Annotated in this window: 82 protein-coding genes, 1 rRNA gene and 1 pseudogene (1 of these 84 running past the window's edge); 35 read left to right on the forward strand and 49 right to left on the reverse strand. The window is 38.6% G+C overall.

All coding sequences use genetic code 11. The features are described from left to right. Positions 1-2 precede the first annotated feature (2 nt). Positions 3-108 (forward strand): 5S ribosomal RNA (rrf, locus tag KMW37_RS04575). A gap of 249 nt (positions 109-357) precedes the next feature. Here rrf and KMW37_RS04580 read toward each other — a convergent pair. From KMW37_RS04580 to KMW37_RS04590, 3 genes are read right to left on the reverse strand one after another with little or no spacing between them, the layout of a single operon-like run. Continuing rightward, on the reverse strand, positions 358-936 hold the full coding sequence (locus tag KMW37_RS04580; RefSeq protein WP_262898193.1) for a Maf family nucleotide pyrophosphatase: 579 nt from the start codon (positions 934-936) through the stop codon (positions 358-360). Between the two features lies 1 nt (position 937). Further along, positions 938-2236: a DUF1015 domain-containing protein gene (locus KMW37_RS04585; protein ID WP_215223441.1), complete on the reverse strand. Its 1299-nt coding sequence runs from the start codon at positions 2234-2236 to the stop codon at positions 938-940. Beyond that, positions 2229-3731, reverse strand: a complete 1503-nt coding sequence (locus KMW37_RS04590) for an acetyl-CoA carboxylase biotin carboxylase subunit (protein WP_215223442.1) — start codon at positions 3729-3731, stop codon at positions 2229-2231. Before KMW37_RS04590 ends, KMW37_RS04585 begins: the two co-directional genes overlap by 8 nt. A gap of 176 nt (positions 3732-3907) precedes the next feature. Here KMW37_RS04590 and KMW37_RS04595 point away from each other — a divergent pair, with 176 nt between their 5' ends. After that, entirely contained in the window at positions 3908-5158 is a 1251-nt protein-coding gene (locus KMW37_RS04595) for an aminotransferase class I/II-fold pyridoxal phosphate-dependent enzyme (RefSeq protein WP_215223443.1), read from the forward strand. A gap of 97 nt (positions 5159-5255) precedes the next feature. Beyond that, a complete protein-coding gene (locus KMW37_RS04600; protein WP_186756977.1) occupies positions 5256-5432 on the forward strand; it encodes a histone H1 in 177 nt (58 codons plus the stop codon). A 49-nt stretch (positions 5433-5481) separates the two neighbouring features. Here KMW37_RS04600 and dapA read toward each other — a convergent pair whose 3' ends face one another. Genes dapA through ligA form a run of 3 tightly spaced genes read right to left on the reverse strand, consistent with a single transcriptional unit; the run spans position 5482 to position 9319 of the window. Next, positions 5482-6342 carry a 4-hydroxy-tetrahydrodipicolinate synthase gene (gene dapA / locus KMW37_RS04605; protein WP_215223444.1) on the reverse strand — a complete coding sequence of 287 codons (861 nt, stop codon included), beginning with the start codon at positions 6340-6342 and terminating at the stop codon, positions 5482-5484. A 2-nt stretch (positions 6343-6344) separates the two neighbouring features. Next, positions 6345-6836 (reverse strand): DUF6913 domain-containing protein, encoded by a 492-nt coding sequence (locus KMW37_RS04610; RefSeq protein ID WP_215223445.1) that lies wholly within the window; start codon positions 6834-6836, stop codon positions 6345-6347. A 20-nt stretch (positions 6837-6856) separates the two neighbouring features. Continuing rightward, positions 6857-9319 (reverse strand): NAD-dependent DNA ligase LigA, encoded by a 2463-nt coding sequence (gene ligA, locus KMW37_RS04615; protein WP_215223446.1) that lies wholly within the window; start codon positions 9317-9319, stop codon positions 6857-6859. 158 nt (positions 9320-9477) lie between these two features. Between ligA and KMW37_RS04620 the strand changes: the two genes are divergently transcribed. Beyond that, positions 9478-10113 carry a TetR/AcrR family transcriptional regulator gene (locus KMW37_RS04620; protein ID WP_215223447.1) on the forward strand — a complete coding sequence of 212 codons (636 nt, stop codon included), beginning with the start codon at positions 9478-9480 and terminating at the stop codon, positions 10111-10113. Between the two features lie 141 nt (positions 10114-10254). Here KMW37_RS04620 and xseB read toward each other — a convergent pair whose 3' ends face one another. The 7 genes from xseB to serA all read right to left on the reverse strand — a co-directional run bounded on the left by xseB (position 10255) and on the right by serA (position 17126). Next, entirely contained in the window at positions 10255-10458 is a 204-nt protein-coding gene (xseB, locus tag KMW37_RS04625) for an exodeoxyribonuclease VII small subunit (RefSeq protein WP_215223448.1), read from the reverse strand. Continuing rightward, entirely contained in the window at positions 10448-11764 is a 1317-nt protein-coding gene (gene xseA, locus KMW37_RS04630) for an exodeoxyribonuclease VII large subunit (protein ID WP_215223449.1), read from the reverse strand. The genes xseB and xseA overlap by 11 nt, the downstream gene beginning before the upstream one ends. 77 nt (positions 11765-11841) lie before the next feature. Next, positions 11842-12297 carry a Spy/CpxP family protein refolding chaperone gene (locus tag KMW37_RS04635; protein WP_215223450.1) on the reverse strand — a complete coding sequence of 152 codons (456 nt, stop codon included), beginning with the start codon at positions 12295-12297 and terminating at the stop codon, positions 11842-11844. A gap of 12 nt (positions 12298-12309) precedes the next feature. Continuing rightward, positions 12310-12690: a hypothetical protein gene (locus tag KMW37_RS04640; RefSeq protein WP_215223451.1), complete on the reverse strand. Its 381-nt coding sequence runs from the start codon at positions 12688-12690 to the stop codon at positions 12310-12312. A 35-nt stretch (positions 12691-12725) separates the two neighbouring features. Then, positions 12726-13274, reverse strand: a complete 549-nt coding sequence (locus KMW37_RS04645) for an RNA polymerase sigma factor (RefSeq protein ID WP_215223452.1) — start codon at positions 13272-13274, stop codon at positions 12726-12728. Between the two features lie 246 nt (positions 13275-13520). Beyond that, positions 13521-14447, reverse strand: coding sequence for a universal stress protein (locus tag KMW37_RS04650; RefSeq protein ID WP_215223453.1), 927 nt, complete (start codon positions 14445-14447; stop codon positions 13521-13523). 786 nt (positions 14448-15233) lie between these two features. After that, positions 15234-17126 (reverse strand): phosphoglycerate dehydrogenase, encoded by a 1893-nt coding sequence (serA, locus tag KMW37_RS04655; protein ID WP_215223454.1) that lies wholly within the window; start codon positions 17124-17126, stop codon positions 15234-15236. Between the two features lie 379 nt (positions 17127-17505). Between serA and KMW37_RS04660 the strand changes: the two genes are divergently transcribed. The 4 genes from KMW37_RS04660 (at position 17506) to KMW37_RS04675 (ending at position 24272) form a co-directional block, all read left to right on the forward strand. Next, entirely contained in the window at positions 17506-17709 is a 204-nt protein-coding gene (locus KMW37_RS04660; RefSeq protein ID WP_215223455.1) for a hypothetical protein, read from the forward strand. A gap of 877 nt (positions 17710-18586) precedes the next feature. Beyond that, complete coding sequence (locus tag KMW37_RS04665) at positions 18587-19618, forward strand: efflux RND transporter periplasmic adaptor subunit (protein ID WP_246581348.1); 1032 nt, start codon at positions 18587-18589, stop codon at positions 19616-19618. A 32-nt stretch (positions 19619-19650) separates the two neighbouring features. Then, positions 19651-22809, forward strand: coding sequence for an efflux RND transporter permease subunit (locus KMW37_RS04670; protein ID WP_215223457.1), 3159 nt, complete (start codon positions 19651-19653; stop codon positions 22807-22809). Next, entirely contained in the window at positions 22806-24272 is a 1467-nt protein-coding gene (locus tag KMW37_RS04675) for a TolC family protein (RefSeq protein ID WP_215223458.1), read from the forward strand. Before KMW37_RS04670 ends, KMW37_RS04675 begins: the two co-directional genes overlap by 4 nt. A gap of 304 nt (positions 24273-24576) precedes the next feature. Here the strand turns inward: KMW37_RS04675 and sppA are convergent, their stop codons facing one another. Then, positions 24577-26334, reverse strand: a complete 1758-nt coding sequence (gene sppA / locus KMW37_RS04680) for a signal peptide peptidase SppA (RefSeq protein WP_215223459.1) — start codon at positions 26332-26334, stop codon at positions 24577-24579. An 80-nt stretch (positions 26335-26414) separates the two neighbouring features. Here sppA and folK point away from each other — a divergent pair, with 80 nt between their 5' ends. From folK to KMW37_RS04695, 3 genes are all read left to right on the forward strand, one after another. Then, positions 26415-26906 carry a 2-amino-4-hydroxy-6-hydroxymethyldihydropteridine diphosphokinase gene (folK, locus tag KMW37_RS04685; protein ID WP_215223460.1) on the forward strand — a complete coding sequence of 164 codons (492 nt, stop codon included), beginning with the start codon at positions 26415-26417 and terminating at the stop codon, positions 26904-26906. A 163-nt stretch (positions 26907-27069) separates the two neighbouring features. Then, positions 27070-28461, forward strand: coding sequence for an MATE family efflux transporter (locus KMW37_RS04690; RefSeq protein ID WP_215223461.1), 1392 nt, complete (start codon positions 27070-27072; stop codon positions 28459-28461). Between the two features lie 692 nt (positions 28462-29153). After that, positions 29154-30401 carry a polysaccharide lyase gene (locus tag KMW37_RS04695; RefSeq protein WP_215223462.1) on the forward strand — a complete coding sequence of 416 codons (1248 nt, stop codon included), beginning with the start codon at positions 29154-29156 and terminating at the stop codon, positions 30399-30401. 147 nt (positions 30402-30548) lie between these two features. Here KMW37_RS04695 and KMW37_RS04700 read toward each other — a convergent pair whose 3' ends face one another. The 8 genes from KMW37_RS04700 to KMW37_RS04735 form a co-directional block, all read right to left on the reverse strand. After that, on the reverse strand, positions 30549-30953 hold the full coding sequence (locus tag KMW37_RS04700) for a MaoC family dehydratase (protein WP_215223463.1): 405 nt from the start codon (positions 30951-30953) through the stop codon (positions 30549-30551). Between the two features lie 341 nt (positions 30954-31294). Further along, entirely contained in the window at positions 31295-31789 is a 495-nt protein-coding gene (locus KMW37_RS04705) for a MepB family protein (RefSeq protein WP_215223464.1), read from the reverse strand. 34 nt (positions 31790-31823) lie between these two features. Next, positions 31824-33395 (reverse strand): hypothetical protein, encoded by a 1572-nt coding sequence (locus KMW37_RS04710; protein WP_215223465.1) that lies wholly within the window; start codon positions 33393-33395, stop codon positions 31824-31826. Between the two features lie 159 nt (positions 33396-33554). After that, positions 33555-33890 carry a HopJ type III effector protein gene (locus tag KMW37_RS04715; protein WP_215223466.1) on the reverse strand — a complete coding sequence of 112 codons (336 nt, stop codon included), beginning with the start codon at positions 33888-33890 and terminating at the stop codon, positions 33555-33557. Positions 33891-33963: 73 nt separating this feature from the next. After that, the gene (bioA, locus tag KMW37_RS04720; protein ID WP_246581349.1) at positions 33964-35298 is read right to left on the reverse strand and encodes an adenosylmethionine--8-amino-7-oxononanoate transaminase; all 1335 of its coding nucleotides are present in this window, start codon (positions 35296-35298) and stop codon (positions 33964-33966) included. 150 nt (positions 35299-35448) lie between these two features. Next, entirely contained in the window at positions 35449-36324 is an 876-nt protein-coding gene (gene fabD, locus KMW37_RS04725; RefSeq protein WP_215223467.1) for an ACP S-malonyltransferase, read from the reverse strand. A gap of 188 nt (positions 36325-36512) precedes the next feature. Beyond that, complete coding sequence (locus KMW37_RS04730; protein WP_215223468.1) at positions 36513-36947, reverse strand: thiol-disulfide oxidoreductase DCC family protein; 435 nt, start codon at positions 36945-36947, stop codon at positions 36513-36515. Next, entirely contained in the window at positions 36944-39730 is a 2787-nt protein-coding gene (locus tag KMW37_RS04735) for a T9SS type B sorting domain-containing protein (RefSeq protein ID WP_215223469.1), read from the reverse strand. Before KMW37_RS04735 ends, KMW37_RS04730 begins: the two co-directional genes overlap by 4 nt. 369 nt (positions 39731-40099) lie before the next feature. Between KMW37_RS04735 and KMW37_RS04740 the strand changes: the two genes are divergently transcribed. The 9 genes from KMW37_RS04740 (at position 40100) to KMW37_RS04780 (ending at position 49322) form a co-directional block, all read left to right on the forward strand. Beyond that, positions 40100-40786, forward strand: a complete 687-nt coding sequence (locus KMW37_RS04740) for a succinate dehydrogenase cytochrome b subunit (protein ID WP_215223470.1) — start codon at positions 40100-40102, stop codon at positions 40784-40786. Positions 40787-40798: 12 nt separating this feature from the next. After that, entirely contained in the window at positions 40799-42733 is a 1935-nt protein-coding gene (locus KMW37_RS04745) for a fumarate reductase/succinate dehydrogenase flavoprotein subunit (RefSeq protein WP_215223471.1), read from the forward strand. A gap of 30 nt (positions 42734-42763) precedes the next feature. After that, positions 42764-43513 (forward strand): succinate dehydrogenase/fumarate reductase iron-sulfur subunit, encoded by a 750-nt coding sequence (locus tag KMW37_RS04750; protein WP_215223472.1) that lies wholly within the window; start codon positions 42764-42766, stop codon positions 43511-43513. Positions 43514-43710: 197 nt separating this feature from the next. Continuing rightward, positions 43711-45117, forward strand: coding sequence for a sodium:solute symporter family protein (locus KMW37_RS04755; protein ID WP_215223473.1), 1407 nt, complete (start codon positions 43711-43713; stop codon positions 45115-45117). 29 nt (positions 45118-45146) lie between these two features. Continuing rightward, positions 45147-45584, forward strand: a complete 438-nt coding sequence (locus tag KMW37_RS04760) for a GNAT family N-acetyltransferase (RefSeq protein WP_215223474.1) — start codon at positions 45147-45149, stop codon at positions 45582-45584. Between the two features lies 1 nt (position 45585). Beyond that, a complete protein-coding gene (locus KMW37_RS04765; protein WP_215223475.1) occupies positions 45586-46656 on the forward strand; it encodes an alanine racemase in 1071 nt (356 codons plus the stop codon). Between the two features lie 118 nt (positions 46657-46774). Beyond that, the gene (locus KMW37_RS04770; RefSeq protein ID WP_215223476.1) at positions 46775-47380 is read left to right on the forward strand and encodes a porin family protein; all 606 of its coding nucleotides are present in this window, start codon (positions 46775-46777) and stop codon (positions 47378-47380) included. Between the two features lie 219 nt (positions 47381-47599). Continuing rightward, a complete protein-coding gene (locus KMW37_RS04775; RefSeq protein WP_215223477.1) occupies positions 47600-48148 on the forward strand; it encodes a porin family protein in 549 nt (182 codons plus the stop codon). A 100-nt stretch (positions 48149-48248) separates the two neighbouring features. Next, positions 48249-49322: a Gfo/Idh/MocA family protein gene (locus tag KMW37_RS04780; protein WP_215223478.1), complete on the forward strand. Its 1074-nt coding sequence runs from the start codon at positions 48249-48251 to the stop codon at positions 49320-49322. Between the two features lie 105 nt (positions 49323-49427). Here the strand turns inward: KMW37_RS04780 and KMW37_RS04785 are convergent, their stop codons facing one another. The 9 genes from KMW37_RS04785 to KMW37_RS04825 form a co-directional block, all read right to left on the reverse strand. Continuing rightward, positions 49428-50309 carry a carbohydrate kinase family protein gene (locus KMW37_RS04785; protein ID WP_215223479.1) on the reverse strand — a complete coding sequence of 294 codons (882 nt, stop codon included), beginning with the start codon at positions 50307-50309 and terminating at the stop codon, positions 49428-49430. Next, a complete protein-coding gene (locus tag KMW37_RS04790) occupies positions 50302-51645 on the reverse strand; it encodes a sugar porter family MFS transporter (protein ID WP_215223480.1) in 1344 nt (447 codons plus the stop codon). Before KMW37_RS04790 ends, KMW37_RS04785 begins: the two co-directional genes overlap by 8 nt. Before the next feature lie 79 nt (positions 51646-51724). Then, entirely contained in the window at positions 51725-53230 is a 1506-nt protein-coding gene (locus tag KMW37_RS04795; protein ID WP_215223481.1) for a glycoside hydrolase family 32 protein, read from the reverse strand. A gap of 88 nt (positions 53231-53318) precedes the next feature. Beyond that, on the reverse strand, positions 53319-54965 hold the full coding sequence (locus KMW37_RS04800) for a glycoside hydrolase family 32 protein (RefSeq protein ID WP_215223482.1): 1647 nt from the start codon (positions 54963-54965) through the stop codon (positions 53319-53321). Between the two features lie 82 nt (positions 54966-55047). Next, a complete protein-coding gene (locus tag KMW37_RS04805) occupies positions 55048-56739 on the reverse strand; it encodes a hypothetical protein (RefSeq protein WP_215223483.1) in 1692 nt (563 codons plus the stop codon). Positions 56740-56853: 114 nt separating this feature from the next. Further along, the gene (locus tag KMW37_RS04810) at positions 56854-58596 is read right to left on the reverse strand and encodes a RagB/SusD family nutrient uptake outer membrane protein (protein ID WP_215223484.1); all 1743 of its coding nucleotides are present in this window, start codon (positions 58594-58596) and stop codon (positions 56854-56856) included. Between the two features lie 11 nt (positions 58597-58607). Continuing rightward, positions 58608-61757, reverse strand: a complete 3150-nt coding sequence (locus KMW37_RS04815) for a SusC/RagA family TonB-linked outer membrane protein (RefSeq protein ID WP_215223485.1) — start codon at positions 61755-61757, stop codon at positions 58608-58610. Between the two features lie 65 nt (positions 61758-61822). Beyond that, positions 61823-62245 carry a hypothetical protein gene (locus KMW37_RS04820; protein ID WP_215223486.1) on the reverse strand — a complete coding sequence of 141 codons (423 nt, stop codon included), beginning with the start codon at positions 62243-62245 and terminating at the stop codon, positions 61823-61825. A 201-nt stretch (positions 62246-62446) separates the two neighbouring features. Further along, the gene (locus KMW37_RS04825; RefSeq protein ID WP_215223487.1) at positions 62447-65194 is read right to left on the reverse strand and encodes a substrate-binding domain-containing protein; all 2748 of its coding nucleotides are present in this window, start codon (positions 65192-65194) and stop codon (positions 62447-62449) included. Positions 65195-65532: 338 nt separating this feature from the next. Between KMW37_RS04825 and KMW37_RS04830 the strand changes: the two genes are divergently transcribed. Beyond that, positions 65533-66273: a sugar isomerase domain-containing protein gene (locus KMW37_RS04830; protein ID WP_215223488.1), complete on the forward strand. Its 741-nt coding sequence runs from the start codon at positions 65533-65535 to the stop codon at positions 66271-66273. 86 nt (positions 66274-66359) lie between these two features. Here the strand turns inward: KMW37_RS04830 and KMW37_RS04835 are convergent, their stop codons facing one another. The 4 genes and pseudogenes from KMW37_RS04835 to KMW37_RS22510 form a co-directional block, all read right to left on the reverse strand. Next, positions 66360-68894: a family 20 glycosylhydrolase gene (locus KMW37_RS04835; protein WP_215223489.1), complete on the reverse strand. Its 2535-nt coding sequence runs from the start codon at positions 68892-68894 to the stop codon at positions 66360-66362. Between the two features lie 261 nt (positions 68895-69155). Beyond that, a complete protein-coding gene (msrB, locus tag KMW37_RS04840) occupies positions 69156-69674 on the reverse strand; it encodes a peptide-methionine (R)-S-oxide reductase MsrB (RefSeq protein WP_215223490.1) in 519 nt (172 codons plus the stop codon). A gap of 36 nt (positions 69675-69710) precedes the next feature. Further along, the gene (gene msrA, locus KMW37_RS04845; RefSeq protein ID WP_215223491.1) at positions 69711-70328 is read right to left on the reverse strand and encodes a peptide-methionine (S)-S-oxide reductase MsrA; all 618 of its coding nucleotides are present in this window, start codon (positions 70326-70328) and stop codon (positions 69711-69713) included. 134 nt (positions 70329-70462) lie between these two features. Beyond that, positions 70463-70651: pseudogene (locus tag KMW37_RS22510) on the reverse strand (sigma factor-like helix-turn-helix DNA-binding protein); the annotation flags it as partial. 340 nt (positions 70652-70991) lie between these two features. Here KMW37_RS22510 and KMW37_RS04855 point away from each other — a divergent pair. Then, entirely contained in the window at positions 70992-71669 is a 678-nt protein-coding gene (locus KMW37_RS04855) for a 3-keto-disaccharide hydrolase (protein ID WP_215223493.1), read from the forward strand. A gap of 97 nt (positions 71670-71766) precedes the next feature. On the opposite strand, the gene KMW37_RS04860 is transcribed toward KMW37_RS04855, so the two are convergent. After that, positions 71767-71946, reverse strand: coding sequence for a histone H1 (locus tag KMW37_RS04860; protein ID WP_186756927.1), 180 nt, complete (start codon positions 71944-71946; stop codon positions 71767-71769). Positions 71947-72373: 427 nt separating this feature from the next. Continuing rightward, positions 72374-73696, reverse strand: a complete 1323-nt coding sequence (locus KMW37_RS04865) for a DUF6600 domain-containing protein (RefSeq protein WP_215223494.1) — start codon at positions 73694-73696, stop codon at positions 72374-72376. 657 nt (positions 73697-74353) lie between these two features. Between KMW37_RS04865 and KMW37_RS04870 the strand changes: the two genes are divergently transcribed. The 10 genes from KMW37_RS04870 (at position 74354) to KMW37_RS04915 (ending at position 93612) form a co-directional block, all read left to right on the forward strand. Next, a complete protein-coding gene (locus KMW37_RS04870) occupies positions 74354-77494 on the forward strand; it encodes a SusC/RagA family TonB-linked outer membrane protein (protein ID WP_215223495.1) in 3141 nt (1046 codons plus the stop codon). Positions 77495-77520: 26 nt separating this feature from the next. Next, complete coding sequence (locus KMW37_RS04875; RefSeq protein ID WP_215223496.1) at positions 77521-79059, forward strand: SusD/RagB family nutrient-binding outer membrane lipoprotein; 1539 nt, start codon at positions 77521-77523, stop codon at positions 79057-79059. 178 nt (positions 79060-79237) lie between these two features. Then, positions 79238-80281, forward strand: a complete 1044-nt coding sequence (locus KMW37_RS04880; protein ID WP_215223497.1) for a LacI family DNA-binding transcriptional regulator — start codon at positions 79238-79240, stop codon at positions 80279-80281. Positions 80282-80708: 427 nt separating this feature from the next. Continuing rightward, on the forward strand, positions 80709-83777 hold the full coding sequence (locus KMW37_RS04885; protein WP_215223498.1) for a SusC/RagA family TonB-linked outer membrane protein: 3069 nt from the start codon (positions 80709-80711) through the stop codon (positions 83775-83777). Between the two features lie 12 nt (positions 83778-83789). Then, the gene (locus tag KMW37_RS04890; RefSeq protein WP_215223499.1) at positions 83790-85418 is read left to right on the forward strand and encodes a RagB/SusD family nutrient uptake outer membrane protein; all 1629 of its coding nucleotides are present in this window, start codon (positions 83790-83792) and stop codon (positions 85416-85418) included. A 644-nt stretch (positions 85419-86062) separates the two neighbouring features. Continuing rightward, positions 86063-88357, forward strand: a complete 2295-nt coding sequence (locus tag KMW37_RS04895) for a GH92 family glycosyl hydrolase (RefSeq protein ID WP_215223500.1) — start codon at positions 86063-86065, stop codon at positions 88355-88357. 55 nt (positions 88358-88412) lie between these two features. After that, the gene (locus KMW37_RS04900; protein ID WP_215223501.1) at positions 88413-89291 is read left to right on the forward strand and encodes an ROK family protein; all 879 of its coding nucleotides are present in this window, start codon (positions 88413-88415) and stop codon (positions 89289-89291) included. 36 nt (positions 89292-89327) lie between these two features. Next, positions 89328-90734, forward strand: a complete 1407-nt coding sequence (locus KMW37_RS04905; RefSeq protein ID WP_215223502.1) for a sugar MFS transporter — start codon at positions 89328-89330, stop codon at positions 90732-90734. 3 nt (positions 90735-90737) lie between these two features. Then, positions 90738-93050: a GH92 family glycosyl hydrolase gene (locus tag KMW37_RS04910; RefSeq protein ID WP_215223503.1), complete on the forward strand. Its 2313-nt coding sequence runs from the start codon at positions 90738-90740 to the stop codon at positions 93048-93050. Between the two features lie 49 nt (positions 93051-93099). Continuing rightward, positions 93100-93612 (forward strand): cupin domain-containing protein, encoded by a 513-nt coding sequence (locus KMW37_RS04915; protein ID WP_215223504.1) that lies wholly within the window; start codon positions 93100-93102, stop codon positions 93610-93612. 54 nt (positions 93613-93666) lie between these two features. On the opposite strand, the gene KMW37_RS04920 is transcribed toward KMW37_RS04915, so the two are convergent. The 10 genes from KMW37_RS04920 to KMW37_RS04965 form a co-directional block, all read right to left on the reverse strand. Further along, positions 93667-95019, reverse strand: a complete 1353-nt coding sequence (locus KMW37_RS04920) for a vanadium-dependent haloperoxidase (protein WP_215223505.1) — start codon at positions 95017-95019, stop codon at positions 93667-93669. Positions 95020-95033: 14 nt separating this feature from the next. Next, positions 95034-98345: a VCBS repeat-containing protein gene (locus tag KMW37_RS04925; protein WP_215223506.1), complete on the reverse strand. Its 3312-nt coding sequence runs from the start codon at positions 98343-98345 to the stop codon at positions 95034-95036. 124 nt (positions 98346-98469) lie between these two features. Continuing rightward, a complete protein-coding gene (locus tag KMW37_RS04930; RefSeq protein WP_215223507.1) occupies positions 98470-99345 on the reverse strand; it encodes an ROK family protein in 876 nt (291 codons plus the stop codon). Between the two features lie 84 nt (positions 99346-99429). Then, positions 99430-101757, reverse strand: coding sequence for a PIG-L family deacetylase (locus tag KMW37_RS04935; RefSeq protein ID WP_215223508.1), 2328 nt, complete (start codon positions 101755-101757; stop codon positions 99430-99432). A 67-nt stretch (positions 101758-101824) separates the two neighbouring features. After that, positions 101825-103063 (reverse strand): ROK family transcriptional regulator, encoded by a 1239-nt coding sequence (locus tag KMW37_RS04940; protein ID WP_215223509.1) that lies wholly within the window; start codon positions 103061-103063, stop codon positions 101825-101827. Between the two features lie 331 nt (positions 103064-103394). Continuing rightward, positions 103395-104981: a toxin-antitoxin system YwqK family antitoxin gene (locus KMW37_RS04945; protein ID WP_215223510.1), complete on the reverse strand. Its 1587-nt coding sequence runs from the start codon at positions 104979-104981 to the stop codon at positions 103395-103397. Positions 104982-105070: 89 nt separating this feature from the next. Beyond that, positions 105071-105637: a hypothetical protein gene (locus KMW37_RS04950; RefSeq protein ID WP_215223511.1), complete on the reverse strand. Its 567-nt coding sequence runs from the start codon at positions 105635-105637 to the stop codon at positions 105071-105073. A 6-nt stretch (positions 105638-105643) separates the two neighbouring features. Continuing rightward, positions 105644-106642, reverse strand: a complete 999-nt coding sequence (locus KMW37_RS04955) for a 3-oxoacyl-ACP synthase III family protein (protein ID WP_215223512.1) — start codon at positions 106640-106642, stop codon at positions 105644-105646. A gap of 131 nt (positions 106643-106773) precedes the next feature. Beyond that, a complete protein-coding gene (locus tag KMW37_RS04960) occupies positions 106774-107472 on the reverse strand; it encodes an SOS response-associated peptidase (RefSeq protein ID WP_215223513.1) in 699 nt (232 codons plus the stop codon). A 26-nt stretch (positions 107473-107498) separates the two neighbouring features. Beyond that, on the reverse strand, positions 107499-108458 hold the full coding sequence (locus tag KMW37_RS04965) for a YheT family hydrolase (RefSeq protein WP_215223514.1): 960 nt from the start codon (positions 108456-108458) through the stop codon (positions 107499-107501). 124 nt (positions 108459-108582) lie between these two features. Here KMW37_RS04965 and KMW37_RS04970 point away from each other — a divergent pair, with 124 nt between their 5' ends. Further along, positions 108583-110247 carry a pyruvate dehydrogenase complex dihydrolipoamide acetyltransferase gene (locus KMW37_RS04970; RefSeq protein ID WP_215223515.1) on the forward strand — a complete coding sequence of 555 codons (1665 nt, stop codon included), beginning with the start codon at positions 108583-108585 and terminating at the stop codon, positions 110245-110247. 129 nt (positions 110248-110376) lie between these two features. Continuing rightward, entirely contained in the window at positions 110377-110916 is a 540-nt protein-coding gene (hslV, locus tag KMW37_RS04975) for an ATP-dependent protease subunit HslV (protein ID WP_215223876.1), read from the forward strand. 160 nt (positions 110917-111076) lie between these two features. Here hslV and KMW37_RS04980 read toward each other — a convergent pair whose 3' ends face one another. Together KMW37_RS04980 and KMW37_RS04985 are read right to left on the reverse strand one after the other, a co-directional pair. After that, a complete protein-coding gene (locus tag KMW37_RS04980; protein WP_215223516.1) occupies positions 111077-113803 on the reverse strand; it encodes a hybrid sensor histidine kinase/response regulator in 2727 nt (908 codons plus the stop codon). Positions 113804-113891: 88 nt separating this feature from the next. Beyond that, entirely contained in the window at positions 113892-114284 is a 393-nt protein-coding gene (locus KMW37_RS04985; protein WP_215223517.1) for a Dabb family protein, read from the reverse strand. A gap of 190 nt (positions 114285-114474) precedes the next feature. On the opposite strand from KMW37_RS04985, the gene KMW37_RS04990 reads away from it, so the two are divergent. After that, positions 114475-115343, forward strand: partial view of an aldo/keto reductase gene (locus tag KMW37_RS04990; RefSeq protein WP_215223518.1) — the 5' portion only. The gene runs 118 nt beyond the window's last position; 869 of the gene's 987 nt are visible here — the first part of the coding sequence; its start codon is at positions 114475-114477; the stop codon falls past the right edge of the window.

A 115343-nucleotide genomic window follows, 5' to 3' on the forward strand; every position in this document is an offset into this window, starting at 1 on the left:
TGGGCGGTACGGCGCAGGGGATCCACCTCTTCCCATCCCGAACAGAGAAGTTAAGCCCTGTCGCGCCGATGGTACTGGGGTTACACCCGGGAGAGTAGGTCGCCGCCCTCACCTATCAGGCCCCTTTTACAAACACCGTGAAAGGGGCTTTTTGTTTTTAATTTAACTTCATAAGAACCTAAAAGGAGGTGATTAAAAAGAGTAAAATTAAAGCTTCTGTGTAATCAAGTAACTTTTTATAATGGGATTGCGGATTCTTTCATCCTTTTATGGATGTAATTCAAAATTTAATAGTGAAATGAGAAAAGCCAATAGCTATTATTAACTATTGACTTTTCCCATATGTTTAATACTGGATTACCAGTTTTTTAATTCTTCATATATTCTATGGACAGGAAGCCCCATGACAGTATAGAAAGAGCCTACTAATTTGTTCACTGCAGCATAACCTATCCATTCTTGTACACCATAAGCACCGGCCTTATCAAAGGGGTGGCATTTATCAATATAATATTCTATTTCCTGATCGGATAATTCATTAAAGTAAACTTCTGTAATATCGGAGTAAACTGTTTTTTTGTGGTTGTCCATCATACAAACTCCAGAAATTACTTGATGGGCTTTACCCGACAATTGCTTTAGCATTTCAATAGCTTCTTGCTTGTTGGCAGGCTTATTCAACACCTTACCATCCACAAGTACAGTGGTGTCCGAAGTAATGATTAATTCATCTGGGCCTAGATCTGGTTCAAATGCTTTTGCTTTCTTTTCGGCCAAGTAAGCAGCTACTTCTGTGTGTTCTAAATCCTCTGGAAAATCTTCATTTACCTCTTTTGTGCGGACTTCAAAAGGTATAAATAAACCTTTCATTAACTCTTGTCTTCTAGGTGACTTAGAAGCAAGAACGATTCTTTTTGTGTTTAGTATAGGAAACAATTTATTGGTAGTTATAATATGGATAATTGAAATCTTCTTCTTTTATAGAGCCAAATAATAGGCCGGATAATAATTTGGGGTAAAAATAAGTTGATTTTTGGGGAAGGGTATAGCCTGAATTACAAACTTTTAATATTTCTTCTATCTTTACTGGCCGTGTAAGTATAGCTATATCTACTTCATTTTTGTTTAATTTTAGTTTGCAGATATCGAGGTTACTCTCATATTCTATATTATTTGAATAGCGTTGTTCGTGGTATGGAATCCCTATGATTTTATCAATAAAGAAATAGTGAAGTATGGATAAATCTAATTCTTTCACTACCTCTGGTGTAGATGTGGAGAATTCAGGAAAGCATTCTGGTTTGAATACAATATTATAGGCAAATTCTCTTGTCAGGAGAATATAGCTCCATTTAGCTGTTATATTCTCCGAATGGAAAGCGTCATTGCGTTGGTAGGGATAAATGTTGAAATACTCTTTAAGTTTATTGATTAGCTCATGTTCAGAAAATCTTATGTTTCTCAGCAATCTATGTGTAGGTAGAATTTTAAGGTTGTTTGAACAGGAATTGGTGAAATACATCATGTGGTAATTATAAGCTTCTTTACCGCTATGATTTGGATTCCCGGATTGACAAATGTTCTTGTATTTAATGGCTGCTTGTAGTCTATGATGACCATCGGCCAGAATGATGTTTTTAGGCTTTATTAGGTCCAAAAACTTCTTAATAATTATAGGCTTGTTAATTCTTGAAAGAACTTCTCTTACGCCTTGATAATCTTTTATATTATATAGGGGATCTTTTATGGCCTCATCCATAAAGTTTTCCAGAACAAAGTTTTTGTCCTCAAAAAGCCCGTGAGTAGGACTTGATTGTATCAGCGTTTTTTGAAGCAGGCTAAGTCGTTCTTTTACCGAAGAGGATATCGTGTCTTCATGCCTTAAAATCACCTTTTCTTCCCAATCATAGGCTTTAATTTGTGCTATGAAACCTTTTCTGCAATATTCCTTTTTACTGCCTGCTGGGGTAAAGTATTGATAATAAACATATATTCCTGGTTCATTATCCTGAAGGATTATTTCATTGTACTTCCATTGGTTTAAAGTTTCAACTGGCTTTTCTAAGTTTTCCTTTTTTTCTGGCAAGGTCAAGTGGACGCTGTTAAAGGGATTGCTATAAAGGTTTTCCAATTGCCCAGGCGCAGCAACATCAAAAAGTGGAGAAACTAATTCTTCCATTGGTATATTAAGGTTCTTATTGTACCGCCAAGCACGTAAGGGTAATATTTCAGCCACTTTTTTTCCTTTTAGTCCAATTGGTTTTTTCTTTTAATTGTTGTTGAGTTAAAGGTTGATTTTGTGGTGATGATTGTTGAATAATAAATGAACTTAAAGCTGCTAATATTGCTTTTTCATCATTAGTGAAACTGGTTTTTAAGTTTTCAGGAGTAAAATACTTCTCAATAAATTTTGTGTCAAATTCACCAGATCTAAAGGAAGCATGATTCATCACATATTTAGCGAAAGGAAGTGTGCTTTCAATTCCAGTGATTATATAGCCATTAATAGCCCTGATCATTTTTTCAATGCATTTTTCTCTATCCTCATCAAAGCAAATTAATTTAGCGATCATAGGGTCGTAATATATCGGGATGTCCATTCCTTCTTCAAAACCATCGTCCACTCTGATTCCTGGACCTTCAGGCCTTTTATAAGTATGGAGTTTGCCTATATCAGGAAGGAAATTGTTTTGGGGATCTTCAGCATATACCCTGGTTTCAATAGCGTGTCCATTAATACTTAATTCCTCTTGGTTAAAACTTAGTGTTTTCCCTTCTGCTATAAGAACTTGTTCGCGGACAAGGTCTTTTCCTGTAATGAATTCAGTTACAGGATGTTCAACCTGTAGTCTAGTGTTCATTTCAAGAAAATAAAAATTCAGTTTCTCATCTACTATGAATTCAACCGTTCCTGCACCGTGGTAACTACAAGCCTTGGCAACATTGATCGCCGCAATGCCCATTTTTTGCCGCATGCTAGGTGTGACTATAGCTGAAGGAGCCTCCTCTATTACCTTTTGGTGTCGTCTTTGGATGGAACATTCTCTTTCAAACAAATGGACAATATTCCCATGTTGGTCTCCCAAGATTTGGATTTCTATATGTCGCGGTGAGCTGATATATTTTTCGATGAATACAGCACCATCGCCAAATGAACTTTGCGCTTCACTCACGGCTCTTTGTAGTTGTTCTTCGAATTCGTCTTCATTTTCAACAATTCGCATACCTTTGCCTCCTCCTCCTGCACTTGCTTTGATAAGAATAGGGTAGCCCACTTCCTTGGCTATTTTTTTTGCCTCGATTAGATCAGATATGGGCTCGTCAGTACCTGGGACTAAGGGGATATCATATTGACTTACTGCTTTTTTTGCTGCAAGTTTACTCCCCATTATTTCAATGGCGGTAGGCGAAGGGCCTATGAAAATGATACCGGCTGCCTGTACTTTTTGGGCAAACGCTGCGTTCTCTGAAAGGAATCCATAGCCGGGGTGAATAGCATCTACTTTTAAAGCCTTGGACAGCTCAATAATTTTGTCTTGTAAAAGGTAAGATTCTTTAGATGGCGAGGGACCAAGATAAGCAGCCTCATCTGCAAAACTTACATGAGGGGAATTCCTATCTGCATCGCTGAAAACTGCCACAGATATTATACCCATTTCATGGAGAGTTCTCATGATCCTTAAGGCAATTTCACCTCTGTTGGCAATTAGGATTTTCTTAATCTTCGGCATAGGGTATTGGGATTACTATTCTGTGTAAAAAAATGGTTTTTAATAATATAACAATTAAAGCAGGAATTGTGAAATATGATGCGTTTTTTGCACATAACTTGAAAATATGCTATTTTTGGGGGTTTTAAAGAATAGTATAAGAAGTAAGCAGTAAGTACTCTAAACGATTATAAGTTTTGGATATATTTGAAAAACTACAAACAAATCTAGGACCACTTGGCAAGCACTCAGACTTGTCAGAAGGATATTTTATGTTCCCAAAATTGGAGGGTGAAATAGCTCCTAGAATGAAATTTAAGGGAAAGGAAGTTTTGACCTGGAGTTTGAACAACTACCTAGGTTTAGCTAACCACCCAGAGGTAAGAAAGGCTGATGCAGAGGCTGCCGAAAAGTGGGGTGCCGCATATCCCATGGGAGCGAGGATGATGTCCGGTAATACCGATTTACACGAGAAGTTGGAGAGAGAGCTGGCTGAGTTTGTTGGAAAAGAAAAAGCTTATTTGCTCAATTTCGGTTATCAGGGAATTATGTCTGTAATTGATTCATTGGTGGATCGTAAGGATGTAATTGTATATGATAGCGAATGTCATGCTTGTATTATTGATGCCTTGAGAATGCATATGGGTAAACGTTTTGTTTTCCCGCATAATGACATGGAGAATTTCGAAAAGCAATTGGTAAGAGCAGAAAAACTGACCAATGAAACTGGCGGTGGGATCCTTGTGATTACTGAAGGTGTTTTCGGAATGACCGGTAATATGGGAGATTTGAAAGGGATTGTGAAGTTGAAAGAGAAATTCCAATTTAGGTTATTGGTGGATGATGCACATGGTTTTGGCACCATGGGTGCTACTGGTGCTGGAGCAGGAGAGGAGCAAGGCGTTCAGGATCAAATTGACCTTTACTTCTCTACTTTCGCTAAATCTATGGCTGGTATAGGTGCGTTTATTGCAGGAAATGAAAAGGCTGTTCATTATCTCAAATATAATATGCGTTCTCAAATCTTCGCCAAATCGCTTCCAATGGTGTTTGTTGAAGGTGGATTGAAACGTTTGGAATTATTGAGAAGTAATCCAGAGCACAAAGCTAATCTTTGGAAAGTGGTTAATGCTCTTCAAAATGGCTTGAAAGAAAAAGGGTTCAGCATCGGAACTACTACTACTCCAGTTACCCCAGTTGTATTAAATGGAACAGTGGGTGAAGCGGCTACCTTAAGTAAGGATTTACGCGAGAATTATAATATTTTCTGCTCTGTCGTAATCTATCCGGTGGTACCTAAAGGAATGATTATTTTGAGATTGATTCCTACTGCTGTCCATACTTTGGAAGATGTGGCTGAAACCATTTCTGCTTTCGAAGCTATCAAGGATAAACTATCTAGTGGATACTATAAGACTACAGAACTAGCGACTTCATTTGGTGAATAAAGTTTCAAAAAATATGGCTGATGTGTTGTTTTATAAACATTTTGACTATATTGAATGAAAAATAAACTTATCATCAACCTAAAAATTAATTTTTACCATGAGTAAATTTAGTGAAATCAAAGATCTAGTAATGTCTTTGGAAGCTGACTTCGAAAAATTCTATGAAAAGAAAAATTCAGCAGCTGGTACCAGAGTTAGAAAAGGTATGCAAGAGATGAAAAATATGGCCCAAGAAATTCGTAAAGAAGTTCAGGACATCAAAAATAAAGGTTAATATAAGCTTCAATAAAAAAAGCTGGCCAACTACGTTGGCCAGCTTTTTTTTATACTGTTTGTGAAACTTCTTTTATCTTTTTGTCCAGACTTTCGGTTGCCCTTAGTAGTGGAAGTCTTACTTGGTCCCCACAGATACCTATGTGTTTTAAGAGGTTTTTAATGCCCACAGGGTTGCTTTCTGCGTACATAAGTGGATTGATTTCCAATAAGCGGAAAACGGCAGTTTTGGCCTCTTCAAGCTTTCCGTGGCATATGGTTTTAAAGACATCAGGATAGCTGTTGGCAAGGACTGAAATAACCCCTTCACAACCGATGGCACGCATGGAAGCAGTAAGCATATCATCACCTGAAATCAATAAAAAATCCTCAGGTTTGTTTTTACAGATTTCCATACACTGTACCAAATCACCGCTAGCTTCTTTAATTCCAATAATATTGGAATGTTTGGAAAGTGCCAAAGTGGTCTGTGCGGTCATATTGGACATGGTTCTTCCAGGTACATTATAAAGGATTACAGGTACAGGGCAAGCTTCGGCGATTTTTTCGAAGTGAATTTGGATGCCTGCTTGAGTAGGCTTGTTATAGTAAGGACTTACAGAAAGGATAGCATCTACCTTGCTTAGGTCTGTGTCATTGATTTCGTCAATGGCAGCCCGGGTATTATTTGCTCCAATTCCATAAACAATAGGTAGTCTTCCATTATTAATCTTAATGGCCTCAGCAAGGACAGAACGTTTTTCCTCTCTGGATAAGGTAGATGCTTCTCCAGTAGTTCCTTGCACAACCAGGTAATCAGCACCACCTTTGATAACATGCTCCACTACCTTTTCTAACCCACTAAAATCAATATTTCCTTCCTCATCAAAAGGCGTAACTAAGGCTACTCCCGTCCCAATAAATTTTTTCATTTCTAAATTATCTTCTTTAGGTACTTAAGTAAATTTTTAATATTGTGATCCAAATCCGTATTTTCCTTCGCTAACATTAAATCAAAACCATTTGAAGCAGATTGATCATAGAAACCAATTTTGCAACGTGCGTTTTTTTGATTGACGACCAGTTTTTGGAAGTCATTAAAGTCAGTTACTGTGGACAAAAACAAATCTGCAGGGCTGTCAAGAAAATCTTGTAAGTGATTTTGGGCTTTGCCAAACAAGGAAAACCCTTTACTTGAAAAACTTCCCTCAACAGATCCTTTATCAGTGTAATATACGGTTTGAATTTCCAGCTTTGCCGGCCATTCATTTTGGATAGTTTTTTCAGCTATCGCTATCTCTTCATAAGAATCTGCTAAAATATGAATTGATTTAATATCATCCATTGATTTTAACCAATTCTCTACAGTATTGCCTTTATTTTTTTTGAGCTGAAGAGAAATAAAGAATTTTTTTATCCATTTCATGTCTTTTTTCGCAAAGGGGGTTAATCCTGAATCATTTGAATGAATTCCTCTTCAGAAATAAGTTTGACGCCCAATTTCTCGGCCTTTTCTTTTTTGCTGGGGCCCATGTCAGCACCTTCTATGATAAAATCCAGGCTTTTGGAAACCGATTTGACATAGGTTCCTCCGTGGGCATTAATGGTGTCTATTATTTCATCTCTCTTAAAATGTTCCAACTTGCCAGATGCCAGTATTTTCATTCCTTCCAGGGCATTGCTCTTCTGACTTGGGGTATCTTCCTCTTTGACCTCAAAATGCAATCCTTGAGCCCTTAATCTTTCAATGATTTGAAGGTTCTCTTCTTGTTTGAAAAAATCCTTTAAACTATAAACCAATGTTTCTCCAATGCCATTGATTTCCAATAAGCTTTCAGATGAACTTTGCATAAGTTGGTCAATATTCCCAAAGTGTTGAGCTAATATCTGTGCGGTGTTTTCCCCTATGTTTCTAATACCCAAAGCAAAAAGTACTTTTTCAAAAGGCTGTTCTTTGGATACTTCAATTCCATGAAACATATTGGAAATTACCCCCTCTTGGAAGGTATTTCCTTTCAGTCTTTTGATTTTGTCTTCCTGTTCTGAAGTCAGTTCAAAATCAAAGGCCAAGACCATATCATGTACAGTGTTTTTTTCTTGTGACAACCGATGAAGCTTTTCCAAGCTTATTTGTTTGCCTACAAAAAGGGATAATACAACTGAGCAAGGCAAAAAGTCCTCAATCTGGTCATGCGGAAGTGCTTCCAGTCTCTCTAGAAGGATTTCAAGAGAACCCAAATTTTGAGCCTTGTTGGATTTTTGGCTTTCTATGAAGCTTTTGAATTTCTCTAATTTCGGTTGTAGTTCAAGTGTTTCATTGTCCTGAAGGAACTGGTCTATTGCTGTAAGGGAAATTCCATGGGTGATGGAGAAAAGTGCCTTTTTAAGAATAACGTATAGGTATCCCTCACTGCTCTTGTCATATTGGTCATTATTGATTTCCAAGCCTAATAGCATATCCTTTTGTGAATGCAGGTCATAAAGGTCTGCTGGAGTAGCTACATATCCTTGGTTGATAAGCGCCCTTATTCTTTCTGTTCCCAATGAGTCAATATCCATGGCTCTTTTGGATACGAAATGTTCTATTCTTCCCAGTATCTGGGGAGGACATGATTTTGTATTTGGGCAAAAGTGTTTGGCTTCTCCTTCTTTTCTTTCCAATAAGGTCCCGCATTCAGGGCAATGCGTAATATATTGGACAGGTTGAGCACCAGATTTTCTCTTTTCTATAAAAACACCAGTTATTTTAGGGATGATTTCTCCGCCTTTTTCAACAAAGACAGTATCTCCATTGTGTAAGCCTAAGCGCTCAATTTCATTAGCATTATGCAGTGAGGCCCTTTTAACGGTGGTACCTGCTAGAGATACTGGTGAAAGATTGGCCACAGGTGTGATAGCTCCTGTTCTGCCAACCTGATAGGTGACTGACATCAATTCGCTTTCAGCACTTTCAGCTTTGTATTTATAGGCAATTGCCCATCGCGGGATTTTGGCCGTATAGCCCAGTTCTTCCCGTTGTCCATAATCGTTGATTTTTAGAACCACTCCGTCTGTCTCCATGGAGAGCTCATGGCGTTTTTCCCTCCAGGATTCTATATAATCCAATACCGAGTCAATGTCCGTACAGTTTTTATAGGTAGGAGAGATGTTGAACCCCCATTTCTCTAATAGTTTGATGGCGTCAAAGTGGTTGTCTACACCAATATCATCACCAAGAAGTTGGTAGCAATAGCAATTAAGCCTTCTTTTTGCTACTACACTGCTGTCCTGCATTTTAAGGGTCCCTGAAGCCGTATTTCTTGGATTGGCCAGCAAAGCCTCATCATTGGCAGCTCTTTCAGCATTGATTTTTTCAAACTCCTTGATACCCAAAAATATTTCACCCCGTACCTCAAATTTTGCGGGAATATCATCACCTTCTAGAAATAAGGGGATACTTTGGATTGTTTTTACATTTTCTGTGACATTATCACCTCTAAAGCCATCTCCGCGGGTAACGGCCCTAACCAGTTTACCCTGTTCATACACTAAACTAATTGCAACTCCATCAAATTTCAGCTCACAAAAATAAGAATAGTCTTTATGCCCAAGGCCTTTAACAACCCTTTCATCAAAAGCTTCCAAATCTTCTTTGGAGTAGGTGTTCCCGAGTGAGAGCATTCTTGTTTCGTGCTCAACTGTTTCAAACTCCTTGGTTATCGTTCCTCCTACACGAAGGCTAGGGCTGTTTTGGTCCTGTAAATCAGGGTATTTATTTTCTAACTGAATCAGCTCACTTAAAAGTTGGTCAAATTCATAATCAGAAATTTCGCTACGATCTTCCTGATAATAGAGTTGGTTATGATGGTTGATAGCAGCGGTAAGTTCAGCTATCCTTTTTTTTGCTTCAGATTTGGGATTGGTATTCATGTAGATCCTTTGAGGTTCTGCTTTTTTTGTCGTTCAAATCTACAGCTTTTGAACGAAAATTTCTGTCTATTGTGTCGCTATTATTTTTCCCTCAAAGTTGGAAAATAGGGGATAATATTAAATCGAAATAATTATATTTGAAATCCAGTTTTAGCGAAATGAATAAGAGTAAAAAAGTAGAAGAGAAGATAATGGAAATGGCAAATAAGCTATTTTTCCAAAATGGGTATAAGAATACAACCATGGATGATATATCCAAAAATCTAGGGATGAGTAAAAAAACAGTTTACATGTATTTTCCAGGTAAACTAGAGTTGTTGGAAGCTTCTTTTAACCTCCTCAGAACCAAGTTGTCCATTAAGGTGGAGACCATCTTACAGGATGAAAACCTTTCTTTTTTAATGAAGTTAAAATCCATGCTTTCTGCAATAGCTTCAGATCTAGCCCCTATCAATCCTCAATTAGTGTCTGATTTGAGAGAGCAGGTACCTGAGGTTTGGGCAGCATTGGAGGATTATATCAGGACATCAGCTTATTTAAGGTTTCAAAGATTGGTGCAATATGGAATTGATCAGGGACTGGTGTCTTCTAAAGTAAATAAGAGTATGGTGGTATTGATATATGCTTCTGCTATTCAAAATTTGATAGACCCTAAATTTTTGGGACAATTTCCACCTGAAATGATAGATGGACTGGAATTAAAGCCAGTAAAAATTTATGATCAGGCTATTTCCATTATTTTTGAGGGCATACTCACCGATGAAGCTAAGAAAGAATATTTGGGTGCTGATTAATCCAAAAAGCAGCTGTCTTTTTAAATAATATTACCGTTAGCTGAATATTCAAATAATAATAGGAGGGATATGGACAATTCCTTCATTTCCCTGCCTTCACAAAAAACGGTATTTTAAAAACAGCTGCTTTCAATGTTCCATTTATTGCTCCTCTTCGCCAAAGGCTTTAAGGATATCTTCTTCAGTCATTCTCAACTTTGATTTACAAGCCTTAACTAGTGAGCTTGCTTCTTTGACTAAGGAGGAGAGTTCATCTATACTTTTGTCATCTTCTTCAAGTTGACTAATAATTTCTTCAATCCTACTAATGGACTTGTCGTAACTAAAGTTGTCTTTACTGCTCATTTTCTTCTATGGTATTTATAATGCTATTAATTTTTTTAGATAAAGTATAAGTGGTGAGTTCGTCTCCTTTTTTGACTGTTAGATTATTGATGGGTTTTCCTTTGATCTCTGTACGGGTATAACCCTTCTTCAAAAAGGTGTAAGGGTCTAGTCTGTTTAAATCCCTGCTCAGCGTATCAAGTCTTAATCTTTCATTGCTAAGAATATTGGAAAATGTTCTCTTCATACCTGAATCCAAGTGTTGTAGTTCATTAGACTTGATTTTCAAAAGATGAAGGGATTGGGAAATAATTCTTTGTTTAAGCATTTCGGCTGTGTCCTTGCCACGTTGGATTTGGTTTTGTGAAATGCTTTTTAATAAATGCTCTAGATTTGAGATTTTTCGGTCTTCCTTTTGGAGTTGGTAGGCAACATGTCTCTCGATTTGTTTGAAATGGCCTTCCAATAAATCTTCATAGTTTCTGAAGCCTGAAAGGATGAATTCAGCTACGGCAGTAGGGGTTTTCATTTTAGTGTGGGCTACCATGTCCACTATGGATTCATCTCTCTCATGCCCAATTCCCGTGACCACAGGCAATGAGGTACAGGCAATGGCCTTGGCTAGTTCATAATCATCAAAGCAGTCCAAATCAAGCTGGGCACCACCACCCCTAATAATTACCATTAAGTCGAAATTTTCCTTTATTAGGTCAGCCTCAATCTGCTGAATGGCCAATATTAAACTGTCCACTGCCTGATCACCTTGCATGGTCGCTTGGTATAGTTTACAATGGACTTTGTAATGATTTCTATTATGTTCTACCTGATTGATGAAGTCACCGTAGCCTGCAGCATTGGCAGAGCTGATGATAGCGACTTTTTGGGGGACCTTGGGCAGGATAAATTGCTTGTTGAGATCCATTAGCCCCTCTTTGGTAAGCAGGTCAATGGTCTCCTGTCTTTTTCTGGCTTTTTCCCCCAAGGTGAAGTTAGGGTCGATATCCTTGATATTGACACTTAATCCATAGACTTCATGAAATTGTATACTTACTTGTGCCAAGATTTTCATTCCAGCTTTTAGGTTTTGCCCCGTAATTGAGGTGAACCTTGAGGCGATGCCTCTGTAGGTATATGACCATATATTAGCCCTGATTTTGGCAAGAATGCTTTTGTTGGATTTTTCTACAAGTTCGAGATAGGCATGTCCCCGGGGAGAATCCCGGAATTCTCCAATTTCAGCAATTACCCAATAAGAGGGGGCCAAGTTGGCATCAAGGCATTGTTGGATTAGTTGATTAAGTTCTAATAATGAAAGGGGCCTTTGCATAGAACAAAATAAATAAAAAATAGCCAGCGTAGCCGGCTATTCAATTTCTTTTTTAATGATAATTATTTGAAATCTTTCTAGGGAACATCAGGCCCCTGTTTTCCTCTTTCTCTGGTGGTCCTATATAAGTGCCTTAAGAATTCCCTTTCTATTTCGCCTATTTTATAAACTTGTACTGGGCTTAGGATTTCCGATACTTGTTTTGAGAAATCTTTTTCAATGTCCAAAAGCTCTTGCTGTAATTCGAATTTTTTATTGATCAGTTCAGTGGCTTTTTCAGAACTTATATTTTCATCCTTTGGATGCATGAGCTTTCTTAATTCCAAATGAACCTCTTTTCGTTTTTTATCAAATTGATTGTAAATGGGCCAGAATTCAGTGGCTTGTTCCGGGTCAATATCAAGTCGCTGAGTTAAAAAGGCAATCTTTGCAGCTTCAAATTTTTCCATGTCGAACTTCCTCCCCTGTTCCCTTTGCGCCAAAGCGGAGAAAGAAGTTAAACATGCTATCATTAGGATTAGTAGGGTTCTCATTTCTTTTGTTTTTTAGTATATCCACATTTCCTGTTCCAACTCAGTTTCATTTGCATCATATGTTCCGCCCCATTCTTCTTCAATAATCTGATCTAAAATAGCATTGGGATCATCGCTGAGAGAAAGTATGTCTTCTGCAAACCAATCACCTTGATCGATCATTAGTTCCATTTCTTGATCCAGCGCATAAGTGTTGGAAAGGTTGTCAGATGAATCTATCGATATTTTAAATATAGATAGCCCAAAGCCAAGAAACAAAATTGCAGCCGCCGCCCAGCGTGTAAAATACACCTGTCGGGTCTTTTTCCGCTTGTTCTCAAGGATATTGTCCGCAAGTTGGTCAAAGTATCCCTCAGGGGTTTTGAATATGTTATTTTTTGGTAATCCTTTCATAGCTTATTACTTAGACAATGAAAACACACAAAGGTTTATTCTCCTTTGATTTCCTTTTCGATTTTTTTTACTGCATGATGATACGATGCCTTTAATGCCCCAACAGATGTTTCTGTAATGGCACTGATATCTTCATAACTTAATTCCTCAAAATACTTGAGGTTAAAAACCAGTCGCTGCTTTTCTGGTAGTTTCAGCAAAATCTTTTGTAATAATAGCTCAATTTTGCTTCCGTCTATATGTGGGGATTGTTCCAAATAGTTTTCCATTTTCATTTCATGGTCATCAATTTGAAGGAAAATCCTTTTCTTTTTTTTATTTAAGAAGTTGAGGCTTTCATTAGTAGCTATGCGGTATAGCCATGTGAAAAGGCTCGAGTCACCTTTAAACTTATTGATATTTTTGAAGGCTTTGATAAAGGTGTTTTGGGTGATGTCATTTGCATCATCATGAATTAAAACCATTTTCCTGATGATTCCATATACTCTTACCTGATAAAGTTCTACCAACAGTCGATATCCCTTTTCCTGCGTGGAAGGATCTTTGATAAGTGCTAAAATGGCTGAGTCATCCGATGGCTTCATGCTTTACTTAGACTTCTAATCTATGAATAAGTTTAATGGCTAATTAAATAAATTAAATTTTACTAATTATCAATGTAGGCAATCTAGCTTAGCAGATTATTATGTTTTTGGTTAATAGTGCCTTATATTTTCTAGATATAGATAAAAAACAAGAAGCCGTCCATTGGACGGCTTCTTGTTTAGCTTGGTTCTAAGCTAAGGAATTATCTTTGTTACGAAAAGAGGGTTTTCTCCTTGTATCTCAAATTAGATTTCTAGGATATAATCCAATATTCCAGCATTTTTACCTTTTGGTCTTGTCACCACAAGAGGGAATTTATCATTAAGTTGAATGAGACGTTCTGCAATACTACCGATAAATAGGGCAGTGGCTGCAGTTCTTCCCTTGGCGCCAATGATGATTCCACTTACATTGTCTTCTTGGGCTTTTAAGAAAATATCTTCAACTGGATCATCATTGTTGTCTACAGTATATACGGGATGTATGATCACATTTTTGGTGTCGATTTTTCGGATGAATTTCTTGAAATTGACTTCTGCATTGGCCTTCATGATATCAGCAAATTCTTCATATGATTTACCTGTAAGGTGGTATCCTGAAGGGACTGAAAACACGTTTTGACAGATGATTTCAACATGGCTTCCGTGTCTTTCTGCAATCATGATCGCCTCTTCTAAGGCGTCTTTTGAATAATCAGAAAAATCAGAAGGTACTAATAACTTATCCACTTTAGGGGTTTTGCAGCTTTCAGGAACGATCATCAAGGAGCAGGAAGCTCTTCTTGCCAAACGTTGAGAAACTACTCCGCTGCCAGATAAGGTTGATTTTCTTCCAACTAAAATCATGTCTGCAGATTTTTCATGGGCTAGTTTTAGTATTTTTTTGGAAAGTTGACCTTCTTTTACTACATAGCTTAATTCTGTTTTTAGATCTTTTTCAAAATGCTCCTCAACCACGGTTTTCATCTGTCCCTTTCTTTCATCTATCATATTATCCACAAGGTTGGGGAATTCTTTCAAAATGTCTTTTGGAATCTGAAGGTTTCTGATCACATTAGTGAAATAGATCTTTTTTGTATGGTTTATCTTCGCGATAAATGAAGCGAATTTCACCAATGTTTCATCCATTTCTGAGTGGTCCAGGCAAACAATGAGTTTCTTAATTGTATACATTTCTTAAGCTGCTAAATATAGTGCGAAGTTATGATTTTAAATGAAGTGAAAATAATTAAAAATGAATAAAATAGTTGAATATTAAATCGTCTATAGAGGGCTTGGATTTTTAATTCTTATATAGGCTTGACCCCCATAATTTAACAAAAAAAACATGCATTAACCTAATCAAAAAGAATGAAGGATTAATGTAGTTTGAAATTTTATTCAAGTATTCCGTCCAAACCTAATTTTCTGTTTAATTAATTTTTATAATTAATACTGCATTTGACTTTTTGATAAATATTCAAAATTACCCCTTTATCTTAGAGGCTTTAACCATATATTATATAAACTTTATTGGGGTATTTTGATAATATGATGTATTGAAATTGTTGTTGTAACTAATTGATTTATAAGTGAATGTGTTGTTTTTCTTAAAATTTTATATCTCTGCTTATATTTTTATCATTCCTCAATCTTATTTGTATATTTGCAGAAGGTTCGGGTCGCCGACATGTTCAAACTTCACAATTAACAAAAATACCGAGTGAAGCCTTTTTTCAAAACCAGGCCTCATCCCGATTCATTTCGGGACCTCGTTTCTTAGGAAGCAGGATAACAGTGGAAGGTTGCGAAACCCTGGCAGCTCAAATCTTGTCTATAAAGAGGTTTGTAACACTCTAAGACCCGTTCCTTTTTTATGTCCTGCTCTCTCTAAACTTTTACTCAATAAAAAAAGAGAGCAATGCAAATGATTGGCTCTCCCTTTCTAGTTGTATAGGTTAATTGTTTGTTTCCATCTAATTAGTAAAGGATACGGAATCTAATAGTTCCTTCGATTTCTTTCAAAGCATCAATAACTTCAGGAGCATAGGCCTTATCGATATCGGTAATTACATAGCCAATCTTTTCATTGGTTTTTAGGTATTGACCAACAATGTTGATTTTATAGCTAGCCAAAACCTGGTTGATTTTTGCTAAAACTCCTGGTTCGTTTTGGTGAATATGAATCAATCTATGCGCATCTCTTAGGAAAGGCAATTGGATATTCGGGAAGTTAACACTGTTGAAAGTATTACCAGTATTGATATATTCAATGATCTTACCCGGTACGAACTGAGCGATGTTTTCCTGCGCTTCCAATGTACTACCTCCAATATGAGGAGTCAGTATAGTGTTTGGACATCCCTTAAGCTCAGACTCAAATGGTTCACTGTTGTTTTTAGGCTCAGAAGGGAATACATCCACAGCAGCACCAGCAAGGTGTCCAGACTCTAAAGCTTCTTTCAAGGCAGGGACTTCCACTACATGACCACGGCTTAGGTTGACCAGGATAGCTCCTTTCTTCATTTTGGCAATTTTTGCCTTGTCAAGGATATTTTTGTTCTCCTTACGTCCATCTACGTGGAGGGAGATAATGTCACAGGACTCTAGAAGTTCATCCAAAGAATCTACTTTGGTAGCATTTCCAAGAGCCAATCTCTCTACAATATCATAATAGAATACGTTCATGCCCATATTTTCTGCCAATACAGAAAGTTGGGCACCGATATTACCATATCCGATGATGCCTAATTTCTTTCCTCTTACTTCAAAGCTTCCAGATGCTGATTTGTTCCATATTCCCTGATGCATCTGTAATGATTTGTCATGAAGATTTCTCATCAAGAAGATGATCTCGGAAATGGCCATTTCCACTACGGACCTGGTATTGCTGAAAGGAGCGTTAAATACGGCAATTCCTTTTTCTTGGCAGGTTTCCAAATCAATTTGATTGGTTCCGATACAGAAAGCGCCTACAGCGATCAGTCTATTGGCATTCTCTAAAACCTTTTTGGTGATCTGAGTTTTTGAACGGATACCAATAATCGATACCGTTTTGATTTTCTCACATAGTTCCTCTTCAGACATGGCTGAACTTACAACTTCCACGTTGTAACCTTCCTGCTTCATTAATTCTACCCCAACAGGGTGGACATTTTCTAGCAGGAGTACATTGATCCGGCTTTTAGGGTAAGAGTATTTTTTATTCATCTTATTAACATACAGAATTTCATCTAAACTAGGGGCAATATGGTCTGCCTTAGAAGAAACTTTGGGACGGTTTACATTTTCCGTAAATGCATAAAACTTGTTGGCCAGGCCAGAGGCCTTGATTTCATAATCCGTATAACCATCGCCGATTACATAAACATCTCCTTCAAGGTGCAATGTCTTAATAGTCTCGGGTTTTCCGTTGTTTTTGGAAAGCAGATTGTCACGGTTGAAATCAACGATATTACCTTCAGAATCATAAACAAATTCGTTGGCAAAAACATTTTTTTCATGCACCCCATATTTAGCAACTACAGGTGTGATAAAATCTTTGAAGCCATTGGAGATAATATAAATATTCTCCGCGTTTTCCTGAATGAACTCTTTGTTTCTCTGGAAAGATTTGGAGATTTTTTTACTTAACTCGATAACGAGTTCTTGAATTTGCCCCTTATTGGCATTAAGGATTTCAATTCTTTTTTCAATGCTCTCTCTAAGGGAAACTTTCCCTTCCATTCCTAGATCAGTGATGTCTTTGATCGCTTTTAATTTTTCATCTCTTTTAGGGTCATTTCTCAAGCTGATTTCTCCTAGAATGTCCAGGGCTTCCACTTGTGTAAATGTACTGTCAAAATCGATGATAAACTTTTTAATCATGGCCATTTTGTGGTGAACTTTTAATGATTAGGCTGTAAATTTAGTATTTTATCAAAATATTTGTGCGTTTGTTACGAAAAATACTTTTAATTTTTTGATTCGGTTTTTTGGGGCTAAGGCCTAGATTTTCCAGTAATCTGCGAAATAAGGGAGATAGGCAATAAAATTGCACTTGAAGGTATAGCAGAGCATGTTTTCACAGAATAATTAATCTGCCAAAATTCTTGTGAAAGTTCCTGTTTATTGAAGTACTTTTGGCAGTTCAACTTTAGTTTTCACTTGGAAACTATTATACATCAAGGAAGGTTGAAAATAGAATTGTTAAGGATTATTTGGGAGGTAATATTTGATTAAAATATTGCTGGATTTATAGAATAGATAAAATATGGCTATATCATTGGATAATTTAAGAGTGGGCAGGGTCTATTGTTTGACCAATTATGGAGAGAAAAGGGAGTTGGAGGTCTTGGCCAAGCTTGGCAGGGATAACTTTAGGGTTAAGGATAAGGATACTCTTGAAATTTATGAAATGGAGGAACTTCTAAGATGGGGGATAGGTAAAGATTATGATTTGGATGAACTTCGCTGATTAATGGCTTTGAGCCAAAAATTATTGTTTTTAACATGGTATCGGTGAAAATAAATAGGTGTTAAGCCCTAATTTTGAGGTTGTGAAATAAAAATATCAAAATTTATTTTAATGTTTTGTGTTAAAACAGAACGAAGTATGGTTATAAGGTGCGTGGTATTATTTGTTTATGTGTTTTGTATTGTTTTGCTGTTTCGAGGTTTTTATGTTTGTATTTTTTGGTATAAATTTTGATGTTCGATAAAAGTGTGGAATTTTTGGACAAAATTATAACCGATCATGTAATAATATGACCGTCAAATCGCAAAAAATATATTTTTGCAATTACTGATCGAAAAGTAGACAAAAGTTCTTGTTTAAGATAAGGCATACTTTTGTGAGCCATTAAGTTTTATATTCCACACTCATTGAAGGAGTGCTCTGTGAGGTACAAGATCTCATGGTCTTTTCTTCATTAATCACTCAATTTAGGTTGATAAGATGAAATATGGTTTACTGGAAAATACAAGCCCAAGTTGTGGATTTCTTGCTTCTAAATTTTCCCACCATGTAAAAATCAACCTTTGAAAGAAAATCGGTTAAACAATCGATCAGAAAAATAATCTCCAAAGTAGCCATTGGATTACCTCTTAGGCATGATATGATCATGGCGAAGGGGAATTGTTTGGCATTGTGAAACAAGTTTTAAACGAATAAAAGTTATTTGCTACCATATAACACTGCTAGATTTATGATACCACTGTTTAATCGAAGAATTTCATTAAGAAGATGCTTAGGTGCATTCTTTGTCCTATTGGTGTGTTTACCACTAGTGTTTTCATGCAATGAGGGTAATACCAAGGAATTCAAAAGGAAGAAGCCTTTAAAGATTCCTACCATGAAATTATCGCCACAAAAAATTGAAGTGCCTCAGACTTATGTTTGCGATATACAAGCGGTTCAATTTGTAGAAGTTCGTGCTAAAGTAGAGGGCTTTGTTGATGGTATTTTTGTGGATGAGGGTGCCTATGTGAAAAAAGGACAACCATTATTCAAGCTTAGTTCAGCAGAGCTTTATGAGGAAGTGAATAGTAACCAAGCGAGGTTGATGCAAGCCAAAGCGGAAGCACAGGCTGCCAAGTTGGAAATGGAGCGTCTTCAGACCTTGGTGGACAAAAAAATCATTACTTCTTCTGAGCTGGAGCTGGCTCAAGCCAAATATGAAATGGCCCAGTCTGGTATTATGCAAGCTGAATCTATGCTGAAAAATGCCAAAACTGGTCTTTCCTACACAACAATCAAGGCACCATTTGATGGTATTGTAGATAGAATTCCATTCAAGACCGGTAGTTTGGTGACCACTGGAGACCTGATGACGCATATTACTGACATCTCTGAGATTTTTGCCTACTATAAGGTAAATGAGAATGAATATTTGAGGTTCATGCGTGAAAAGCTAGAGTCAGGCGAAGAAGAAGTTATAGAGAAAGAACTGACTTTGGTATTATCTGATGGTCAGGAATACCCTTATAAGGGTAAACTGGAAACTATGGAGGCGGATTTTGAAAAAGGAACTGGTTCTATTGCATTTAGGGTAAGGTTCCCTAATCCAGATGGTTTGATCAAGCACGGTGCCTCTGGTAAGATCAAAATGACCAATGAAATGGATAATGTATTCCTAATTCCTCAGAAATCAAGTTTTGAGATTCAGGATTTCAATTATGTATATGTATTGAATGAAGAAAACAAGGTTCAGGTAAGAAGTTTCAGACCAATCAAAAGGTTCGGTCTGTTCTATGTAGCTGAAGGATTTAAAAATGGTGACCGAATCATCTTTGAAGGTATCCAGCAAGTGAAAGACGGAAGTGTGATCGAACCAGTCAGTGTTTCGGATGAGGAAGCATACGATACCTTATACAACTCCCTATAAGAACCTAATAGCTTAATTTGAATTAGTACAGCATGTTTGAAATATTTATTAGGCGGCCAATTTTATCCACCGTCATTTCGGTGATCATTACATTGGTCGGATTATTATCATTGACTTCATTGCCGGTAACTCAGTTTCCTGAGATTGTACCTCCCTCAGTGACGGTAACGGCGCAATATACAGGTGCCAATGCGGAAGTATTGGCTAAAGCAGTGGCTACTCCTTTGGAGAGGGCCATCAATGGGGTTCCAGGTATGACCTATATGAACTCCGTGAATACCAATGACGGTGTGTCGGTAATTACAGTAGTATTTAAAGTGGGGACGGATCCTGATCAGGCAGCGGTAAACGTTCAGAACAGGGTTTCCACGGTAATTGATGAGCTTCCTGAAGAGGTGATCAGGGCAGGGGTAATGACAGAAAAAGAGGTAAACAGTATGTTGCTTTACCTTAACCTGATGAGTTCCGATTCTACCCAAGATGAAAAGTTCGTATACAATTTTGCGGATATCAATGTCCTTAAGGAGCTGAAGCGTATTGACGGGGTTGGTTTTTGCGAAATTATGGGGGTAAGGGACTATGCCATGAGAATATGGATGAATCCTGATAGAATGGTGGCTTATGATATTTCCCCTCAGGACATTACTGACGCCATTAGAAGTCAAAACGTGGAAGCAGCTCCTGGAAAGTCAGGAATCAGCTCTGATAAAGATCCCCAGATGTTGCAGTATGTCCTTCGTTATACTGGTAAATTTAACAAAGAAGAGGATTACGAAAATATTACTATCAAGGCACTTCCTGATGGTTCCTTGTTGAAAATCAAGGATGTTGCTGAGGTGGAGTTTGATTCAGAGGATTACAATATGGTGTCCATCACTGATGGTAGCCCTTCAGCTTCTATCATGATCAAGCAACGCCCAGGCTCCAATGCCCGTGATGTAATCAATTCCATCAAATCAAAAATGGAAGAGTTGAAGGAAAGTTCATTTCCTCCGGGCATGTCTTATAATGTTTCCTATGATGTTTCAAGGTTCTTAGATGCCTCCATTGCTGGTGTGATCAAGACTTTGCTTGAAGCTTTTATATTGGTATCTATAGTGGTATTTATTTTCCTTCAGGATTTTAGATCAACTTTGATTCCTGCCATTGCCGTACCGGTATCTCTGATTGGTACCTTCTTCTTTATGGATCTCTTTGGGTTCTCCATTAACCTATTGACCTTATTTGCGCTGGTTCTTGCGATTGGTATTGTGGTGGATAATGCCATTGTGGTAGTAGAGGCGGTCCATGTGAAGATGCATGAAGATAAAATGAGTGCCAAAGATGCCACTATCTCTGCGATGAGTGAAATTGGTGGGGCAATTATAGCCATTACCATGGTAATGTCAGCTGTATTTATCCCTGTTGGTTTTATGTCTGGTCCAGTGGGTATTTTCTATAGACAGTTCTCCTTGACCTTGGCCATTGCCATTGTTATTTCAGGGGTGAATGCACTGACCCTGTCTCCAGCATTATGTAGTTTATTATTGAAAGCCAATAACCATGAAGAGGGTAAGCCTAAAGGTTTTGTGCAGAAGTTCTTTGATGGCTTTAACAATAGATATGATAAATTGTCTGGAAGTTATGCCGGCGTATTGAAGTCCATTGTAGGAAGAAAGTCTGTTACCTTTGGGGTTTTGGCAGTGTTCTTCTTGGCTACTTTTGGAATCAGTAGTATCCTGCCAACAGGCTTTATCCCAACTGAAGACCAGGGTATGGTTTACGTGAACGTGACCACTCCCCCAGGTGCTACGGTTGAAAGAACCAAAGTTATTTTAGATGATGTTCAAGCGGCCTTATTGCCATTGGATGAAGTAGAAACTATCTCGACTCTTGCTGGTTACAGTTTGCTGACTGAAACCGCTGGTGCCTCTTATGGTATGGGGATGATCAACCTTGTTGCTTGGGAAGACAGGGACAAGAGCGTGGCAGAGCTCATTCGCGAATATGAGGGTAGGGTAAGCCATATTACAGGTGCAGAAATCCAGTTTTTCCCACCACCGAGTGTTCCAGGTTTTGGTAATGCTTCAGGTTTTGAGATGAGGCTATTGGATAAAACGGGTGGACCTTTGGATATCACTGCCAAGACTACACAAGACTTTGTGGCGGCATTGAATGAAAAGCCAGAACTGAATGGTGTATTTACCAACTTTGATCCGAATTTCCCTCAGTATATCCTTCATGTGGACCATGACAAGGCATCAAAACTGGGTGTTTCTGTGGAGGATGCTATGGCGACCTTGCAGAGTTTTATAGGTAGTTTTTATGCGTCTAACTTCATTCGCTTTGGACAGATGTACAAGGTGATGATACAGGCGGCTCCTGAATACAGAACCAATCCAGAATCCTTGCTTAAGATGTATGCAAAAAGCTCACATGGTGATATGGTGCCTTATTCCAACTTTGTGACCTTGGAGCGTGTATATGGGCCAGAACAGTTGACCAGGTACAATATGTATACTTCTGCCATGATCAATGGTGAAGCAGCAGAAGGCTTTAGTAGTGGGGATGCTATCCAATCAGTTGAAGCTGCCGCCTTGGAATTTTTGCCAAGGGGATTTGATATTGACTGGTCAGGTATCACTCGAGAGCAGATTGCATCAGGGAATCAGGCTTTATATATTTTCGCAATCTGTTTGATCTTCGTATACCTTTTATTGGCAGCCCAGTATGAAAGTTATATGCTGCCAATGCCGGTGATTTTATCATTGCCAGCAGGTATTTTCGGTGCCTTCTTATTGTTGAAATTAACTGGTTTGGAAAACAATATCTACGCGCAGGTATCCTTGGTAATGCTGATTGGTCTTTTGGGTAAGAATGCCATTCTGATCATTGAGATCGCTATTCAAAATAGGAACAAAGGTTTGGGCATTATCGAATCTGCCATCAAGGGTGGAGTAGAAAGATTACGTCCGATTTTGATGACTTCATTTGCCTTTGTTTGTGGTTTGATACCTTTGACCATTGCCTCTGGTGCTGGTGCTATTGGTAACCGTACCATTGGTACAGCTGCGGCAGGGGGGATGTTAATTGGTACTATAGTGGGGGTTTTCTTGATTCCAGGTCTTTATGTGGTTTTTGAATCCATTAGTACCCATTTTAAGAATAAGTCAATTGAAGAACCAGTAAAAGAAGAAGCAGTAGAAGCATGATGAATAATAGAGTAATATTTACCGGTCTTTTTACCTTATTGCTGGCTTGGTCCTGTAAAACTGGCGAGATCGCTCAGGATCAAGAATTGACCATCCCAGAAGATTATGGGGTGATTCAGGACTCGGTGGAGACCATTGCTGAAGAAAATTGGAAGATGTTTTTTGAAGACGAGCGCTTGAAGCGCTTGATTTCAAAAGCACTTGAAAATAACCAGGATGTCTTAAAGACATTGGAAAGAATTCGTATAGCCAATTCCCAGATGAAAGTGGGGAAGCTGGGAATGTTGCCTGAAATCAGTGCAATTGCAGGTGGGAGTAGGAAGAAATTTGGGGATTATACTATGGATGGAGTGGGTAATTATGATACCAATTTTTCTGATAACCTTTCTGAAGACCAAAAAATCCCTTCCCCGTACAAGGATTATGTTTTAGGGGCTCAGTTTGCCTGGGAACTGGATATATGGGGAAAGTTTGCCAATAGAAAAAAGGCTGCCGTAGCACGTTGGCTGGCCACAGAGCAGGCTGCTAATATGATTAAAACCCAGTTGATCGCCAATGTGGCAAAGCTATATTATGAAATGGTAGGCTTGGATGAAGAGGTGATCATTCTTTCCAAAAACATTTCCTATCAGGAGATGGCCTTTAATCTTTCCAAAGATTTGAAGGAATCAGGCAAGGAAACCCAGCTGGCAGTGGATCAGTTTGAGGCGCAATTATTGAATTCAAAGTCCCTTTTGATTCAAAAGGAAAGAGAATTAAGGTCGGTAGAAATTGCCTTGATGAGCTTATTGGGAACTTATGAGGATGGGTTGCAAAGAACCACCTTGTCTCAGGTGAACTTTGTTCCTGAAATTATCCAGATTGGAATACCGGCTGACCTGCTTCAGAGAAGACCGGATATCAGACAGGCAGAGATGGAATTGGAAGCTTCCAAGGCAGACGTAAAAGTAGCCAGGGCAGCATTCTTCCCTTCTTTAAACCTTATAGGTGGAGTTGGTTTTAATGCTTTTGATATCAGCAAATTGTTTCTAAGTCCTGCATCTACCTTTTATCAGGCAGGGGCCAATCTAATGGCGCCTATCTTCAACAAAGGGAGGATAAAGGCTTCTTTTGAGCAAGCAAAGGCTTCCCAGAAAATTGCCTTTTTGGATTATGAACAAACTGTCCTGAATGCCTATTTGGAGGTGCTGGATATGGTTAATGTGTATTCTACCTTGGATGAGCAGCTGACCATGAAAACAGATGAAGTATTGGTGTTGAGAAGGTCTATTTCGAATGCCAATACCATGTTCTCCGTTGGTTATGCTAATTATCTGGATGTAATCAACTCCCAAAACAGGGCATTGGAGGCAGAACTTGATTATGTTGGTTTGAAAACCCAAAAGCTAAAAAGTATAGTTAATCTTTACAGGGCTTTGGGAGGTTCTATGAACCAGGTGCAAGGGGTTGATGGAACTTCCTGAATAATTAATGATAAATGAGTTAGTTAGGGACTGCCCGGAGGACAGTCCCTTTTTTTGTTCCTGAAATTACAGACTGACTGAAGTGAATTAATCATAGAAGATCAAGAAATGAAAAATAAGGGAGGGTGTTTCAATTCTTATTTTCTCTGCACTGATTTAGTATGGTAATTAGCAACTACCATATCAGGCCAGTTCAAAACTATTTTTTTTGACTCAGGTCTTCTGTTTTTATAGCGCAAATAGGAGAGAAATAAACAAAAAAGGAGCACTGTATAATGCTCCTTAGTCAGAAATATCTGATTTTCTATTCTATCACCAAATCAAAAGGCATGCGGGCCATCACTCCCTGCATGTCTTTAACTTTTTCCATTTGTTGGAACATTTGGTAGGTAGCTCCAAAACGGTAATTCATATATTTTGCTTCTATGTCCGTTCCAAGCTCGCTCATAATCTGTTCAAAGAAAGTCTTTTGTTCTGGGAAGTAAAGCACCCTGTATTCGTCTTCAATATTGGCTTTGGCAGCAGCAATTTCAATGGCATCTTCAAGACCTCCCAAGACATCTACCAAGCCTTTTTCCTTTGCCTGCATTCCACTCCAAACGCGGCCGCTGGCTACCTCTAAAACTGCCTCTTTGCTCATGTTGCGACCGTCTGCTACTCTTTGAATAAAAGTGTCATATCCATCTTCAATTTGATTTTGGATGATGTTTTTCTCCACCTCACTCAAGGCCCTAGTTGGGTTCATAAAGTCGGAGAATTCACCGGTTTTTGCTACGTCAGTAGTAATGCCCAATTTGTTGTTGAGTAGGCCTTTGGCATTGAACCACATGCCGAAAATACCTATGGAACCTGTAATGGTATTTGGCTGGGCTACAATGGTGTCAGCAGGTGCGGAAATATAATAACCACCAGATGCAGCCAATTCTGACATGGAGGCAATTACAGGTTTTACTTTTCTGGCTTCATTCATTTCCCTCCAAATAACATCAGAAGCCAGGATGGATCCACCTGGAGAGTTTACCCTCAGAACTATGGCTTTGATATTATCATTCATCCTTGCTTGTTTGATTTCGCCGGCAATAATCTCTGAACTCAATGCATTCTCAACTTTGCCACTAACAATCTCACCTTGTGCAATGATAACTGCCACCCGATCTGAAGCTGCGATGTTTTCCGTTTTTGCGGAGGTGTTGATACTGGTAATATTGATGGTCTTGATTTTTCCATTCTCGGAAATTCCCATCTTATCCCTAAGCAAATCCTTGACTTGGTCATCGTACCAAATTCCGTCGATTAGCCCCAGATCAACAGCGTCTTGTGGCTTTCTGACCAGCATTTGATCATTGATGTTTTGAAGTTTTTCTAGGTCTATATCGCGGCTTTCTGAAATGGTTTTAATAGCAAATTGGTTAATATCACCCAAAAACTCCTCAGTTTGCCTTCTATTGGCCTCACTCATTTGGTCAAGAATAAATGGCTCCACAGCACTTTTGTATTCGCCCACTCTAAAAATAACCGGCTCAATCTCCAGCTTTTCCAATAGCCCCTTAAAGAATAAAGCTTCCGATGAAAGTCCGTTAAACTCCAGACCGCCCATAGGGTTCATATAAAGTTCATCTGCTATACTGGAAAGGAAATATCCATTTTCTGAAAAGTACTCTGAATAGGCAACAATAAATTTTCCCGAAGACTTGAAGTCTTCTAGTGAATTTCTGAGCTCCAAGAGCATAGCAGGGTTGGCCATGACAGCACCCGCCTGTAAGTAGATCCCTTTTATTTTCTCATTGTTTTTTGCCGTTTTAATAGCTTTTTTCAAATTGGTCAAGCCAATTTTATTAGGAGTTGGCACCATGCCAAAGCTAGACAAGTTCATATTGTCCTCTGAACTGCGCTCAACCAGAATTACATTATTGAGGTTCATATGCAGTAGGGTGTTGTCCTCAATGGTCACTTTGTCCTCAGCAGTTGTAAGGCTTATCAGTCCTGCCAGAAAGAAGAATCCAAACAGGGAAAAGATAAATAAGCCTATTAATACAGCGAATACATTGCTTAAAAATTTCATAGAAATACTTTTTTGTAATGTCCGAAATTAAGTCTTTTTTCTTATTTCTGTTAGTTTTGAACTTTGAAATTAACCCACTTATGGAGAAAGTAGTTTTATTAATTGGAGGGAATTTAGGCGATAGGGAGACTCTATTGAAGGGGGCTGTTTTCAAGTTGGGCAAACAGTTTGAAATACTTAAACTTTCGGGAATTTATGAAACTGCGGCTTGGGGAGGCAAGTCTTCAGGAAATTATCTCAATATGGCCGTTTTGCTTTCCACAGATAAAAGTCCGATGGAAGTTTTGGAAATAGGGCTGGAAATAGAAAATGAGTTAGGAAGGGAACGTGAAGAAAAGTGGGGGGATAGGACAATGGATATTGATATCATCTATTTTGGAGGGCAGGTGATCCAAACAGAAAGATTGAAAGTCCCCCACCCAATGATGCCAAATCGTAGGTTTGTATTAGTACCGATTTCGGAGATTTTACCTGACTTTATACATCCTCAGTTAAAAATAACAAATCGGGATTTATTGGAGAAGTGCTTAGATGAATCCGAAGTTAAGTTTTTTTCGGTGTCTCCTTTTTGATCAAAAAACAGAAATGTATTGCTTCTAAACATTTCATTTCCCAAATTTAGGGTCTTATGAAGTCATAATTTTTCATTTCCGCAAATATCAACCTTGTAAGAGGTCCATTTCTCTGCCCTGTTTTTAGGGTAGAATTTTTAGCTATTGAATTATTAGAAATACCATGACTTTAAAGCACATCATCGAACATTTTAAAAAAGCGCTTAGTGGCACTGAGGAAGACTACACAATCGGTAGTATCAGAAAGGCCTTATTTTACCTGTCCATTCCCATGATTTTGGAGATGTTGATGGAGTCTCTCTTTGCTGTGGTGGATATATTTTTTGTTGGGAAGCTTGGTGTGCAGGCAGTGGCTACTGTTGGACTTACAGAGTCCGTTTTGACTATAGTATATTCCGTGGCTATTGGTTTGAGTATGGCGGCGACAGCTGTAGTGGCGCGGAGGATAGGAGAGAAAAATCGTCAAGCGGCCTCCGAAGCAGCATTTCAGGCCATTATTATATGTACTTTGTTGGCTCTTTTCATAGGCGGAGTAGGGCTTTATTTTGCCAAAGAACTGCTTCAGTTGATGGGTGGTGAGAATGACCTGGTGGAAAGTGGATATGGCTATACACAAGTTATATTTGCTGGTAATATCAGTGTAATGCTTCTTTTCCTGATCAATGGGGTGTTTCGTGGGGCTGGTAATGCAGTGATTGCCATGCGTACGTTATGGTTGGCAAATGGCATCAATATACTTCTTGATCCTCTTCTGATATTTGGAATCGGATTTTTTCCTGAGCTGGGTTTGGAAGGTGCGGCTTGGGCCACAACCATAGGCCGGTCCATTGGGGTAATGTACCAATTTTCTGTTCTACTCAGGGGAAAGGCCATTATTGGCTTTCACTGGGAAGTCATGCGTTTCAAATGGCACACAGTACAAAATATCCTGAAGATAGCCCTTGGTGGTATGGGACAGTTTTTAATAGAATCAGCCAGTTGGATCATTTTGATGAGGATAGTTTCTATCAGCGGAAGTGTAGCCTTGGCAGGATTTACTATTGCTATAAGACTGATCATTTTTGCCTTACTGCCCGCAATGGGCTTTTCCAATGCAGCAGCAACCTTGGTAGGCCAAAATCTGGGAGCAGGCCATCCCTATAGGGCGGAAAAATCGGCTTGGAAAGCGGCCCATTATACCGCAGTGTTTTTGGGGATTTGTGGTTTGATTTTTTTTCTTGGGGGGGATTGGGTTATCAGTTGGTTCAATGAAAACCCGGAAGTGGTGAATATAGGAGGGACTGGTTTGGGGATTATTTGCTTGGGCTATGTGTTTTTTGCCTATGGTATGGTTATGAGTCAATCATTGAATGGTGCAGGGGATACCCGAACCCCGACGTTAATTAATATTGCAGTGCTCTGGTTATTTCAATTGCCTTTAGCTTATGCGTTGTCCAATTTTTTTGATTTGGGTGCAAATGGAGTGTTTATAGCGATTGCAGTTGGGCACTCTTTACATGCTGTAGTGAGTAGCTGGATATTTAATAAAGGGAAATGGAAACTGGTAAAAGTTTAATCTTGGTTTCTTAACTTTGGATAAGGGCCGGTAAAATATTTGGATAATAGGTTTTCTTTTTGATATTTTATCAGTTAACAGCTAAGTGTTTTTTAATCTTGATTGGTGTAAATTATTTGTTATCAGTTATTTGTGATTTTTTTGGCTAAATCCATACAGTGATTCCGAATCAACAGATTGTGCAATGTTTGTACAATCTGTTGAATATTTCAACATCTTATATTCGGGTCTTATAATAGATTTTTCGTCACCTTTTTCAGGCCAGATACAGTATGTGTTTGGTTTATGGTATTAAGTGTCTTGTTTACAAATACTTAGGTTTTGTTTATTTCGGTTTTAATAGAGGTTTTCTGGTATAAAATTTGGCTAAAATGGACCAATACCTAATATGTTTAGGTTTTTTTATTGTTTTGTAAAACCACCAATTATGAAATTTTATATTAGAGGCCAGCCATATTGGTTGCGGAAGAACTTTGTATATCTTGTTTTCCATTTTACCGCAATATCAATTTTCGCTATTCAACTACTGTCATTTACCTAACTCATATCAATAAGCTCATATTGGAGGAAGAATAGAAGCGGAATTTTACTTTTTCACAAAAGAGGATTCGTTGTTAAGGGCTTAATATGACCTGTGCCTGTAGGGCGAAAAAAATCAAAACATTGTAAACAACGAATAAATTTATTTAATAATGAGAATTTCGAAGCAAAAGATTTTTACTTCATCCTTGATGTGTGCCTTTTCTCTAGGTTTTTATTCATGTGATGTAGTGGACACCAACCAAGATGATATTATTGAAAGTGATAAATTATACAAAGCTACCTTGTCACTGGATGATTTAATTTATGATATTTCATTTTCTGAAAGTAGTCCTTTAAGGGGGCTAACCCTGCAGTTTGCTGAAAGCCATTCATATAAAGTAACCAGTGACCCTGTTACGGGCAGTGGTAAGGTTGCTAGGATAGAATTGCGGGATTCAGATGATGAGGCTACCAAATCAGCCATGCGAGCTGAAATACTTTTTCCGGATCAAAATGATAATGAGAGATGGTATTCTTATTCTGTTTATTTCCCTACAAGTGGATATAAAAAGGATAGTTATACCGAGGCAATTACTCAGTGGCACCAAAGTGGAGCTGGCAGCCCGCCCAATGCAGTTCAAATTGAAGATGACAGAATTTATTTGAGGACCATAAAAAGCAGTAGTATCACAGCATCGCAAAATGAAGATAAATATTATGATGAATATGACCTTGCAAAGGTAGAAAGGGGTAAGTGGCATACTTTTACTTACCACTTTATTCATTCAACGGGAAGTAGCGGCTTAATTGAGATTTGGCATAATGGAAAAAAAGTAATGTCAAGAAGTGGAGGTAATATGAGAAAAGGATATGACCAACCCCGTTTTAAAGTCGGTATTTACAAGTGGAAATGGAATTACGGCAAAACAACAGATACGGATAAAAGAGTTTTGTATTATGATAATATTCGCATAGGAGATGATGATACTTCACTGTCAATGATCACTAGTGGTTTGAATCTTTCCAGTACCAGCACTTCTTCCAGCAGTAGTGAAAGTACAGAAAGTAGTAGTGGAGATGGAGTTCAGGGCTTGACGCTAGTGGCTGCAAATGTAGATAGGGATTTAGTAAATATTAAGAATGGGCAGACTTATGAAACTTCAACTCATAAATTGAATATTAGGGCAAATATGCCTGGATCATTTGTTGGAAAAGTAAAGTTTGAATTGAGTGGTGATGATAATAGGGTATATGAAGATGATGGCTATCCATATAGTTTGATGGGGGATGATGGTAATAATAACTATTATTTCAATGGTGGGATTTACCCAGGGGAATATACATTGAAGGTTACCCCATATTATGGGAATACAGTTAAGGGAAGCTCCTATACTGTTACTTTCAGGATTACTTCCTAATATCAGCTGGTAGGTCCAGGGAATTATTGTGCAAGGCTAAAAGATTCTACTCTTTTAGCCTTGTTTTTTTAAAGGTTGAGGTTTGTGACGTTCCTTGATGGTTACTTATTTTATTATTGCTCACTGCTAGTCTGGATGGTTTAGCTATTAGGGTGAGAAGGTATAGCACCATGCTTCTCCCTTAAGAACGGTTTCGCCATTCTGTCTTTTGATGACTATAGCTAATTGTACAACGGGTTTTGATTGGTGCAGGCTAATGATCTCGGCTTCTGCTGTAATCGTATCTCCAATAAATACCGGGGCAGTAAATTTCCAGTTTTGACTTAAAAATACCGTGCCTGGACCTGGCATATCCATCGCTACCAATGCATGGAGAAGTCCTGTTGTCAAGCCTCCTTGAGCTACCAATTTTCCAAATTTTGTCTTTTTGACGAATTGTTCATCGAAGTGTAAGGGGGTATAGTCTCCACTTAGTTCGGCGAATGTCTTTACGTGACTTTCAGTAATTTTCAGGCTTCTTGAGGCTTTTTGGCCAATGCTTAAATGGTCCATGATGGTAAACACTTTAGTGGAATTGCACGCTATGCTTTTAGTAGGATATTACCATACTCCAAGATACTAAAATTCGTATTGTTTTATTTGACGATACGTTCGTGGCCAGGTATTTTATTGGCTAAAAGTTGAAATGTGAGGAAGAAGGGGGCAATTGTTATTGAATGTAAGGGGGCCTTCTGTAGAAAGCTATTTTACAAAGTAAGCGCAGAAGGGAAGGAGAGAATTCATGATAGCCTCGTTGAAATTGTTGAAGAGCGATATGATGGAGCAGTTATTTCCTTGAGGAATACGACTACGGTTGGTGTGGGAAGACTAGGTTAAGCATCTTACCTACTCAATTATTTAACATTATATAATTTCATTACACTGTTTAAATCTGTGGAATCATTGATTGGATAGAAATAATCCAATTGCCATTTTTGTGTTTTTTCTGCTTGCCCGCTTTTTACGCTATCCCATTTGGGATAAACCCTGAAGGCCCTTTTTCCTGGTCGATTTTTAGACGTAATTATCCCATTTTTTATTAAAGTAGATTTTGGAAATACAAATTGCCCATAGTTGTTTTCGGTTTGAACGTTTACAATGAAGAAATCAAATTGATCTGTTTCATCAAAAGGTGCTATTGGGCCGTTTTCGCTTCTTTTCCAGAATGTTACAAATTGGCCTTTCTTTTTGGGTGTTTTTTTAGCTTTTCTACTAATTATTCTTTTGTTATTTAATGTGAATTTGCAGGCATTGTAGTCTTTGCTTTCAATTTCATATTCTACCTCTGATAGTTCAAACATGCAATTCTTATATATTTCACGTATAAGGTAGTTTAAATCTTTACCCATTATTTAGCATTCAGTTGACATTTTCTTCTCCTTATTAATTGCTACCGTGATAAAGATATAATGCACCATATGACCAGTTTGGCCCTGTAAGGCCTGGATAGTTATAACGGTCCATCATCAGAGCGATATAGGCGAATGGGTAGCCTTCAGGCAATTGGACAATATTTGGCCATACTCTGGTGCCGGCATCTTTATCCCAAGGTGGGAGGTCCATTTTTAAAGTACCAACCTCCTTAAGATCCGGATAAGTGTAAATGAAAATTTCCCTTTCCGAGCTACCAGAAAAACAAAAGCGCTTATCGCCGATTTTTTGAATAGAAGTACCTGTAGAATTGTGTTCTACTGGCCCGGCAATTCTAGTATATCCCCTGTTCCAATGATCAGATTCCAAAACGATGGCCTTATAGCCCTGTCCTTGGTTTTCGCAGGTGAGCATGCGCCATTTGTTTACTGCTTCATCAAAAAGAATGTGAGGGTCCTCAATGTCTCCGATCATTCCAAATGGAACCGCTTCCATTACTGAAAAACCAAATCGGGGATCCTTTTTGCTTTCAATCGCAAGCAACTGCTTCTTCTCTTTTTCTGGGAAAGCATATGCACTAAACCCTGTAGTTAATCCTCTCCAGATCTGCTCTTTTCGGTCATAAAATAAATGGGAGGCAATTTCATTTCTAAGCAGACCATCGTTACGGTCAAATAGGATAATACCTTCCAGTTTTATATCAAATACGCTAGGATTCATGCTGAAAACTCCTTGGATATGATGCGGAAGAGCACGTCCCCGAATGGACATTGTATACCATAGACGCCCTTGATCTAGCATAGGTTCACCATTTTCATAAGTGATGGCCCTGATATCAGCCAATCCAATTCCGGTGGTAAGAGCCATGTCTACTTTATTGATTTGAACCTGCCCATTTATCAGATGAACATATAGCTGAGATTGTAGGGAGTTGATATGTGCTTTTTTTCGTAAGTCAATATACTCGTTGAAGTCGCTTTGTCCGATTACTTTGGGTAGGCCTTGGTCTTGTCGATATAAGCTTAAACCACTGCCCAGCATTTGTAGAATGATTTTCCCCTCCAAAGTTTTCGTTTCCTCTCTATTTACTGCGATGGACTTTTCTACTATTGTTTCATTGTCCAAAATCACTTTGAGCTTGGTATCTGTTAATAAGTTGTCTTTAAAGCCTACTTTAATAATGAATTGCTTTTGGTCCTCGGCAGAGGAAAATTGAAAACCAATCTCACCATCACCCGAGAGAGAATTTAGATCTATACTATAGGTGGCGAAGGGATTAAAGCCCCCAAACCAAATTCCAGTTTCCGTTTCTTGTTTTGACTGGATAATTAGCATTCCTTTTTTGGTGCTTATATCTGCGGTAGTCTCAGTGTATGATTTACTGGGATACATGGAAGGAAGACCAATAACTTCATTTGAGGCGAGACTGGCCAAGTGAATGGCTTGTTTTTCATTGAAAATCATTCTTTGTACCCCTTGCCTTACAAAGTTGATTTTTTCTGGTGATGTTTGGGGTAATGCTTCCCTAGATAGAATACTAATGATAAGAGTAAATAATAGTGACTTAAAAATAGTCTTCAGCATGGTTTAATAGGAGTTAGGGTTTTAGGTTAAAAGAAAATTCAATTTAATGAAAAAATAAGCTTAATAAAGACTAGAGTTCGTTTCGTGTGAAAAAGTCGACTGCTCGTAGCATGCGCTACGAGCAGTCGACTTTTTCCTAAAATTGGAGAAGGAATATTCTTATTTAGCTTGTAATGCTTCTCCATCAAACTGAATGCCTTCCCAACCATTTTTTATAAAGTTGCGGATATTTTGGTGGCCAGTACCTTCCGGGTCTTCCAAAACTTCCACTCTGTAGAAATCTCCAAAAAGGTGAAGGGTCTGTTCTGGACTTAGGTCTTGAAGTTTGGCGAAGCTGAAAATCTTACATGAGCCGTTGTTTTGGTTGGCCTCATTGACAGTTTTACCGTTGGCGAACTTGGTAGGGGTGAAATCATAGTTGTCGTCAATATAGGCGATTACTTCTGAAAAGGTGATGGATTCAGGCTTGTTTTTGATTTTTTCTACTAATGTCATTTGATTAAATATTATGTGAATTTTGTAAATGATATTGGAGTGGGATTATTTAAAAAAATCATCTTCTCATCTATCATTTGATCATAAGTTCTTTTGAATACTCTCTAATGGCAGAAACCATTCCGGTGCTTAGTTTTGAAAGTTCCTCTTTTGTAATGTTAAATGGAGGCATGGTATAGATCAGTTTTCCGAAAGGTCTTAACCATATACCCTTTTCCAATAACATTTGTTGGATTTTAGGCATATCCACAGCTTCCTTCATTTCTACTACACCAATTGCTCCTAATACCCTTACATCGCTAATTTCATCTAAGTCGGCCAGGGGAGATAAGGATTGTAGTAAATGTTTTTCAATGCTTTGGATTTCTCTTTTCCAGTCTTTTGAAAGAAGTAAATCAAGACTGGCAATAGCCGTAGCACAAGCTAAAGGGTTGCCCATAAAGGTCGGGCCATGCATAAATACCCCAGGGCTGCTATTGGAAATTGTCTGCGCCACATCTGTGGTACAAAGGGTAGCAGCAAAGGACATATAGCCTCCAGTAAGGGCTTTCCCCAAGCACATGATGTCTGGACTGATCCCTGAATGCTCGCAGGCAAAGAGTTTACCCGTTCTTCCAAATCCAGTAGCAATTTCATCGGCAATGAGTAGGATATTGTGTTTTTCACAAAGTCTTTTCACTGTTTTTAAATATTCTGGATGGTAAAAGCGCATTCCTCCGGCTCCTTGGACTATAGGTTCCAGAATAAAGGCCGCTATTTCATGGGCCCGTTCTTTAAGGACATGCTCCATTTGCTGAATTTCCTTCTCTTGTAATGGCCCATTGAATTTGGACTGTGGAGCAGGAAGGAAAATTTGTGGACTTAGTCGGTTATTGAAAATACTGTGCATTCCAGTGACAGGGTCACAGACAGACATATCATGCCAAGTGTCCCCATGGTAGCCATTCCTGACAGTGATAAAGCGGTTTTTGTTTCCTTGATCTTTTGAGTACCAGTATTGGAGGGCCATTTTCATGGCAACTTCCACTGCTACAGATCCAGAATCACTATAGAAAATATGTTCCAAGCCCTTCGGAACAATCTCCAGCAGTTTCTTAGTCAGCAAGGCAGCCGGTTCATGGGTGATCCCACCAAACATCACATGGGCCATTTTCTCCAATTGCTTTTGGATGGCCTCGTTAAGCTCAGGAACATTATAACCATGAATAGTGGACCACCAGCTAGACATGCCATCAATTACCTTCTTGCCCTCTTCTAGCTCCAAATACACGCCCTTTGCACCATGAACTACCAAATTGTCGATTGCTCTATTCGCAGAGGTATAGGGATGCCAGATGTGCTTATTGTCTATAGATAGGATTTCTTGCGGGGTCATATGGCTACTTACTCGGTTTTGATTTTGAGACATATGAACAATTTAAGAAATTGAACATACGGATTTTACAAGTCTTCAAATGAATAAAGGGGATTATAAATCCCCCTTATTTTAAGTTCTAGATTATAAATATAGAAGAGCTTTAAGTCTTTTATCTAATATCTAAAGTCTTTTGTCTTTAGATTACAGTCCAGAAACTTCAGCTTCACGGTGGATTTTCTTCACCAAGCCTTGAAGCACTTTGCCAGGGCCACATTCCACAAATTCAGCGCCGCCATCGGCCACCATATTTTGAACAGACTGGGTCCATTTTACTGGCGCGGTCAACTGTGCAATGAGGTTCTTTTTGATGGTTTCCACATCAGTTTCACCCTTTGTGCTTACGTTTTGGTAAACAGGGCAAATAGGAGAGTTGAAAGTGGTGGCTTCAATGGCCTTTTCCAATTTTTCCCTTGCTGGTTCCATTAATGGAGAGTGGAATGCTCCACCTACAGGAAGAGGAAGGGCTCTTTTAGCTCCAGCTTCCTTGGCTTTTTCACAGGCAATTTCTATACCTTTGTTTGAGCCTGAAATCACCAATTGTCCTGGACAGTTATAGTTTGCAGCCACAACCACTTCATCATCAATGCTGGCACAGATTTCTTCTACCTTTGCATCTTCTAGGCCTAGGATGGCAGCCATGGTGGAAGGATTGATTTCACAAGCTTCCTGCATCGCCAAAGCTCTTTGATAAACCAATTTTAAGCCATCCTCAAAAGAAAGGGCGCCAGCAGCTACCAAGGCAGAAAGCTCACCCAAAGAGTGTCCAGCTGCCATTTCAGGCTTAAAGTCTGCAGTGGTTTTGGCTAAAATTACCGAATGAAGAAAAACGGCAGGTTGCGTTACTTTGGTCTGCTTCAGTTCATCAGCGGTTCCGTTGAACATGATTTCGCTGATTTTGAAACCTAATATTTCATCTGCTTGATCAAAAAGCTTTTTAGCTTCAGCATTGGTTTCATATAATTCTTTACCCATTCCCGGGAACTGTGCCCCTTGACCGGGGAAAACATAAGCCTTCATGCGTTTTTTGTTTTTATAAATCCACTTTTCCATTTGATATAGCCAAAAGGCTGCTCAAAATATTCAAGCGGCATTGGTAAATTCAAAATGTTAATTGTGGGGACAAATATACCAAAAAATTAAGCAAAGCGGATAGGGGATATGGTGGATTTAAGCAAGGTGAGTGGTGGGGATGTTTTATGTATTACTTAGCAGACAAAATCATTCATAGTAAGGAATTTTGATTTTTCATCTTCATTTGGCAAGCGACAAGTGTCTCTTTTTCCAAACCATTTATATCTATTTTGGGCGATCCAATCATAAATGGAATCTCTCAAAAATTTTGGTACAATGATAAAACCATAAAAAAGGGGCCATAGCCCCTTGAGTTTTTTTGCGATTTCCAAAGCAGCCCGGCTCTTATAATAAACCTTATCCTTACGTAGCAGCACTAAGGAGTCCAGATAATCTTCATTAATAGATTTTCCCTTTAACAGTTTTTGGCCCGGGATATCCTGAAGGGATGCGAGCTTGAAATGGTCTTTTGAATCATGCCGAATAATGAAGTCCACTGCCTGATTACACAGATTGCAGACTCCATCAAATAACACAATATCAACATCCTGATTTTTTAATCTGCTCATTTAATAATTTGAACATGTCCTTTTAATTCCTCGGAATTAATGCTTTCGTCATTGGTGTTGAATAGCACAGTGCCAGAATAGAAGTAGGTGCCCGCTGGCAGTTCATTACCGTTCTTATCTACCCCGTCCCAACGGATGTAGAAGTCATTTTCGTTAGATGTAGCACTATTGTATTCGAAGACCAATACGCCCCAACGATTATATATTTTAATATCTACCGCTTCTACAAACCTTGGACATCTTGCGAATGGATTGTCAAATGCCTGGAAGGTATCATTGATGCCATCACCATTAGGAGTAAATGCGTTTGGCAGCTCATAATTTGGACAATTGTCCACGCAGACAATATTGCTCGGATCACTTTCATTTCCTGACCTGTCGACAGCAGTAATATAATAACAGCCTTTGAGTTCAGTCAATCCAGTGATTCTGGTACTCAAATCGAGGGCATTCAAGGTGCTGACCAATTCAAAGCTGCCCTCATTACCTGTTTCGGAATAGTATACCCTATAGCTGCTCAATTCATCATCACAGTCTCCAGTGAAGTTAGGTTCCCAGCTGAGATCATGGTAAAAAGCATCAAAATTACAAGGTTTGTCCGCCAGGAATTCTTCACAATTTGGCCCTTCATAAGTCAGTACAGGAGGGCAGGGGAGCCTGTTGTCATCAGGCCTTGCACAAATGATCTGGGATTTGTTTTCCAATGGATAGGTCAATAGGTCGACATTATACGCACCTTTGGTGATTACGTAATAGCAATATTCTGTATCCCTGCTTAGTGGTATTCCATTATGGCTTCCATCATCCAAGAAGGTAAAACCATTTGCTGTAACATCAACCTCTGCGATTAGCTCAAAGGTGTCTACATCATTGGCATCTGGATCATTACGGTTTCTGTAAACTTCATGTGTATACTGAGAAATGCTATTGTTCCATGGAACATTAAATTGCCAGTTGAGCTCGATGGCCTCATTAATAATGGTAGGTTGCAACCAAACGGATGAGGCTTTGCTGGAAGTGTCTATCCTTACTCCACCATCAAGCAAGACCACTTCATAATTATATACCAAGCCTTCAGTGTTCAAGCCAGTGTCTGTATATAGTGTGTCACTAGTGGTAATTACTGTAGTGATATTATTGTTGCCTGTGAAGCCCTCAGAACGAATCAATTGGTATTCGTAAGGACCAGGATATTGGGTTTGGTCAATGTCATAAGGTGGTGTCCATTTGATGAACATTTCACCATCTGTAGGATCCGTGGCTTCCACACTTACATTGGTAATGATCGGTACATCCACATCAATGGTCAGGCAGAACTCTTCAGAAACAATACTTTCGCCGGCTCTTGGCTGAGGAAAGGCTGCCACTAATCTATAACAGTAAGTGTTGCCAGGAGACAAACCCTCTCCACCGTTTGTATCGGTAAACTCAAAGGTGTTCATATCAGTGGTTCCAATCAACTCATATCCTTCCCTTATCCCAGTTTCACAGGAGTCAGGTTCGTAAGGGTTGCTGTTGATACTTCTCCATATTTGCATGGTTTCCGCACTGTTGCTACAGGAATAAGGATCCCATGTTATTTCAGCAGTCCTCCCAGGCATTTGCTCTACACTTTGAATCACTGGAGGAGGACCTACTACTTTTATATTCCAAGTTTTGATATCTACTAGGGCTGGGCCAGACTCAGGATCATCCGTTATTCGGATTCTGACCTGATATTCCCTTGCTCTGACATGGCCGCAGACTGTCTGCCAGTCAAAATTGATTATACCTGGTGAAGACTGGAAAGTTGCCTCAGGGTCATAGGAAGCAGGAGAGGAAGTGATTTCTATAGGATCTCCAAATACTTCGATTTTAATATCATCACCATCAGGATCTGTTCCTTGAATGATTTCTTCGATATTGGTTCCAGCCACCACACAAATATCAGGCGGCACAATTAATACAGGTCTTTGATTATCAGAGTTTTCAATGATAATTTGCATGTCCCGGACCACATAACCAATCTTTTGGTATTCACCATTGATTTTCCTCCATTCTTCTATATGGAAAGCTACATTATATTGCCCTGCGACCCCAGGTGCATCCCAAATCAAATCCCCAGTGACTGGATCCATAGAGATATATGGATTGGGAGTGCCGTCTTCTCGGTTAAAACTAAATTCATCTGAAGCAGGACTTCTGTAATTGTTTACTGGTCTTTGGAAATCCTGAAGCGGGACAATATCATCAAACCTATATGCAATACTATCACCATCAGGATCATAAGCTCCTGGGTTATGGATATAACGAGTGTTGATCTGTCCGTTATCTACTGGAGGGATGGTCAGAACAGGGGAGTTGTTGACCCCAATAAATGGGTCAATGGTAATCATGGTCTCAATATAGAAGGGCGTTTCTACAGAGTTGTCCATATTAAGCGTAAGGTCATTACGGTTAAATTCCTGAAATCGGATGGTGTATTGACCAGGCCCTTGGTAGGTATGTGTGATTACAAAGGTGTTTTTCTCGATTTGATTGCCCAGAGATTCCACCATTTCAAAGTCACTCTCCGTATTGAGGTTTTCTACCACCCGGCCATCTCCAAACTCAATACGCCCCGGACCAAATATTACCGAGGAACGGGTGTCCGTGTAACCTACCACTGTGATCCTATAGGTGAGGGATTGAACAGAAATTCTTTCGGCGATGATTTCACCTGCCCGGATGTGTGTAGCTAATGTCTCTTGAAGTCCTATAAACAATAGTGACAGGGTGAATAAGAGAAAAGCTTTACATTTCATATATCTCATAAGTTTTACCACTTCTACCTGAATCTGAACCTTCCATTCAGGTGAATTACTTAAAAATTTACAGTATTTATACTTAATTAACGTCTAAGTATAAATGATCGCATTAACCTTAATTAATAAATATATACGAATTAAAGTTAAGGAAGTGTAACATATTACCGAAATCCAACTGAAAATTTAAGTGATAAAGACGCAAAAAGTTTAAAAATAGGTGAAAAATAGGTTTTGGGTAATTATTTAGAACCTTTTAAAATAAGAGCAATACGTAGTGATCAATTGTTTGATAAACTTTCGACATGTAAATTTGTTAACCAAATTGAAAAAATTAAAAAACCATCTTCACTAATAAAGAGAAATTTTATGAGTTGGGTAACCAAAACCTTTAGTAGCACTTTGGGACGAAAGTTGCTAATGGCCCTGACAGGCTTATTCCTGATCCTGTTTCTGATAGGACATGTCTCCGGAAACATGCTTTTATTTAAGAATGACGGTGGACAGGCATTTAACGAATATGCCAAGTTTATGACCACCAATCCGGCAGTAAAACTTCTTTCCTACCTGACCTACATATCCATTATTGGACATGTGATCGTATCAATTATTCTTTCTGCAAAAAATAAGAAGGCTAGACCTGTAAATTATGCAGATAGTAAAGCAGGTACCAACAGTTCTTGGAATTCAAGAAATATGGGCATCCTTGGTACTATCGTACTTATTTTTATTGTAGTTCACCTTCAGAATTTCTGGGCACAGATGCATTGGGGAGCTATTCCAATGGTGACCTATGAAAGCGGTGAGTTCAAAGATCTTTATGCTGTTGTAAACCTTGCTTTCTCCAATATTGGATTGGTAGCGCTTTATGTATTGTCCATGATTTTATTGGGCTTCCACTTGAACCATGGTTTTGCCAGTGCATTCCAAACATTGGGACTTAATCACAAAAAGTACACTCCGGCGATCAAGTTTATCGGTAGTGCTTTTTCTATCATTGTTCCGGCCATGTTTGCCTCAATGCCTATTTTCATCTATTTATCAACTTTGAATTAATACAAAGCCAATATGATACTTGATTCTAAAATACCAGCAGGTTCATTAGCTGAAAAGTGGACTAAACATAAATTTAATATGAAGTTGGTCAACCCGGCCAACAAAAGGAAGTATGAGGTAATTGTAGTAGGAACTGGTCTAGCAGGTGCTTCAGCAGCAGCTTCTTTGGCTGAGTTGGGCTATAATGTTAAGGCTTTTTGTTTCCAGGATAGCCCTAGAAGAGCACACTCCATTGCTGCTCAGGGTGGTATCAATGCTGCAAAGAACTATCAAAATGATGGTGACTCTGTATACAGGTTGTTTTATGACACCATCAAAGGTGGTGATTATCGTTCCAGAGAAGCCAATGTACATAGACTAGCAGAAGTTTCTGTAAATATTATTGACCAATGTGTGGCGCAAGGTGTTCCTTTTGCCCGTGAATATGGTGGTTTGCTTGCCAACCGTTCATTTGGTGGTGCTCAGGTATCGCGTACCTTCTACGCCAGGGGCCAAACTGGACAGCAGTTGCTTTTGGGTGCTTATTCAGCCTTGAGCCGTCAGGTAGCCAATGGTAAGGTGAAGCTTTATCCAAGAACTGAGATGATGGATGTGGTAACCATCGATGGCAAAGCCAGAGGTATTGTTACCAGAAACCTGATCACAGGAGCTATTGAATCTCACAGTGCGCATGCCGTATTGCTTTGTACTGGTGGATATGGTAACGTATTCTTCCTTTCTACCAATGCAATGGGGTCTAATGTGACTGCTGCTTGGAGAGCACATAAGAAAGGAGCTTATTTTGCCAACCCTTGCTATACACAAATTCACCCAACTTGTATCCCTGTTTCAGGAGACCATCAATCTAAATTGACTTTGATGTCAGAATCATTGAGAAATGATGGTAGGGTATGGGTGCCTAAAACGAAAGAATTGGCTGAGAAACTTCGTAAGAGGGAGATCATGCCTAAAGATATTAAGGACGAGGATAGAGACTACTATTTGGAGAGAAGGTATCCTTCTTTCGGTAACTTGGTGCCTCGTGATGTGGCTTCTAGAAATGCCAAGTATGTTTGCGATGAAGGCAGAGGGGTAAATGAGACCGGTGAGGCGGTATTCTTGGATTTCCGTGATGCTATCACCAGAGACGGAGAAGATACTATCAGTGCCAAATACGGTAACTTGTTTGATATGTATCAGCAGATCACTGGTGAGAACCCTTATAAGACGCCAATGAAGATTTATCCAGCTGTTCACTATACTATGGGTGGACTTTGGGTAGATTACCATTTGATGACTACTGTACCAGGACTGTATGCTCTAGGAGAAGCCAACTTCTCTGATCATGGTGCCAACAGATTGGGAGCTTCTGCATTGATGCAAGGTCTAGCCGATGGTTATTTTGTGATTCCTTACACTATCGGTGATTATTTGGCAGGCATGCCATACGAGAAAGTGGGAACAGACCATGAGGCTTTCAAACAGTCAGAAAAAGAAATCAAGGATAAAATCCAAAAATTACTTTCCATCAACGGTAAGAAAACCATAGATGATTTCCATAAGCGATTAGGGAAAATCATGTGGGAATACTGTGGTATGGCCAGAACTGCCGAGGGTCTTCAGAAGGCCATTGGTATGATTCAGGATCTGAAAAAGGAATTTTGGGCTGATGTCAAAGTTTTGGGAACTGAAGATGAGCTGAACTTATCTTTGGAGAAGGCTCACAGAGTGGCAGACTTCATTGAGTTGGGAGAGCTTATGGTAAGGGATGCATTGCACAGAAATGAGTCTTGTGGTGGTCACTTCCGAGAAGAATATCAAACCGAAGAAGGTGAAGCCCTTCGTGATGATGAGAATTTTGCTTACGTGGGCGCTTGGAAACACATGGGAGATAATGTGGAGGAAGAGCTGAACAAAGAACCGCTTGTGTTCGAGAACGTGAAGTTGACCCAGAGAAGTTACAAGTAATCATTTGACAACCAAAAATTCATAATTATTATGAACTTAACACTTAAAGTTTGGAGACAAAAAAACGGTTCTGATAAGGGCGGTTTTGTTAATTATAATATTGCTGATATTTCTGAAGACATGTCTTTCTTGGAAATGTTGGACGTTTTGAACGAGGAGCTTTCTGAAAAAGGAGAAGATCCAGTTCACTTTGACCATGATTGTAGAGAAGGTATCTGTGGGATGTGTTCTTTGCATATCAATGGCAAGCCTCATGGACCTCAACAAACAACCACCTGTCAGTTGCACATGAGGTCTTTCAAGGATGGTGATACCATTACTATCGAGCCTTGGAGAGCTGCTGCTTTCCCAGTAGTGAAAGATTTGGTAGTGGATAGAGGTGCTTTTGATAGAATCATCCAAGCGGGTGGTTATGTATCTGTAAACACCGGTGGTGTACCTGATGCCAATGAGATTCCAATTCCAAAGAAAATTGCTGACGAGGCTTTTGATGCTGCGACTTGTATTGGTTGTGGTGCTTGTGTAGCTGCTTGTAAGAATGCTTCTGCTATGCTCTTTACTTCTGCTAAAATCTCCCAGTTGGCCATGTTGCCTCAGGGTAAGGTGGAAAGAAAAGAGAGAGCTGAGAAGATGATTGCCCAGATGGATGAGGAAGGATTTGGCGCATGTACCAACACAGGGGCATGTTCTATTGAATGTCCTAAAGGTATCAGCTTGACCAATATCGCTAGAATGAACAGAGAATATTTTTCTGCCATTGTAAGCAGTGAGAATGTATAATTGAGATCTTAGATCATAAAGTGAAAGGCCGGAATTTCCGGCCTTTTTTATTGCCTGATTTTTTTTGATCATTATTGTAAAACTGGGTTTTTATAGATCATTTCCTGAATATCTGACCACTTAATTGGAAAAAACAAGGAAAACTATAACTTCAATATTTTGTTAGTAATAGAAGTAGACGAAAAGAACCTCTTTTAATGGAATGGATAGATGTAGGTATTTTTATATTGTATATGATCATTATGCTTGGAGTGGGTTTTTACTTCATGCGAAACAATCAAGGACAGGAAGATTATTATGTAGGAGGTAGATCTATTGGGCATTGGCATATTGGCCTTTCGGTAGTAGCCACCGATGTGGGAGGAGGCTTTAGCATAGGCTTGGGAGGTTTGGGATTTGCAATGGGACTTTCAGGGAGCTGGATGCTGTTTACAGGCTTAATTGGAGCTTGGTTGGCAGCTGTTTTTTTGATTCCCAAAGTGAAATCAAATCCAGCATTTGCTGAATTTTACACCTTTCCCCAGATTTTTCAGTACCTCTTTAATCGACCAGTGGGGATTGCAGCAGGAATCATTTGCTTTGTTGGCTATTTGGGTTTTACCTCATCCCAATTATTGGCTGGTGCAAAACTGGCCTCAGGAACCTTCAAGGACTTGGACTTGAACCTGGCCCTTTTGATCATGGGGCTGATTGCTGTGATTTATACCGTTTTGGGCGGATTAAAGGCTGTGATTTACACAGATACCATCCAGTGGGTAATTTTATTGCTTGGTTTTAGTTTAATAGGCCTTCCTATTTCTTATCATCATGTTGGGGGCTGGGAAGCCATTCATGAAACCCTGCCCAAAGAATTTTTTAGCTTGTCCAATTTGACCTGGCAGGATATGGCCAATTGGGGAATAACGATCTTGCCCATTTGGTTTGTCGGCATGACCCTTTACCAGCGGATATTCGCCAGTAGGGACGTGAAATCGGCCAAGCGAGCTTGGTATATAGCGGGACTCTTTGAGTGGCCCATAATGGCCTTTATGGGTGTTTCTCTTGGTTTGTTGGCCAGGGTAGCTTTTGAACAAGGTATGATTGCAGGTGCCATAGAAGATTTGGACCCTGAGATGGGCTTGCCCATTCTATTAAGTACCGTTTTGCCTGCGGGAATTATGGGATTGATGATGTCTGCTTATTTCTCAGCAGTGCTTTCTACGGCGGATTCTTGTCTAATGGCTGCCTCAGGAAATTTGACCACGGACCTTTTTGGAAGGTGGTTTGACAAACAGCCTGAAAAAAAATCCATGCATTTTAGCCAGTTGTTTACCCTATTGATAGGTGCTCTTGCACTGATTCTAGCCATGCAAATGACCAATGTGCTGGAATTGATGCTTTATTCCTATGCCTTTATGGTTTCTGGACTTTTGGTGCCCATTTTAGCAGGTTTGTTTTGGAATAGGAGGAACCCCAAAGCCGCTTTATCCTCAATGATTATTGGGGGGGGAGTAACTGCAGGTCTGGCACTAAGTGGAATGGCCCTTCCATGGGGTCTGGATGCCAATTTATTTGGTCTTACAGCCTCTTTAGCAGTGTTTTTGCTTATAGATAGATTAAATTGATCAGTTAGAATTAATAAAAATAAGATAAGATGAAAATAGAGACACTCTCAACCATTGATAATGCGACCTTTTTACAAAAAACTGAAATTGCTGATTTTCTTTTTAAGCATCTTGAGCAATATGGGGACCCTCATGAGGACATCATGAAGTGTTTGGATTACGCCTTGGATTTGGCTGGGGACAAGGGAGGATTTGTGGTTATGAGCCGCGAAAAAGGAAAGATTGTGGGAGCGGTAGTGGTGAATAAAACAGGAATGTCTGGGTATATTCCAGAAAATATTTTAGTTTATATAGCCGTCGACTCCAATCAAAGGGGCAAAGGTGTAGGTAAAAAATTAATGAAAACAGCCATAGATATGGCCAATGGGGATATAGCACTTCATGTAGAGGCCGACAATCCTGCTAGAAAACTCTACGAAAAACTAGGTTTTACCAATAAGTACCTCGAAATGAGGTTGAAGAAATAAAATGGCATTTCTAAATCTGTATAAGGATAACCTGAAAAGGAATTTTGAATTTCTACGTCTTAAATTCAATGAAAATAATGTCGCCTGGGGAGCCGTTTCCAAGTTGCTTTGTGGAAACGAAATTTACATAAAAGAGCTAATCGATTTGGGCATAGATGAAATACATGACTCCAGGATAAGCAACCTTGCTAAGGTGAAAGAAATCGATGAAAACATAAAAACCGTTTATATCAAGCCTCCTTCCAAACGAAACCTAGCAGATGTAGTGACTTATGCAGATGTCAGTTTAAACAGCGAATTGAATACGATAAAATGGATTAGTGAAGAGGCTGTAAAACAGGGGAAGAAACACCAGATCATTATTATGGTAGAAACTGGTGACTTGCGAGAGGGAGTGATGGGAGAGGACTTGGTAGAGTTTTATGCAAAGATTTTTAGGTTACCCAATGTGGAGGTCATCGGCCTGGGGACCAACTTAAATTGCCTAAATGGGGTAATGCCTTCCACGGACAAATTAATTCAATTGTCACTTTATAAGCAGATCATTGAATTGAAATTCAATAAAGAAATTCCATGGGTTTCTGCAGGTACTTCGGTGACAATCCCCCTGATGCTGAACCATCAACTACCTAAGGGTGTCAATCATTTTAGAGTAGGAGAGACGCTGTATTTTGGTGTTAATCTTTTTGATGATTCAATCATAGAAGGGATGAATGATGGGGTTTTTGAATTATGTGCAGAAATCATCGAATTGCAGGAAAAGCCACTGTTGCCCACAGGGAATTTAGCGGCCAATCCACAAGGGGAAGTTACTGAAATTGACGAATCCTTATATGGTCAATCTTCCTACAGGGGAATATTGGATTTGGGATTGTTGGATGTGGATCCCAAGTATTTGATATATGATAAGGATGAATTTGAAGTATTGGGAGGAAGTTCTGATATGTTGATCCTTGATTTGGGGAAAAATCCCAAAAGCTATCAAGTAGGGGACTTAATCCGCTTTAAACTAAAATATATGGGGGCTTTGGCCATCCTTAATTCGTACTATATTGAGAAGAGAGTTAAGTAGGTGTTATTGAGGTTTTAAGGTGTTAAAAAAGTAGGCCTTAACAATAATATCAATTTGTATGGAAGTCTTTTTGGCATGGAATTCGTGTAGGTATGGATGAACCAACTATATGAATGACATGAAAAAGGTAATTTTTGCTTTTATCGCAGTAACATTATTTGCTTGGGATGCCAATGCACAAATGAGAACTCCAGCGAGTGCTCAGGTGAGTAATTTTGGTATCCGTGGAGGAGCCAGTTTCTTTAACTGGGGCGGAGATGATGGGTCCAATAACGATTATACCAATAGGGCAGGTTTTCATGCAGGTATTTATGGAAATATGTTCGTTACTGATAATTTTGCCATAGAGCCAGGGGCTTATTATTCCCAAAAGGGAACAGCGGCTGACAATTTCGCGGATTCCAGAACTGTACTAAGTTATGTGGATGTGCCTATTCTGTTGAGGTTTTATGCCAGTGATGGATTTAATGTCTTTGCAGGTCCTCAAGGATCCATCCTAGTGGATTCAAAATTTGAGGGTGATGCTTTTGGATCTACTTTTGAATGGGAAAGAGATGATATTAATGATTTAGATGCTGGTTTGGTATTCGGTCTAGGTTATAACCTTCCTGTTGGATTAAATGTTCAAGGCAGTTATGATCTGGGTTTAACCCCTGTTTTCAAGGATTCTGATGCCAAAGTCTATAATAGAGGATTCAAAGTTTCCTTAGGATATAGTTTCTAATAGATAGATGAAAAGAGAAAGGTTTTACTGAAAAGTGAAACCTTTTTTTTATTTGTATAGTTTTGTTATAATTAAATATTTGACTTTATAGTATTATTTTTTCATTGAATATTAATATAGTACCACTATCGCCTTGTTGATTTATTTTTCTGGACATTGTGTAAGGATTCTTCATTTGCTGGATTTGACTCTTTGAAGTAACCATAAACCAATAAAACCATGAAAACACAGTTAATTATTATTATGATTCTCCTGCTGGTAGGATACCAAGAGGTGAAGGCCCAAACGGGGATAAGGGCTGGATGGAATTACCCTGAAATACATGATATCAGCTCCGACAGGAATTCAGGCTTTCATGCCGGGGTTTATAAAAAGATTAAATTATTGGGATTATTAGGAATTGAGCCAAGTATCCAATATTCTCAAAAGGGTGGAAAAATCGACGATGCGGGAACGAATGGAAAGGAAAGACTGCATTATATTGACGTTCCGGTATTGGTCCGCTTAGGCTTTATTCCTCTGATCAATATTTTTGCGGGACCACAGGCATCCTTTCTTGTTGCAAGAAAATATGAGGGAGTGACAGATATATCTTCAATAAATGAACTTTCGAAGTTTGACTTTGGGGGAGTAGTAGGAGTAGGGGTAAATCTTCCTTTAGGTTTTAATGTCCAAGGAAGCTATGATTTTGCTTTCTCTGATTTGAATTATAATAATATAGATACAAAAAACAAGCTATTTAAGCTGTCCATTGGGAAGACATTTTAGTCTTAAGCCAAACTTGTTTTAGCCTGTTCTTTTCTTTGAACAGGCTTTTACTTTATATTTTTTGTAAATTATACTTTCTCCATCAAATCCTTAAATAGATATGCACCGTCGTCAATTTATCCAAAGAACAAGTTTAGCAACAGCTGCCATGTCATTTCCGAATATTTCAATAGGTAAAACAAAAGACAAATTAGGGGTGGCCTTGGTAGGACTTGGTGGGTATAGTACCGGACAACTTGCCCCAGCACTGGAAATGACGGAACATTGTTATTTGGCAGGAATAGTTACGGGAACTCCAGCAAAAGCAGCTTCATGGCAAGAAAAGTATAAAATACCTGATAAAAATATCTATAACTATAAGAATTTCGAATCGATAGCTGATAATCCGGATATCGATGTGGTTTATGTGGTTTTGCCCAATAGCATGCATACGGAGTTTGCCATAAAAGCTGCTGAAGCTGGAAAGCATGTTTGGTGTGAAAAGCCCATGGCCAAAACAGTCAAGGAGTGTCAGGCAATTATTGATGCATGTAAGAAAAATAAAGCCAAATTAAGTATAGGCTATCGCATGCAGCATGAACCAAATACCAAGCGACTAAGGGAGTTTGTCAAAAATCAGAAATATGGGGACTTAAGGATGATGGAGGCCGTTGCAGGATTTAATATGAGCAGCACCGGCATATGGAGATTGGACAAGGAAATGGGAGGCGGAGCAATGTATGATATGGGTGTTTATCCCATCAATGCTGTGAGATACTTAAGTGGTCTAGAGCCCATTTCAGTTATGGCTTATGAAAGCAAGCGTCGACCTGAAATGTTTTCCGAAGTGGATGAGACCATGAATTATATTTTGGAGTTTCCCGGTGGATTGATGGCCAATTGTGCTACCAGTTTTGGGATTAATATGGGAAGGTTAACAGTAACTTGCGGTAGAGGTAATTTCAGATTGGAACCCTTTCAGTCCTATGGTGGAATAAAAGGCCATACCAGTGACGGAATTCAATTTTCTGATAAAGTAAAAAGTCAACAGGCTGTACAGATGGATGACGATGCACTGGCTATTATCAATGATAAGGACGTGATGGTCCCAGGTGAAGAAGGTTTAAAGGATATAAAAGTGGTGGAGGCTGCTTTTAGATCTGCCAAGGAAGGGAGGAGAATAGTAATAGATTAAGAGGAGCTTATATAAATTTTAATAAGCGAGGAGGGATTGAAAATTTATTTAAAATCATCAATCCCACCTGCTGCCAATAGAATAGGTTTTCAATTGATAGTAAAATTAAGCATTTTGGATCTTTGAAATGTCCTCTATTTCATATTGTGGAGTGCCGCCCTTATTGGTGGCAACCAAGGCTCCAAGTGCACAAGCGAAATCCAATATTTCTTTGGGTGAATCACCTGAAAGTGACTTGTAGATAAAACCGCTCAAAAAAGCATCGCCAGACCCAACGGTGTCTTCTACCTTGACTTTATAGCCTGGGTGAGAATAGCTTTTTTCTCCATCAAAAATAATGGCTCCGGCACTTCCTTTGGTAACACAAATCATTCGTAATTCAAAGATTTCTGTTAATCTTTCTAAAGCTTTATCCCAGTCCTTGGCCAACTTGAAAATATCGATGAGCAGGTCCAACTCATCATCGTTGATTTTAAGAATATCTGCTTTTTTTAATAATTTTTCTAGAAGTGAAGCTTCAAAATAAGGAGCTCTTAAGTTGATGTCAAGAATTTTTAAAACCGGCGTTTCCAAAAGTTTAAAGAGGGTGGTGCGACTATCTTCACTTCGAGCAGCTAAACTACCAAAGATAAAGGCATCCGCCTTATCCACCTTTTGTTGCATTTCCTTTGTCCATTGGATAAAATCCCAGGCCACGGGTTCTACAATCTCATATTTGATATTTTCCTTATCAGTATCATCCACCAGTACCCTGCTGGTATCATAATGTTCATCCATTTGTACCAGATCAGTATTTAAGGATTTTGATTCAACGAAGTCAATAAGCTCTTTTCCCCAATTATCATTGCCAATGCGTGAGATAAAGGAAGTTTCCAGTCCTAGGTACTGGGTATGTAGGGCTACGTTCATGGGAGCCCCGCCTGGAATGCTCTTGTCAGAAAAGCAATCCCAAAGCATTTCGCCGAAGATGACAATTTTCTTATGCATTGCTTGTGATCATATCTTGTTGAATTTCTTCCAAAGAACGGCCCTTGGTTTCCGGCATTTTGGTCAATACCCAAACTAATTGTAAGCCCATCATCAAAGCGAAGAAGCCAAAGATGCTCACTGCTCCAAAGGTGTTGGCAAAGAAGGGAAAGACATTCGCTATAATTGCAGCCAGAATCCAATGGGTAAAGCAGCCTATTGACTGACCATAAGCCCTGGTTTCATTAGGGAATACTTCCGCAATAAACACCCAGATTACACTGCCTTGCCCCACAGCATGAGAGGCAATGAACATAAATACAAATACGGGCAAATAGGACGGAGGGATGGCACCTCCAGAAAAGGAGTAGGCAATTAAGATTAGGGAGAAAATATAGCCTATTGAGCCTATCAACATTAGTTTTTTCCTGCCTATCCTATCGATAAGATAAAGCCCCAACATGGTGGCTATCATGTTTACCGCACCAATTCCAATAGTAGATAATAAGGCACTCTCAGCATCTATACCGGCCATTTCAAATACTCTCGGGGCAAAGTAGATAATGGCATTGATGCCTGAAAGCTGGTTAAACATGGCGATCATTACTGCCAACAATGTGGTCTTGATATGGCCATGTTTGAATAGGACCGAAAAACCTACTTTTATCTTTTCCCTGTTTCTTTCTTCTATGGCCAACCTGATGGCCTCATCCACTCCTTCAGGGTCTGTTTTTGTCAAGATCTCGGTAGCTTCTTTTACATTGTTCTGATGGGCAATAAGCCACCTGGGACTCTTTGGAACCTTAATGGTCAGCACAGTATAAATCAGTGCGGGTATGGCTTCCATGCCCATCATCCATCTCCAGCTTTCATTGAGATTGGCTGTTTCTATCAAGTAATTGGAGAAATAGGCCATAAGGATCCCGAACACAATATTGAACTGAAAGAGGGCTACCAGCACTCCTCTATTTTTTGCTGGAGCAATCTCACTGATGTACATGGGAGCAACTACTGAAGAAGCTCCTACTCCAAGACCACCAATGAATCTAAGGACCATAAAAGTGATGACATCTGGGGCCAAAGCTGAGCCAAGGGCAGAGACAAAGTAGAGTAGGCCAATCCATAACAAAGATTTTTTACGGCCATACTTGTCAGCAGGGACACCTCCAAACAGGGCACCGATCACCGTACCATAAAGGGCAATAGCGACAGCCATGCCGTGGGTCCAATCACTGAGCTGCCATTTTTCCTGAATAAACCTTTCAGCTCCTGATATTACTGCAGTATCAAAGCCAAACAGAAAACCTCCCAAAGCGGCTACTATAGAGAGAAAAATTACGTACTTTTTACTATTCATTTTTGGTTGCTTTTTGGGCTATTTGCTAAAACTAGCTACAAGATAGCTTAATTATAATATTTTCTTATTCTTATTTCTTTTACCAAGTAGAATTCAAATAATGGACTTCGCCATTATTTTCTATTCCTTCCAAGTCCAGTTTTAATAAGGGAGAATTAGGGAATAATATCTCTGTTAATACCAGTTCTCCATCATTGAAAAAGATCTCCAATGAGGATTTATCTGAATAAATACTGATATCATAAATCTCAAGGCCATTTAAGGGAGCTTCATGTATAGCTTGGAATTCCTGATTGAACTCTACCTGCCCTGATTTACTTCTATCAAAAACAATTTTGTCCTCTTGAATCTTTAACACCACTTCTTCTTCAAGTGCATTACTGAGCTTGATAGTAGCTGAGCTTCCCTCGGTTTTTTTTAGATCCAAGTGGAAAAGCCCATCTCTTAATAAGTGGCTCGTGGCTTCAATTTTTTCCGAATTGTCGTAAAGTGTTTTAATTTCTTTGACTGGTCTGGAAGCCAATAAATCTTTTCCCTCTAAATTAAATAGTTCCAAATTTCTGGGCAAGGTCATGGCGGATCTCCAGACGTTGGTAGGTACTACATTGGCATATTGCCAGTTGCTCATCCAGCCTAAAAACAACCTTCTACCATCCGATTTAGGTATATCAGACCAGGTGACCCCAGCGTAATTATCAGCACCATAGTCAATCCATTTTATTTCATTGCCATCAGCACTAAAACTTTTTCCATCAAAATTTCCCGTAAAATATTGAGTGGCTGAACCTCCGTTTGGTCCTCCTGGGTTTATACTTACTAATAGCACCCATTTTTCATGCCCCTCCTGATCCATTAAAGGAAACAAATCAGGACATTCCCATACACCCCCGTAAGATGCCCAGGTAGGATTAAAATCACTTTCATGTTCCCAGTCCAATAGGTTAGGGGAGGAATAAAAGCTGATTTTGTTTTTTACAGCCAAGGTCATGATCCATTTACCTGTGCCATCTCCAAGGTCATACCAACTGACCTTTGGATCCCTAAAATCGGGGATCCCAGGGTTTTCAAGAACTGGATTGTTTTCATATTTTGTCCAAGTTCTGCCCTTATCATTACTATAAGCAATTCCCTGGGTTTGGCTCTTTTCTGGATGATGGTAGGTGAAAATAGCTATCATAGGATTTTTTCCTCCTTCCCCTAGTCCGCTGGTATTTCCCTTGTCAATAACAGCACTTCCCGAAAATATAGTACCTAAGCTATCAGGATATAGGGCAATTGGAAGATGTTCCCAATGTAGCATATCAGAGGAAACTGCATGACCCCAGTGCATTGGCCCCCAAACATTGCTGTCAGGATTATGTTGGTAAAAAAGATGGTATTCCCCATCCAGATACACCATTCCATTGGGATCATTCATCCAGTTTTTTGCTGGGGTGAAATGATATTGCGGACGGTAAGCTTCATCAAAAACAGGGTTGCTATCTGGGATTTGTACCTCAGTTTTTTGCTCTTTTTTGTTCTCAGAACATGCTGTAAACGCAACAGTTATGAGTAGATATACAATGGGTTTGAATGGAGTTTTCATGGTTTTTCGTTATTTTAGGTTTCATCTGAACTACTGTTATAGTGGTCGTATTAAGTTAAGAAACTAGGTCTAAAATACTTCTATAGGCTTATTTCCATATAGATTGAGCTTCATAGACTCCCAAATTGATAATCTCAATATTATTGCCCCAGAAGTGGAAGCCTTCAGTATTGTCAGGACTGGCCTCTCGAGACATAGCAAAGGAAATCGCTCCATTATCAATAAAGACTTCAATACTGGTTCTATCAATATAGATATCTGCTGAAACTTCCATACTGGTTGGATCATCGGGAGAGTAAAATACCCCATTGATTTTATTGAAGTTCAAATCATAATCAATAATACGCTGTCCAAATAGATTCAGTCCAGCACCTGTCGCATGGGAAAGTTTTATAGTGGTCTTTATCCTCAGCTCAGTCTTGTCGGAAAATTCTTTTAATAAATTATTGGCTTTTTCAGCATCCAGGTTTTGCTCCTCTTTTATAAGGCTGAACAATTGTTCTGATTCTGTGACTGGTTCACTAAACAGCCTAGGCCCCCTATTGGTATTGCGCAAACTAAGCTCGGTAGGCAATAGCATCATGCCATTAAAGGGCATTTCAGGATGACTTATTCTGCCCCATCCTATTTGCGCTCTTCTTCCATCCTCCATATTGGTATAGGTTTGGGCCGCGTAAATTGGCCCAAAAGTATAAAGGTGTTTTCCAGCTGTTGGTGTAAATTTTTTACCGTCAAAATCCCCGAGCATATAGGTGCCAGAAGCGCCGTACATTATCCATAATGTATTATTGGGATCACCATCTATGGGCAATTCAAATAATTCGGGACATTCCCAAAATCCAGTGGTGTGACTTTGGTATTTCCAGTCTTTTAGGTCATCCGAATTATAGATGGAATGGCCATCCCGTTCATTCAAGACCATCACCCAATGATCACCTGGTTCATACCAAAATACTTTTGGATCACGGGTATCCTTACTGTTCCATATTTCTTTGGAATCGATGACTGGATTCCCTTCATATTTAGTAAAGGTTAGGCCTTTATCCAAGCTGTAGGCAATACATTGTACTTGTTTTTCTTGACTGTCCGCTGTATAGGCAGCGATTAAGGCTGGAGTATTGCCTTGGTTAAATCCTGCTGAATTTTGATAATCAATGATGGCTGATCCTGAGAACATGGTGCCTAGTTCATCTGGGGAAAGGGCTACAGGAAGTTCTTTCCAGTGGATAAGGTCTTTGCTGACAGCATGGCCCCAATGCATATTTCCCCATTCTCTTTCGTATGGATTATGTTGGTAATAGAGGTGGTATTCGCCTTCATAGTACACTAGTCCGTTGGGGTCGTTTATCCAGCCTCTCTTTGTGGTGAAGTGAAATTGAGGCCTGTTTTTTTCATGGTAAATATTCTCAAACCCATGAATGTTATCGTCCTGATAAATCTTGGAAAGCCCTTCGTCACTGCCCTCATAATTTATAGTTATTGTTTTGCCTTGAAGGTCTGAAACATCCTTGAAAACCCAATAATCAGGTTGGTCTGTGGCTAATCGAACCTTGACTGATAGGTCTTTGATTCCTTCTGTTTTAAAGATCATTGTGTGCCTGTCTTCCTGATGTGATATTGGAATGTTTAGGTACTTCTTGTTGATCTTGATTTCAATTTCTCCCGCCAATAGGGTGAAAATTGAACAGAAATACAATATTGGTACAAGTAGCTTTCTTGAGTTAATTACTTTCATTTTTGAACTTAGGTTATTTTGTTTATTAGGTATAATTAGGTTTGATTTTTTATTTGGGATAACTCAAGAAAAACTACTGTTATTAAATGGATTGTCTTTCGGAGAGGTCCAGTTTGATTGTGTTGTTTTCTGGAGTAATCCTATAAATGATATCACTATTGGGAACTGAGAATTGCCCTTGCAATGCCTTTAAACTATACTTTTTGTCTTGGAACTCTGATTTAATTACTTCTTTTTGAATAGATTTAAAAGGTAGCTCAGCTGCATTAATCGGTGCAGTAAGGTCCAAGAACCAAGTGTCGATTTTGGAGTTTTCTAGAGTTATCGTTATTTCGCTTTCAGTGATTTTCATTTTCATGATCCCATTACCATCATTTAAAGGCCATGAAATGTGTAATTCACCCTTTTGAGGACTATTTACCTCAGGTGTTCCTCCTTTTAGTGCGGTGATCTGCCCGTCTATTTTGGTGTTGAACCTTAGGCCGGCGAATTCTTCCTTTGTACTCCAAAGGTATCCATCCACGATAGGTTGGGTGAAGAACAAAGCCTTATTGGTTTCCAGTTTTTTATTTAAGTACGGAGAGGGAATGTTTTCATCGAACAAATGAATATCCCTAAATCTGAGGCTTCCCTCATCCCATAATAAATTCAAGCGGTAAAAGCGGCTGTTAAACCAAACAGTCTTCAAATTACTGTCTCCCAGATCTTCAGTTACAGTGACAGAAGTGGCTGGTGTGATTTTGTAGTTTTTCTTAAACCAGTTTCCTGATTCTTTCAGGGTTTCTACTTTTACTTTTCCCTCATCCCTTAGTTTAGCGATAAGCGGCATTTGAATTTCAAAGCCATCTTTCATACCATCCCAGGTAAAAGAATTTTCCTGTCCTGCTTGGGTATAGGCAAATTCCATGGCTTCTCCCTCAATGAACTCTTTGAAGTACCAATCTACCCATGCTTTGTTTCCCCCTGCATCTTTATAAACAGGTTCTAAAGTGATTACTCCTTGTCTTTCAGATTGTAATCCAGTATCATATTGTCTTACAGGGTCACTTCCCAGCATCCTAAATACAGGTACAGGAATCTGGTTTTCTTCATTTTGGGCAGGCATAAATGAATTTAACTTACTAGGATAGTAAGCTTGGTTCCAGTAACCTCCCCAAAGGGTATATCCATCCGTTCCAAATTGATCCTTACAGTTCGCAGAGGCCATAATATGGTACTTTTCATAAAGGTAATTAAGGGTGTGTGTGTCAATAAACCACGAGGCTATTGATTTTGGATAATACCCATATATTTCCTTAAAATCTTCCATATAGACATCTACTAACTTTTCACGTTCTTGAGGGGTATAACCTGTAGAAAAACCAACATCAGGATGCCAGTCCCATGGAAAACGGCCTCTCCATTTTAACCCGGCTTTTTCCACCAGGGGTTGAGGTATTTCCCACCAAGCTCCAATTTCAAAGGATTTCTTGGGAAGTTCTTTTAGTAGTTCCTGATATTTCTTATCCATTAATGCATCATATTGAAGTAAAAATGTCCCTTTCAGCTCATACTTTTTCATGCTTTCAATCTGCTTTACTACAGTTTGGTAAAGCACATCGTTTGTGATTTTTTCATCCCGTGGTTCTATTTGTCGAATAAAATTCACGATGTTAATGATTTTTGGACTTGACTTAGGTGCTTCATGTTTTTTCTTTTCTGCAGACCTGTTGCAGGATAGAATAATGATGCTCCAAAAAATAAGATTTAATAGGTAAATGGGTATTATTTTCATTGATAAATCGAATTAGCTTAAATTTTGTTAAACTTTGTGATTTTTTATCGATTATGAAAACAATGCTATTAAAATAATTTTTTGGAGCATCAGAATCACTAATTTAAATAAGGCCTAGTAGCCTGGGTTTTGCTTATAAAGTCCTCCTGTAAAGTCAATCTCTCTTTGTGGAATAGGATAATATTCATCTCTGCCAGCTGTGAATTCAGCACTGGACAAGAAATCCCTTTTGGTTTTTTCTTCTGCCAAGTAATCATTCAGAACTTCCTCAGCTTCACCCCATCTTACTAAATCAAAAAACCTGTCGCCCTCCATGGCAAATTCCAGTCGTCTTTCAAATTTCAGTGCCTTCCAAGCATATTCTTTACTGGGGAAGGATGTATAAAGCCCAATATTATAGATGTCCTGCGCCCCTGCATTTAGAGGTCTCTCTGTGCTTGATGCTGCTCTTGCTCTTACTTCATTAATAAGTGGAAGGGCTTCATTCCATCTATCCAATTGTATCAATGCTTCGGCTTTCCAAAGCAATACATCGGCATAACGGATGAAATCTATGTTTTTTGATGTGCCGATGAATGGTCCTTCTTTTTTGTAGCATGAACAATCAGGTGCCTGCTGTTCCTTCATATTCCCAAAGTATCCATATACACCAGGATCCCTTGCCCAACTGAAATTATAGACCATATCACCACTGGCATTAACAGTGTTTCTATATTTAAAAGGTCTTCCAGGTATACCTACAGTATGATCCAGTCTTGGGTCTATAGTAAGTCCCGGAGTAGGAGGGGTCGTTCCATCAGGCATTAGATTGGTGAAAATGTCCTCATTATTGAAATCGTCCAATAAGGGAAGACCATTTGCGTCAGTTTTGAAGGCATTGACCATATTCTGGCTGGCAAGGTGGAATCCGCAGCAGCCGTAAAGACCAGTACCATGTGGCGAATTTAGTCCGGTTACATAGCTTAACCTACCAACTGTTGTTCCATCATTAATTGAAAATTGGACTGCCCAAATTGATTCCGGCCCATTATCGAATCCATCAAGGAAGTTATTTCCAAAATCATCTTCCAAACTCCCAGTAACTTCATCAGCATATTGGATTACTTCCTGTAACCTCGATTGGTTGATGTTGATTACTTGGTTTTGATCATCCTGCTCATAAGCTTGGTATAACCTAACCTTGGCGAGATAGGCCGCAGCTGCATTTTTATCTGCCCTACCTACTTCCTCTTGGGATTGGGGCAGGTTGTTATAGGCAAAAAGAAAATCATCCGCGATCTTATTCCAAAGTTCGTCATTGGGAATATCATTGGTTACCTGTGCAATTTCTTCTTGACTTAATTCTTCAGTGATATAAGGGATATTCTTGAACAATTTTTTAAGCATAAAGTGAGAGTGTGCTCTCAAGAACCTTAACTCAGCAAGCCTAATCGTCTTATTATCATAATCACTATCAGGAATTTCATTGATGACTTGTAGAGCGAAGTTGGCCCTTGAAATGGCCTTGTAGTAATTCGTCCATGTTCTTGGAGCCATAAAGTCCCCTTGGTCAGGAATTGTTAAGTTGTATTGTTCATATCGGTCAATTTCCCCAACATCACTACGTCCACCGCCACCTTTGTAGGCATCATCTGAACGTACACTTCCAAAGACCCACATATGTGTAAGTGGTCCGACCATTTCATCATTGCCTATTCCGGCATAGGCTGCAATCACCAAGCCCTCAGCATTTTCAGGAGTGGCTACGTTATCACTTGAAAGCACACCTGTTGGCTCATATTCCAAGAAGTCCTCTGAACAGGAAATCAAGGAAAATCCTATAAGAACAGCTGCGATATAATTTTTATAATTTTTCATGATTTCCAATTTTAGAAGTTTACATTAAGTCCTAGTGAAAGCGTAGTAGGTACTGGGATTCGGTTTGCATCTGTACGCTCTGGATCTGAGCCGATATAGCCACTAGGTGTAAAATACAATAGGTTCTCACCTTGGAAATAAACCCTCAGCCTAGACATTCCAGCCCACTTGTTGATGATGGATTCAGGTAAGGAGTAACCAATTTGAAGGTTTCTTATTTTGAAATACGAATTGTTTCTGAATAAATAATCAGAGGTTCTCTGGTCATTAAATGCCAAGGATAAAGAAGGAATATCTGTATTGGTATTTTCTGGAGTCCAAGCGTTCAATACCCCTAAACCTGCATTCTCACGTCCTTGAACAAAGTTGTTCCAGAAGATATATGGATCCTGTCCGATCCTTCCTGTAACACCTGAACCAAAGATACTGAAGTCGAAATTTTTATACGCAAGATCAATTCCTACACCATATTCCAAGGCAGGTAATGTGGTGCCAATAAAGTCTCTGTCATCTGAATCTATTACTCCATCATTATTGATGTCTTTAAACTTCAAACCTCCAGGTCTGGCGCCTACTTGGTCAGGGCTATTGTCCACATCTTCCTGACTTTGGAAAAGCCCATCATATTGGTATCCGAATATTGAAAATTGGGAATGACCAATGATCGAGTTTTCTGCCGTACCAGGGAATGCCGCTCTTACCTCTTCAGGCAAGAAGGTAATCTCGTCGGCAAATGCACCAAAATTGGTGTTGATAGTGAATGTCATTCCATTATCAAAGTCTTTGGCATAGTTCAGGGCAAGCTCCCAACCATTGGTTTTGGTCGTAGCCCCGTTCAATACTCTCTGTTGGCCCTCGCCGATTACTGAGGCGATTGGCGGGGTGGTCAGGATATCACTGGTTTCCCTAGTGAAATAATCAAAGGAACCGTTGATGGCATAATTGAATAAACTGAAATCCAATCCAAAGTTCCATTCCTTGGTAGTTTCCCATTTCAAATCGGGGTTTTCAGCTTGTATGGAAACAAATCCTGAAGGAAGGTTTCCTGTATCATTTCCATTGATATCATAAGCTGTACCTACATTATAGTAGATTTCAAAAAAGCCACCGATATACTGTGCTTGGTTGGGACCATACCTGGACTCATAAAGTCCGAATCTAGCCAAGTCCCCAATTTCCTGGTTACCCACTTCCCCGTAACCAACCCTTAATTTCAAATCAGATATAGTTGGGTTATCTTTAAGGAATTCTTCATTGCTTATTCTCCATCCAACGGTGGCAGCTGGGAATACACCATATCGATTATTACTACCAAACCTGGATGAACCATCACGTCTTAAAGTGAAAGAAGCCAAGTAGCGGTCATCGTAGGCATAATTCAATTTGCCGAATTGGGATAACAACCTATTGCCAGTGGATCTTCCATTTGAGGTTCTCGCTCCAGTAGCTGCATCCAGTACAAAGTAGGATTCTGTTTCAACTGCAAAACCATCCGCGGAGGCTATTAAACTGTTGAAGTCATCTTTGATAGATTCTACGCCCAAAAGCGCCTCAAATCTGTGGGCACCCTTAGTAAGTTGATAGTTTAGGGTATTGGAAAATACTAAACTGGTAAACTTATTGGTGTCCCAAATGAGCCTATTATTACTTCTTGTGATAAATCCATTGTTTACCCTTGGTTCGATATCTTTTTTCTGGAAATCACTATAATCAAGTCCTAAGCTTGTTCTGAATTTCAGGTTTTCCAGAATGTTGATTTCGGCAAATACATTACCATAAAAATTGTTTTTACGGGTATTGTCCCATCTGTTGATGTACTGCATCAACACTGGGTTGTTTCTGTCCGAATATCCTGCTCCCAAGGGACCAGCAAAATTACCATTGATATCGTAAACGGGGATAGTAGGTGCCATGTAGATGGCGAGACCAGGAGTAGGGGCGCTACCTACATCGGGACTGGCAAGTGTTTCATTTGAAGAGCTAAATTGGGTGTTGATTCCAAACTTTACCACATCATCAAAGAGCCATGTATTGGCATTTACTCGGGCAGTGTTTCTTTCATAATTGGTGTATTTCAGCATCCCCGTGTTTTTATAATTGCCTAAGTTGATCATAAGGGATGATTTTTCAGAATTGGTAGCTACTGTCAATTCATTGTTGAAGGCCCAACCTGTCTCGTAGGTGGCATCTTGCCAATCGGTATCTCCTGCAGGAACAGTTTCGTCTCCTCCAACAAAAGGCTGGACTGTAACACTGTTCAGTACAGGATTGGTATAATCGCCATTCCAGTCAAAATTGTAAATTTCTCCATAACCACCAGCAGGATCAGCCCCGTCATTTACAGATGCGCGCCAGAGAACCTCTCCACGTTGTACGGCATTGAGCATATCATATCGTTGCGGCTTTTCAGAGAGTCTTGAAACATTGGAGTTAAAAGTCACACTAAATTTATCCCCTCCAAGACTTTTGTTTTTGGTAGTTACCACGATCACTCCGTTTGCGGCTCTGGATCCGTAAACGGAAGAGGCCGAGGCATCTTTTAAGACCTGAACCGATTCTATTGCCTCTGGGTTAAGGCTAGCAAAAACTTCCTGCCTTTTGGTGGGAACACCATCGATTACATAAAGGGGATCGTTGTTTCCTAAAGTGGATATACCGCGGATTAGGATTCTACTATTGGAACCAGATGGGTCACCCGATTTTTCTACATATAAACCTGGAACTCGGCCCTGTAAGGCCTGCATTGGGTTACCGGTACTCATGCTTTGTCCTTCTAAGGGAGCTAAGTCCACGGCCACAATCGCACCTGTCATATCGGATTTTTTCTGGGAACTATATCCCACGACGACAACCTCTTCAAGATTAGAGATGTCTTGATTCAGTACCACATTTATAATACTTCTGTTACCGACTGTTTCCGATACCGATGCGTAACCGATAAAAGAGAAGACTAGTATTGCTTCGGGGCCTGCTGAGATGGAATAATTACCATCCAGATCAGTAATGGCACCTTGTGTGGTGCCCTGTACTTGAACAGTCACGCCTGGGAGAGCATCTCCTGTGGACTGGTCGGTTACTTTGCCTGTAATTTCACTGGTTTGTGCCAGAAGAGGCAAAACAAGCACAAAGGCAAATAAGAGACTTAATACACTTGTTTTCATAGGGTAAATGGGTTTTTCATTTTGTTATTTTAGTTATTGTTTTGGTTGGTAATTTTTAGCTTATTTCAAATAGGGATTCCTATAGTTCTATTTGTTTGTATGATCTTATTCAGACTTAATTTTTTGTATTTAGTGGGGACCGGCTGAATCCCAAGAATATAATTGGAGAGAATAAAAACATTTAGGATAACCAGCCCATCATTAAATTTCATGAAGAAAAAAGTTAAGAGACCAATGCCAGCAGAGTAAGCAATGGTTGTGGTATTTAAAAGTATCCCTGTCCAAAGAATCTGTGTTTTTATACCAGTTGAATTGGTTAAAATAACCTTTTCAAAGGTATCCCTGAACACAGCCAATGACGAAAAGAAAACCATATTGGATTTTACGGATACATAAGATGCTCCTTCTGAAATAATTATAGCTTCTATTCCGAATAAAAGATTATTCGTTAGTGAAAGATTGAAATAATATAATGTTATTTTCTTCATGGCTTATTGTTAGTACTAAGCTATGAAGTGTGGTTGGGGTAAAGTTTTAATTCTGTTTCAAAAAATTATAATTTCAGATCAAAAGTTAGTGATAAAAGAAAAATGGCCCTTAAATGTTGATTTCAATCGGTTTCGGAGTTGTTTTTAGTGATTTTATACTTTCAATTATGTGCTATATTTTCAAATTTGTTCCAAAATAAATCAAATTTGATGTTGTTGATCCCTAAACTCTGAAGGTGTAATACCAAAATGGTTCTTAAATGCAGTGGAAAAATAAGCCGAAGTGGTAAAACCTACTAGATAGGCAATGTCAGCAATAGGAGAGTTCTCTTCAATGAGAAGATGTTTTGCCTTTTTTAATCTTACTTTATTGATATAATCATTTACACTATATCCCAATAGTGCCTTTAACTTTCTGTATAGCTGTCCTCTTGAAAGCCCCATTTCCTCGCAAATTTCATGTACACCAAACTGGGAATTGGATATGTTTTTTTCTACTAGGGCAGTGAAGTTACTGACAAATTTTTTGTCTGGGGACAGTTTAGTGCTAGCAGTGGTTTCGATAGGTAACTCATGGATATAATGTTCTCTTAATTTTTGCCTATTGGCTAAAAGCATTTTTATTCTCTCCAGCACCAATGTGAAGCTAAAAGGCTTGGTGATATAATCATCTATTCCCAGTTTGATACCTTTTATGCGTTCCTCAATTCCTTTTTTAGCAGTTATTACGATGATGGGGATATGTGAAGTCCTGATATCGCTTTTTAAGGCCTTAACTATATCAAACCCATTTTTCTGTTGGAGCATAAGGTCAATGGTGATTAAATCTGGGACTTGATCCAAGGCCTTGCTAAGACCTGTCTCCACATTTTCAGCCTCTAAAATATTAAAGTATTGCCCTAACTGTTTACATAGGTAATCCCTTATGGGCTTTTCATCTTCAATCACTAAAATGGTGTTCTCTTTAGGTTCATTACTTTTTACTAAAGTTGGAGTAGGCTCAAAATCTTCAGAACTTATGTTTTCCTCAGAAAAATAGTGATGATATTCACCTTCTATTATTTCGGAAGCATTAAAGTGAGCTTTTCCATTTTTAAGGTGAATGGAAAATTTAGTCCCTTGTCCTTGCTGACTTTCAACCTCAATATGTCCATGGTGCAATTCAATCAATTCCTTGGATAAGGCCAAACCGAGACCTGAACCAGATTGGGAGAAGTTTTCCCCCTGATAAAATCTGTCAAAAATATGTTTGACAGATTCTTCTGACATTCCATCACCGGTATCTTCAACTTTAATTAGTACTTCATTTGAAAGAGACTCTTGATCTACTTTAATGATAATACTTCCTTTTTCATGGGTGAACTTAAATGCATTGGAGAGTAGGTTAAACATTACTTTGTCCAGCATCATAGGGTCAAACCAAAGTTTGATGTTTCTATCTTCAGCTATTAATTTGAAAGTGGTTCCATTTTGCTTTGCTAATTTTTGGAAAGAAGACATGATTTCTTCCAAAAAAGGAACGATTTCATGTTCGGCAGCTTTTACTTGCATTTTGGCTGAATCCAATTTCCTAAGGTCCATCAATTGATTCACCAACCTTAGTAGACGCATTGAATTTTTTCTTATCAGTGAAAGGTCATTCTTGAATGGTGCAGCATCTTTATTGTTTAGTAGGTCTTCTACAGGTGCCTGTATCAAGGTGAGTGGAGTTCTGAACTCATGTGAAATATTGGTAAAGAACTCAAATTTTTGTTGAGTGGCTTTTTCAGCTTTTTGGGATAGTTCTAGTACCTTGTCTTTTTGTTCTGATATTTCCTTGTTTTTATTTTTTAATTCCTCATTGATCTCTTGTTTGTCTTTCAGGGATTTGAAAACATATACGAGTGAAATGATCGCTATTAGCAGTGTAAGGCCAAAACCAAATAAGAATGTTCTTTGGTTTTTATATATTTCCATTTGAATATTGATCCTGTCCCTTTGACGGATAATATTATCTTGCTGATCAATGATTTTATCAGTTTGTTGTTTGATGATACGGACATTTGAAGAATCCACCACAGCAGTTTGTAGGATATTTTCTTTTTCAAAATATTCACCTGTGAGGATATTATGTGCCACCTCGATGGACTTGTCGCCACCAGTAGGGTAAAAGAAGGTGGCATCGAGAACCTTATCGGTTACCGCCTGTATTCCTCCATATGGCCCCGGAAGGGCATCAACTCCCAAGAATCTTTTATTGTTGATGTTTATTGAATTGCATATTTCATGTGCGCCAATGGCCATAACATCATTATGGCCAAAAATCAGATCAAATTCTGGAATGTTTTCCATTAATAAATGTTGCCTAAGCTGATTTTTGGCAGTGTCTTTTTCCCACTGTCCATTGATTTCAGTAACAATATTAATGTCTGAACCCTGAAATGCATTGAGCAATCCCCTGTGCCTTTCCACTGCAGGAGAACTGCCCTTTAAGCCCCAGATCTCCAAAATATCACCTTTGCCATTTAGCAGGTTTCTTATATACTGTCCAGCAGTGAATCCAACCTCATAATTATTGCCACCTACATAGGCAGAATAAAGGTTTGAAGATGTTTTTCTGTCTACTACAATTACTGGTATGCCACTTTGGAAAACTTCCTCTACAATAGGGGTTATGGGTGAAGACTCATTAGGCGATACAATTAATAGGTCAATTCCGGAATCTACCAATTCTTTTATTTGGCGGATTTGAGTTGTATTATCTCCTCTAGCATCCTTAATTTCAAGCTCCATATCTGGATAGAAGGACAATTCCCTGTACATTTCTTCATGCATGGCTTTTCTCCAAGCATCATTGCTTACACATTGAGAAAAACCAATTTTATATTTTTTTGCGTTCTCTTTTGGGCCACAGGAAAATACTGTAGTCAGTAAAATAAATAAGAGACCTAAGCAAAGCGGAGATTTCATTTGTCGAAAAAAGATTTTAGTTATCTGGGTTAATGAATTATCAACCTGCAAGCATGATAATTTAAACAAATATGCAAAATTAAAATCTAAGGAAACTTGAAAAAGTGATTGTGATTTATTGAGTAGGTGATTTAATAAGTGCTTAGATGTATGAAATATAGCCCATAAGACGAATAGCCAGTATACTAATTGTAAAAAGTGGTTGTGTGATCAGCAAATTTAGAATGCTGTAATTAGTACAAGATGAAAGCAAAAGGGGAAACAATCCATTGATTATCGCAGCTGCTTGACGTAGGATTGAAAATGAATAATTGATATAAAAGAAAGGTGGTCTAGACATGAAAAATGAAGGATTTAAGCGTTATAAAGAGCTTATTTTTAATAAACTCCAAAAAGCCTTTGAACAAGAAAAGGAAATACAGATAGCTGCAAAATGGATAACAGAATGCTTGAAAAATGATGGCTGGATATATACCAGCGGAACAGGGCATTCTCATATGTTTGCCGAAGAGATATTTTACCGTGCTGGTGGATTTGCTCGTGTAAACCCTATTTTGCCTCCAGAATTGATGTTGCATGAAAGTGCCTCCGAAAGTACCGAAATTGAAAGAAAGGAGGGATATGCATCAGAGCTTATGAAAAATTATCCAATCGGAGTGAAAGATGTATTTATCATCTCCTCAAACTCAGGAAGGAATGCAGTAAGTATTGAGATGGCGGCATATGCTAAAGAAAGGGGAGCTAAGGTGATTGCCGTAACTAATTACGCACATAGCTTATCTGTGGATTCTAGGCATTCTTCAGGTTTAAAACTTTATGAAATAGCAGATCTTTACTTTGATAATCATGGAGAAATCGGTGATGCAGCAATTGGGCTTGGGGATAAGCCTACAAAAGTAGGAGCAACATCTACGGTGGTGGGAGTCGCATTGATACAAGCCATAATGGTTCAAACAGCTAGTTTATTATTTGAAGAGGGGATTACTCCCGAAATTTTTTCAAGTTCTAATTCAGATATTGGCGAGGAACAAAATATTTTGTTGATTAATAAATATAAAAAAGACGTTAAAAGTCTATAATGCTTTAGACCATGTTTATTTTCAATTAAAATAAAGCGTCTAATAGGAATACTTAATTGAGACTTTGTTTTAAATAAAGGAATTGATCAATCTATTTTGACTGAAACCGCCTTTCCAGTCCTATTTCCCACAGAAAAGACCCTTAAAACAGGTCTGCTATTCGGTTTTAGATTTATTGGTCCGAGATACTCTGGTGAGTTAAAACTGGGAGTTGATCCATCTAATGTATAGCGTATCTTCATTTCAGGTAATTCAACATTGGCAAATAACTGGCCCTTTTTGATAATATATCCTGGTTTGGGTACTCTATAATTAAATCCTCCATAGATTGTTTCCAATTGAGGAAGGACTTTTTGCCCCACTAAATTGACAAAAACGTTCCATTCATTCTTTCGTGCAGATCTCATTTCATGTTCTGTAGATAGCCCAGACCAAGTTGGATCACCTACCCATGCTCGTTCTAGGTATCCCAACATTTTGGGCAGGGTATAGTATTCTAGCATGTCAGCACCCTTAATGGTTTCTGTCCATACCTGACCTGAAACACCAATGATATTCCGTTTTCCTTTTGGGCTCAGTTTGGTGAAAGAAGCTTGAACTCCTTTCCAATCCCAGTCCTTTCCATCTATGGTCTGATCATGGGAAAGATATAGTTTTCCAGGAACTGTTTTCCATGATTGATACATGTCAACCACACCACTCCACGTATGACCTCTATCATCGGGATCCCAAGAGTAAGCCAAGTCAAAATAAAAATTGGCACTTGAACAAATCACTACCGGATAGCCAGCATTGGCCAGTTTATAGGCCATGTCCTCGCCGCCCCAACCAGCTACTGCATTCCAAGCGTGAAGTCTCCAATTTTCATTTGAAAATTTTGGATTAGGGATCACTTCTTCTCCTTTATGGCTTTGGCCGATTTCTTCCCAACCGGCCATTTCTATATCATATTTCTGCAGGATGTCAGCAGTTCTGCTTCTAAAATAATCATTTAGATCATCCTGTCTTATGGTGGGATTATTGGATAGAAATTCATCACAAACAGGAGAAGCCGTCCAGACTCCATTGGGAACTTCATCTCCTCCAGTGTGCCATGTTTTTAAGGGAATACCTACTTCATCGTACATTTTTTTTATGGATGAAACTAGTTTTTCATAAAATGAGTACGTGGATTCTAGACAAACACACATGGTGTTGTTTTTCTTGAAATTCTGCGCAGATAAATAGATTGATTCATCATCAGGGTCGGCCAATCTATATTGTTCAGCCTCTTTCATTTTTCCTTCAGCTTTTAGTTTTTCATAGCGTTTTTCCATAGCTAGGACTGCTGCTTGGGAATGGGCTGGAACTCCCAATTCAGGGATGACCTCTATATGTCTTTCATTTGCATAACTGAGAATTTCCTGAAAATCATTTACTGAATAGTATCCACTTCCATTTGGGCTTTGTTTAGGATCGGCATTTGATCCATAATAAGGCCATAAAAAATCTTTCTGATCGGATGAAAACCCTCTTCTACCGCTAAATTCAACCAATTCAGGTAAGCCGGGGATTTCGATTCTCCAACCTTCATCATTAGCCAAATTGAAATGAAATACATTTATTTTGTACAAGGCGATCAGATCCAACACTTTTTTTATTTCTTCCTTGGGTTGGAAGTTTCTAGCTACATCCAGGAAAAAGCCTCTGTATTCATAGGCAGGTTCATCTATTACTTCTAGTTGAGGTAAGATTATTTCGCTTGTGCCAGTAGACCAAAACTCTGGTTGCATCATTGCTAAAAATGACTGAACCCCATAAAATGCTCCAGCAGGACTAGTTTCTTTAATTTCTACTAGATGTCCGTGGATCTTTATGCCATAGGCTTCATCTGCCAGACCTTTCTGCTTATTTATTTGTATTTCTATTAGATTTTTGTTTCTGGGATTTTCCGGTAAATTTCCTTGGTTCATGCATTTGGTGAGAAAATTTATTTCATTAGAAAAATCTTGGTCTCCTGTTATTTTCAGTCTTACATTTTTGAAAACTTGAGGTTCCCCGGTGTAGCTCCATGACTTTGGACTTGGAAGAAAAGGTGGTATTTGATTTTTTTCAAGAATCTTGAGGTCTTGGTTCACCTTATACATTTTCTCGGCGGTGGGCACGGGCAACTGATTGCCGGGCACCGAGGCAAATTCCTCAGGGCTCATTTCTGAAATTTGGTAATCAACAATCTCTGTAATTTCACTATTTGCTTGATGTAAGACCAAGGCTTCTGGGGCATATGAGTTTTTTAAATATCCACCATTTGACCTGTAATGGATACTAATCTCTTCATCAGGTTTGACTTGTGGAGTGATAGGATTACCTTCAAGTACAAAAAAGTCGCCCTGTAAATGAGTAATTTGAAATCCTGGAGTTAGGATTTCAGGCTTAACAGAAATAAAAACATTATTGAAATATAGCTTCCAACCCTCATCCCATGAATTTTGCCCATTGTTTTTTAAGCTAATTTGGGCTTTATGAGTACCCTCATTTTCCAAACTATTGGAGATCAACTCCCATTTTGCCGAGACTTGGGCATGTAGGCTACTTATAAATATTGACAAAAAAATCAGGGTGCTAGTAAATGGCTTTTTCATTGAAATTTAATCAAGGTATATTCCCAATCATAAAGCTTAGCTTTTAGGGAATAAGAGTGAATGACAATAAGTCAATAATCCCACAGATAATTATTCAATGGGATTTTACATATTACTCGAAAGATATGATTAAAGGCTATTCTATGGGCTATTTTGCTTATGGAATGAGGTGAGAGGGAGTCATGGGATATGAAAAATCCCCATCTCGGATTTGAGGTGAAATCTGAAATGGGGATTGAAGTTTTTGAAAATATATATCATCTATTTGGAAATAACCCCCAGCAATGGTTCGAAATCCAATGAAACGGAATTCATGCAAAATCGCTTATGGGTGGGAGGCGGTCCATCATTGAAAATGTGGCCAAGGTGGGAATCACATCTTCCACAAAGTACCTCTATTCTTTGCATTCCATGACTATTATCTTCCTTATAAATCACACTGTTTTTTCTTACAGCCTCGAAGAAACTTGGCCATCCACAATCACTTTCAAATTTGGCTTCTGAAAGAAATAGTTTATTGCCACATACCGCACAATAGTAGGTGCCTTTTGCATTAGCATTCCAATATTTCCCGGTGAATGCCCTTTCAGTGGCTGCCTCTCTGGCCACAGCATAAAGAAAAGGAGGAAGTATCTTTTTCCATTCTGCGTCAGCAACCTGAAGTTTGCTAGTATCTGTTCTAGAATAGTAGGGGTTTTCAACTTCTTTATTATTATTCTGTCCCATGCTACAGCCATAAAGAACAGTAAGTAAGAGGGCCAAAAGGATCAGTTTTTTCATAACAGATTAATTTTTTTGCTTACTTGGCGGAAAGGCTTATTTAAGTTTTTCTTTGAATACTTTTTTAAATTTCTCCAGTTTTGGAGTAATTACAAATTGGCAGTAAGGCTGATTTTTATTGAGCGCGTAATAATTTTGGTGGTAATCTTCAGCCACATAATACTCCCCGGCTGGAGATACCTCAGTGACGATTTTTTTGGGATAGATGTTTTCTTCTGTTAGTTTTTTGATATAATAATTGGCCTTTTCTTTTTGTTCTGCATTATGATAAAATATAGCCGATCTGTATTGGGTGCCTACATCATTTCCCTGTCTGTTCAACTGGGTGGGGTCATGGGAAATAAAAAAGGCTTCCAATAGCTCGTCATAGCTTATTATGTTTGGGTCAAAGATGATCTGGATAGCTTCAGCATGTCCAGTTTTTCCAGTACAAACTTGCTTGTAAGTTGGATTTTTGATCTTTCCGCCAGTATAACCAGAAATTACTTTGTTGACTCCTTCGAGTTGTAAAAATTGTGCTTCAGTGCACCAAAAACACCCGGCGGCAAAGGTTGCGGTGTCCCTTTCTGTTTGAAAAGGTGAATCTAATGTATTGGCTTTGCTAATAATTGTAGCTATAAAAAATATAGATATGAAGGAGAGTATGATTTTCATATATTGACTTTTGGGGTGAATTGTCATGGATAGGGTTTGCATACCTTTTACAGTTTACTTTAGTATTCTATTATTTAATACGACTAAAATGCCTTGAATGGTTCCTTTTCCAGAAATATAGGTCGTTTTTTAACTTAATACAAAGAGGAAAAATTAATTAATATTAAAGCAAGGGATATGATCTTTGATTCTTGAAAAACTTCCCTGAAATTCTGTGAAGCAAGGTTTAGATGGTTTTCGACTGTCTTAGTTGAAATCCCCAGTTGTTCAGAAATTTCTTTATGGGATAAGCCTTTCATTCTGGAGATTTCAAATACCAATCTCCTTCTTTTTGGTTCTTAAATTATTTAAAATGTTTAGAGTTTTCTTCAATTTTAGCCATTTTGTAAATATTTAAAATATATAGTAGACCAGGAAATAATAGTTGAGTTTTTGAAAAATATTACTTTCTAATTCATAGTATTAAAGACGTTTTTAAACGTAATTATGAAATGATTTGTGTGCATAACTTTTAAACCAACACTCTAATGGAAAATTGAAAGAGATTTTGATTAGTTGGATTAATTAAATTATGAAAAAATGGTCCCTTCCATGAAGGGGCTATTTTTCAATTATATTGGTGCTGTTTATTTTTAATTCAAAACTTTAATTAACATATAAGTCATGAAAATTAAGCATGAAGCTCCCAGGAGGGATTTTATTAGAAAAACTGCTTTGGCAATCACCGGGATTAGTCTACTTCCAAATTTAGTAAAGGCTAAGCCAAAAGAATTTATCGAATTATTCAACGGCAAGGATCTCACTGGTTGGGTTGGGAATAAGATCGACTATGCAGTAGAAGATGGAGTATTGGTGATTCGGCCGGACAGGGGCGGAAGCGGTAATTTATATACCGAAAAGGAATATACTGATTTCCATTTTAAATTTGATTTTCTATTGACCCCAGGGGCAAACAATGGTTTGGGAATACGTGCTCCATTGAAAGGTGATGCTGCTTATAAGGGCATGGAACTGCAAATATTGGATAATACCGCCAGCAAATATGCTGATCTCCATGAATACCAGTATCATGGTTCTGTATATGGGGTGATTCCTGCAAAAAGAGGGTATTTAAAACCAGTAGGAGAATGGAATAGTGAGGAAGTAATAGTAAAAGGTGATAAAATAAAGGTAATTCTAAACGGTCATACGATTTTGAAGGGAGATATTAAAAAGGCCAGCAAGGATGGTACGCTTGATGGCAAAGATCACCCAGGTTTAACCAGAGAAAAGGGACATATCGGATTTTTAGGTCATGGAGATGTAGTGAAGTTCAAAAATATTTCCATAATGGAATTGTAGAGCTAAGCTGGTCCTTAAAGAAAAATGCCGATACTATTAGATATCGGCATTTTTTGAATAATGTTTTGCTTTTTGACTCAGTCAAAAAGAGCTCGAATTATTTTTCTGAATTCTTGATCTCAGTAATTTCTTTTCTGATGTCCTGAGCCAGGTTTTTAATTGCCTGCATGCCATTTCTTACACGAGTACCAGCGGCTTTGTTTCCTTTTTCGTAGAACTTTTCGAAATCATCTTCTAAAGAATCAATCAAATCCTTAACTTCTGTGAATCTGCTCATAGTGTTAAATTTTTTAAGTTTATGCTATTAAAAACGTGAATATAGGGAGATTATTTAGTTTTCAAGGGTTTTGACCAAGAGATTTACTCTTTAAAAACAGATAGATTTATAGGTTTAATAGGTTTTTAACTGTAAATCTGGGACTTGTGATATAGGAAATGCCATTTTAAATTTTAGAGTAATTCCTTAATTTATGAGATAAAAAGCCCATCAGAGCCTTTTTGGAGCTGTTTTTTTGTTGATATTGAAGTCCCTAAAATGGAAATTGAATAAAAAGATTCTCCTGTGTAAACGTGATTTAGGCCAAATTTCAAAGGAGATACTTAGGAAAAAAGCTTGCCAGAACATCTGACAAGCTTTTAATAATCTATCACCTAACATTAATCTTTTACTTTTCATAGATCACCTCTTTGCTAATGAGGTCTTGCTAATTGTTTGACCTTCCTCTGCTACTATTGGAAGATCTTCTGCTGCTAACACTTGTATTTGAGTTTCTAGAACTGCTTCTGGTACTAGGGCTTCTTTTCACTTGGGTACTTTTACTTACTGAAGTTCTGCTTCTGTTAGTGCTATTATTTGGCTGAGTCCTTATTTGTCTATTTGAATTTGAGGGACTTGATATTTGGCTAGAACGGCTTTTTGATGTATTCGTACTTGGTTTGGAAGCTTTGGTTCTGCCAGAATATGTACTTCCTTTTGACATTTGAGTATTTCTGGACCCTTTTACTTGATTATTGGTCCTGGTATTTGGGTAAGGAGTGGCCTTAACAGAATTAGGTTTGTTCGAGTATGAATTTCCAGATCGATTGGCCGAACTTTCTCTGCGTGTAGAAGATGGTGATGCAGATCTATTGCCATTTGAATTCCTATAGGTTCTAGAATTGGTATTGCTTCCATTACTTCTTGTTCTTGCCGCTGAATTTCCCCTGTTATATTGGGGCCTGTTTACCCTGGCATTTTGACGGCTTGTGATTTTGCTGGGCTTAGCACTATATCTTGAGTTTCCAGATGCAGTCCTAACCTGTGGTTTGTAAACATTGACCACATTTTTGTTAATACTTGTCCTGCCAGGTCCTCGACTTGAACTTACTCTATATACAGGAACACGGCTTCTGCTGTATCGTTCAATATGATGCTTATTCGGTCCGGAAATATAACGGTGATTGTCATAAATCACAGTATTATTGATAACGGTGGTGTGGTTATAGATATTGACTACATTTCTTCTTGGCGCATAATAACGGTAAACATGTCTATGTGTAAACCTTCTGTGTGGCACAAACACCCAATGAAAACTAGGTATACCAATATTTACGCTAATTGAAACATTTGGCCCCAAGGGAGCCCATCCATAATATCCACCTCCATTTCTCCAACTTACCCAAGCAGGAGCCCATTCATATCCTGGTACCCAAGCCCAACCATAATAATCATCCCATAACCATCTTCCATAATGGAAGGGAGCCCAGCCCCAACTATAATTAGAAACCCAAGTGTTTCCGTATTCTGTCATTACCCAGTGTCCATTGGTACCATACGGATGGAAGTTTTGATCAACGTAAGGTAACCAAATGTACCCATAGCGAGCATCTTCTACCCAATCTCCATATGGGGATAACTGATCATAAAATACCTGAAAAGAGACTCCTACAGGTACTTCTGCTTTGACTTCTTTGGGGGTTACAATTGCAATTGTTAACCACATCAAAAGGGATATTCCCAACCATTTATTTAGTTTCTGCTTATTCATAACTCTGTGGTTTAGTTTATAATTTTGAGGTAGTATAGTTGGTTTGGTAGAATTTTGGATTTGTTGATATAGTGGTTTTATTGGATAATTAAATTAAGATTTTTGTTTATGAATTGATTCATTGGAGCTAATGCCAAAACCATTCCAAATATTTCTTGACCTAAGAAATAAAAATTGACCTTTTTATTACTAAATAGTTTTAACAAGTGATTTGGATAGTTTTTTTTCAAAAAAAATAGTTGAAAAAAATATACGCAATAAATATGAATAGCTTGATGAATCCGTAAATCCCTTGTAAGGTTTATAAAAAGAGGATAACTGAGGCGGATTTCGTATAATTTATAGTGTAATGTGTATGTTTGTTGATTTTTTCTCTGTAAGCTTCTGTAAACCAGAAAATTATTTGACTACTATTTTGTAAGTTAATTCAAATTCATATATTTATTAGGACACATCCAAGAATAGAAGAATTTCGTTAATGGATGTATGAGTCTATTGACGCTCATTTTTGTTACAATCAATAATTGACTCATAAAGTAATAGTATAAAGCACATTAAACCGCCTTCCTTAGTGCACTCGGAGAAACACATTTCGTGTTTTGAACTTGAATACTCAAGTTATTATTACTTATTAACCTTAACAAAACCCTGAAATTCATGAAAAAAATTCTACTCGCCATATTTTCTATGGCCTTACTGATGAGCTTGGATATCCAGGCACAGGACAGAGTACTGAGCGGAACCGTGATTGGTTCCTCAGATGGGCAGCCCATACCTGGGGTAAATGTCCGGAATACAGCAACCAATACAGGTACAGTGACAGACCTTGACGGTAAGTATTCCATAAATGTTACCAACGAAACGGTAATTGAATTTTCTTTTGTCGGATATATCTCCCAACAGTTTACGGTAGGGAATCGCAGCACCCTTGATGTGACTATGGAAGAAGATTTAGCAGACCTATCAGAGGTTGTAGTAACCGCATTGGGTATTGCAAAAGAAAAACGATCTTTGGCTTACTCGGTTACAGAAGTTGGCGGTGATGATTTGATAGAGGCCCGGGAAATAAGTTTGGGTGACCAAATTCAAGGGCGTGTTGCCGGTGTGAATGTGAGTAATATAGGATCAGGTGTAGCTGGTTCAAGTAGGATAGTTATTAGAGGTAACTCGTCATTGAGTGGTCAAAACCAGCCATTGTTTGTAATTGATGGGGTGCCAATGGATAACTCCCAATTAGGTAGTGCCGGTATGTGGGGTGGAGTTGACTGGGGAGATGGACTGACCAGTATAAACCCTGATGATATTGAGTCCATGAGTGTGCTGAAAGGTAATACTGCTGCAGCACTCTATGGATCTAGGGCTTCCAATGGTGTTGTGCTCATTACGACCAAAAAAGGTGTAAACCGAAAAGGTATTGGTGTAGAGGTAAATTCTCAGTTTACTGCCGATAGGATAATCAATAGATTTGATTTTCAACAAGAGTATGGACATGGTAATGCAGGCTTAAAACCAGCCAATGCAGGACAAGGATTTTTATATGGTTCTTCAGCTTGGGGAGGTAAATTAGATGGGTCTATGGTTTATCAGTTTGATGGTGAGCAAAGACCATATGTTTATGCAGGAGATAATTTTGATAGGTATTATAGGACAGGTACCACCTGGACCAATACCATAGCCTTGAGTGGTGGTAATGACAAACAAACTTTTCGTTTTTCAATGTCTGATTTAAGGAATCAGTCTATCACACCTAATTCTGGTATGAATCGTCAAACAGCTACCTTATCCACAAATGCGAATTATATTGAAAAATTAACGCTATCAGCTAAAATTCAATATTCTAGAGAAGATGTAACTAATAGGGCACGACTATCAGATGCTCCAGGCAACGGTAATGCTACATTATCAGTATTGCCTCCAAGTATCAATGTTCTGGACTTAAAAGGTGATCCCAACAAGTTAGGGGCAAGGCCAGATGGTTATGAGCTTCAGTATGTAGATAACACATTTACTCAAAACCCATATTGGGCAGCTTATCAATTTGAAAATTCCAATATTAGGGATAGGGTCATAGCCTCAGCAATGGCGAGATATGATTTTACGGACTGGTTGTATTTGCAAGGTCGGATCGGTTCTGATTTCTATACTTCCAGAAGAAGAAGCTTAGAGCCTTATGGCACTGCATATATTCAATTGGGTGCTTTGAACGAAGAAGAACATCGCGTAAGGGAAATTAATATGGACTGGATGCTGGGATCTGATCATAAGTGGGGAGATTTTGGTATCAGTGCATTTGTAGGTGGTAGTACCATGACCAATAAATATGAGGTATTAGGTGGTAGGGCAACCAACTTTAATGTACCTTTCTTACATACTTTACCCAACGGCGGACAACAATCCATTATTTACAGTATCAGGGAATTTGGTATTAATTCACTTTATGGATCCGCTGAGTTTTCTTATAAAGATCTATTATTCATAAACGCTACCGCCAGAAATGACTGGTATTCTACATTGCCACCGGATTCCAATGATCTATTATTCCCAAGTGTTGGGGCAAGTTTTGTGTTCTCTGAAGCATTTGAGCTACCTGACTGGATTTCTTTTGGTAAGGTAAGGGCTTCGATGGCAGGAGCTGGTGGAGGTACTGATCCCTATCAATTGATTCTGAACTACAGTTTATTTGGTCAGGGACATAATGGTGCCGCATTGGGTAGAATCGATCAAACAAGTGTGCCAAATAGTCAGTTGAAGCCGTTAAGAACCAATGAGTTTGAGGTGGGTATTGATATTAGGTTCTTTGAAGACCGCTTAGGTATTGATTATGCCTATTATAACAGGGAAACAAGGGATGATATCATTCAAGCAACTATCTCACAAACCTCAGGTTATGGGAATGCTACAGTGAACGTAGGGAAAGTTTCCAATTCAGGTCATGAAGTGTTATTGACAGGTTCCATTTTAGAGAGCAGTCAACTAAGATGGAATACCAGTTTGAACTTCTCCTACAACAAAAATGATGTAGATCAATTGTTTGGAGATTCTAAAGTGCTTTCCGTGGAATCACCAAGAGGTGGAGGTGCTAATATACAGCACAGAATACCCTACACAGACGAAGAAACAGGGATGTTTATGCAAGGTGGCTACGGTGTGATTGTTGGCTTAAAACATATGACCATTGACGGACAAAAAGTGTATGATGCCAACGGATTGCCTGTTCAAGAAAGCGGTGCTTTCTATCTAGGAAAAGGAGTAGCTCCTTGGTCAGGAGGTTGGAATAACAACTTTGCCTTTAATAATTTCACCCTAGGATTTTTGGTGGATTTTAAGTTTGGAGGTTCTTTATTTTCAGGAACCAATGCCAATTCCTATTCCAACGGTATGCATAAGGCAACCTTGGAAGGCAGGGAGAATGGTTTGACCATTTCTGGTGTAGATGAAAATGGTGATCCTCAGACTTGGGAAATAGCCGCAAGTGACCCGAATAACCAAGGAATAACTACAGTTCAGAACTATTATAGTCAACTTGCATCCATTACTGAGTATTTTGTTTATAGTGCTGATTACATTAAACTTAGGCAGGTTTCACTAGGGTATGTATTCCCAAGTAGCTTGTTGAGAGATACCCCTTTTACTGGCGTGAGTTTATCCTTAATCGGCCGAAATCTTTGGTTGATCCATAGTGATGTGGACAATATTGATCCAGAGTCCACTTATAGTTCATCTAATGGACAGGGACTAGAGTGGTATGGAGTTCCTCAGACGAGGAGTTATGGGTTTAACCTTAGTGTCAAATTTTAATTGAAGGTTCCAAAATTATGAAAACAATGAAGACAATATATATAAAAATTACAGCTTTGTGCCTCATGCTTATGGTGTCCTTCAATGCCTGTAATACAGATAATTTAGCAGAACTTAACGTTGACCCAAGGGTCGCCAGTGAGATTGATCCGGGCTTTATATTGGCCTATACTCAGCTTCAGACTTCTGGTGAGCGATATGAAAATTGGAGAACAGTGATGATTTTTCAATCAGTGATGATACAGCATTTTGCAGCCTTGGCTACGTATTGGGTAGGGGATAAATATTTACATAATGACTCTTATTCAGCGGCATTATGGGACAGAGCTTATGTCAATTATGTGAAGGATTTGGTCAATTTAGCAGATATTACAGATCCTACTAAGGAGGGCAATGATGCTTCAAATGTGAATTATCATGCCATTGCAAGGATTTGGAAGGTTTTTGCTTTCCAAAGAATAACGGATATTTATGGTGATGTTCCTTATTTTGATGCTGGTAAAGGCTTTATTGATCAAAATTTCTTCCCAGCATATGATCCGCAGGAGGCAATTTATCCGGATTTAGCCAATGAATTAGAGGAGGCTGTTGCTTTATTGGATGAATCTCAGATTAATCCAGGCAGTCAAGATTTAATTTATGGAGGTGATTTGGGTAAATGGAGAAGGTTTGGCAATTCATTGATGTTAAGGATAGGGATGAGAATGAGCAAAGTGGCTCCAAATTTGGCCCAGGAATATGTTGGTAAGGCAATTGCTGGAGGAGTAATGACCAGTAATGACGATATTTGCTATATTTCTCATACTGATGGTCCAGAAGGAATCAATAGGAATGGTATAGGAGAAGTGTTCAACTGGGATGGTACCAACTATACCAATGATGACCAAGGTGTCTTGAGTAAAACATTTGTAGACTGGATGTTGGCAGGCAATGATCCTAGGCTGGAAAAACTAAGTTGGGTTAGAAATGGGGGAGAACCTATGGGACTTCCTAACGGCTATGATGGTAATACTATTGAGAATTTTGATCCATTGTACACTACTTCGGCAAGAAGGGATGATTATAGCAGAATTAACCCTTTATTTGTTTTAAGAGAATCTCCTATGGTTTTTCAGACCTATGCAGAAGTGGAATTTTTGATAGCAGAGGCCATTGAAAGAGGATGGGCAACAGGTGTTGCAGCAGATCACTATAATGCAGGTGTTACAGCAGCCATGAAACAGTTTATGGTTTATGATGCCAGCCTGGAAGTGGCTGATGCGGATATTACCAGCTATTTGGCAGCAAATCCTTACAATAGTGCTGAGTGGGACAGAATATTGGGTGAACAATACTGGGCTGCAACAATATTGAATGAGTATGAAGCCTACGCAAATTGGAGGAGAACAGGGTTTCCAGAGTTGACTCCTGTGAATTATCCTGGCAATCAGACCAATGGGACTATTCCGAGGAGGTTGAGATATCCTGGTGCTGAAGCTGCCAATAATCCGGAAGGTTATAGTGCCGCTGTAGCAAGGCAAGGACCAGATACCTATACCACTAGGATTTGGTGGGATGTAGAATAATTTTATAATTTTTAGGATTACAAAAGGCTGTTCGTTAGAATGGCCTTTTGTTTTGTGAAACTTACAAGCTTAGGTGAAAAAGAGTCTTTAATTTTTCAGAAAATAGATTATATTTGGTATTTAACAAATTCAAATGGTACTGTTGTTAAGGCCATATTGCTTAGCGTAAATCCCACAGATGCAAAAGAAGAAACACTCTATAAAAGCCATAGCCAAAGAGCTAAATATTTCTGTTACAACAGTTTCATTTGTGCTGAATGGTAAGGCAGAAGAAAATAGGATTAGCCAGAAATTAATAGATAAGGTTCAGGCCTATGTCAAAGAAATAGGTTATTATCCTAGTCAATTGGCTAAAAGCTTAAGGACAGGTAAGTCCAATATTATTGTTTTTATGGTAGAGGATATATCTAATCCCTTTTTTGCCACCATTGCCAAGCTTATAGAGGATCAGGCATTTAAGGATGGTTATAAAATTATCTACAGTAGTACAAATAATGATCCAGAAAAGACCATGGGGCTAATCAGGGTTTTCAAGGATTTACAAGTGGATGGCTATATTCTGACCCCGCCTGTAGGCATGGACCCTAAATTTATTAAGGAACTGGCCAATGATAGAAATCCAATGATTCTTTTTGATAGGTATTTGCCTGAAGTAGAATGCAGTCATGTGGTAATAGATAACTTTCAGGGTGCTAAACAAGGCTTGGACTTATTCTTGGAGAATGGATTGAAGGAAATTGGATTTATTACCCTAGATAGTGACCAGTCCCAAATGCACGATAGGATGGAGGCTTATGATCAAATGTGTGAAAAGTTGGGGATAAGCCCAAAAGTGCTCAAAGTTCCTTTTAGCTCATATTCTTCCTTGGATACAGCTAAGGAATTGAAAAATTATTTTTTGAATAATAAGCAGTTGGATGCCATATTTTTTGCTACCAATTACTTGGCCATGAAAGGAATGCAGGTAATGAAGGAGTTGGATATCAAAATTCCAGAAGATATTGCTGTGATTGCCTTTGATGATAATGAATTTTTCAAATTCAATACTCCTACTGTAACTAGTATTGTTCAGCCAAAAGAAGAAATAGCTGAAAGCTTGATCAGTACGATGCTAGAACTGATTAATACGGATGTGGAGGAAAGAAAGGTAAAGAAAATCGTATTGCAAGCCTCAGTAAATGAGAGGGAATCTTCCAAGAAGAAAGTAGGAGTGAGTAAATAGAAAATTACTTTAACAAAATAGCAATAAAAAGCTCACTGATCTGGTAAAATGATCGGTGAGCTTTTTGTTTTATTTGATGGTTTTGCATATAGGTAAGCCAAAAAAACACCTATTTATTTAGGTAGTTGACTAATTCCTTTAGGACTATTTAAGGTAGTCAGATAAAAAATATATAAAGTTTTTTATTCAATCAGTTTGTGATTACGGGTTGATTTTTTGGTTTGAGTTACATTATTTTTGTGATGAGTTGTGTTTTCGAACGTTTTTTAATTGATAGATTTTTATAAAATACTAAATCGGTTTTGCGTTTTTACTAAATGGGTTTAGCTTTACGGGCTGATTTAGTGAATTGGATTTTATGTTTTGTTAAAAAAATCTTTCGTTTTACTAGGTCATTAAAATTTTTACCAAATCAAACCCATATAGCATGAAAGCAAAATTACCAGTTGCTGCCATCTCGGTCAGTGACAAATCAAAAAACTTTCGGGGAATAAAAGGAGGATTAGCGTTAATGCTTCTTTCAGGAATGCTTGGTTCTTTCTCAAAAGCAGAAGGTAGCCCTACAGTTCTGAAAAATAATAACCCTGAGATTGAGGCGATTTCTAAAAACTATGCCAAAGAAGTAAAAGGAACCATTACAGATGAATCGGGTGAGCCATTACCTGGTGTTTCTATTTTGGAAAAGGGTACTACTAATGGTACCATAACTGACTTGGATGGTAATTACAGTATTTCTGTAGCCTCTGATCAGTCAGTATTGGTTTTTAGTTTTATTGGAATGGCTTCTCAAGAGGTAGTGGTTGGTAGTCAAACCAATTTGAATATTGTATTACAATCAGATACAGAATCACTTGAAGAGTTTGTAGTGATTGGTTACGGATCACAGAAAAAAAGAGAAATCACCTCATCTGTTGCCAATGTTGGTGAGGAAGATTTTGTCCAAGGTGGAATGCGTTCTCCTTTAGAGTTGATCCAAGGAAAAGTAGCTGGCTTAAATATCAATAGAACTCAAGGAAGTAACCCTAATGCGGGGACTGATATTCAACTAAGAGGATTAACATCTATTATAGGTACTACAAGTCCCTTAATTGTAATTGACGGCATTCCGGGAGGTAGTTTAGATCTACTTCAACAGGATGATATCGAGTCCTTTGATGTATTAAAAGATGGTTCAGCAGCTGCCATTTACGGTACTAGAGGTAATGCAGGTGTTATCCTGATCACGACAAAAAAGGGTAAGGCTGGACAGTCGCAATTTGATTATTCTTCTTATGTTCAAAGAGAGTTTGTGGATAAGAAACCTGACTTCCTGACTGCAGATGAATTCCGCGGTCTTATTGATGAAGGTTTGATCGATGAGGTTAATGATTTAGGTCATTCTACAGACCTCTATGACTTGCTATTGAATAATCAAAATTTAAGTCAGTACCATAATTTTGCAGCTTCGGGTGGTGGAGAGAATTCTACTTACCGTGCTTCATTTTATTTTAATGATGCAGAGGGTATTGCACAGGAAAATAGCAGACGTCAGTATGGAGGTAGAATTAGCTTCAACCAAACAGGCTTGAATGAGCGACTTACCTTAGCTTCTAATGTTGCTTCTAGCTTTAGCAAGGCAAACAGATTGGGAGGTGGTACTGGTGATTTTGAGCAGGCTATCCAAAGAAACCCTACAGCACCAATCTTCAATGAGGATGGCAGCTTCGTGGAAACGCAGGCATATAATAATTACAATCCACTTTCAAGATATGCCAACAGGGTAAGTGAAAGAAATCAGCAAACTTTCTCCGGTGATGTAAGATTATCCTTGGAGATTATTGAAGGACTTACTGCTTCTGCTTTTGGTGCCCATGTGAGAAATACATATAATGATAGGTATTATCAGTCAATGAATGATTTCGCAAACCGTCCTACATCTCAATACCAAGGAATGGGTTATGCATCTAAAAACAATTATTTAAACTGGTCCAATACGTTTGAATCTACATTAAATTACAAGCGAGTATTTGCCAGCGACCATTCTGTGGATGTAATTGGTGGTTATAGTTACCAATATTTTACAACTGAAACTTTCGATGTAAATAATAATGGATTTACTACAGATGGATTCATGGACTGGAATCTTGGAGCAGGTAGTGCTATTAATAATACCCAACTTCCAAGACCTGGTATGGGAAGCTTTAAGGAAGACAATACCCTTATAGCCTTTTTTGCAAGAGCAAGTTATTCTTTTAAAGAAAAGTATTTTGCACAGGCAACCATCAGAAGAGAGGGTTCATCTAGATTTGGGGCCAACCATAAGTGGGGTAATTTCCCTGCATTGTCAGTGGGTTGGGAATTGACCCAAGAAGAATTTTTGAAAAACAGCTCTGCTGTTAATAATCTTAAAGTTCGTTTAGGTTATGGTGTTACCGGTAACCAAGGTATTGGTAATTATAATTCCTTAGTAACGCTTTCCACTGGAGGTGTTTATCCTCAGGAAGGTGTTTTCTTCCAGACTTATGGGGCTGCGAGAAATCCAAATCCTGATTTAAGATGGGAAAAGAAAAAAGAACTAAACCTAGGTTTTGACTTCTTGCTTTTCAATAACAAACTGGGGGGATCCTTGGATTTGTATAACAGAGAAACAGTTGATCTATTGTATAACTATACTGCACAGCAACCTGCTTTTGTTAGAAGTACTTTATTGACCAACGTAGGAAGTATCAATAATAAAGGTATTGAACTTTATTTGACTTCTACACTTGTTCAAAATAGTGATTTCAGCTGGAGAGCTGATTTGACTGCCAATACCCAAAGAAACAAAATCACTTCTCTTTCAAATGATGTGTTTACTGTTTCATGGATTGAAGATGGTGGATTGCCAAGTCCTGGTAACTTAGGTAATGCAATCAGAGTGGAAGAAGGTGGAGTAATCGGTAATTTTTATGGAAAAAGGTTCGCCGGTTTTACCGAAGATGGAAAATGGCAGTTTTATAAAGCTGATGGTACTATAGGTGGAGCCGGAGATATGTCTCAAGAGGACTTGACCATTATTGGTAATGGCGTTCCTAAATATATGGCCTCATTAAACAACACCTTTACCTACAAGAATTTTGACTTGAGTATTTTCTTTAGAGGTAAGTTCGGATTTGATATTTTGAATACCAAAGATCTTTATTTCGGAAATAAAAGATGGTTGCCAAACAACCTGTTAAAAAGTGCAATAACCACTCATGCTCAATTGGATGATGATCCTCAATATTCTGATTATTATTTGGAGAAGGGTGATTTTGTTAAACTTGACAACTTGACTTTGGGCTATAATTTCAAAATCCAAAGTGAATACCTTAGAAACCTAAGGGTTTATGCAACAGGAAGAAACCTGCTGACCATTACTGGTTACTCTGGAATTGATCCAGAATTGCAGGATGTTGGTTTTAATACAGGTATAGATGGTAGAGGCTTCTATCCAAGAACCAAATCATTTTCTTTAGGAGTAAAAGTTGGATTTTAAAGCGCAGTAATCATGAAAAAATATATCAATAGAATCGCAGCAATCCTAACACCAGCTGCTTTGATAGGCACTGTTGCATGTGTGGATTTAGACGAAACAATATATAGTGAACTTTCAAAAGATAATTTCTACAATAATAAGGTAGAGATTATGCAAGGGGTATTGAGGCCATTTACCCATATGCAGGCATGGTTGGCACCGACCGGTCAAAGTGGACATTATTATCATAGTGAATTGGCTGCAGATCAGTTGGCTTGGCCGCAGAAAGGTCGTCACGGTTATGATGGTGGTGATCATATCAGGTTGCATTACCATGAGTGGACAGAGCAGGAAAACAGAATGCGTGGAGCTTGGTCCTTGATGTGGGCTGGTTTAGGTTATGTAAATGCTGCTTTAGAGGATTTAGAGGATGTAGATTTTGTGGCTGCTGGATTGACAGAGGATGATAAGAAATCTATTCTAGCAGAAGTAAAGGTAATGAGGGCTTATCACTACATGAAAATTATGGATATGTGGGGTAATGTTCCAATCGTAACAACTGTAGGTACACCAACCAATCCAGAGACAAGAAGTAGAGAAGAGGTCTTTGCGTTTGTAGAGCAGGAATTGTTAGATAATGTAGAATTGCTAAAGCCACTTTCCCAAGAATTAGTGGGTAGGGTTTCCAAAGCTGCAGGCTATTCCATGCTTTCCGAACTGTATCTGAACGCGGAAAAATGGGCTGGACAGGCCATGTGGGACAAATGTATCGAATACAGTGATAAGGTGATTGACGGTGAAGGTGGTAGCTTGAACGGTGCCATGAGATTGGATCCAGATATCCTTGGTCCATTCAGCAATACCAACCACTTGTCTCCAGAGAACATCTTCCAATTTGCCTTTAGTAGAAAAGGTGGATTTACTTTTAGTTGGGGAGGATTCTTTTTTGGATATGGTAATATGTCTGAAGCTCTTGATGTAACCTACAGTGGTTGGAATGCATTTGTAGTAATTCCTACTGCATTTGACGCTTTTGAGGAAAATGATCTTAGGAAAGAAGATTGGTTTCTTTTTGGCCCACAATATAAGTATGGAACTAATGAGCCAATTCTCGCTACTGAGGAATATGATGGACAGCCAATGGTGTACGTTAATAGTATTAGAAGGAATAGTGAAGGTGCGACCGGAGAGGGAAGCATGACAGAAGGAGAAGAGAATAGTGGGGCTAGGTTCAATAAATATCGTTCAGGGACTAAGGATGATGAAAACTATCAGGAGAACGATTATATCATTTACCGTTTAACTGAAATTTATTTCAATAAGGCTGAAGCTTTGATGAGAAAAAATGGAGGTTCAGCTACTCAAGAAGCAGTAGATTTGATCAATGCAAGTAGGGAAAGAGCATTTACTGAAGCTGATTGGTCTTCCGAAATGTATACAACTTCTACCTTGACCATGGATGAGTTGCTTGCAGAAAGAGGAAGAGAATTCATTTTTGAAGGGAAAAGAAGAACCGATTTGATTAGGTTTGGTAAGTTTACTACAGCTAGTTGGTGGGATCATGAGCCAAGTAATGATGTGAATATGGAGCTTTTCCCTATTCCATATGTTCAAACAGCACTTAACCCTAATCTGGATCAAAATCCAGGTTACATTCAATAATAACTAAGAAAAGAGGCAGCTTAAGCTGTCTCTTTTTTATTTTATCTGTATATCCGCAATTGCACCAGTAAATGTTAAAAGGGAATCGAAACGATCCTTTTGATGAAAGTATCAATTACTTCAGTCTTCGGACCACTTGAGCAAAGGATTTATGGTTACTGGCATCATAGCGGATAATCAGATTATTTTATTCGTGTAGTTATTTTAATGAGGATTTTGTCAAGAAATTATGCCGCTAAATGTCAGGTATGATTTTTTTCTTCAGAGAAAATTTATTTACCCTGATACCCCTGAATTTGTAAAATAAGTAAGGCAAATCTAATATTTAACTTTAAAATGCTTTTTGACTAAATTATTCTCTATGGAGTTTTTTGTCGATATACGTGTTTTATTATTCCGATTAAATCCCAGTCTGATTAGGCTGGGATTTTTTTTACTTACAAGTCTTAAAAATAATTTTAGAACAGGTATGGGCATTACTATTCGTGAAAATAATTCCTAAATAATACTAAAAGGGTTTAGCTTTTTGTGTCTCAGGTAATATATTTGTATTTTGAAAGTTAATTATAAAATGATCTCCTCTTCTTTATCACTACAGTGCAAAAAGCAGGAAATTCCATTAAACCCTAAATAGAAACATAAAAATGAAGAAAATTTGGACCAATGTCATTGCCTTAATGACCGTTGCTCTGACAGTCAATGGGCAGTCCTACCTTATAGATAAGGTTGAGGATCCTGTTGATTTTGTAAAGCCCCTAATGGGAACAGATTCTAAGCCTAGTATGTCCAATGGTAATGTGTACCCGGCAATTGCTTTGCCTTGGGGAATGAATTTCTGGACACCACAGACCGGTAAAATGGGTGACGGTTGGGCTTATACTTATAATGCTGATAAGATCAGAGGCTTCAAACAAACTCACCAACCTTCTCCTTGGATGAATGATTACGGTCAATTTGCGATCATGCCCGTAACTGGAGACCTTAAGTTTAAAGAAGATGAAAGAGCTAGCTGGTTTTCCCATAAATCGGAAATTGTAAAGCCACATTATTATAGTGTTTACTTGGCCGATTTTGACGTGACTACTGAAATCGCTCCAACAGAGAGGGCGGCAAGATTCAGGTTTACTTTCCCAGAAAATGACCATTCCTATGTGGTATTGGACGCTCTGGACAAAGGGTCTTATGTGAAAGTTATCCCTGGGGAGAACAAAATCATAGGTTATACAACCAAAAACAGTGGGGGAGTACCCGATAATTTCAAAAACTATTTTGTTATTGAATTTGATAAGGAATTTACCGTCAATAAAACCTTCAAGGATGGTGAACTTCAAGATCTGTTAGAAGCAGAATCAAACCATGTAGGTGCTGTCATTGGATTTTCTACCAAAAAAGGTGAAGTAGTCAATGCTAAAGTGGCTTCTTCTTTCATTAGCTATGAACAAGCAATGCTCAACCTTAAGGAGATTGGCAATGATGATTTTGAAACTGTCAAAGAAAAAGGCAGGGATATCTGGAATGAGGAATTAGGTAGAATCAAAGCTGAAGGTGGTACTGTTGATCAAATGGAAACCTTTTATTCTTGTCTCTACAGATCTCTTTTGTTCCCAAGAAAATTCTTTGAATATGATGCTGAAGGAAATGTAGTACACTATAGTCCTTACAATGGTGAAGTGTTGCCCGGTTATATGTTTACGGATACAGGTTTCTGGGATACTTTCAGGTCTTTATTTCCATTCTTGAACTTGATGTATCCTGAACTAAATGCACAAATGCAGGAAGGTTTGGCCAATGCTTATAAGGAAAGTGGCTGGTTGCCAGAGTGGGCAAGTCCAGGCCTAAGAAGTGTAATGGTAGGAAATAATTCTGCATCTGTAGTGGCGGATGCATATTTGAAATATGAAGGGGATTATGATTATGATATCGAAACATTATATGAGGCATTGATCAATGGCGCCAATAATGCTGGTCCTTTGACTGCTGTGGGTAGAGCTGGCGCAGAATATTATAAAGAGCTAGGATATGTTCCTTATGATGTGGGCATCAATGAAAATGCAGCCAGAACCTTGGAATATGCTTATGATGATTTTACAATATACCAATTGGCTAAGGCCCTTAATAAGCCAAAGGAAGAAGTAGAGTTGTATAAGGAAAGAAGTATGAACTACAAAAAGTTATTCGATCCTGAAACTAAATTGATGAGAGGTAAAAATAAGAATGGTGAATTTATGGCACCTTTCAATCCATTCAAGTGGGGAGATGCTTTTACTGAGGGAAATAGTTGGCATTATACCTGGTCGGTATTCCATGATATCAATGGTTTAATGGATCTAATGGGAGGAAAAGAAGCCTTTGCGGGTCAGTTAGACAAGGTGTTTTCTTTGCCTCCGGTTTTTGATGAAAGTTACTATGGTGGAGTAATCCATGAAATCCGTGAAATGCAAATTGCCAATATGGGTCAATATGCACACGGAAACCAACCGATACAGCATATGATCTACTTGTATAATTATGCTGGTCAGCCTTGGAAAACACAGTATTGGGCAAGGGAGACAATGAACAGAATGTACCGCCCAACACCTGATGGTTATTGTGGGGATGAAGATAATGGACAAACTTCAGCCTGGTATGTGTTCTCAGCAATGGGATTCTATCCAGTGTGTCCGGGAACAGATCAATATGTGCTTGGGGCACCTTTGTTCAAGAAAATCACTCTTGATCTACAAAATGGGAAAGAAATTGTCATTAATGCACCAAAAAACAGCCCAGAAAACAAGTATATTGATGGGCTTAAAATAAATGGTAAAAAATATTCCAAAAACTGGTTGAGTCATAAAGCCCTTTTACAAGGTGCTCAGCTTGACTTTGATATGACCTCATCACCCAATAAAAAAAGAGGTACTAAGGAGGAAGATTTCCCTTATTCTTTATCAACTGAATAATTCAAGCTCCTCTTGGAATAGTTAGTGCTGCTAAGTGCGATTTTCAAAATTTATTATGAGTAGTAACAAAGTAATAGGCATTGATATTGGTGGATCACATATCACCGCAGGTATGGTCAGCTTGGAAGATTATCAATTGGATAAATCCACAGTGGTCAGAAAGGCTGTACATTCACAAGGAGATGCTATGACTATCATCCAGGAATGGAAAGAAGCAATATCATCTGTACCAGGTTATGACGCTGCCGATGTAAAAATCGGCATCGCCATGCCTGGACCATTTAATTATCCCGAAGGAATTTCATTTATCAAGGACCAAGGGAAATACCAATCATTATACGAGTTGCATGTGAAAAACATGTTGGCTGATGCCTTGGGAATTCGAGTAGATCAGATTCATTTTGAAAATGATGCAGCTTGTTTTTTACAGGGAGAAGTGGCTAGTGGCGCAGCTAGATCAGTAAACAGTGCCATTGGTTTGACCCTTGGAACAGGATTAGGGAGCTCCAGGTATCATGGCGATTTTGCCCAGGATGCAGCACTTTGGTGCAGTCCGTTTCGTGGTGTTATTGTGGAAGATTATGTTTCTACTAGATGGTTTGTCAAAGCCTATAATGAGAAGACAGGTAAGACGATCAGGGAAGTAAGGGAACTGACCAAGAAAAAAGAAAATCAAGCTATAGCAAAAGAAATTTTCAGGGAGTTTGGAAAAAATCTAGCAGATTTTCTGAAAATATTTATTGAAAAAGAAAACCCCGAAGTCATTGTCATTGGGGGAAATATCACAAAGGCCGGAAAACTGTTTATTCCGGTAGTACAAGAGGAATTGGCGAAATCAAACTTGTCTACGCCTATCCGAATTTCAGAGCTTGGGGAAAGTGCTGCATTGATTGGTGCTGCGAGTAGCTGGAACCAACACAGGAAATCACATTAAATAACAATTTCAAAACCTTAATAACCCTTCAAATCAATGGCTTCAGCTAATGTAACCCAGCCTATTGACCAAAATGTGGAGTTTGACTCCGGACAAAAGTTCATTGGTCCTTTATTTCTTGTAACGATGTTGTTCTTTATGTGGGGATTCATCACCTGCATGAACGATATTTTGATACCTCATTTGCAGCAGGTATTTACCCTCCAGAACTGGCAGGCGATGTTGATACAGACTGCTTTTTTTGGTGCCTATTTTTTTATCTCTTTACTGTATTACATTATATCAATTACCAAAGGAGACCCCATTGGTAAGATTGGATATAAAAACGGAATCATTTTAGGGCTTGTTATTTCGGCTGCCGGTTGTCTGTTTTTCTATCCAGCGGCCAGTTATAAAAGCTATGCCTTTTTCCTTTTTGCATTGTTCATACTGGCATCAGGAATTACGATTTTGCAGATTGCCGCCAATCCATATGTAACCATTTTGGGTAAGCCTTCAGGCGCATCAAGTAGGCTGAATATGACCCAGGCATTTAATTCCCTGGGAACAACCATTGCACCTTTAATAGGTGGATATTTGATTTTCGGAGCTATGGGAGAGGTTGAAATTAGCGCTGATGCGGTAAAGCTTCCTTATATAGGATTGGCATTGACTTTAATTTTTATTGCTTTGATCTTTAAGCTGTTCAAACTGCCGGAGGTAAACTCACAAGGTGTGATTGTTTCAGACAGTGGGGCGTTGAAGCACAAGCATTTGGTTTTGGGAATAGGGGCTATTTTTGCCTATGTAGGAGGAGAAGTGACGATAGGAAGTAATCTGATCAACTTTGCCAGACTACCTGAAATAGCAGGACTGGACGAAACAGAAGCCAGTCATTATCTTGCCTTATTCTGGGGTGGTGCAATGGTAGGGAGGTTCTTTGGAGCTGTGGCCCTTGCAGACTTTAAGAAGAATAGCAACAGGTTCTTGATCATTGGCGGTATTACAATGTTGTCCTTTGTAACAATTTATAATGTCTACGGGATGGATATGGCGCTTTATGCTTTGGCCTTTATAGCTTTGAATATTGTGGTAATAATTCTTGGACAGTTTATTCCTAATAGGACCCTATGGTTGTTTGGACTAAGTGTGATTGCTTTACTGACCTTGGGCTTGTTGACTGAAGGCGAATTGGCATTATGGTCGATTGTAGCAGTCGGTTTATTTAATTCCATTATGTTTCCTACAATTTTCTCTCTTGCGATTAAAGGCTTAGGGAAATACACTGCACAGGCCTCTTCATTATTGGTCATGGCCATTGTGGGTGGTGCGGTGATCACTCCTCTGCAGGGCTTGTTTGCCGATTTGTCAGGGAGTGTTCAGTTGTCATTTTTGGTTCCAATGGTTTGTTATTTATACATAGTTTATTATGGTTTTTCAGGGTATAAAATCAAAAAGTCTTAATTTATGATTAAAAAAATTTTATGCTCATTTTTTCTGGCTGCATTATCCCTGTCAGCAATATCACAAACAAGGGATCTTAGCCAATATGTTGATCCGATGATCGGGACAGCAAAAATGGGGCATACCTATCCCGGGGCAACAGTCCCTTTTGGGAGTATTCAGTTAAGCCCAGATACGGATACCATTCCATATGAGGTCAATGGGCGATATAATCCTGAAGTTTACCGTTACTGTGCCGGTTATCAATATGACGATGCCACTATAGTTGGTTTTAGCCACACCCATTTTAGTGGAACTGGACATTCCGATTTAGGGGATTTTCTGATCATGCCTACGAGCGGGCCACTTCAGCTTAATCCGGGTACATCTGAAAATCCTGATTCAGGGTACAGGTCTCGCTTTTCCCATGATAATGAACATGCTTCTCCAGCCTATTATCAGGTGGGATTGGAAGACTATGGTATAAACGCTGAGTTAACGGCCACTACTAGAGTAGGTGTCCACCGTTATACCTTTGAAAAAGGTGAGGATGCCCATATTATTCTGGATCTGATGTCTGGGATTTATAATTATGATAATAAGAATTTATGGACTTTTTTGAGGGTGGAAAATGACACCTTGGTGACCGGGTATAGAGAAACTTCAGGTTGGGCCAGAACCCGAAAAGTATATTTTGCTTTGTCTTTTAATAAACCGATAAAGAATTATGGGCATCAAAAGTATGATGATAAACAAGCTTACAAAGGTTTCTGGAGAAGATTCAACGAGACTGAAAACTTCCCAGAGGCAGCAGGTAGGAAAATAAGGGCATACTTTGATTTTGACCTTGAAGATGGGGAGGATCTTATATTAAAATTGGCAATTTCTCCGGTAAGTACAGCTGGTGCATTGAATAATATGAAATTGGAAACTCCAAATTGGGATTTTGATGAGATCCATCAAGCAGGAGTTGACAACTGGAATAAAGAGTTGAATAAGGTGCAGATAAGTACCATAGAGGAAGAGGATATGGTCAATTTTTATACCGCCATGTACCACGCCTTTTTAGGACCTACTGAATATATGGATGTGGACGGGAATTATATGGGATTGGATATGAATACCCATCAAGCAGATGGTTTTATCAATTATACCAGCTTTTCTCTTTGGGACACCTATAGAACTTTACACCCTTTATTTAATATACTTCAGCCCAAAAGGAATCGGGACATGGTCAAGTCCATGTTGGCTCATTTTGATCAAAGTGTTCATCCAATGTTACCGATTTGGTCCCATTATGCCAATGAAAACTGGTGTATGATCGGCTATCACAGTGCCTCAGTAATTGCCGATGCTGTTGTAAAAGACAATGTGGATTTTGATACGGATCATGCCCTAAAAGCAGCAGTAAAAACTGCCAATACCAATTATTTTGATGGTATTGGAGAATACATAGTAAAGGGCTACGTTCCAGAAGATGTGAGCGGATCCTCAGTTTCGAAAACCTTGGAATATGCTTACGATGATTGGGCAATTGCTCAAATGGCTAGAAAACTAGGTGCGGCCGATGTTGCTGAGGAATTTGAAAAAAGAGCTGAAAGCTATAAAAATGTTTTTGATGCTAAATCAGGCTTTATGCGTCCAAAATTAAAGGATGGTTCCTGGAAAGATGGCTTTGATCCCTTGGATACCCATGGACAGGGATTTATTGAAGGAAATGCCTGGAACTATAGTTTGTATGTGCCGCATGCTCCAGAGGAAATGATAAAAATGATGGGAGGAAATGAGCAATTTGTTCCTCATTTGGATTCCCTATTTTCTATGGATCTGCCTGACAGATATTTTGCCAATACTGAAGATATCTCCAGGGATGGAATCATTGGTAATTATGTTCATGGCAATGAGCCTTCACATCATGTAGTATATCTTTATAATTGGACTGATCAAGCCTGGAAATCACAGGATAAAATCAGGATGATTCTTAAAACCATGTACCGAAACGGTGAAGATGGTCTAGGAGGGAATGATGATTTCGGACAGATGAGTGCTTGGTATATATTTAGTGCTCTGGGTTTTTATCCTGTAGCTCCTGGATCAGTAGATTATGCTTTGGGCAGTCCTTTGGTAGCTAATGCAAAAATTAACCTGGAAAATGGAAAGCAATTTGAAGTGGAGGTGAAAAACCAGTCCTCAAAAAATGTCTATATAAATAAAGTGTTTTTGAATGGACAAGAGCTCAAAAAACCATTTATTCAACATGATGATATTATGGATGGAGGAAAACTGACTTTTTATATGAAGTCGAGGCCAAATAAAAACTTATTTTCCAAGGATTAAAGTATTACAATTTATAATTTTAACTAAGAAAATAATAACCGTTATCAATATGAAGATAGAAAAAAATGCCTCCAAAGAGGAAATCTTTAAGCAAATCAAGGATTGGTTGGATTTCAATGGCTATAAGGTGGCAGCTGAAGACAGAGAGAGACCATGGGGTGGTTTTTTTGTCATAGATGAAAGTCAAATAGGAAAATTCAGATCCCAATTTTTTTCCAGTGTGGAATTTTCTGAGGCTCAATTAAAACAAAAGTTAAGCCCAAAGATTTTGATTGTAGGACCAGAAAAAAGACTTTCTTGGCAATATCACCACAGAAGAGCCGAGATTTGGAAATTGGTTGGTGGAGAAGGCGGTATTGTTACCAGTCCAACTGATGAAGAAGGTGAACTACAGTCTTTGGTATTAGGTGAGGTGGTTGAATTGGCCAAAGGAGAGAGGCATAGATTGGTAGGAATGGACAATTGGGGTGTTGTAGCAGAAATATGGATGCATACAGATCCTTCAAACCCATCTAATGAAGAAGACATAGTTAGGGTTCAGGATGACTTCCAAAGAAAATAAGAATTGATTTTAAAGATGTAAAAAAAGGCCTTTCCATAATCGGAAAGGCCTTTTTTATTTTTGGGTAAGTGTGGCTTTAGGTTCAATCCTACTGAGAATGTGTTGGGCTATTTTATTGCCCTGCTTGATCCCCTCTTCAATGGCATCCCTATAGTGAATGCCTCCATAAAGTCTTGAAATAGCTGCTTCATCAGATGCCTGAATGAATGATTTGAACTTTCTTGGAGGTAGTCCAAAGTACTCTTCTGAGGTGTCTGTATAGGCAAAACTGTCCCCAAAATAACTGGTTAACAAAACAGCACTTGTTCTGGAAATAACGCTGTGTCCACTTGTATATTCAGGAAAAGGAGGTGTCTGAAGGATAGGGCGCCACTTTTGGTCCAAATGTCTATTGATAACCGTTTCTGGACGAATTCGGTCACTATCATATTTTTCTTCCCAGCAACTAATAAAAGCATCATGGAGGCCAAGAGAAACCATTGAATGGACCTCAACAGTCTGGAAGAAACTCAATTTGGCTTTTTTACTGGCTATTCCAGTAATATTTACCCAGTGTCCACCAGGAGATATCTTTTTAAGTCCAATGGCCATATGGCCGGAGTAAGAAACCATAAATGGATTACAATCCCAGAAGTTGGCTATCAGCCTTTTTTCTTGGTTTAATACCTGGGTAGTGTCATAAACTTCCTTTACTTGTTTGTAGAAAGGACTGTTTTTTTCCATTGAAAATGGTGCTGGAGGAATAGGTTTAAAACTCTCTAAATCTTTAATATAGAATGTCCTAATAGTTTTCCATTCTGGATCTATGGCCATTAGGTAGGCAGGGGGAGTAGGATACCAAGTTCCCGGCTTATTGGCAGGAGTATATCTTGGTAATGCACTAAGTTGTCCATAACCATCTGTTTTTGAGTAGGCAAGAATTTGCTTGGCAATCTCTTGGGCATAAATCATACTGGTTTCCAATGTTTTTCTATTGGCCCAGCGGTTGGATTTGAACTGCTGAAACAATTCCTCCTGCGTTTTGCTTAAAAGCTTTCCTGATGGCATGATTCCTTTGCCCACTTCCAGCATACAGTAAATCGCGCTGAATGTGCTGTCTATATCTGATGTTATAGGGAATTTGATGTCTAAGGGCTGATTAAATTGCCCTATGAAAGAATTTTTTATTCCTTCCTCTCCAACCATGGCCGCATAGGCCCCTAATGTACTGTAGGCATAAAACCTTGAAGCTCCTGTCGGTGGGGTTACGTCAGAAACCATTATCTCAGTAATGGCAAATAGATTCTTGACATAGAGGTTTACCTTTTGCTCCCTTGTTTGCGCATTTAAGTTAAGGGGTGATAATATTAAGCCTATAATAATCAATATGGCTGACAATATTGACAGGTCATATCTGTTTTTACTCATATGATAAATCATGATTACTTACTTTTTTGATAGGCTACTATACCTTGATTATTTAGTCCAAATAGCAGGATTTGACTGTTGTTTATGGTTATTGGTAAGATGGACTTAACATCTCCCTTGATGGAGAGGCCGGATTGTTTTTGCGGAAGATAACTGAAATCTCCTTTCCCATTTCCTAGAAAGACTTCTCCATAATTGGCATCAATTACCCCAATTCTCAATCGGGTATAGGTTTGATTTCCACCTAAGATAAAGTCCAAATTCCCATCCTCATTAAAATCGAAGCTTGCTATACTGTGAACAGGTGCAAATTGTGCTTCAATAGGAAGGTTATGAGCTATAAAGGACGATCCATTGTTTTCCAAATAAATGGTTCTTAACTCATTAACAGTTAGGGTCTGTGCCTCGTTCAATTGTTCTTTGGAAAGTATATCTTCAATTTTCGCATCAGAATAGGAACCGTAATCGGTGAATTTGCTTCTCAGTCCATAAATCTGGTCCAAAAGTTCATCCCTACTGGCAAATGGAAATGGTTCATCGTTGAAGTATTTAACCATTAAAGGATCAACAGAGCCATTATTGTCAAAATCACCATAATATAGGGTCATTGGTTGGTCTTTGCTAGCACGAAGCTGGGAGTTTAAGCCATAGTTTCCAGCGATAAGGTCCATGTCGCCATCATTGTCAAAATCCCCCAAGGCTAAACTCGACCATAAGCCATGAGGTGAATCTTTCAACCATTGAGGGGTGAGGTTTGTGAATCCGTTTCCTTTTTGGTTGATGTAAACTTGAATAGGAAGGCATTCGCCTACCACAATAATATCTTCAAAGCCATCACTGTTTAGGTCTGTAATTTGTGCATCCGTTACCATTCCAAGTTGTGAAAGTTCAGGTAATAGATTTGCTGTTTCGTTTATGAATTTACCCGTACCATCATTTATTAATAGGTAACTCTCTGGGCTTTCAGGATACTTTCCTGGGATAATTCTACCTCCTGAAAACAAGTCAGGAAAACCATCTTTATTAAAGTCGGCACTTTTAACTACAGAGGTGCTGGTAAGCATTTTTGGCAACATCTCAGTTGCAAGGCTGAAGTTATTGTTTCCATCATTTACATATAGCCTATCTTGAAGGGCTTCATCGGTAGCAGTATAATTATGATAGCCACCACTCGCTATATATAGGTCTGGATGTCCATCTTGATTAGCATCAATAAAAACTGCATCTGCATCAGAATAGCTGTCATCTAGGCGTAGGGAATTGACTGGTTTAAATTCCCCGGATTCATTGCTTAAGTAAAGCTTACCTGGATTGCCTTTTGAACCTCCCACGTATAGTAGGGTATGACCATCACCGGTTTTTCCCTCAGCCATAATAGGCCCTAAATGACTGGGCATTTCAACCAGTAAAGGTTGTCTTTTGAAATCATTATAATTGGATCTTTGATGTTTGTATGGAATAGGGGACTCCATACTTTGGTATACCGGTTTCGATACGGGTTGGCCATTTGTAGAAGTTTTATCAGCTTTTTCTTCTTCTAAAACGATAAGCTCATCAGCTTGAATATTTTTTAATAATTGAGTCTTATCTGAAGGCCATTTAACTTTTATTGAATCAACGGATTGATTAGATCCCAGTCCAAAATGAAGCGTGTAACTCACGGTAGACTGAAAGCCCCTTGTAGGCATCATTTCCAAGGTCTGTGAAGTTCCTTGCGCAAATATTGAAACCTGGGCACCTATGCCAAAAGTGTTTTTATTTTGGCCTTTTAATTTTATTTGGAGATAATGTCCGTTGTCATTATCTGGATCTTTATTTCGGAAGACTGAGGCAAAATCATTTAGATTATTAACCACTAGATCCAAATGCCCATCATTATCCAAGTCCCCATAGGCTGCACCATTGGAAAATCCCGGTTCATTGATGCCCCAGTCTGCTGATCTATTGGTAAATGTTAGATCACCATTATTTTGAAAAGCATAGTTGGGGATAGGGGTAGAGCTCATGGAAGTTACCAAGAATAAGGTGTCTGCCTTTTCCCTAGCAATGGCTTTTTGGAAATAATAATCTCCCTTATATTTTAGAAAATCACGATTGGTATAATCTCTGTAATAGCCATTGGTAACAAAAAGATCTTTGAATCCATCGTTGTTCACATCAAAAAACAAGGAAGACCAACTCCAGTCTGTATTAGAAATTCCTGCCAACTGCCCGATTTCACTGTAGGTTTCATTTCCATGATTAATATGCAACATGTTCCTCATGTTTTGATGGTGAAAACCCTCAGATATCATCAAGGCATATTGTTCATAGTTTTCAGGTCCATAGAGCAACTTTTGACGTTTATTATCCTCAGGAAGCATATCCAGGGTGAAGATATCTTTAAGCCCATCATTATTAATATCAGAGATATCCAGTCCCATGGAGAAATGGCTGATGTGCTGAAGCTGCTCATTAAGTTTTTCAGTGAATGTCCCGTCTCCATTATTTATATACAGGTAATCTGACTCTATATAATCATTGGAGACATAGATGTCAGGCCAACCATCATCATTAAGGTCAGAGGAGATGACACCAAGACCAAAGCCAAGGGCATGGCCAAAAATTCCTGCTTCCTCGCTTATGTCTTTGAACTGGCCATTATCATTTCTGAAAAGCTTGTCACCGGCAAATTGGTGTCTTGATTTTTTTGCCTCCTGAAATTCAAAATCATGGATGACTTTTATATGGTGATTGAGCAGATAGATATCTAGGTCACCATCTTTGTCAAAGTCAAAAAATAAGGCCTGTGTACTATTGGAAGGATCGTCGAGTCCATAAGCCGCAGCTTGTTCAGTGAAGACCAAATCGCCTTCATTGATATAAAGTTCATTTCTTCTACTATCTGCATTGCCTTCACCGGAAAAGGAAACATAAATATCCAATAGACCATCTCCGTTTATATCGGCCATAGCCACACCAGTTGACCAACTGTCCTTGCCGCTGATACCTGCTTTTTTGCTTATGTCCTTGAATTCAAAATTTCCCAGATTTTGATATAGCTTGTTGGGACCCATATTGCTGGTGAAAAAAATATCGTCCAAGCCATCATTGTCTAAGTCACCAATGGCGACTCCGCCACCATTGTAGAAATACTCGTAGGTAAGGATATTGTGTTTTTCATCCTCAGTGAGCATATTTTTAAACTTAACTCCTGATTTTCTTGGAGAAATATTTTCAAAACCTGACTTATCCTGTCCCTGACTAAAATTTGGGAAGAGAAATAATAGGCAAAAACAGTAAATAAGTGGAATTGGGGTACTTCGGGTAATTATTTTATCATGCATTTTATATTAAATATAAGCCGTTAATTGAGTAACTCAACCGAATATAATATAAAATGTTATTTTGTCATTACCAACTAATACATCTTGAAAAATTAATCCCCCGATGGATGCATCGAGGGATTATTTATTTTACAATATTAACTTCTGGAACAATGTTTTCTTCTACCAGGGCCGTGGCCCCCATTATGGCAGAGTCCTCGACAGTTGAGGTAAAGATTTCCAAATGGTCACTAATGGATTTGTAGGGGAAGGTATTCACTGTTTCATACATACTTTCTGAAAAGTAAGCGTATGCCTTACTAATAGAACCTCCGATTACTACTGCTTCTGGTGCATAAGTGAACAGGATATACTTGATTAAGTTTCCTAAATGCATTCCATATTCTTTGAATATTTCCAAGGCTTTTGCATCACCTTTTGCGGCTTTCTCAGCTAAATCCTTTGCTGAAGATTCATGGAAAGTACTGAAAAATTTGCTTCCACAGTAATTTTCAAAGTTACTATCCATATAAGGAACTCCTCCCCATTCGCCTGCTCCACAGATAAATCCTGTATAAAGGGAATTGTTGGTTATGATTCCTGTACCGATTCCTGTTCCTAATGTAATGCCAACTACATGGTTGTGTTTGCTGGCACTGCCAAATTTGTATTCGCCCAATGCAAAGCAGTTGGCATCATTGTTAATGAAAACAGGTTTATTGAGCTTTTCCTCTAGGTATTTTTTTAGTGCAACTTTGGTAAAAGCAGGAATGTTTTCCAAGTTATAAACGATACCGTTCTTGGAGTCAATAAGTCCCGGAATACCTATACCTATTCCTTCTATATCATAAGAAAAGTAGGAAGCGATAAATTCGGCAATGGTAGTTAATATTACCTCTTGAGGGGCATGAGATGGAGTCGGGATTACCTTCTTTTCAATCAATTTACCGTCCTTCAATAGTCCGGCATTGATAGAAGTCCCACCAATATCCAGTCCCAAAATAAGCCGACTTTTTTTCATATATCAATAATTATAAAACTAAAGATATCCGAGGGCATTACGCCCTCGGATATCTCAATAATAGGCGTAAGATTTAATTTGAGATTAGATCATACCTTCAATAGACTTCTCTAATTCTCTCGCGTGGGCGATAAATTCTTCAACGTTCATGTCCTTAAAGAAAATCAAGCCGTGACTTGCTCTCACCTTGGCCATATCATGCTGATAGAAGTAATCTTTACCTAATAATAACTGAACATCATTTAGTTGGTCAACCCATGTACGCTTGGCAATGGTACTGAATTTACCATTGTGGGCATAACTAGGGAAGGAAGCATTTACTTGGCTTAGGTAGCAATTGGCAAATGAGTCTTCCATTACAGAAAGGTCACCTAATGAAACAGGAACAATTACATTGGATTCTGCTGCATCAAATTTAAACCAAACGTTTCTGTAACCAATGATTCTAAGTTCGCTAAGATCCTTTTCTTTACTCCATTCTTTAACCGCTGCGGCAGTTGCTTGAAGTACTTTATAGTGTGTGTCAGGACCACTACCTTCTGGGTCAAGCGTTAAGCTTAACTTGGTAGGGTTTACTTTTCTGAACATTTCAACTATAGGTTCTACGTCACGTGCTTTTTCAGGCTGCTCAGTGAAGATATCACCAGTGTAGAATCCTAGTCTTAGGTGGTGAACATTCTTAACTTTTACACCAAAGTGAGCCCATACCAGTTCTTCCTCAAACTCACGGATCATACCCTTTAGTTTCTGGATTTTTGGTGGGTTTTTCTCACCATCGTAAGAGTTTTTCAAAATGCTTAGTACATCATTGATAGTTTCTCTCAGTTTGTCCTTGTTAGGTACATTGAAGATTTCCACCAATGCTCTAACCACTCTGTGGCAAAGCCCTCTTTGCTGTTGCTCAGGGTCTTCAGAAGCCACATTGGTCAAGTAGTGATAAACATCCTTGTCTTTCTTAAGCTTGAATCCAGCTTGAAAGAAGTCTTCATAATTAACCATCTGGATTTGGTTATTATCCATCAGTTTTTTGGTATGAAGCAAGGTGTCAATAACAAAGGTGTTGGTAACTGCAGTAAAACCTGAAGTCAGTACTGAGAAATGTGCTTCGTTTGTTTTTTCACTCAATTGGTTGGTGATATGAGGTAAAATACCCAAAGATATATCATCATGGTGAGGGCCAGTATGAAGCAATACTTCGTTTTCTTCCTTAACCAAACCATTGTTCAATTTGGCCACAGTACTTTCTTTTACTGAGGCAACAGTGTTTTCAGAAAGGTTTGGAATAAGAGAAGTATAAGGATCAGCCTTAAGTTCGTCCAATGTCAATCTATTGGCATACTTTCCTAACTTTTTACAAAGTTCTAGAACAGCTTTTTCAGTTTTAGCTTGAGTCCACTCACCTTTTTGGAAATAGGTGTTTACACTATCGGTAAGTTTGGAAGCTGCACCTTTGGTAAGGTAAAAACGTCCATTTTTCAATTTTTGAAGAACTGTGCCAGGAAAAACATTGTCCAGTGGCGTCTCCAAAGAATCTTTTACAATTTGGGCTTTGGCTTCACCGGCAGCAATAATGATACCTACAGCCTCAGGGTTATATACAATAGTGTCTAGACCAATTGTAATAACCAATCTATTTGCAGAAACTTCGATTCCTCCAAGGTCGCCAGCTGCTACAGCTTGGGTTTCAAAGTTGGTTTCTGTCAATCTGGTTGTAGAGAAAATATCAGATCCACGGGTGTTGAAGGCAATGTGGCCATCAGGACCAATACCTCCCAAGAAGAAGCCAATACCGCCTTTTTCACGGATTTTTTGCTCGTATTCACCACACCACTTGTCAATCAAGAAGATTGACTCCTGCTGTAATTTCTCCAATTTAGAGGTAGCCTCTCTAAATCTTAATGATAGATCTACTTTATAGTCAGGGAAAATCTCAGAGAAATGCTTTCCTTCTGCTAAAGGGATTTCATCGGAATTGATCAAAAGAGCCTTTTTAGGATCCAAACCAAATCCGTCAATATAGAATTTGTTAACGTAATGGTAGAAACTGTTGTTCTGAGAAGAAGAAATTGGGTAAAACTCATCGATTTGAACAAAATGAAGGTTTTTCAATTCTGGCTTCTTAGTGTCAGTAAGACCATATTGCTTTCTGATTTCTTTTCCTTTTTTACTGTCCCAGTTTTCAAGTAAAAACTGAGTCCACTTAATGAAAAACTCAGGAGTTTTTCCTGTCGGCAAGCTAATTACACCATCAGGGTTGTTAGCAGCCCACTCTAAAAATCTACATGCCGTCAATAACCCTAATTTAGGGAAATTGTCTACTGTCAGGTAAGGGATCAATGTAGTGATCTCTTCAACACCTGATTCTTTTAAGAAACATTCTTCTACTTCCGATAAAGGATAGTTACTAAGCATATTTAGAATTGTTTTATGTTAATGCTTTTATATTAAAGCCACGGCAATGTGATTCTGATACCGTGGATCAGTTAATAATGTCTTCGAAAATATTCTCTATGACTACCGCTACTCCTCCGAGTAGACCAACTTCTTTTCCTAATTTGTAGAGTGCCAATTCCGACTTCTCCCTTGATTTGGCCATACTGAATATATTCAGGGCTTGCTGTATTGGCGTGATCAAATATTGTTGGGCCTCAGCTACGGATCCACCTACTATGATCAGATCAGGATTCAATAATTGGATAAGGATAGAAATACCTCTTCCCAAATCTAAACCTACATCTGAAAGGATGGTGATGGCTCTTTGATCTCCGGCCAGAGCTGCTTCAACAATTAGAGAAGGGTCAATACTTTCTCCTTTTTCTTTTGCTAAGCGGCTCAGAATTGAATCGCTATCTTTAAGTATAGCTTCCTCGGCCATCCTTACCATAGCTGTTCCAGATGCCACAGCCTCCAGGCATCCTTTTTTACCGCAGGTACATGAGATATCCCTTGATTCAAAGATAGGGGAGTGGCTAAATTCACCTGCAAACCCTGCTCCACCTCGGTATAATTTGCCATCTATAATAATTCCAAGACCAATGCCCCAGCCTACGAAAATGCCCAATACATTATTATATTTTTGACCTTGGCTGAACTTAAATTCCGCTAAGGTCATTGCCCTTGCGTCATTTTCTATAAAGACTTTTTTATTGAATTTGGCTTCAAAGTTTTCCACCAAAGTTTTCTTTCCAAATTTTAGATAGGTGTGGTTGATTCCACTTAAAGAATCCACCAGCCCAGGCATGGAAATGCCTATGGCAATAATTTTATCATCAGGAATTCCGGATTCCTTCATATATGTAGCCATGAAATCAGCAATCCTTTCAAAGGTTGCCTTATCATTGTTCAAAGTGATTTTAAAAGTGCCTGTTTCAGTTACTGCGGTATTGGCACTGTCATAAATAGCTGCTCGGACGGTAAATTTGCTAATGTCCACTGACAAGATATAAAAGGAATCAGAAGCCAGTCTGTACAAATCTGGTTTTCTTCCGCCTTGTGATTCAGCTCTACCTTGTTTAACAAGTTTTCCGCCTTGAATAAGATCAGTAAGTAGGGAGTTTACCGTGGGTAGACTGATACCTACTTCGTTACAGATTTCACTGGCTGTGTTGCTTCCGTTGGTGTAAAGATTCTTGATGATTTTGATCTTGTTGAGGTAGTTCTTGATTTCAACAACTCCTTCTTTTTCATCTAAGCTCTTTTTTGGATTTATTAGATTCATCTTGTTTTATTTATTAGGGTACTCAAATTAACAAAATATCGCTCAATATAAAAAATACTTTTATAAAAAAATTAAAAAAGAACAAACCGTTTTTATTAAAATATCGATTCTGTACTACTGTGTTAAATGGTGAATTTGAAAATATATAGCTTAAATCACCTCGAGAAGTGAAAGATTTACAGTGATTTTCTGTTAAAATATCGGTTTTTTCGTATTAATAAAGCAAATTAACTACTGTATCGTGGGAATTTACTTTGTGTCTGTGAAATATAATATTGACTACAAAAAATAAATGGCACCTCATTTAAAAAAGGTGCCATGGAGTATTTGGCTAGTTAAATATTTGAAATGGCAATTCAGATTCGGGAAGGTTTTCAGGAACTACTTCATCATCTTTGAAAGTGATAATTTCTGCTAGCTTTCCTGAGCGTGAATAGTAATTCCAACGCCCCTGTTTTTTACCCTCTTCCATTAATCCCGAAGAGGCAACTTTACCATTGTCATGATAATAAATCCATTTACCTTGTGGTTTGCCTTCCTTATAATTTCCTTCTGACTCTTTGGTCCCATCAATATAATAAGTGATTCGACTTCCTTCACCTTCTTTTAATGTTCCCTTATCCAAGGTGGTGGTTCCATCATAGGAATGGTATTCTCCAATGCTCATAAGTCTACCATTGCTCCAGGTTTCTTCTTGCGTGAGTTTTTTATTGTCATAGAAAAGCCCCCATGTGCCATCTTCAAATCCATAAAAATAACTGCCTACGGATTTTAGTTGGCCTCCATCATAATAATAGAACCATTGGCCATGTTCTGAGCCCAGTTGATATTCACCTTCTGCAATGAGGATTCCTATTTTATTAAAGTATTTCCAAAGTCCCGACTTGACACCGTTTTTGTATTCCCCAATGCTGTATAGTTGCCCATCGGAATAGAAGCTTTTCCAAAGTCCCGACTTTAATCCTCCATTATACTGGCCTCTGACGGAGGCACTACCGTCGGAATGGTTTTCTATATATTCTCCTACAGGAACACCTAGTTCATAGGTCTTTCTTTTTGAAAGGTTCTTATTAGGGAAATATTCTTCCCATACGCCTACGGCAATGTTGTTTTCATAATGTTCAATACGGGCAATTCTTTTGTTTTCATAGTAATATTTCCAAGTCCCAGTTTTGTTACCGTTTTTGTCATATTCCTGTTCTTCTGCAATCACCTTGGTGTCGGGGAAATAGCTGATCCATTTTCCAACTTTATTGCCATGATCATATTCTCCAGTTTGTTCAACAGTATTATAGAACGAATATCTCTTAAAGGTTCCATCAGGCTCACCATTTACATATTGTACTTCAACGATCAGCTGGCCCTCCCTTGAATATTCCAAGTATGGTCCATTGAGTATACCATTCTCATATTTGCTTTTGATGGCCAATTGACCATTTTCATAGTATGAAAGCCAGTCTCCATGAAGTTTACCATCTTTAAAGGTGCCTTCACTTTTGACTACTTTACCAGCATTTTGTTCATATAAGACCACATTGCTGCCATAATATTCTTTGTAATCACCCACAGCTACACTGTCTTTGTAGATGGCATCAATGATCAGAAAACCATTGGCATCGTATTGGTTTAAGTTGCCATTGAGTTTGTTGTTTTTGTATTCAGCAACAATATCTGGTTTTCCATTAGAATGGTAGGTCGTCCAAACGCCATCTTTTTTTCCGTCACTTAGATAGCCTTCTTCAATTAATTTATCGTTTTTGGGATTTTTCAATTTCCAAAGCCCATTCATTTTTCCGTTGAGTATCACACCTGTGGCTACTACGCTTGAATCGGAATTGAAAATTCTAACGGTTTGACCTTGTCCAAAAGCAATAAGGCCTTGCGTAAAAATAAAAAACAGTGCAATTAGGTACTTCATTGGTTTTCCTTGATTTCTTTCAATTGTATAAGCGTTGATCAAACTTTCTTTCTATTCTTTTCCTAAATTATCATTTATTCTCAAAAAAATCATTCACTCTCCTTAAACTTCTTAATTGAACTCCATTCTTCAATTATGGACTTTTCCAAATCCTTAGTTTTTGCCTTGTAAGGAATTCTTTTTAGCAATTGAAGATGCCTGAATTTATTAAGGTGCTCAGGTAATTTTTCGAAAGGGATTTCATTGCTGTGCATTTGGTGAGTAATCATTCCTTTATAATCCCAGGGTGAACCAGTGCGGCCTAGTGAAAAACCATTGGATAAATAGGATTGATATATTTCAGATGAAGGGATTTTATCTACACCATAATAGACAATTATATATAACCCGTGTCCCCACCAGTTGAGAAACCTGATGTTGAACCCTTTTTTTTTGTCAAAATCCCTGACTATATCCAAAACTTGGTAGGGGCAATGTTGGAGTTCATTGCCCTTACTGATTTTTTTTCCTTTATGATCAGTATGTAATAAAGCGAGTTCTTTATCCGAAATTTGATTGGCTATTGAAGCAAATAAATTGATAAATTGTTCTTTTAGTTGATGGATTTGATATTGAAGGGGTTCGTTCTCTAATAATTCAATATTGATGTCCTGCATAAATATTTACCAATTTAATAATGCTGAGGCCCAAGAAAAGCCACTTCCAAACGCAGCAAGGCAAATAAGATTTCCATCTTTGATTTTACCTTGTTCCCAAGCATCACTCAGTGCAAGAGGGATGGTGGCGGCAGTGGTGTTCCCAAAATGCATGATGTTGTTGAAAACCTTTTCGTCAGGTAATTGGAATTTCTGTTGAATATATTGGCTGATCCTTAAGTTGGCTTGATGCGGAACTAACAAGTCAATATCATCTTTGGACTTGCCATTAGCTTCTAAGGCTTCTTTAATGACCTCTTGGAACCTCACGATGGCATGTTTAAATACCACATTTCCGTTCATTTGCATACGGAAACTTGGTTCATTGATGATTTCTGGGGAAAGTCTAATTTCCCTACTACTTCCGGGGTCTTTTAAGTACAGCTCTTCTGCAAAATCGCCGTCAGCATGAAGGTGGGTAGATAGTATTCCCGATTGGGGCTGGTCAGTAACCTGTACCACCGCAGCACCAGCACCGTCAGCAAAAATGACCGCATTGGACCTGCCGGCTGTACTTTTGTCCAGTGCGCTGGATTGAATTTCAGCTCCTATAAGAAGGATGTTTTTGTACATGCCCGTTTTGATGAATTGATCGGCAACAGATAAGCCGTACAAAAAACCTGAACAAGCATTTCTGATATCCAAAGCACCAATTCCCTGAAGTCCCAATTCTCTTTGGACCAAAACACCATTTCCGGGGGCAAAATAATCTGGTGTGCTTGTGGCAAAAATAATAAAGTCAATATCCTTCATGGTTATCCCCGCCCTTTCAACGGCCATTTTAGAAGCCTTGGCAGACATGTTTGCAACAGTGTCCACACCAGGGGTAAACCATCTTCTCTGCTTTATTCCTGTACGTTCAACGATCCATTCATCACTGGTGTCCATGATTTTGGTGAGATCGTCATTAGTGACAATATTGTCAGGTACATAATGCCCAACACCTGCTATTTTGGATTTTTTCATAAAAGCTTAATTAATGGTAGGATAAAATACCCTTCAAAAATCTAACTGATTTGAAGGGCTAAGGGTTGCAAATTTGCAGTCTTAGAACAAAAATACGCAGGAAGTGCCTTGCACAAAAGAGAAAAAGTGATTTATCCAAATAGTGTATAATTGCCAAACTGATCCATTGGACTGGTCCTTTTTATAAGGTATTCAGCATCAACGCTTATTTGGTTTACAGCTGGTGATACAGGATAGCATAACATTTGTTCCGTGGGGTAATGGGTTAGTATTTCTGTAAGTAGGTCCATGGAACTGTATTTGTCGAGCCAGGTTTTTTCTTGATCTTTGTTGAAAATTACCGGCATTCTATCCCCAAATTCCTTGTTGATTTTATTGGCAGGTACCGTAAGTATTAGAAAAGTATGGTTGGTGCCCCCTTTATCATTTTCAAACTCTTCCCAGATTCCAGCAAAGGAAAATAAGGAATTGTCTTCTAAGGTAAAACGGTATGGGATTTTTGTTTTTTTACCCACTCGTTTCCATGCATAATAGCCATCAGCTGGAATTATACAACGTCTTTTCTGAAAGGCGGACTTTGTAGAAGCTTTTGTATGGGCTGTTTCTGCAGGGGCGTTAATGAACTTTAGGGAAACAGGCTTGTTTTTGGCAAAATCAGGTGTGGTCCCCCAATAAAAATGAGAGAAGCCCTTAGGACTGTCTGAAGTGATGACTGGGAGAAGTTGTGTTGGAGCAATATTGTATCTGGGATGAAATTCATCCAGTAATTCTGCTTCAAACCGCGACTCAAGATCCTGTTGGGTCTTGCCTAGGGAGTATCTTTCACACATAATTTTGATCCATAAGTTGTTGTAAATTAATCATGAGAATTGATAAATTCAAATGCTCTTTTTTCAGACCAATATATTTCTTTCCTTTTTCTTGGGCTAAAGCCAACATGTCCCCCAATTTCTGGGAACTCCATAAAGATTTGATCCAAAGAATGGCCTAATTCAAAAGGAAAGCATTTTGAGCTTAAGAATGGATCGTTTTGGGCGTTTAAGATAAGCGTGGGGATTTGAATTCCTTCCAAAAAGTACAAAGAAGAACATTTATCATAGTAGTGGTTGGCATCATTGAAGCCATGCATGGGGCCAGTATATTTGTCGTCAAATTCATGCAAGGTTCTGATACTATCCAAATTAGAAATATCAATAGATTCAGGAAACACTTGGGATTTTAATCGCACCTTTTGTTTGAGTGTTTTGAGGAACCTATTCGAATAGATGATGTTTTCTCCCGTGGATATTTTTATGCAGCTGCTTTTGAGGTGCAGAGGGACAGAAATAGTGACGGCTTTTTTTATCTTTTTAAGTCTTTCTACAGGCTCTCCCAAGTATTTTAGGGTAAGGTTTCCCCCAAGGCTAAAGCCTATTAAGTAAATTTCCTGATAATCTTTTTCGATATATTTGATAACTTCATCCAGGTCATAGGTGGCTCCAGAATGATAAAAGAAAGGTTTGTTGTTCAGTTCCCCACTGCATCCTCTAAAGTTCCAGGTGAGCACATCATAGCCATGTTGAAAAAAATGTTTGGCCATGCCAGACATATAAGGTCTCCTGCTATCACCTTCCAATCCATGGGTGATGATCACTATTTTATCAGTGTCATTTTTTAATAAATCCAAGTCAAGAAAATCACCATCTTCTGTAGTAATTCTTTGTCTTTCAAAGGGTAATAAAAGAGATTTTCTAAAAAGTCCTGGGATAATGGTTTGCAAATGGCCGTTAAATAATATTGCAGGGCCGCTGTAGCTGGTATTTTTTATTAATGGCATTTTTTAATTGAGAGAATCGTTTTACTACTTACTGATATTGAAATTACTATTATTAAATTTGAATATAGATATTTTAAGAACTATTTTTGACTTGCTGAAAAATTGAATTCGATATAGATAACTTATGGCCGAAGTAATAAGAATGCCCAAAATGAGCGACACCATGGAAGAAGGGGTGATCGCTGCTTGGTTAAAGAAAGTAGGAGACGAAGTAAAAGCTGGAGATATTCTCGCTGAAGTAGAAACTGATAAAGCGACTATGGAGCTGGAGTCTTATGACGAGGGAGTATTGTTGCATATTGGTGTTGAAGAAAAAGATGCAGTGCCTGTTAATGGAGTGATTGCCATCATAGGTGAAAAAGGAGAAAATATCGACAATCTTTTGAAAGATATAGAGGGCGGTGGAGATGCTGCAGCCTCAGATTCAGCTAAAGAAGAAACTAAAGAGGAGCCAGCAGCTGCTGAAGCTGCTTCCGGATCCACAGAAGAAATAGATACTTCAGGAATCAATGCTACCTTGATCACCATGCCAAAAATGAGTGATACCATGCAAGAGGGAACCATTGCTGCCTGGTTGAAGAAAGAAGGAGATGAAGTGAAGTCTGGCGATATCCTTGCCGAGGTAGAAACTGATAAGGCAACAATGGAGCTTGAGTCATACGATGATGGTGTATTATTGCATATTGGTGTCCAGGAAGGAGATAGCGTAGAAATTGATGGAGTGATCGCCGTAATTGGCGAAAAAGGTGCAGATTATGAAACATTGTTGAAAGCTCATGCACAACAATCTGCTCCCGCTCAGGAAAAAGCAGCTCCTAAAGAGGAAAAGAAAGCAGCTCCAAAAGCAGAAAATAAACCAGCCACTAAAGCTGAAGCGCCAAAGGCAGCAGTAAGTACTGGTAGCAATACAGCCGATAACGGCAGAGTGAAAGCTTCTCCTTTGGCCAAAAAGATGGCAGAAGAAAAAGGAATTCAGATTTCCTTGATCTCAGGCTCCGGTGAAGGAGGAAGGATCATCAAAAGAGATGTTGAGAACTTCAACCCAGCTGCTGTACAAGCGGCACCAACCGCTGCCGCACCAGCTGCGGGTTCTGCTGCTATAGGCCAGGAGTCTTATACTGAGGAGAAAGTTTCTCAAATGAGAAAAACAATTGCCAAGCGTTTGGCAGAAAGTAAGTTCTCTGCTCCGCACTTCTACTTGACCATGGAAATCAACATGGATAAGGCAATCGAAGCACGTAAGAGCATGAATGAAATCGCACCGGTGAAGATATCTTTTAATGATATGGTGATCAAAGCAACAGCTGCTGCACTACGTCAACATCCAAAAGTTAACTCCAGCTGGTTAGGTGACAAAATCAGGTACAACGACCATGTACATATAGGCATGGCTGTGGCAGTAGAAGAAGGTCTTTTGGTTCCAGTTATCAGATTTGCAGATGGAAAGAGCCTTTCTCAGATTTCACAAGAAGCTAAGTCTTTGGGCGGAAAAGCAAAAAACAAAGAATTACAGCCTAAGGACTGGGAAGGAAATACCTTTACCATTTCTAACTTGGGTATGTTCGGTATCGAAGAATTTACTGCAATTGTAAATCCACCAGATGCTTGTATCCTTGCGGTTGGCGGTATCAAGGAAACTGTAGTGGTTAAAAATGGCCAGATGCAGATCGGAAATGTGATGAAAGTAACCCTTTCTTGTGACCATAGGGTAGTAGATGGGGCTGTAGGTTCTGCTTTCCTTAAGACTTTAAAAGGTCTATTGGAAGATCCTGTTAGAATTTTGATTTAATGAAAATTTCCTTTGGCTTTGAGCTTTGGGAAATAAAATATGTCAAAAAGTCCTGTTTGGTGTTTTCCTGACAGGACTTTTTCTTTTAGTATAGTTTTTGTCGATTGGCAAGCAAACATTTTAGACGCTATGGAGAAATTAAGATCAACCACAGTAGTGGCGATTAAGCATAATGGAGAAGTGGTCATCGGTGCAGATGGTCAGGCTACCTTGGGTAATACCATTGCCAAGAGCAGTGTGAAAAAGGTTCGAATACTCCAGGATGGTAAAATCGTGACCGGCTTTGCAGGTTCTACTGCTGATGCTTTTACACTATTGGAAAAGTTTGAAGAGAAATTGGGTGCTTTTGGAAATAATATGAAAAGGGCTGCGGTGGAATTGGCCAAAGAATGGAGGACAGACCGTATGCTTAGTAAGCTAGAAGCTATGATGATAGTTGCAGATGTTGATGATGTTTTGATCATCTCAGGAACAGGGGATGTGATCGAGCCTGATGAGTCTATCGCGACCATTGGTTCTGGAAGTATGTATGCTCAGTCTGCAGCAAGGGCCTTAAAGAAATTTGCTTCACATTTATCAGCAGAGGAAATGGTAAGAGAAAGTTTAAATATTGCAGCTGATATTTGCATCTACACCAACCATAACTTGGTGATAGAAAAAGTAAAATAATTTAACTTTTGAGGCTGTCTCAAAAAAAAGTTTCTGATTGATCTGGCTGGATTGTTTAGATTATAGAGATATGATTAAAGGCTTTTATATAAGAAAGCTGGTTTCTCATTTAATCTTACCTGCTCAAGAACGACTGCTGAATTTGGCTTTTGAGATAGCCTCAACTGATTTTTTCAAGTAGCCATTGATGAAGGATCTTTCCTATATCTTTTTTGTTCATTGGCTTAGAAGTATAATCGTCCAATCCTGCTTCCAAACATTTTTGCCTTTCATTATTTAATATACCAGCTGTCAAGGCAATGATAGGCGTGTGTTTACCTGTTTTAGATTCGATCTTTCTAATAGCTTCTGTGGCCTCGTATCCATTTAAAACAGGCATTTGAATATCCATGAAAATAATATCTACTTCATTTTCATTATAAACCTCGATTACCTTTTTGCCATTTTTAGCTTCCAAAATTACGGCTTTAGGAATAAAGTTATGAAGTAGTTTTTTTGTCAGGATCATATTGACCTGATTGTCCTCCGCAATCAATATGGATGGGGATATTTCTCTTAGTTGACCAAGATCTTCCTGACTGGTAATATTTTGATCAAGGGTTGCTCTATCTTCTTTTTGGTCAAATAACTTATTTAGTACTTGCAGGAAATCAGGCTTTTTATAAGGCTTTATCAGCAGGGCGTTGATATGATCGGGAATACTTGTGTTTTGTATAAAGGCATTATGCATTAAAATAATCTTGATATTATCAGGAATCAGGTTCATTTCTGTTTTAAGCCTTTGTATAAATTTAGCCCCATCTTCTCCTTTTTTGAGGATGTGGTTCACCAAAATAAGGTTGTATGGTGGGGAATTTTGCAGCAGTTCTTCGGCTTTTTCTGGACTAAGGGCAAGATCTGAGGATGCACCAAGGTAGGAAAGGTTTTCCTGCACCACTTTTCCATGTTTGGGATTTTTCTCAATGATCAGGGCATAAAGATTCTCTAAAGGCAGTGGCGGTTCCTTTTGCTTTTCCTCTAAAGTTTCAAAATTGATCTCAAACCAAAATTTACTGCCTTTATTCAGTTCACTTTCTACATAGATTTTTCCCCCCATCATATTGAGCAGCTTTTTGCATATTGCTAAGCCCAAGCCTGTTCCTCCGAATTTTCTTGTCGTTGATGAATCCTCTTGGGTAAAGGCACTGAAGATTTTTTCTTGGTTGCTTGGCTCAATTCCTTTACCGGTATCACTCACTGTGAACCTGATCTTAGAGAATCCATCCAGCTCTTCGTCCAATCGTTCGATTTTCAGGATGATTTCTCCCTTTTTTGTGAATTTTACGGCATTGCTCAATAGGTTGATTAGGATTTGCTTGATTCTTACCTGGTCTGCCAAAACCTTCTTAGGTATTTGCTCATCAATATCTAAAATCAATTCTATAGATCTTTGATGCGCTTGAAATGCAACCAGGTTAACTGTTTCTATACCCAGTTCATAAATATTGGTTTGCGAAAGTTCAATCTCCAGTTTTCCCGCTTCTATTTTTGAAAAATCTAGAATGTCATTCACAATCTCCATCAGGGACTTTGCTGACTGGTTGATCAGGGTGATGTACTGTTTTTGGTTGGCATCCAGAGGGGTGGAGTTCAAGAGGTCAGAAAAGCCTATTACGCCATTTAGCGGAGTCCTGATTTCGTGGCTCATACTTGAGATAAAATCGGATTTGGCCCTATTAGCTGATTCTGCTTGGTATTTTGACCTGCGGATCCTGTAGGAAGTAAACAGGACGATGGTTACCAGCACCAACATGATGATAAATCCAGCTAAGAATATGTTACGTCTGAATATCTGTTGTTGTAGCTTTTCATTGATTAGCTTTTCATTCAGGGCCATTTCAGTATTGATAGCACTTAGCCTTTGGTCAAAATCAAATTTGGCCTCCATGCGACCCATATTTTTGGAATTGATTTGGCTGGTAATGCTGTCTTGCATGGAAGCATATTTTTTTTGATAAAATAAAGCCTCTTTCCAGTTCCCAAGGTTTTCATAAAATCTAGAATAAAGCTGGTTGATTTTTACCAACTGCTCTCGGAAGTGGTTGTTTTTGCTTATAGTCTCTCCCTTGTCCAGATATAATTTGGCCTTGTAATTTTGTCCCGTGGCTAGATAAAGTTCTGCTAGTCTTATTATACAACTAGTAAGTGTAGAGTAGGACTGTTCTTTTTCTAGAATTTGATAGGCAATGAGATAATTGTTGATAGCCCTGCTGGTGTCTCCCTGAACTTTTTGAATGTCTCCCAAGGTTCTTCTGGCGTACGATTCAAGGAAATCATTTTTTTTGTCAGCCAAAAACGGGGTGATCAATTCTAAAGCTTCGTCAAATCTCCCCAACTGAGTAAGTATAAAAGCCCGATTATTTAATGCTCTTCCACTCATGGCCCTGTCTTGAATAGCCATGCTTCTTTCATAGGCTTCTTCGAAATACTCAAGGGCCAATTCAAGTTGGCCACTTCCCTCACTGTAAATTGCTCCAATATTAAAAAAGGAGCGAATAGTTAAATCTGGTTTATTTAGAGGAATGATACTCTGATGACCTTTGAAAGCAAAGTCTATTGCTTGTAAGTAATCATCCATTCTATAATAAATCCAGCCCAGGTTGATCATACTTTGTGCCTCTCCCAAAGGATAGTTGATTCCTTTTGATAATTCCAGCGCATTTAGGGAATTAGCAAGTGCATTGTTTATATCCTTTTCTATGTTTTTTTCCACCCAGTTATTCAAACTGTCTATCTTACCTTCTTGAGACAAGGTGTTTTGTGGCGAGCTTATCTGAAATGATTTTGCATCAAAGCTTGAGATAAGCAATGCGGTAAACAAGGATAATATGAGGAGGGTACTTTTCATTTACAAAGTTGGCTGACCTTTGTGTTTGGTGCAAAGGTCAGCTATAAGGTAAATATTTAAAAAGAAAAATAACATTTAAAAATGAGTATTATTGAATTTTTGTATCATAAACTTGGACTTTTTCCCACTTATCTTCATGGTCTGATATAAATTTTTTATGAATTGGTGCTAATTGATAAATGTTATGATCTTCCATATTATCAAAATATACTGTCAAAGAAACGTGAAACGAGTGGTCTACCACATCTCTTCTTTCGGTTACAGCAGGTTGCCCAATATAGGCTTTTTTGATACTGTCAATTTTGATTAAATCTTCACAACCATTAATAAAACTCTTTAGGTCTTTTTCAGGGTTTTTTAACCAGAAATATACTTGATGAATCATAAAATCTTTTTTAGGTTTGGCATAGGTATTATTGGATAACAAAATACCTGAGCCCAGTAATGAGAGATAATTAAGGAATTTTCTTCTTGCATTCATAGTGTAATGGATTTGATGTCAATTAAATGGTAAGATAGAAAAATGTTAGAGAATGTTTTTCAGCCCAGCAAGATTGATTTAAAGTATTGGTTATTGAACGTCTTTGCATTTTAATAATACAAAGTTTGAAATTAATACATCAATAGACATTTTCAAAGATGTAAACTGTTAATTTATCAGTATAAAAAACATGGAATATAGGATTTTAGGAAAAACGGGATTTAAGGTATCGGAAATTTCATTAGGAACCTGGCAAGTAGGAGGAGGATGGGGTGGTTCCTTTGATGAGAAAGAAGCTTCAAAAATCATTAATTCTGCTATAGATGAGGGAGTTAATTTTTTGGACACAGCCGATGTGTATGATGATGGTGCAAGTGAACATGCTGTAGGAAAAGTCTTAAAAGAAAGATCCGAGGAAATATATGTGGCTACCAAGTGTGGACGACAAATTAATCCACATGTTTCAGAGGGCTATACACCGACAGTGCTTAGAGCATATGTGGAGGCCAGTTTGAAAAATATGCAATTGGAGACTTTGGATTTAATTCAATTACATTGTCCCCCAACAAAGGTTTTTTATCGAGATGAGATTTTTGAGTTGTTTGACAGGTTAAAAGAAGAAGGGAAGATTCGTCATTTGGGAGTAAGTGTGGAGAAAGTGGAAGAGGCAATGCAGGCCCTAAAATACCCTAATGTCTCAACAGTCCAGATTATTTTTAACATGTTTAGGCAGAAACCATTGGAAGAGTTTTTTGGGGCAGCTCAAGAGAATAATATCGGCATTATCGCTCGAGTACCCTTGGCCAGCGGGCTTCTAAGTGGAAAAATGGATACTTCAAGTACATTCGACAAGAATGACCACCGAGATTTTAATAGAAATGGAGAAGCATTTGATAAAGGGGAAACATTTTCAGGAGTGGATTTTGAAACTGGCTTACAGGCAGTAGAGGAACTAAAACCTGTTTTTGGGGGAAGTTATAGTCTTGCTTCTTGGGCCTTAAGGTGGATTTTGATGTTTGATCAAGTAAGTACAGTGATTCCAGGTGCCTCAAGGGTAGA

It is taken from the genome of Echinicola shivajiensis, from assembly GCF_018642165.1.
GTDB classification, from domain to species: domain Bacteria; phylum Bacteroidota; class Bacteroidia; order Cytophagales; family Cyclobacteriaceae; genus Echinicola; species Echinicola shivajiensis.

Coding starts and splice junctions, on each gene's coding strand:
- KMW37_RS04590 (WP_215223442.1), bottom strand. CDS start 3,731: ATGCCGAAGATTAAGAAAATCCTAATTGCCAACAGAGGTGAAATTGCC.
- KMW37_RS04600 (WP_186756977.1), top strand. CDS start 5,256: ATGAGTAAATTTAGTGAAATCAAAGATCTAGTAATGTCTTTGGAAGCT.
- dapA (WP_215223444.1), bottom strand. CDS start 6,342: ATGAAAAAATTTATTGGGACGGGAGTAGCCTTAGTTACGCCTTTTGAT.
- KMW37_RS04610 (WP_215223445.1), bottom strand. CDS start 6,836: ATGAAATGGATAAAAAAATTCTTTATTTCTCTTCAGCTCAAAAAAAAT.
- ligA (WP_215223446.1), bottom strand. CDS start 9,319: ATGAATACCAATCCCAAATCTGAAGCAAAAAAAAGGATAGCTGAACTT.
- KMW37_RS04620 (WP_215223447.1), top strand. CDS start 9,478: ATGAATAAGAGTAAAAAAGTAGAAGAGAAGATAATGGAAATGGCAAAT.
- xseB (WP_215223448.1), bottom strand. CDS start 10,458: ATGAGCAGTAAAGACAACTTTAGTTACGACAAGTCCATTAGTAGGATT.
- xseA (WP_215223449.1), bottom strand. CDS start 11,764: ATGCAAAGGCCCCTTTCATTATTAGAACTTAATCAACTAATCCAACAA.
- KMW37_RS04635 (WP_215223450.1), bottom strand. CDS start 12,297: ATGAGAACCCTACTAATCCTAATGATAGCATGTTTAACTTCTTTCTCC.
- KMW37_RS04640 (WP_215223451.1), bottom strand. CDS start 12,690: ATGAAAGGATTACCAAAAAATAACATATTCAAAACCCCTGAGGGATAC.
- KMW37_RS04645 (WP_215223452.1), bottom strand. CDS start 13,274: ATGAAGCCATCGGATGACTCAGCCATTTTAGCACTTATCAAAGATCCT.
- KMW37_RS04650 (WP_215223453.1), bottom strand. CDS start 14,447: ATGTATACAATTAAGAAACTCATTGTTTGCCTGGACCACTCAGAAATG.
- serA (WP_215223454.1), bottom strand. CDS start 17,126: ATGGCCATGATTAAAAAGTTTATCATCGATTTTGACAGTACATTTACA.
- KMW37_RS04660 (WP_215223455.1), top strand. CDS start 17,506: ATGGCTATATCATTGGATAATTTAAGAGTGGGCAGGGTCTATTGTTTG.
- KMW37_RS04665 (WP_246581348.1), top strand. CDS start 18,587: ATGAAATTATCGCCACAAAAAATTGAAGTGCCTCAGACTTATGTTTGC.
- KMW37_RS04670 (WP_215223457.1), top strand. CDS start 19,651: ATGTTTGAAATATTTATTAGGCGGCCAATTTTATCCACCGTCATTTCG.
- KMW37_RS04675 (WP_215223458.1), top strand. CDS start 22,806: ATGATGAATAATAGAGTAATATTTACCGGTCTTTTTACCTTATTGCTG.
- sppA (WP_215223459.1), bottom strand. CDS start 26,334: ATGAAATTTTTAAGCAATGTATTCGCTGTATTAATAGGCTTATTTATC.
- folK (WP_215223460.1), top strand. CDS start 26,415: ATGGAGAAAGTAGTTTTATTAATTGGAGGGAATTTAGGCGATAGGGAG.
- KMW37_RS04690 (WP_215223461.1), top strand. CDS start 27,070: ATGACTTTAAAGCACATCATCGAACATTTTAAAAAAGCGCTTAGTGGC.
- KMW37_RS04695 (WP_215223462.1), top strand. CDS start 29,154: ATGAGAATTTCGAAGCAAAAGATTTTTACTTCATCCTTGATGTGTGCC.
- KMW37_RS04700 (WP_215223463.1), bottom strand. CDS start 30,953: ATGGACCATTTAAGCATTGGCCAAAAAGCCTCAAGAAGCCTGAAAATT.
- KMW37_RS04705 (WP_215223464.1), bottom strand. CDS start 31,789: ATGGGTAAAGATTTAAACTACCTTATACGTGAAATATATAAGAATTGC.
- KMW37_RS04710 (WP_215223465.1), bottom strand. CDS start 33,395: ATGCTGAAGACTATTTTTAAGTCACTATTATTTACTCTTATCATTAGT.
- KMW37_RS04715 (WP_215223466.1), bottom strand. CDS start 33,890: ATGACATTAGTAGAAAAAATCAAAAACAAGCCTGAATCCATCACCTTT.
- bioA (WP_246581349.1), bottom strand. CDS start 35,298: ATGTCTCAAAATCAAAACCGAGTAAGTAGCCATATGACCCCGCAAGAA.
- fabD (WP_215223467.1), bottom strand. CDS start 36,324: ATGAAGGCTTATGTTTTCCCCGGTCAAGGGGCACAGTTCCCGGGAATG.
- KMW37_RS04730 (WP_215223468.1), bottom strand. CDS start 36,947: ATGAGCAGATTAAAAAATCAGGATGTTGATATTGTGTTATTTGATGGA.
- KMW37_RS04735 (WP_215223469.1), bottom strand. CDS start 39,730: ATGAAATGTAAAGCTTTTCTCTTATTCACCCTGTCACTATTGTTTATA.
- KMW37_RS04740 (WP_215223470.1), top strand. CDS start 40,100: ATGAGTTGGGTAACCAAAACCTTTAGTAGCACTTTGGGACGAAAGTTG.
- KMW37_RS04745 (WP_215223471.1), top strand. CDS start 40,799: ATGATACTTGATTCTAAAATACCAGCAGGTTCATTAGCTGAAAAGTGG.
- KMW37_RS04750 (WP_215223472.1), top strand. CDS start 42,764: ATGAACTTAACACTTAAAGTTTGGAGACAAAAAAACGGTTCTGATAAG.
- KMW37_RS04755 (WP_215223473.1), top strand. CDS start 43,711: ATGGAATGGATAGATGTAGGTATTTTTATATTGTATATGATCATTATG.
- KMW37_RS04760 (WP_215223474.1), top strand. CDS start 45,147: ATGAAAATAGAGACACTCTCAACCATTGATAATGCGACCTTTTTACAA.
- KMW37_RS04765 (WP_215223475.1), top strand. CDS start 45,586: ATGGCATTTCTAAATCTGTATAAGGATAACCTGAAAAGGAATTTTGAA.
- KMW37_RS04770 (WP_215223476.1), top strand. CDS start 46,775: ATGAAAAAGGTAATTTTTGCTTTTATCGCAGTAACATTATTTGCTTGG.
- KMW37_RS04775 (WP_215223477.1), top strand. CDS start 47,600: ATGAAAACACAGTTAATTATTATTATGATTCTCCTGCTGGTAGGATAC.
- KMW37_RS04780 (WP_215223478.1), top strand. CDS start 48,249: ATGCACCGTCGTCAATTTATCCAAAGAACAAGTTTAGCAACAGCTGCC.
- KMW37_RS04785 (WP_215223479.1), bottom strand. CDS start 50,309: ATGCATAAGAAAATTGTCATCTTCGGCGAAATGCTTTGGGATTGCTTT.
- KMW37_RS04790 (WP_215223480.1), bottom strand. CDS start 51,645: ATGAATAGTAAAAAGTACGTAATTTTTCTCTCTATAGTAGCCGCTTTG.
- KMW37_RS04795 (WP_215223481.1), bottom strand. CDS start 53,230: ATGAAAACTCCATTCAAACCCATTGTATATCTACTCATAACTGTTGCG.
- KMW37_RS04800 (WP_215223482.1), bottom strand. CDS start 54,965: ATGAAAGTAATTAACTCAAGAAAGCTACTTGTACCAATATTGTATTTC.
- KMW37_RS04805 (WP_215223483.1), bottom strand. CDS start 56,739: ATGAAAATAATACCCATTTACCTATTAAATCTTATTTTTTGGAGCATC.
- KMW37_RS04810 (WP_215223484.1), bottom strand. CDS start 58,596: ATGAAAAATTATAAAAATTATATCGCAGCTGTTCTTATAGGATTTTCC.
- KMW37_RS04815 (WP_215223485.1), bottom strand. CDS start 61,757: ATGAAAACAAGTGTATTAAGTCTCTTATTTGCCTTTGTGCTTGTTTTG.
- KMW37_RS04820 (WP_215223486.1), bottom strand. CDS start 62,245: ATGAAGAAAATAACATTATATTATTTCAATCTTTCACTAACGAATAAT.
- KMW37_RS04825 (WP_215223487.1), bottom strand. CDS start 65,194: ATGAAATCTCCGCTTTGCTTAGGTCTCTTATTTATTTTACTGACTACA.
- KMW37_RS04830 (WP_215223488.1), top strand. CDS start 65,533: ATGAAAAATGAAGGATTTAAGCGTTATAAAGAGCTTATTTTTAATAAA.
- KMW37_RS04835 (WP_215223489.1), bottom strand. CDS start 68,894: ATGAAAAAGCCATTTACTAGCACCCTGATTTTTTTGTCAATATTTATA.
- msrB (WP_215223490.1), bottom strand. CDS start 69,674: ATGAAAAAACTGATCCTTTTGGCCCTCTTACTTACTGTTCTTTATGGC.
- msrA (WP_215223491.1), bottom strand. CDS start 70,328: ATGAAAATCATACTCTCCTTCATATCTATATTTTTTATAGCTACAATT.
- KMW37_RS04855 (WP_215223493.1), top strand. CDS start 70,992: ATGAAAATTAAGCATGAAGCTCCCAGGAGGGATTTTATTAGAAAAACT.
- KMW37_RS04860 (WP_186756927.1), bottom strand. CDS start 71,946: ATGAGCAGATTCACAGAAGTTAAGGATTTGATTGATTCTTTAGAAGAT.
- KMW37_RS04865 (WP_215223494.1), bottom strand. CDS start 73,696: ATGAATAAGCAGAAACTAAATAAATGGTTGGGAATATCCCTTTTGATG.
- KMW37_RS04870 (WP_215223495.1), top strand. CDS start 74,354: ATGAAAAAAATTCTACTCGCCATATTTTCTATGGCCTTACTGATGAGC.
- KMW37_RS04875 (WP_215223496.1), top strand. CDS start 77,521: ATGAAGACAATATATATAAAAATTACAGCTTTGTGCCTCATGCTTATG.
- KMW37_RS04880 (WP_215223497.1), top strand. CDS start 79,238: ATGCAAAAGAAGAAACACTCTATAAAAGCCATAGCCAAAGAGCTAAAT.
- KMW37_RS04885 (WP_215223498.1), top strand. CDS start 80,709: ATGAAAGCAAAATTACCAGTTGCTGCCATCTCGGTCAGTGACAAATCA.
- KMW37_RS04890 (WP_215223499.1), top strand. CDS start 83,790: ATGAAAAAATATATCAATAGAATCGCAGCAATCCTAACACCAGCTGCT.
- KMW37_RS04895 (WP_215223500.1), top strand. CDS start 86,063: ATGAAGAAAATTTGGACCAATGTCATTGCCTTAATGACCGTTGCTCTG.
- KMW37_RS04900 (WP_215223501.1), top strand. CDS start 88,413: ATGAGTAGTAACAAAGTAATAGGCATTGATATTGGTGGATCACATATC.
- KMW37_RS04905 (WP_215223502.1), top strand. CDS start 89,328: ATGGCTTCAGCTAATGTAACCCAGCCTATTGACCAAAATGTGGAGTTT.
- KMW37_RS04910 (WP_215223503.1), top strand. CDS start 90,738: ATGATTAAAAAAATTTTATGCTCATTTTTTCTGGCTGCATTATCCCTG.
- KMW37_RS04915 (WP_215223504.1), top strand. CDS start 93,100: ATGAAGATAGAAAAAAATGCCTCCAAAGAGGAAATCTTTAAGCAAATC.
- KMW37_RS04920 (WP_215223505.1), bottom strand. CDS start 95,019: ATGAGTAAAAACAGATATGACCTGTCAATATTGTCAGCCATATTGATT.
- KMW37_RS04925 (WP_215223506.1), bottom strand. CDS start 98,345: ATGCATGATAAAATAATTACCCGAAGTACCCCAATTCCACTTATTTAC.
- KMW37_RS04930 (WP_215223507.1), bottom strand. CDS start 99,345: ATGAAAAAAAGTCGGCTTATTTTGGGACTGGATATTGGTGGGACTTCT.
- KMW37_RS04935 (WP_215223508.1), bottom strand. CDS start 101,757: ATGCTTAGTAACTATCCTTTATCGGAAGTAGAAGAATGTTTCTTAAAA.
- KMW37_RS04940 (WP_215223509.1), bottom strand. CDS start 103,063: ATGAATCTAATAAATCCAAAAAAGAGCTTAGATGAAAAAGAAGGAGTT.
- KMW37_RS04945 (WP_215223510.1), bottom strand. CDS start 104,981: ATGAAGTACCTAATTGCACTGTTTTTTATTTTTACGCAAGGCCTTATT.
- KMW37_RS04950 (WP_215223511.1), bottom strand. CDS start 105,637: ATGCAGGACATCAATATTGAATTATTAGAGAACGAACCCCTTCAATAT.
- KMW37_RS04955 (WP_215223512.1), bottom strand. CDS start 106,642: ATGAAAAAATCCAAAATAGCAGGTGTTGGGCATTATGTACCTGACAAT.
- KMW37_RS04960 (WP_215223513.1), bottom strand. CDS start 107,472: ATGTGTGAAAGATACTCCCTAGGCAAGACCCAACAGGATCTTGAGTCG.
- KMW37_RS04965 (WP_215223514.1), bottom strand. CDS start 108,458: ATGCCATTAATAAAAAATACCAGCTACAGCGGCCCTGCAATATTATTT.
- KMW37_RS04970 (WP_215223515.1), top strand. CDS start 108,583: ATGGCCGAAGTAATAAGAATGCCCAAAATGAGCGACACCATGGAAGAA.
- hslV (WP_215223876.1), top strand. CDS start 110,377: ATGGAGAAATTAAGATCAACCACAGTAGTGGCGATTAAGCATAATGGA.
- KMW37_RS04980 (WP_215223516.1), bottom strand. CDS start 113,803: ATGAAAAGTACCCTCCTCATATTATCCTTGTTTACCGCATTGCTTATC.
- KMW37_RS04985 (WP_215223517.1), bottom strand. CDS start 114,284: ATGAATGCAAGAAGAAAATTCCTTAATTATCTCTCATTACTGGGCTCA.